This is a genomic window from Rickettsiales endosymbiont of Stachyamoeba lipophora (genome assembly GCF_003932735.1).
GTDB lineage: Bacteria > Pseudomonadota > Alphaproteobacteria > Rickettsiales > 33-17 > RICK01.
The window spans coordinates 1,371,199-1,486,541 of the sequence record NZ_CP033611.1 but is presented as its reverse complement, the minus strand read 5'-3'; the positions used below and the strand labels follow the sequence as shown (position 1 = coordinate 1,486,541).

Genomic DNA, 115,343 nt, shown 5'->3' with positions numbered 1-115,343 from the left:
AAAAATTAATAGAAAATTTTGCTAAAGTTACTCAAGTTTTAAAAAATAAAGAAGCATTAAAGCAGCAGCATTTTCAGGGTGTCTTACAAGAATTCAACAATTATAACTTCGTGGATAATTATACTAAGGAATATAGCAATCTTTACGTAGGAGCTTATATTAAAGCAGCATTTACTAGTGAAAATAGTGAGCTACCTATAACTGAAACTTCTGGCAATTCGGATACCGCTTGCTTTTCAGAAACTTTCAAAGATATTAGCACTATAGATATCCCTCAAGCAGAATGGGTTTTGTAACAAAATAGGCCGATTTAACACCGACCTATTAAATTATATTCAAGTTATACTAAAGAAACTTTACTAATATATATTAGTCCTTGTTAGCTGGGTTGATATGTAGGTTTTTTGTTAGGAATCCTACTATTTACCCAGCTAGCTATTTGAAACTCAAAAAATTTTCCTCTCAATAAAACTTAATAAAAATTAGAAAATTCTATTTAACCTTTCCAACAACTCATTTACTGTTTTTAAAATTTGGGTATCTGCTTCATAGTTACGCTGAGCGATAATAAGATTTGTCATCTCTTCGGCCAAATCAACGTTTGATTGCTCAAGCGCATTAGATTTAATAATACCCACACCACCTTCGTTAGGTTTACGCAAGTTAAATGCGCCGGCTTGTTGGCGTGCACCATATACGTTACCATCTAAAGGATTTAATCCATTAAAGTTAGGGAAATCTGCCATAGGCACTTGATATATAGTTTGAGATAAACCATTACGATAGTTAGCAATCACATATCCTTCTTTATTAATCTCTATAGAACTTAAAAGAGCAGCCGATACACCATTTTGATCCACAAATCTAACATTATAATCAGACCTAATCTGGGTAAGACCATCACGCTGAGCAATAGTGCTAGCTCCGGCTGTCCCAGGAGGATCACCTGCGGTTCCTAAATTTAATTCAACTTCACTATCTAAAGCCCCATTAGTCCAACGCAATGGAATTGGAGTGGTTAAGCCTGGGGAAATACTTCTTGGGGTACCATCGCCATTAAATATAATGCTGCCGTAGCCAATTAACCCATCGGTTCTTCCGGTAGAAGAAATAATATCAGCTGGATTTAAGGCATAAACTTCAGCACCCCAGGTATTAATACCTAACTTTGCAAAACTTATTCTAAAATCATGCCTTTCACCTAATGGATCAAACACTTCAAAATTACGGCTAAAATGTGGAACTAATTGGCCACCAGCCATATTATGAGCAGAAACATCAAGCGGGTCATAAGAAGGTCCAGTTACCGGTATTGAAGCAACTCCACGCGCACTATCCGAGTTGGTTGGAATGGCAGGATGATAGTTTCTAGTTAAACCAAATTCCGCTAATATGTTACTGGTAGTTGGAATTGGATATCCATATTCGTATGATATAGTTGATAATGGATCAGTATTATAAATTTTAAGCTGAGCATTAGTGGTACCCGAAGTTATAGCTCTTGCTTCAATTGCAGTTTGTTGATTAATAAGTTCTTGTAACCCTTCTAAACTAGAAAAACGCTGCACCGTTCCAGGTAGTGCTACAGTATCTACTAATCCCATGGCAGTGACAAAGTCAGTACCGGTAAAACCAAAAGTCATGGTATCAGATGGTACATCAGATTGAATGGAGATAGCGTTATTACTAATATTAGCTGAAAGTCCTGTTACCGTATTAATAGCAGTAGCAAGGGTATTTAAACTGTTAAAATCAGTAGCAGCACCTATGGGATTACTAAAAGTAAAAGTAACCGTACCAAGTGCCGGAGTAGCCACCGTAAAAGTTTCACCATTAACCGCAGTTAACAGAGCAGCAGTAGTACCCGCAGCTAAAATAGGAGTGGTTGTAATATCATAACTTGAAGCAATACCATCGTTACTGATAGCTGCAGGAGAAGTAGCAACGTTACTAAAACCAAGATCTGTAACTAAAGTACTGCTACCAACGTTTGTAAAGGTTAATCCTTGATTAGCATTCTCAGCTGATAAGTAAAGATGTGTGCCATATACTCTTGCAGTCAGGCCTGAAGTTCTATCCATTGCATCCGCAAGTGTTGCAAGGCTATTAAACTGCCCCTTGCTCGGATCAGGAGAAGTGGAGGTATAGGTAAAAGTTAAAGTACCAATTGAAGTATTACCGATAGTAAATTGATCACCATTGGTTACACCAGTGCTAAAAACTCCATTTAAAGAGCTTGCCCCTAATATTCCTAATGATACATCATTTGACGAAGCAACTCCGCCATAAGTATAGGTAAAACTTTGTGTTGGTGTTCTAACAATAAAGTTACTACCAGTATTTATATTAGCAGTAGGTACAACAAGGTCCTTAAGTCCTATCCCATAATTGGCTGCAGAGCTAGTCGGAATGGAAATAGTTTGCCCGGCCCCTTCTAGGGTTAGTTGTGCAGAATCCAAATTCATGGCAAATTGCACCTGAGTAGTAGCAGCAACCGCACTACTTACCGCTTTTAAGTTTACTGGTTCTAAACTATCTAGTAATGCGTTAGAAATAGTATTAAGGTTACCTGCCTCACCAGGGATCCTACCTTGATTATCTACAGGCCACGCCATAAGGGTAAAACCAGCTGAATTAACAAAATTACCAAGAGAATCTTCCCTAAAAGAACCAGCCCTAGTAAATAAATATTCACCACTACCATCATTTTCACTATTAACAACAAACATGCCTTTGCCAGATATAGCAAGATCAGTCACTACGCCGCTACCCTGGATCATTCCTTGGGCATCCACCTGGCGCCTATTAACAAACTCAACACCACCCGCAGCATAAGATCTAGCACTAGAATTCTCAGTTACTAATGTGGAAAATTGAGGAGCGTTTTTCTTGTAGCCCACTGTATTTGCATTGGAAATATTATCAGAACGAGCCGCGATATTTTGGCTCTGGGCGTTCATTCCGGATATTCCTGAAAAAAATGCTCCTGTTAATGCCATGATTTTTCTCCCTTTTATCTATTTAATTTAATAATTCTTCAATATTTATTTTTGCTTCTTCGCCCAACCCTAAGTTTATGTTTTGCATTGATGGCTTTAATTGTTGCAGGGCTTTTTCTTGGGATGTAACTTCTTTTTCAAAGTTAGATCTTTCCATATAAATTTTAGCTTGGCTTTCATCTATTGATTTACCATTTTCAAGTAAAAGCTTAATGCTCCCCATTTCTTCTAATATTCCTATAATTTTAGATTTTGCATTGGTATACACCTCTATTGGTGCTCCCTTTTCATCTACTGCTTCAACTTGGATTTTATAATTATCATCAGACATTAATTCACCTTTATCGTTTCTGCCGTCCCATTTAAAGTCATGATAGCCCTCTGTTAGGCTTTCTTTTTCAGCATGCACAGTCCTTACCAAATGCTCTCTATCATCATAAATTTTAACTTTCACCATCTCAGCATCTCTTCCCAATTTAAATTGGAAGGTAGTTTGCTTGCCACCCTCCAGATTTTGTTCGGCAGTATCATATTCAATTTCTTTACCGATAAGGCTGGTTGCATTCATTCGATGGGACTGTAATTGCAACTCAAGAATTTTTTCCATTTTTTGGTTTGCTTCTATAACTTGTTCAGCCTGTGAAATAGACACTATCATCTGAGTCATTTGAGATGTATCAGTAGGACTTTGAGGATTTTGATTTTTCAGCTGAGTTATAAGTAAGTTTAAATAAGCCTCTTTATCAGCATATAACTGCTCTTTTTTAGCGGCAGCACTTGAAGAATTCTCTTTTATTGGACGCATCTTCGTGACATAAGGATTTTTATCGGCTGATAATTCTTTAAATACCGGTGATGAATGCCTTGAATCTATATTGCTCATTAATTTACTCCTATACCAAAATATCTAATTTATCTGATTCCATAGTGGACTGATAAGCATTAAGAACTAATTGTTGCTGTTTTTGATAATTATCATCAGTGTCTACATTACTTACCTTAAAAGTCTCACGATAATCCTCCATAAACTCTCTATTCTGCTTGCTGTCTTGTCTAGAATCATTCATTAAATTAAAACTAATATTACTTTCAGCAATTTTTATGCCATTGTTATCTAAATTCTTTTCTAGGACGCCAAAATCCTTTTGTAACAATTCTAAAGCTTCCTTTTTCTCTGCCTGGATGGTTAAATGAGCAATCCGATTTTCGTTAAAACTCATAGTAATTTCTACTTTCCCTAAATGATGAGGATCTAGTTGTAAGACTACTTTGCCATTATTATCATTAATGCCTTTGGTAATTCCTATCCTTACCTGGTCATGGAGGGGAAGCGGATTTTTAATATTTTGAGTTTCATGAGGTAGTTCGCCTGAGGATACTTCTATTTGCTTTAATAATTCTTGATTAAGTTGCTGTTCAAAATTGCTGCTCTCAGAGACTTTTGTAAAAGAGTTGTTTAATCTAGCTTCTAGCTCATTTATGTCTTGATCTACTTGCATTAAAACTTCTTTAAAAGGATCTTCTTCCTTGAAAAGTTCAACTTTAAGATTGAGCTGCGGTGCTTCTTCAGCTGAATTTTTAAAGTTAGCAGTTATAATATTATTAATTTGTTCGGCTGCTAATTTTTCTGCAGAATTTTCTGATATAATACCATCACTTAATAATTCTTTATTATCCAATGCCGGCTCAAAATTTTGCCAATTCTTTTGTTGTTGTTTTTTATTAGGATTTTCCAACTCAGGCGATAGTTGTAACGTTGATTTCTCTGTTTTAATTACGTTATTTTTAATTTGCTGCTCTATCAGCTTGCTGCTTTCCACAAATTCACGATAGCTATCTAACCTAGCAAGCTCCTGATCTCCTTCTATAGCCTGCTGTTCATCACCCTGCCCTAATGTTATGAGTTCTCCCATATCATTGTTAACATTCTTATCAGATAGTTTTTGAGCTTCATCCTGAATCACGGCAACCGACCCAGCTGCTATAGCTTGAGGATCAACTTGCTCTAACAGCGCAGAATTTTTATTTAAAAACTCATCAAAACCAACCATACCCATTTGTTCATAATCTTGCTGGGTATTTTGGTTACTATTTATTTCAGATAGCTGCTCAAAATTTGCTGCTAAATCATAATTTATCCTATTACTTATTAGCTCTGAGTTAATTATATTATTACCATCTCTTCCTATAACTAGCTGTTGCAATTCAGGATTTAACGCAGCAATCTGAGCATAATTTAACACGCCATCTCTTTTAATAATTAATGTCGTTTCTAATTCACTAATTTCATTTGCGAGTTGATTGAATATCAATTGCTCATTTGTAACTTGTTGTTCTATAGTAACTTGCGGAGCCACGTTAGTGTTAGTTTTGCTCTGGCCGGCGTGATTTGAAACCACTATTTTACTACTTTGCGAAGAGCTAACAATATTTACATTTATTGATTTATGTGCTTTAGCTTCCTTGCTAGGTGCAACCTTTTGGGTATTATTGTTTGTTTGTAAAGATTGTTTATGGTTATTTAGTGAGGTTTTATTACGCTCATAACTCTCATTATAAGGCATTACATTATTAAAATTCAATAAAGTGGTTTGCATTAACTTTGCTCAATAAATTTTTAACAATTTAGTAAAGCAAATTTTGTGCCAAATATTTTTATGTTAATAAATTTAATGAAAAGTAATTATAAGCTAATCGTTTACTGCAGTTGGGTTCTCAAGTAATTTTATAACTTCCTCATCGCTAGTTTGAGAAAAATCCTGATAAAATTGTCCTACTCCATAAAAGACCTCAGGAACATCTAAACAAATAACCTCATCTACTTGTTTTTTTAGTTTTTCATAAATATCTTGTGGAGCGATAGGAGTGGCAATAATTATTTTTGCAGGATGTTCTTCTTTTAATGCTTTAACCGCCACCGAGATGGTTGCACCCGTTGCAATCCCATCATCTATAAGGATAATAATTTGATTTTTAATATTAGGGAAAGGTTTACCGCTTCTATATAATTCATTGCGCCGTTGTAATTCTTGCTCTTGCTTTGCTACCTCCCGCTTAATATCTTCTGGTGTAATGGAATACATCTGAATTATATCTTCATTAAAGATAATATGGCCACCTAGGGTTATAGCTCCCATGGCCAGTTCTGAAGAACGGGGTGTACCCAGCTTACGCACTATAAATACATCAAAGGGGATATTTAATGACCTAGCAACCTCATGAGCAACCGGAACACCTCCTCTAGGTAAAGCAAGTATCAAAGTATGATGCTTGCCTACATAATGTCTTAATTTACCTGCAAGTTTTTTTCCTGCATCTTCCCTATCTTTAAAGAACACTAAAAACCTCTCTTTGATAATTTCCTTTATACAATCTAAATTCCTGAAGGAAAGGTTTCGAATACTTCTCCCTCATGCCAGATGGCAGTAGTTTCTAAAGGCCTCACCGCTTTTGTTGCATCTAAATAAATGACCACATCAAATTGATTTGCCAGATCTGCATAAAAATAATGGCTCCCTCTTTCAGTTTGTGGGCGGTAAATTACTCCTATCGCTCGTTCCAACATATTATTTGGTATTAAATTAGCCACCTTTTCATCTTTTAAATTTAGCATAAATCTAGGTATATTGAGCTTATGAAAATAAGCTTCATAGCTATTATGGATAGCAGGTCTCACGTATTTACGCTGTGCTATTCCATCCCAACTTGAGGAAGCTGTAACAGTTCCTGAATAAGTCAAAAATCCAATATTAATAGTTTTATTTTTGTATTTTTGCCGTGCAAGCTGCCCTATATTTAATTCCCCTCTTTTTCTACCCATTTCTGTAGCTCTGGCATCACCTATATGAGAATTATGTGCCCAAACGGCTATCTTGGCAGGACGCAATCTAGTTATCGTTAAATGTTTGCTTAAAGCTTCTAAAGTCTCAGCCATGTGAGTATCTCTAATATTCCATGAGGTAACATCATTACTAAACATTGATCTATAATATTTTTCGGCATTTTTAATCAGCCTTGCATTTAACTCAGCATTAAACAGCTCGTCTTCTTTAAGGCCTTTTTCTTTTAAAGATTTATAAATATTGGTATTTAAATCGATCAATTGCTCAATAACTGCGTCTTCACAAGATTTAGTTATACCAAATACACTGGCATACCCATAACTTTGCAAATCATGTTTAAAATGATCAAAACAAGCATATCGTTCTTTAGCTCGGTTAGCAGCCTCTGTATCCACGTTTTCTAGAAATTTAATTATTTCCTGTATAGAGGCCTCTAAACTATATAGATCAAGTCCGTAAAAACCAATTCTTTCTGATTCTGTTAAACTTAAATTATAATCATATAACCAATCTATAAACTCTATGATAGTACTGTTACGCCACATCCAGGTTGGAAATCTTGTAAACCCCTCTAAGGCTGCTATGCTACTTTTAACATTACTCTTACCTCTAACATACTGATTAATGGCATAAGTATCTGGCCAGTCTCCTTCTATAGCAATTGTATTAAAAGATTTTTCTATAATCAATCTTTTAGTCATTTCAGCCCGGTGTTGATAAAATTCCTCTGTGCCGTGGGTAGATTCGCCGATTAGTACAACTTCAGCTTCTCCTACTAGCTCCATAAGGGCATTATAATCTGAATGGTGGTTAGGAAATTTTATGCAATATGCTTGTAACTCATTCATTATAACTGAGAGATTTTTAATATTAACACTTTCAGTGTAATTAAATATAATGTAATGAGTATGGGTAAGTTAATTAATTTATATCAATAAAGAAGAGCAAAAAATTAAAAAATCAAGCACATATCTAAACTAATGACCTATGCTTAATAAGACAATATAAAATGATTTAATAGCTTACATAGTTCTGTTGCTATTATTTTTAGCTTTTTGAAAAAGAGAAGATTGAGTTAGCGATGATAATATATCGGGCTCCATATCTTTGGCTCTTTTAGTAACCATTAGAGATTCCTTAAAAGTTTTAGATTCAGTTATAAGCTGGTTACATCTACTGTTTCCATTGTTACCTTCTGCAACTAATTCTACAACTTGTACTTGTTGTCCATTCTTAGTAAGATTTGTTATTTTTAAAATATCTAAATTACCACTATTTTTGCTATTTAGAAACTTCCCATCTTTATCCATTCTATTTATTAGTAAAAAGCCTTGAAAGTTATTGGGTATTTCAAACTTTATTTGTGAGCTATGTTGATCAATGTTAAGCTTTACTTGAGTTGTTGAAGAAATAAATTGGTTTTCTATAGTAGCTTCGATAGTTTCTTTCATTTTATTGAGGTCATTGATTAAGTTGGCACCTTGGTCTTTTACTTTATCGTTATTACCATCCTTTAAGGCTTGTAACCTATCCTGCATAGCAGCTGATAAAGTTTCTTCAGCAATAATCATAGGTAGCAACCCTTTTTCGCTAGATTTAGGAGGTTTAGAAGGCTTGCTTTCTTTGTTATCTTGCGCATCTAGGTTAATTATTTCTTGATTATTTTTTTTACTAAACTTAGCAATAACTGCTTTAATCGCTTTAAGAGGCTTACTGAGCACAAAAGCAGCCATCTTCACAAGGATCAATGCTTTACTTTCTCTTCTAATACCATTCATCTTTTGATCAGCCACAGCTAATTCTTTCTGCTGGTATTTCAGCATTTCCTTAGGTAATTCAGTTAGTTTAGTGCTTTTCTCTCTATTTTTTACCATTTCATAAGTGCTTTTAGTAAGATGTCCGGCAGCCTGTAGGCCGTTATTTACACCACGAATGAATATTAGACCTACAGCAGCATCCCCAATAATATTAAAAAGCTTATTATTCTTTACAGTAACCATCTCTTTTGCTTTATAAACTTGCATAGGAATGGTTGCTATTTTTAAAGAGCCAGGGACAATATTTTTTGCTCCTATAGTTTCATATATTCCTTTCTCTATAATTTTTTTTGCTTCCCCTTCAGGAAGATCTTTCAAACTGCTATAAGGATTTTGTAAAGTTCCCATTTCTTTACCATCACTACCTTTATTGTTCCGCAGTTCATTATAAACATCTTCATTAACTAATATATGAAGTGTAGCAACTTTTTCTTTCCCTTCTGTCCAGATATTTAGTTTACCAGTTTCTAACGTAGGTAAAATTGTTCTACTAAGAAAATCACCTATAGTCTTAGCAACTATTTGGAGTTTTGAAGATGCAGGAGTGGTATTTTTATTTAAATCTAATTTTATTTCAATTAAATGCTGAATAACTTCCGTTTGAGGTTCAGGTTCTTTAAAAACCTGCTCTCTAACTTTGCTGTGTGCACCATCTGCTCCTATAATCATTTCAGCATTGGCAAGAATTTTTTGCAATTCACTTCTTTCAAGTTCAGCAGGTAAAGTTTTATTACCCATTGCTTCCGCTAGAGATTCATCAGTTAGAGCATATTGCTCGCCTTTTAAAAATTTTACTCTGCCATTACCTATTTCAACAGCTTTATCTTCAAGCATTTGTGATATTTTATTAGTTGCAATAAATTTACTAATTAACTCACCTTGAAAATTTTTCTTTAAAAACTGCTTGGCCTTACTAGTATTATCTAATAAGGTTTGAAAATGAGTTATGGATTCTTGGTCACCCCCTTTTTCTGCTGCTTTTAAAGATTTTTTAGCATCACGTTCGATTTGGCTTATACTGCTATTTACATCAGTTATGGTTGAATTCCAAATATTTAACCCGTGCTTTCGGCCATATTCAATACGCTTCTCTAATACAATAATATCTTTATTTGGAAAGCAGCTACCCATTAGCAAAGCTGTTAACGAACCAACAGGCCCGGCACCTGCTATAACTATGCTTTGATCTTTTTTGTCGAGATGTTGCTCAGTTGCTAAAGTACCCATAACATACACCAATATTTTTGCTGATCTAGGTAAGTATAACATAAACAATTAAGTAAATAAAATAATTAATTAATTTACTCATATTAAATAAAAATACAATTAGTAACTTTGAAAAGCATTTTCGAGCAAATAAGCATTTACAATGTATTAATAAATGTTAACTTATCTCCTAAACAGTCAAATTTAATATAGTTTTTATAAACTAATACTTAAAATTTAGTAGGTAATGTTAATGTCAAGTTCTAGCAATTCTGATTTCAATTTCAATCCAGATCAACATTATTTAAGAAAGCCCTCTTCAACTTCAAATTTAATGACTATTTTTCAACAATGTACAGAAGAAAAATTAGAGAGCCCACGCCCAATCCCTACCGAAGCAGCTAATCACAAAGGTAAGCACAAACGTAATAATGTACATTTAAGCGATATTCCTATACAAGGGGAAGCGCTTGCTAAACAAGCTTCTGAGGCAAATAATAAGCAACAGACCCACGCACGTACAGCTACTGATATTAATATTCATAATCTTGAACAGTTAATAAGAAGCCAAGAAAACGATGATGTTATAAATGATAAAGTAATAAAAATATTAAACACGCTATCATCCATAGCTCAAGAGTTATTATCTTATGATCATATGGCTTATGCCGCTTTAAAGGGCAAAAAAAACACTGCTCTAACTTTAATGCAAAAAATTTTACCTCAAGATGCAGATAATATAACAAAACTAAGCTATTATCTTTGTGCAGGAGATACTGAAAAAGCACTAAATTTAATTGCTAAGAGTGATGAAGATAAACCAAAGAAATTTGATGTTAATAAGATTTTAGATCAAGATAGCCAGCAAACTGCATTACATATAGCTGCATTTTATGGTCATGAAGATTTGGTAACAAGGTTAATTGAAGAATATAAGGCGGATGTAGATATTAAAGATATAAATCTTAATACAGCACTTCATCTTGCTACCCGTTTCAATCATACTAATGTTGCCTCTTTGCTAGCCCGTAAGGTAGCGAAAATAGATGCTCTTAATAACACTAATTTTACTGCCTTAGATCTGGCTGTATATCATGAAGATGATAAAACCGCAAATGCGATAATTACAGTTTTAAAAGAAAAACTAAGTAGTGAGGAACTAGCCAAAAACTTAGATTACGCTCTACATATTGCTACATCTGATAGTAAGCTACACAGTATGGTAAGATTATTAGTGAATAGTGGAGCAAAATGTACTTATAAAGATAACCAACAATGTAATCCATTGCATAGAGCATTCAAGTTACAACAACAAAATACCGCTGAGTTCTTAATTAACAATGGTGCAAATGTAGAAGCAATAGATGGTCTTGCTCAAACGCCATTACACTACGCTGCAGCTTATAATTTTGAGACAACAGCTAAATTAATAATGCAAAAAATAAATCCAAATAATGTTGATCCATATGATATAAAAGGATTTACACCATTATATCTAGCAGCACTTTTAGGAAATTTAGCGTTAGTAAAAATTTTATCTGAAAATGGGGCCGCTTTAAATGCTCTTACTAAAGAGAAAAAAGGGAAAAAAGCGCAAACTGCCCTACATATAGCAGCAAGTAAAGGCCATACTGAGATTGTGTCTTATTTAGCCTTATTACCCAATATAGACCCAAGTATACTTGATTACGCTCTGAGAACCGCTCTTCATAAAGCTGCTTATTACGGAAAATTTGAAGTAGTTCGAGTTTTAACCACAGCGCCAAAGCACATTGATGTAAATATTCAAGATAATGATGGTTGGACAGCTTTACATTATGCTGTAAAGAAAGGTCATACAGAAATAGCAAAATATTTAGTACAACACTCTAAAGCTAATATTAATCTAAAAAATCACAAAGGTAAGATAGCTTTTGATTGTATATCAGATTGTAAGGATCAACTAAAACACAACGAGCTTAGAGATTTATTCAATTCGTTATCAATAGCAAGTAATACAGCATTATCAGGGGGTAATAATAGCAATATTGTAGATGAGAACGCTATACCTGCTGCCGCAGCTTCTTCTAAGATTGCTGCCTCTCCTTCTTCTAGTGGCGCAAGCAGAGCAATAAAAGAAAGCTTAGCCGCTTCTTCGAGCAAAGATCAAAAACCTGTTATTATTACTACAGCAGGAGATAAGCCTTTAACAACGCTCGCTAGTAAGCAAAATAATAAAGATGATAAGTGGCAGACCGCTTTAAATTTTACTAAAAAATATATTTTACCTTTAGTTGCTATTGGAATTGTATTATTTGTTTGTTATAAAGTTTATAGTTTTAAATTAGCACGAAAAAATAATTTAATAACAAAAGATTTAATTTCCAATCCTAACATTTCAAGTAATGGTTTAACTAGCCTGGCTAACAAGCATGGAATTGCTAGTTATACACAAAAACTTTTAATTGGCGCACAAAACAATATAGGCTCTAAAAGCTTGTAAATTGGATTTTTTAGTTTCTTATTTATAAGATTGTTGTGATATTAAGAGGGTATGAATAATACTCTCTTAGCACATCTTAATAGTATTAATATAGCAAAATCTTGTCTTTACAGCATCCTATTTTTATATTTATAGTAGAGCATCAGCAGATGTTTGTAACAAGAGCTTGATCTAAGTTTGTTACAATAAAATATGTTAATCAAAGGATAATAAACTACTACCCAAGCAAGTGACCCATTAATGTGGATTTCTTTAAAAATGGCACGCATCTACTGACTCGTCACTCACTGAATAATCTAGGTTTGCTCAAAAATATGCATTCATAATTATATTTTAATAATCCTGCAGTAACTGCAGTAGAAAGAAATATAAAGGGAAATTAGGCTAATTATATACTAACCAACCCGAACTTACACTGCAAAAAAATAACTAGGCAGCATATCTAAAACAGAAAATACTAGAATATAGAGAAATGATTATAGATAATAATCTGTCTCGATATTAAGATTAAAAGACATACTTAGCTGGTGATTTTAAACAAAGTAGCATAGCTATCGTTATACAGAGTGCCATAATAAAAAATCAATTTAAGCTAAAATAGCTTATTTTAGAGGAGGCTAAGTAAATGTATAGATTATACAAATGCAAAGCCTCAGCTAAAAAATAATTTATATATTAGTTTCAAGCATTGTGAATATATCAATAGCCTTAACTTAAAGTTATAAAGCAGTGGCTCGTGAAGATGAAGATGCACCATTTTGTTGAGCTGCAGCTTGCTCTGCGGCATGCTTTCTTAAAATACGTTGTGCATATTGTATAGTCTGCTTATAATCGTCAACCGTACTATACATATCATGATTGCGCGGTAAATTAGCAGGATCCATTAATACTGCATCTGAATTCTGAGAGCATACTCTTTGTTCTATATGGTTTGGATGGCATCCTATCTGTCTAATCTTTTTAAGCTTATTTTTTATTTGCTTATTAATAAAATTTACCATATCTTTTCGCTCTAAATTCTCAACCAAACTTAGGTCGCCAGTGGTATTATTATACCACCTAACACCTAGTGTGGCGATAGAAGCAACTATAGAAAATGCTGTACTAGCAATACTAGCATAACTTATCATCTTACTAGCTAATTCAATTATCACTTTAGCTTTTGAGTAAGTTTCCCTTGAGGTCCTTATGGTTTCATATGTTTGTTGAGCATTATATGCAATTCCCAAGGCAGCCCCAGCAACAGCTCCCGCTTTAGCAGCCTGCTTTCTATTTGCTTTAATTGCATTAACAGTGTTGTTTGCTATCAAAATTTTTTTAACCCCGTTATAGTTATAATAGCTCTGGTTTTCTTTAGCTTTCTGTAATATTTTCTCTACTTTAATTAATCCTAAGACATTAATTTTATTATTATATTCACGTGAAAAGTTATCAGCTGATGCTGTAATTAACATTCTTATTTGTTCATCCGTCATTTTTTTCTCTATAAATTAAATAGTTAACTAAAAGTATATATTCTGACAGTGGTTATCATTTGTAACTAAGAACAATTTGTTGAGATCTTTGCATCTTTATATGATTAAAGCTTCTCTAGTGCCTATTTTATCTATCTCATGCTATATAATTTCTTGAATTTGTGCGCTTCTCTTATTTTCTTCTCGAGTCTAATAATAATTATAACAAAAATTTAATGCAGCAAAAAGCCCTGCCTCCACATAGTTGAACGTACATCATTTCTTTGGTAGGCTTTGTCATTCAACACTGTTACTACACTAGAGTGGATATTATATAACTAATCTACCTTCTGTTAAGCATTTTTTAACTTATTACACACCAAACAGTTAATATTCTTTTTCTATATTTTTATTAAAAAGCAATTTTGCTTACTTTCTATTGTTTTTGCTAAAACTTCTCTTCTACTTCTGTTCTATGAGTAGTGTGATTTTATATCTGCTAGCTTGAAAGCGATAAAGATTTCACTTAAGTATTGAGTACAACATTGATTTCATTAAAAATACGTGAAAAATAAGCTATTTTCACGTGTAGGTTGTATATATTTATCTGAATGAGAGATGTTTTAAAAAATTGCTAAATAAAAAAAAGGAGCTATTGCTAGCTCCTTTCCTTATAAAAAGACTTATGATCTTCTATAAAATTAAAGTCCTTGTCTTTCAACCATCATCTTTTTAATTTGAGCAATAGCTTTAGCAGGATTTAATCCTTTAGGGCAAGTATTAGTGCAATTCATAATAGTGTGGCATCTATATAGCTTAAATGGATCCATTAACTCATCTAGTCTTTCACCAGTACCTTCATCTCTTGAATCGGCAAGCCACCGATAAGCCTGGAGCAAAATAGCAGGACCTAAATATTTGTCACCATTCCACCAATAGCTTGGGCAACTTGTTGAGCAACAAGCGCATAGAATGCACTCATATAAACCATCTATTTTTTCTCGATCTTCAGGTGATTGTAATCTTTCACGATTGATAGATGCTTGGGTATCCACCTTAAGCCATGGCTCAATAGAACGATATTGTGCATAAAAAGTAGTTAAATCAGGAACTAAATCTTTTATTATCGGCATATGAGGAAGCGGATAAATTTTTACATTTCCTTTAACATCATCGATAGCCTTGGTACAAGCTAAAGTGTTAGTTCCATCAATGTTCATTGCACAACTGCCGCAAATTCCTTCACGGCATGAGCGTCTAAAAGTCAAAGTTCCATCAACATGCCCCTTAAGGTATATCAACGCATCTAACACCATTGGACCAAAGCGTTTTTTGCTAACTTTAAAAGTATCTAACCGAGGCAATTCCCCTGAATCTGGATCATAACGGTAAATTTTAAACTCAGCAAGTTGGTCGCCTTCTTGATCTATAATAAATTCTTTACCCTTTTGTATTTTAGAGTTTTTGGGTAACGCTAATTCAACCATAACACAACCTTATTTTAATTAGTAAACTCGTTTTTTTGGTGGAACTGGTTGAACTTCACTAGTCAACGTAGTTAAGGTTACAGGCTTATAATCAATTTTAACCTTGCCTTGTTCATCGATCCACGCAACAGTATGTTTCATCCAATTTTCATCATCACGTTCAGGACAGTCTTCCCTTGCATGCGCCCCCCTACTTTCTTTACGATTTTCAGCACAATGCATAGTAGTTACAGCTTGAGGTAATAAATTAGAAAGTTCCAATGCTTCAACCAATTCACTATTCCAACATAAACTACGATCAGAAATTTTTAGATCTTCAAATTCCTTATAAACTTCATCAATCAATTTACAACCTTCAGCAAGAGATTCTTGAGTTCTAAATACTGCAGCATGATTTTGCATCACTTTTTGCATTTTTTCACGTAAAATTACGCTTGGTGTGCTACCATTGCTATTACGTACTTTATCTAATCTTGCAACAGCATATTCACCATCTGTACTATTAAGCATTTTAGGGGTAGTATTAGGTTTTACAACTTCTTTAGCTCTTAATGCAGCAGCACGCCCAAATACTACTAAATCAAGTAATGAATTCGAACCTAAACGATTAGCACCATGGACTGAAACGCAGGCTGCTTCGCCTATAGCCATAAGTCCAGGAACTACTCTATTTTTATCATTCTCAGTAGGGTTGATTACTTCAGTATGATAATTGGTAGGAATACCTCCCATGTTGTAATGCACGGTTGGTAGCACGGGAATAGGTTCTTTAGTTACATCCACACCGGCAAAAATTTTAGCAGTTTCTGCTATTCCTGGTAATCTCTTGTGGATCATGTCCGCATCTAGATGGTTGAGATGCAAATGGATATGGTCTTTGCTGGCCCCAACTCCTCTACCTTCTCTTATTTCAATAGTCATAGCTCGACTTACTACATCACGAGAAGCAAGATCTTTAGCAGATGGTGCATAACGCTCCATAAAACGTTCACCATTAGCATTTACTAAATATCCACCCTCTCCTCTTACACCTTCAGTAATTAAGCAGCCAGCACCATAAATACCGGTAGGATGAAACTGCACAAATTCCATATCTTGTAAAGGAAGTCCTGCTCTAGCACACATTGCATTACCATCACCAGTTGAAGTATGAGCAGAAGTAGCTGAAAAATATGCTCTACCATAACCACCGGTAGCTAAAACTACTAAATGCGCACTGAAACGATGAAGAGTTCCATCAGCTAAATCTAAAGCCACTACACCTTTACAGCTGCCATCTTCATCCATGATTAGATCAATTGCAAAATATTCTATAAAAAATTCAGAATTAAACTTAAGTGATTGTTGATAAAGCGTATGTAAAATTGCATGTCCCGTTCTATCAGCTGCAGCACATGTTCTTTGAGCAGGCTTACCTTCTCCATAATGAGTGGTCATTCCCCCAAAAGGACGTTGATAGATTTTTCCTTCTTTAGTACGAGAAAAAGGCACCCCATAATGTTCTAATTCAATAATAGAAGGAATAGCGTTTTTACACATATATTCGATGGCATCTTGATCCCCTAGCCAATCTGATCCTTTAACAGTATCATACATGTGCCAGCGCCAATCATCCTCTCCCATATTTCCTAAAGCTGCACTTATGCCGCCTTGGGCTGCTACAGTATGGCTGCGGGTGGGGAAAACTTTCGTGATGCAAGCGGTTTTAAGACCAGCTTCGGCCATTCCAAAAGTGGCTCTTAAGCCAGCACCTCCTGCTCCTACTACTACCACGTCATAATAATGGTCAACAAATTGATAAGAAGATAATGTCATAAAAATTAATATCCTTATTTAAGCTAAATAATATTTAAAATGCAATCCCAAAACTGAAATAACTCCAGCTATAATAGTTATATAAGATACTAAATAAAGACCTGTTATTAAACCGCTTTTGATACATTCACAATGTACATAATCTTCAATGATAACTTTAATACCTAGCATACCATGATAAAGAGAAGCACTCATGAATAAAACCAATGCAAATGCATTTAGAGGACCCGCTATAACAAACACAATCTCTTCAAGATTACTATGAGCAATGGTAACTATAAAGTAAACTAACCAAAGACAGAGCGGTATCATTAGCACAGCTGAAAGCCTTTGGTGAATATAGTGACCTACTCCAGATCTAGCAGAACCCAAACCTCTAACCCGGGCTAAAGGAGTTATAAAAGCACTTTTTTTCATTATTTTATCCATTACTAATTAAAGAAAATATAGCAGCTGATGCCTATAGTTAATAAGATTGCCCCTATTATCACCAAATAGCCGCTTCTATATACAGATTTTAATTCAAATCCTTTACCTATATCCCAGAAAAGATGCCTAATTCCATTTAATAAATGAAAAAACATACAAAACATTACAATAATAATAGCAGTTTTAAGAATTTTGCCTAAAATATTGGCATTAAGTAAATCACTTATACTCTTTAAAACCTCCATGGCATCACAATAAGTTATAGCACATATAAGCCATACCAGTATGGTCATTGCCACAAATAATATAAACCCGGTAACCCTATGGCTAATTGATAAAATTGAGGTAATTTGTGGTCGATAAATTGATAAATGGGGAGAAAGCGGTTTATTTTGATATTTACTCACTACAACACCTAAATTAAATTTTTACTAAATATATTTAATAACTTCAAAAGCTTGATTTGCAGTTATTATAAGTTTTCTACTCTTTCTTATCAAGTGTTTTATGATGTGCTAGATACTCTCGAAAGGTACTTTTATCTATATCAAACTGCCATTCATGATATAACTCCATTTGTTCTTCTCGATAATATTCGATTTTCTTTTTAGATCTAAACACAAAAAAATTTCCCATTAAAGTAGGCAAACCCCAGATTAAAAGTAATCCAAGCGCTGCTGAAGAATATATTATTAACCAAATATGAACATCACCAAGCAAATCCCTAGCCTTGTTACTAGCAGCATCCCCAGAATTCCACAAATCAAGCAAATAAGGAAAAACACCTGTTAGATTAAAAGCGCCAATTGTATTAGAAGCAGCTCTAGAAAGCCTCCTATCAATCATGCAGGCTACAATAGTTGGCAACATTCCTACTAGAAAGAACAGAAAGGAATAGCCAGAAATTACTAAAGCTGTTGAACCCAAAACTGCTGCTAAAATATAAATTACCAAATACATCGCCTACCTATATAACAATAAAATTGTAATTTTAATTATATTGTCACAGACTCTTTGCTGTTAGGCAACATATTAAGCGCTAGCATTACTAGGCTTCCTATAAAAATACAGATAGCTACCGGCAGAATGGTGCCATTATAATTCATTGATACTACTACTAAAATGATTGCATTAAGTATCAGCCGATAAGTAGTATTTAACGAAGAGGCTGCTCCGCTATTTTGCGGATAGCAACTCATATATTCTACAAAGGCAAGATTCATTATAAACGAATAACCTATAGTAAATAAGATCATACTTAATGTTATTAGATTAGCATCAGTTGCAAAATTGAGAGCTACGATGATTAGCAAACTTGAGCCTAAGGTGGTAAGAAGGTGGCTTGCTGCTTTTACTATCTTAAAACCTAATCTAACAACTATCTTACCAGTAAATAAGCTACATAAAGCAAAAATAAACATTATTATTCCTTGATGGTAACCATAACTTTCTTGGCTTACATGTAAATTATCTACAAAGATTACAGATAAATTTACAATATAAGTTATAAAGACTGAAAGGCTAATACCTATAATGTTTAAATTCTTCATACCCTGAAGATTACTAAAAATACTATAATAATCTTGAAATAATCTTTTGAATTTCCACTTAGCTTTTTTCTCATCAGCTAAAGATTCTTCCATAAAAAACAAACTTAAGAAAAAAGCAATAATGGCTAAAAATAGAATTAAAATAAAATTCATACGCCAACCGTAATTAATATTTATATAATTTCCTACTATAGGAGCAATGGCTAAAAATATAGTGATTAAGCTACCTAAATAACCTGTGATTACAACCGCTTGCTTTTTATCATATAAGTCAAAAATCACGGCACTACATATTACAAAATAGCTACTACATCCTATTCCTTGAATAAATCGTGCTAAAAGCAAAATACTAAAGTCTGTAGTATTTACCGCTATAATTGATCCAATTAGAAAAAATACACCTGAAAATAATAATACTTTTCTTCTTCCTATAGTATCCGAAAGCGGTCCTACAACCCAGCTAGCAAGACAAATACCGACCATATTAATTGCAACCACCCAATGAATATCAGCAGGATTTATCCCAAAATAATCAATCATATTAGGGAAGCTCGGCACATTTATATCAGTTTCAAGGCAGGCTATAATTTCAAAAAAAGTTACTAGAAATAAAACAACAGTGTTTCGTAACCTTTTATTATTGATTTTTATAATCATAAAATATGTGCTTTAAAAAAAAGTTGTTTTGACAAGTAATTGTACATAATTTATAAACATTGTCTAAATCTTATTTGATTGCCCCAGTGGTGGAATTGGTAGACGCGGCAGACTCAAAATCTGCTGTTCTTTGCGGAACGTGCTGGTTCAAGTCCGGCCTGGGGCACCACCCCTTATTTAATATTGAATGTCTATTATTTTATTTCCAATCTTAATAAATTTGTTGGTTTCGTTGCTTACAGCTCCTATAGGATGTATCTTGATATGGAAAAGAATTAGCTACTTTGCAGATTATTTAGCTCATAGCCTAATGCTGGCCGTGGCGTTATCCATATTAATTGATATCAATCTCAATTATTTATTAATTATTTTTAGTATATTAATTAGCTTAATTATCATCAGCCTTAAAAATCAAACTTACTTTAAATTTGATCTTATCATTAACGTTATTTCCCCGTTTTTTCTGGCATTATCATTGATAATCTTACATTTTTATCCAAATAATATTGACTTATCTTCATATCTTTTTGGTGATTTGCTCGCCGTGAATAACAACGACATCATTACTATATCCATGCTAACTTTAGTGGTTTATTGCTGGTTGTTTTTTAACTGGAATAAATTGTTGCTAATAGTCATTGATGAAAATATAGCAGCAAGTAATGGCTTAAATATCCATAAATTTAGGCTAATTTATCTTACTATTATATCATTTACAATTGCTATGATTATTAAATTAGTAGGGATATTAATGATTACTGCTATTTTGATTTTACCATCGGCTATTGCTAGGATTATTACCAAAAATCCTTTTTCTATGTGCGTTGCCAGCTATATAATCAATGTTACAATCGCTACCATTGCTATTATTATATCTTATTATTCTGACTTAGCCATTACCCCTATTACTATCGTTTTATTATCATGTATTCTTTTTGCTTCTTTAATAGCTCAAAAAGTTAAGCAGATATTTCATCCTTAATTTATTTAGAAATAATAAAAATTTTTTATCTTGGTTAATTTTTTAACTTTTATAATTCAATAATTTATGCTAGAATGTTATTAATATATTAATACACTTTAGCGGCTTACAGATGAAATATTGGAGGATTAAGAAAGGGATAATTTATCTAACTACTGCACTTTACCTGAGCAGTGCTTCATCTGCTTTTGCCGCCATTACAATTGATACAGCCAATCATCCCAGCACTACGAATTTTAATGGTTCAGCTTTGAGCGCTACTACCGGCATAACAGTTAATCAAAAATTTATCTTGGATAATTCGTGGGGAACTAGCACAGGCTTTATTATAGCAGAACCCATCTATACTTTTAATGGTGAAGGGGGTATAGCCTTTGAGACCCAAACAGCTAACACAGGTGGAGTATGGCTTAGAGACACTACCACAGTTAAAGGCAGTATCGGTACTCTAGCTCAACCTTTAAACCATGTCGCCTTAGCAAAAATCTTTAATGGTACTGTAGGGGATATATACGTAACAACTGACATAGCTGGCGATCTTAGTATTGATACTAGTGCTTCATATAGTGGCAGTGGCAAATTATATTTTGGGCAAAGCGGCACTGCCACTACCATTCGAGCTACTAACTTTAAAGGGCTTTATAGTGACGCAGGACCGCAGCTATATACCAGAGGTAATGCCACTTGGTCTCCACATCAATATGCTATTGATAATCTAGGAGCCACTAAATCTACTATTACTGCAAGATATTTTAGCTTAGAAAATCCCAATGATAAGCTTACCTTAACAGGTGATTTGGTATTATTTCGTAATTTTCAAACTTTTGATAACACTAACACTTTAACCACTAATGGTAATATCACTGCAGAAAACCATACTACCTGGGGAGGTGTAGTAGGAAATATAGTATTTACAGCCCCATCTAATGTTAACTTTACTAATGATGCACTTGCCACGCAAGGCCTAAACAATATTACCACACAACATAGCAGCGGTAACGTTACTTTAAATTCTAACAGAAATATTAGCTCAATAGATATCAATAATACTGGTACTTTGATATTTCAAAACTCTATAAATATGACTGTAAAGCCAACAGCTACTAAGCTCGTTACCTTTAATGCTGATGGTATATTGGAAGTCAATACTACTTCTGGCAACTTTACTGCAACTGGTGGCGGGGTTAGAACTTCAGTCGGTAATGGTACCACCGGGACAGTAAAACTTAAACAAAATACATTTACGGGCAGCATTGGCGCAAATGGCGCTGCAATTAAATTATTAGAAGTGGCAGAAACTGCCAATTCAACCGTAGTAGGTAATATTTATGCTGCAACTACTGAATTTAAGGCAGATAATCAGCTGACTTTTAATGGCGCAGGTGCTGCTATCACTACTAACATTACTACTGGAGCTGCAAATACCGGCACCCTTAATCTAACAGAATCATCAACTGTTACCGGGAATATCGGCGCTACAAATCGGTTAAAACTCATCACCACTGGCGCAGCTAGCAAAACCAATGTGTTTAACGGCACAGTAGCTGCAACTAATATTACCAGCAACACCGGCACTTCTAGCTTTAATGGTGATGTTAGCATAACAGGGGGTAATATTAGCTTTACTGGTGACGGTATTATCAATGTAGGTGATGCAACAGTAACTAGTGCTATTAATACTGGCACAGGAAGCACTGGCACACTAAACATTATCGGTAACGGTACTGTTACTGGTAATGTTGGTGCTACTAATGCCCTTAAGCTGGTAACAGCAGGAAGTGCTGCTAAAACTGCTAACTTTAGTGGTACCATTACAGCGGATGATGTGACCATTGGTGCAGGTACTGCTAACTTTGCGGATGATATAACTGCTAGTATAAGCTTTACTGCCGATGGTATTATCAATGTAGCAGATACAGTACTACTCAATGGCACAGTAGATAGTGATGTCCCTAATGCCGGCACACTTAACCTGTTAGGAGATAATACCGTAAGCGGTAATATCGGTGCTACTAATGCACTTAAATTAGTAACTGGTGGTGCTAGCGGTAAAACTACCAATTTTAGCAATGCGGTAACAGCCACTACCGTTAATACCGGAGCAGGTATTTCCAACTTTGCAGGTAATGTGAGCGGTAACCCCAATTTCACTGCTGACGGTACTGCTGCATTTTTTGGTAGCGACATAGCTGGCAATATTACTACCGCTACCAACAACACTGGTACTGTACGATTTTATAATGCTTCAACCAACTCGATTACAGGTGATATTGGTTCCTCAGGAGCAGAACTTAACCAAAGTGTAGTACAAACTAGCGCCACTTTAAATGCTACTGGTAATATTTATTCAAATAGTATTATTTTAGAGAATGATAGTAATTTAAATGTTACGGGGAATATTGTTGTTACTGGAAACAATTATCAACATCGTAATGCTAATGCCACATCGACTATTAATGGAAATATTACTACTAAACAATTTTATAATTGGGATGTTGGTTATGGGAATTTAATTTTTACTGCCCCTTCTACTATAAGCCAAACCTTAGCAATGCATGCAAATCATTCATTTAAAAGCATTACGACCCAGCATGCTGCCGGCAATATAGCATTTAACCAAAGTATTAACACAGATACAATTAATATAGATAATACGGGTACTTTAATATTTCACTCTGGAGCAGATTTAACAAAAAATGGTACAGCTACAAAACTTGCCACCTTTAACGCAGATGGCATATTGGAAGTCAATACTACTTCTGGCAATTTTACTGCAACTGGTGGCGGGGTTAGAACTTCAGTGGGTAACGGTATTACAGGAACTGTAAAACTTAAGCAAAATACATTTACGGGCAGCATTGGTGCAAATGGCGCTGCAATTAAATTACTTGAAGTTTCTGAAACGGCCAATTCAACTATAGTAGGTAATATTTATGCTACCACTATTGATTTCAAGGCTGATCGCCAATTCACCGTTAATAGCGCTACCGTGGAAGGTAATATCACTACGACTGCAGGTAATAATACCGGCAGTTTAACTTTAACCGGAACTGCGAGCACAGTAACGGGAGATATTGGTACAAGTGGGGCAGCGTTAAAAACAGTAACTGGTGGTACTGGCTTTAATACTACTTATAATGGTGGAGTAGTTGCTAGCACCATTAATACCGGCGCTAATATTTCTAACTTTAATGGTAATGTAAGCGGTAATCTTAACTTCACTGCTGATGGTACGGTTAACATGGCAGGATCAATGCTAACCGGTAACCTAACCACTGCTACTACTAATGAGGGCACGCTTAACCTTACCGAGAGCTCTACTATTAACGGCAATATAGGAACCGGTGCTAATCTCTTAAAAATAATAAATGCAGGTGCTGTTACTAAAACCAATATCTTTAACGGAGATATCTACGCTACTGCTGTTAATTTTTCAGGTGATGGCGTTATTGAAATTGCAAATGGTAAAAATATCAACAGTGCTGTTACTACCAATGCTGTTAGCAGCGGTACTCTTAAATATCTCGGTAGCACTAACCTACTTGGTGATATTGGTACTGCGCTTAACCCATTAAAAGAAGTGCAGCTGCTAAGTGGAGCCGTTAGCTTTGCAAATAATGATATCTATGCTGACACGTTATTGATAGATGATACTGCCACTTTAAACATTGCCGGCACCCGTAATATTCATGGTAATGTTTTGCTAGATGGTACACTTGACCTTGGGAGTACTGTTGGTGATAAATTAATTGTATATGGCAACTTAGATGCAGGAGCAGATCCGCTTAGTACCTTTGTTAAGATTAAGAGCGATATTTCAGATAATACTTCAAGTGCTGCTTTAGGTCAGTTAGAAATAACAGGAAACATGATTTTACGCAGAACAGGAGTGCTTGAAATCTATAAAAGCTTAAACCCCATCGATAGTAACGGTACTTATGATTTAATGACAATACAAGGCAGCTTATTGGATGAAAATATGGTCCCTATCTCAACTGCTAGCTTAAAAGATAATTATCTAATTTCTAAAATTGCAACCGTTAATATTACCAATGTAAATAAAGTAGGCAATATTTATCAAATAACCTTACAACGTGATGGAAACGGGTTAGCAGGAATAGGCAATCCTAGTAAGAAAAACCCAGCTAAACAATCAGCCCTTGATACATTAGACGCAATATATAACAAATTATATACCGATCCTGATTATCTTGCCTCAGTAAATCCGGGATTTAAAACCGCTCTTGATCAGATAAATGCTTTAACCACTGATGAGATAGATGTGTTTATCAATAGATTAACCCCTGATGCCATGGGTAGTTTTGATAAATCCATTAAAGAATCAACTACCAATACACTAAACACGATCGCCAGCCGCTTAGATAGCATTATAGGCAGCAGCAGCTTTATGGGCTCTACTGCTGTTACCACCGGCTTTACTGCTACCAATGATCTCTATCATGCTATTATCCACGAAGATGATAATTTTTCTGAACTTAAAGAGTTAAATCTAAATGCAGAACCAACATCACATGGTTTCTGGATGCAAGGTCTTAGCAATTATATACGCCAGAAAAGCGTTGATAATTACAGCGGCTATACAGCTAGGAATAATGGTAGTATCATAGGTTTAGATACCCAGCTTAATGATTCAACCACCTTAGGTATTGCCCTCACCTCAACTAAAGTGATTACTAAGTTTAAAGAAGATAAGCTCGGTGACAATCTTAAAGCTAACATTAAACAAGCAAGTGTTTACTCTAAACATGAATTTAACCCTAAAACTTATCTGAATTTAATAGCTTCGCTCTCCCACATTAAAGCCCGCACCCTAAGCGTAAAACCTCTAAATGAACTAGCTACTGCTAAATTTAAAGCTAAACATTACGGGGTAAAAGGTGAACTGCATCACAGCTTAGCTCCAAGCCGTTATCTAACTCTAACCCCTTCAGTGTCACTTAATTATCAGCATTTGAATAAGCCTTCTTATACTGAAATTGGTAGTGTCTTTGCCAGAACTTATTCTAAAGATCAAGAGGATACCCTCAACTTATCGTTTGGTACCAACATGGCTTTACGTGAAGTCGCCTGGCAGGAGACTACCATCCTCCCTGAGGTTTATGCTAAAGTGAATTTCGATCTTATCCGCAATGATATCTCGGTTAATTCTTACCTAACTCAAGCGGGACCTATCGCCTTAGAAAATAGCCGCGGACCTAAATTACCAAGAACCGCTTTAACTCTAGGCTCTACCCTTACCTTAATTAATTGCAATAACTATAAATTTGCTGTCAGTACCGATGTCGAATTACGTAAAAACTTCTTCAATGTCGGCGCCCTCCTCAGATTTAAATTAGATTTTTGATCTGCTTGCTTTGCATCATACTTGGTTTTTAGGTATATTGAGATAGCATATAAAAAAGCACAACAAACAAGAAACTATAAAACTGATCTTCTAGGACAAAAGACTAAAAATAATATCAGTCTTAATATTAAGAACCTTGGCAATAGATGCAGGCAAGCACCCCTGCAGATAATAATATTATCCTTAAAGCCGATAGCTTCAGTAGCATTAACAAGATAAGATCATATCCAACAAGGGGTTAATTAATACTAATAATCTAGACTGGTAATTTTATGTATATAATTTTTTCAATCTAATTAATTATAATAGCTCTAAGGCAGTATTCAGTATTAATGGCTACTCTTTTGAAGTTTTATATAATTTTGCCTACACCCCAAATGCTACTACATCAAACTTTTTAAATGCACAGCATTAATATTATCAATATTGATCATATATATCCACCTCCTTTTTAACGTAATAGCTGGATTATTCTTACTGAATGCCAGCATAGCTTTAAATTAGGATCTCAGTAACCTTGTATTAATATTTCTTACTACAAATACAATTTCAGTTGCATATTGATTAATTTTGTGTTAATATTAAATTAAATGTTAATCTAACATAAATTATATAGAGATTTCTAACTATGCTAACTAAATGCCTTGTACAATACCAACCTACTAAAGATGATGATAATATGTCTTTCCCTAATGCTTTGCAAATAAGAAATGCCTTTGCTAGCATGGTTGAAAATAGTTTGATGGATCTCATGAACAATTTAATAGATAATATTCATCTTAACCCACGACAAAAAATGAAATATTATTCTTTATTAAATCAAAGTGGAAAATTCGATACAGAAGTAACCAAAGAAAGCTTTAATGATACAGAAAAGACTATGGTAAGTAGAATAGTTCTTACAAATGATACAAAAGAACGAGGAGATGACTTAGCTAATTTTGCTTCGTTAATTAATATTTTAAACAAATGTAATGAAAAAAATATTGATTTAACTAATGAAACTTATCCTGATATCTTAAAGAAAAGCGTTCAAAATAGACTTTTAAATAATCCAAATATGCATTATATTAACCCAGCAGTTTCTAGACGCTTAATTTAATTTATTCTATCGGGTCTCTATCTAATTTGCTTCAAATCAAATATAAGAGGCTAATAGCCAAGCAGGCCAGTTAAATATAAACTTAGCTGGCTGTTTTTTATTTTTTATATCTTAGTTATCTTCCAAATTAGCTTGCAGCTTATCCACCAGCTCTAAAATTTTTTTATGATCTTCAAAATCGATTTTATCTACAATTTTTTCATTGTAGTTAGCTAAAAAAATTTCAAGTAAAGATCTTTGCTTTTCTTTAGGCATACCATTAAATTCTTGAAGTAACTTTACGGCGTCTTTAGAAAAATCTTTATTGCCAAGCAGCTTATTGATTTTAGAAACAACATTTGATCTTTTAACTTCTTCAAGTTCTTTTTGACTTAAGTTACCATCATCAAGAGAAAACTCCTCACCGTGATTATCAATAATTACATCAATCACCTTTTGCCAGAAATTATTTGGCAGCATACTTATAATGATTTTACTATAGTTAAGCAATTGTGGCTCAACATGAGAATGTTGAATCCATTTAGGGGCTTTTTTTGCTCGATAAGAAAAAGTTGCTATTTTACTCTTCTCTTCTGGTTGAATTGCTCCGGTAAAACTAGTGATTCCAAAGAAAATACAGCAAACAATTACTACACCTCTAATTAAACCAAATAATGCTCCAAAGGTGCGATCTACAAACCCGCGATCAAGAAAACTTAAAGCTTTAATGATGTAATGCTTAATTATTGATAACACAATAATATTGATCATAAATAAAGCTATAAAAGCTACATATTCAGCTACCGAAAGATGGGCAATATATTTCCTAACTAACGGCACAAGCAAATAGGAAAAGTTAAAAGTAATAACCAAAGCTAGTATAAATCGTACTAATCCTAAAATGGTATTCAAAAAACCTTTAAAAAAAGCGAAAACAATTGAAAAACCAACAATAGCTAAACAAAAATAATCAAAGTAATTTAAAGAGATAATATCTACCATTGTTATCTACCCTTCCACATAGTTTCTAGCTTTAAGTGCCGCTGAGAGAGTATGTTCATCTAAATAATCAATCTCCCCCCCAACGGGTATACCATAGGCTAATTGCGAAATTTTAACATTATAAGGTTTAAGTAAATCAGTAATATAATGGGCTGTAGTTTTTCCTTCGATTGTTGCATTATTAGCAAGAATCACTTCTTCTATCTCGCCTTCAGCCACTCTTCTTACTAGCAAATCAATGCTTAAATGCTCAGGTCCTATACCATCAATAGCCGATAAAGTTCCACCCAAAACATGATACATGCCATTGAAAATGCCGCCTTTATCAATAGCCCATAAATCTCCAATTTCTTCCACAATACAAATTTGAGATTTATCTCTATTTTCATCAAGGCAAATTTGGCACGGATTATAAATATCCAGATTATTACATATCCGACAATGAACAACATTTTGCATTACTTCACCCAGCAAATCATGCAAAGGTTTCATCAACTTATAACGATTTTTTATAAGATGCAAAGTTACCCTTCTTGCAGACCGTGGACCCAGCCCTGGCATTTTAGCAAATAAAGTTATTAGCTGTTCAAGCGAATTAGACGACAATTATTTTCTCAAGTTTTTTTTATTATAACAAATTTGAAAATCACTGTGAAGTTTTATATACCAAACTTCACAGCAGCTTAGAAATTAAAAAGGAAATTTCATTCCGCCTGGAAGATTTAATCCACCAAAAGCATCACCACTACTAGATTCAGTTTCTTGATCTAATTTGTTTTTAGCATCATTAAAAGCCGCCACAATTAAATCTTCAAGCATTTCAGTATCATCCTTATCTATTACCTGAGGATCGATATTAATTTTTTTAAGTTGACCATTACCTTGTAATAACACTTTAACCATGCCTGCACCAGCGTGGCCTTCAAATTCTGCTTGATCAAGTTTTTCTTTCATTTCGGTCATCTTTTTTTGCATATCTTGAGCTTGCTTCATAAGCTTATTAATGTTGCCAAAATTCATAATATTATATCCTTTTAATTAATGGGTTGTATTTAAATCTTTAATAGAAATCACTTCAGCATTAGGAAAATTTTTAAATAGCTTTAGTAGTTTAGGATGTTCTTTAATATCTGCTACTTGCTTATAAAAATTAAGCTGCTTTTGCTCATATACTGTTTTATCACCTTGCGCTTCAGAGCACACCACTTGCCAAGGATTCCCAGTATATTCTAGTAATTTTTGTTTAAGCTTACTTATAGTATTGTTATCAAAGTCAGCAGTTATATTAACCTCTAGATATTCATTATGTAAGCTTACTAAGCTTGCATATCTTTCTAACTGGAATGCTATAACCATCTCATTTTTATTTCTTAAATATTGTATAATTTCAAGCAGATTATTAAATTTAACTTGCTCTTTTGCTATACTCTCAAGCTTAGGAGCTAGCATAAAATTCATATTTGCTTGCTTGTTATCTTTAGCTACCAAGTTAACTTGTGAAGTTGTATCCCCTCCTCCTTCCTCGCCGCCATTTAACATATCAATTGAGGTAGGATAAACTTTAACATGGCAAATTCTTATCATTAACACTTCAAGCGCCATTAATTCTTGCGGACAACTTCTTATTTCTTCTAAACCTTTTAGCAACATGCTCCATAATCTGCTAAGCACCGGCACCGATAGTTTTTCAGCTAATAAATTAAGTTTAGTTAATTTTTCTTGAGATAAGAAAAAATTTTGATCAGACAACTTAGTAGATTTTAAAAGCATTAGATAATGCACAAAGCTCATTAACGTTTCAATTAGAAACTTAGTATCACAGCCAAGGTTATGAAAATCACGTAATTTTGCAATCACAGCTTCAATATTAGCTTCTACCAAGCACTGAAATAACTCAAAAATATTATTGTAATCAGCTCTACCAAGTAATTTGATAACTATTTCTTCGGTAACAAGCGTTTGATTAATCGCATAAGATATATTAATTGCTTGATCTAAAATTGATAAACTATCCCTTACTGACCCTTCGCTGCTATGGGCGATAATTTCTAAAGCGGACAGTTCAAAAGCCACCTGCTCTTTATTACATATATTTGATAAATGGCTTGTAAGTTCACCGGTAGTTAATCTTCTTAAATCAAATCTTTGACATCTTGAAAGAATAGTAATTGGCACCTTACGAATTTCGGTAGTTGCAAAAATAAAAATTACTCGTGAAGGTGGTTCTTCTAAGGTTTTAAGCAATGCATTAAAAGCCTTAGTTGAAAGCATATGAACTTCATCAATAATTATAACTTTGTATCTACTACTCACTGGCAAGTATTTAGTAAATTCAATGATATCTTTAACATCTTCAATACTAGTTTTGCTAGCAGCATCCATCTCTAGCACATCTACATGCCTATCTTCTACCACTGATTTACAATGGATACATTCGCCACAAATCTTAATAGTCGGTTGATGATTATCATCATTGCCAATACAGTTAAGGGACTTAGCAATTATTCTTGCAGTAGTAGTTTTTCCTACTCCCCTGATACCGGTAAAAAGATATGCATGATGGATACGATTTGAATCAAAAGCATTTTTAAAAAATGTCACGATTGATTCCTGTCCAACTAAATCATCAAAATTTAAAGGACGATATTTGCGCGCTAAAGCGAGATAGTTTTCAGACATGTTAAGATCTAAAACCTGTAAGAGTTAAAATTTCAAAATTGGCAATAATTTTGCCATCACAAAGCTTACGATAAATTTGTTCTATTTCTAACAGCGAATCTTTGCTAAGTCCATAGTTTTTCATTTTTTTCAGTATATTTGTCTCACCCATACCTTTTAAATCTTTAAAAAGTCCTAAAAGAGAATCATATTCCGCTTGAATTTCAAATGAATCTACTACCGGCATAGCAAATCCCGCCCGCTGAAGCAAGCTTGCCGCTTGAGTTAAATCGACCATAGGAATAATATGCGGACTTACTTGATTATATTTATTTAACTCATATTCGAGCATTGCTTCTTTTAAGATGCTTAATGTGGGATGAGCAAACATAGTACCAATAAAAATACCACCCGGAGTTAAAGCATGCTTAATTTGAACTAACGCTCCAGGCAAATCATTTACAAAATGTAAATTGAGGTTAGAAAGGATTAAATCAATATTTGCAAATGGCAATACTTCATCATCTGTAACTATTTTTGAGATGTTAACACCTGAATTAGCAGAAAGGTTGGATTCTCCATATTCTGTTTCAATTAAATTAAGAACCTTATGGCCCACTAAATTTCTAAAATAGCCTTTTCTGGCTCCGATATCCACACAGATATCAAAAGTTTTTTCAAAATCAAATAACCGATCAATAATATTAAAAGCTACTTCTTTTATTAGGAAATCATATTGATCAAAATTTTTAAGCGCTCTATATCTATGTAAAAAGAAGGACTGACGATTAAAAATGAGCACTAAATTTAAACAATTAAAATTTTATAATTTCTTTATACAAATTTTTTCTAAATTTATCAACCTAACCTTTCCACCCAAATGTCTTTCATGCCAAGAATATACTTTAACAAGCAATGCATTATGCAGTAAGTGTTGGCAAAAAATAGAACATATTGGCAACAACGTATGTGTAATATGCAGCGACTTTATTGATCATTTAACATGGGATGAAGAAAGATTATGCAAACGCTGCAATAAAAATCGGCCTTATTATAACCAAGTAATTGCTTTGTTTTTTTATTCTGATCAGGTTAAAAAGCTGGTTTTAAATTATAAATATAAGGACCATACTTATTTATCTCAGTATTTTAGCAGCCTGCTTTTATCCCGTTTAAAACAACTTAACATCAATAATATAGATGTTATAACTTTTATACCATTGCATATCAGAAGATTATTAACTAGGAAATTCAACCAATCAGGATTAATTGCTCAATATCTTGGCAATAAATTACAATTACCATGTAAATCACTGCTAGTAAGAAAAAAACATACCAAGCCACAAAATCAGCTAAGTTTTTTAGATCGGGAAAAAAATATTTATGATTGCTTTAAGATTAATACAAAATATCAAAATTTAATTAAAAATAAACATATTTTGCTAGTTGATGATGTGATTACTACCGGTAGCACTGTAAGCGAGGCAGCCAAAATTTTAAAAAATCATGGCGCCCAAACAGTAACAATTGTATGTATTGCCCGCACTAATAAATTATCTAAAACAAATTTAACGCAAGAATTTACCTAAATAATTATAAATATTATTATCCGTAATTTTTACAAAATCTTTAAACATCTTTCTAACTAGTTCATCTAAAAGCTTTTGTTTATCAGCTAATGAATCGCCACTATTTAAAGTTTGTTCACCTTTGACTGAAACCTTCATTTCAGCAATGGGTATTACATTATTTACTTCGTATAACTCAAAGTTTACTGCAAGCTTAGCTTTATACTCAACATCTTGAGGTCTACCTAGTTTATTTTTCCATGAAGTGCTGCTTGGCAATTTCTTTTCCGTAATAAACGCATCTATAACTGATAATTTTAAATAATATGGTGAATTATAATTATCGGCAGAGATATTGCTATTTACCCAAGAGCGTAAAGAGCTTTCTAACGAGACTGGAGCTTCATTTGAGATGTCATTTGAATGGCTTGCAGCTTGATTAAAATTAATAACAACTTTTGAAGCATCAAAATTATACTTAGGAAAAGTACTGTTATTAATAGCATTAAACTTGGGTATTTCTATATTACTAGAGCAGCCTACCAATAACAAGGGCATTAACACTATCAACTTTAGCAAGTTATTTATATTCTTCATTTTTATATACACCCCATAAAAAATCTTTTTTAATCCAACCTTGATAATCATTAACATTAATACGGCACCAGTCAAGCTTGCATTTATCAAGTCTAACTCTAACTTTAGATTCAATCTTAACAATTTTATACGAGGTAATATCAGGATTTTTATAAATAATCTGAGTATTAGAAGAGGTAATAATTGCAAATCTTTTACCGGTAAGCATTGATTCATGAACCCAACCTTCTTGGGCCTCAATATCTTTTATTTTTCGCCATTGTTCAAACTCAGCAATTACTTCAATCGGCTCATTTTTTTCAATAAACACCCATTTTATCGGATATCTTACATTAGGTCCTGTTCTAACATTTACATGCCCTGATTTAATGCTCGCAAAACGTGGAACCGGCAAATCTTTTTTGGCTATACTGTTATTAATTATAAAAAAAAAGGCAGATAATATTAAAAAGAGGTTTTTAATCATCTTTTTTGATAATAATAATTTGTTCACGAGGATCAGCAAATCCTAATACATCTCTAATTTGCTGCTCACTTAAATCAATATCTAATGAGGCAGCTTGCATATGATTAACTTTATGCTCGAGTATCATTTTTTCGGCTTTAATTTCATCATATTTATTAGCCAACACATGATATTCATTATACAAACTTTTTAAAGAAACATAACCTAAATTACCAAAGAAGGCATGATAAAAGAAATAGCCTGCCATCATTAATATAACAATGGTCATAAGGTTTATTTTTTGCTCTTCAAATCGTTCAATCAGTAACATTTCTAATTAAGCATTAATACATTAACATATTATACATATCTTTGTTTTGTTATCAATAAAATTTCACTTATACGGGAAAAATATATATTAAAAAGCTGGCAAAGTTTCTTTCATTTAAAATATACAAAAAAATTTTAAATTTTAACTTTAATTTATTATCCTAAGCGCCTGAATTTTCCAGTGTTTTTACAGTATATTAAATCTAAAATCAGTCAATAAACTTTGTTTAAACAAGAAGTTTCAGCAGCAAACATTTAAAGCTTTAGTTTTTATATAAATAGCTTATCATGTTTCTATTAAATAATTTTAAAAATTATATTCAAATTATGCCTAAGGATAAAATAATTTTAGTAACCGGTGCTGCAGGTGGAATTGGTAGAAGCATTTGTAAAAAGCTTGCAATATCTGGTGCTAGATTAATTATTGCTGATAAAAATTTAAAAGAATTAGAAAAAACTGCAAGCTTAATAGAAGAAGTTAACAACTCGTTTGCTCCGATATTAATAAATTTTGATCAAACCAATTTCGATATGATTCCTAGCCTTGCTGAAAATTTATATAAAAAATTTGGCAAATTAGATGGACTAATTCTTAACGCTGCAATGTTAGGTGAATTAATGCCTATCACTCACTACTCCCCTAAATTATGGCACGAAACTTTTAATACCAACCTTCATGCCAATTTTTATTTATTATCTGGTTTAGAATTTCTATTTAAAAACTCATCATCTCCACGGCTAGTGGCTGTCAGTGATTATCGCATAAGAAGCCCTCAAGCCTATTTTGGAGCTTATCAAATTTCTAAACTTGCATTTCAAAGAATGATTGAAATCTATGCATTAGAAGTTACAAACCCAGCATTTAAAGTAAATATTGTAGAAATTAAGCAAGCTGCAACGAACCTTGCAAAGAAAATAGCTCCAGGAATTGATATTAATACTTTACCCCATCCAGATGAATTAACTGATATTTTTATTGAATTAGTCAGTGAGAATTGTCATTATCATAATAATAAAATTGTTATTTAATGGGTTAAGATGTTTAAAGAAGAGCAAGTAAAAAATACCACCTCAAAAGAAATATGGTGCGAAGGTGAAGATGAAGCTATAGGGCATCCAAAAATTTATCTTGAGATAGGTGAAACAAACGAAATAAACTGTCCTTATTGTAGCATGAAATTTATCTATACTGCTGATCCTTATTAGTTATTAGAAAAAACTTACTCTTTTCTACACTAATCAATCAAGAGGTTGGTGAGACAAAAAGATATTTGAGGATGAAGTAACCAAATTGAGCTTAATTTGGCTATCACTTTAGTTTTTTGCTATGTTAATTATTATAAAAATTAATTTGATATTGAAAAATTCAAAAATTTATATTACAAAATACACCAAATCATTTATATTTTTAACTTAATTTTAATATGTTTTATTCTTTCAATTTTAATCTATCTAAATCTCCTCAAGACACTAAAGTAGTAGTTGCTATGTCAGGTGGTGTGGATAGCTCTACAGTAGCTGCATTACTTCATGAACTAGGCTATCAAGTGATTGGTATCACTCTACAATTATACGATTTAGGCATAACTCTTGAAAAAAAAGGGGCATGTTGTGCTGGGCAAGATATTTATGATGCGAAGATGGTGGCTGATACTATAGGTTTCCCTCATTATGTCTTAAATTACGAAAGCCTTTTTAAAGAATCAGTAATTAATGATTTTACCGAAAGTTACTTAAGAGGTGAAACTCCAATTCCTTGTGTTAAATGTAACCAATCAGTCAAATTCCGTGATTTACTTAAAGTGGCTAAAGATTTAGGAGCAGATGCACTTGCTACCGGCCATTATATTCAAAAAGAATATATTAATAACCAACCTAACTTAAAACGTGCTTTAGACCATAGTAAAGACCAAAGTTACTTCTTATTTGCCACCACTAAAGAACAATTGGATTTCACTTATTTTCCATTAGGCCATCTAACAAAAGAGGAAACTAGGATCCATGCTAAAAGATTTAATCTAATTACCGCCGATAAACCTGATAGCCAAGATATTTGCTTTGTTCCTAATGGCGATTATGCAAATGTCATCCGCAAATCACGCCCTGAAGCCTTTAATCCTGGCAATATTGTTGATACTAACGGTAATATTATTGCAAAGCATAATGGTATTGTGAACTATACTATAGGACAAAGAAGAGGTTTAGGCATTGGCGGCAATGAAAGACCATTATATGTAGTAAAGATTGATCCTAACAATAACGAAGTTATTGTGGGCCCAGAGGAATTTTTAAGCAAAACCACCTTTACTATCCGAGATATTAACTGGATTGGTGAGCAAGATTTTGCCAACCAACCAGAATTTAATGCTTTTATTAAATTAAGGTCCACTCATAAAGGCGCATTTGCTAACATTAAGCCAACCAGTGAATTCTCAGCCGAAGTTAAATTATTTTCTCCTGAAAGGGCTATAACTCCTGGGCAGGCGTGTGTTTTCTATGATAACGACTTAGTACTTGGCGGGGGGTGGATTAATCGTAATTAGGTAATATCAATTTAATTTATTTATATAATATATTTAGACCCCTGACTTTTATTAGTATCTATTTTTCAACCTCTTTAAAAAGCTAATTATTTAACTTTTATATTTCAAACACTTATGTTACTATATTATTAATATATTAATTTACTTGAATGATATATATTTACAATGAAGCTGAAGAATAAGCTACTATTGGCCTTAACCGTTGTGTTTTATTTAAACGCAATACCTTCTTCTTTAGCTGCCATCACCATGACTAAAGGTACTCATAACAGCACTTCTGATTTTGGTGGTCAAACCTTAAATACAGCAATAGGCTCATTTACTACTAGCCATACGCTAGCTTTTGATTCAAGCTGGGGAATTACAGATCATTTCTTAATTGATACTACCGGTTATTCGTTCAATGCTAGCTCTGAAGGTAACCAAGCATTTGCTACCCATACTCCTAATACTGCAGCTATCTGGGCTAGGGAAGGTTTTACCAATTGGGGACACATAGGCACTTCTACAGTTCCTTTAAATCATCTGTCACTAGCTGGTACTAATAAATCTTTTAGTCCACAGAGAACTTTAAACCTGGCAACAGATTTAGTATTAGACGGTAGTATGGATACCGGTAATAGCTGCCTTAACTGCCAAGTTCTCTTCGGTCCAGAGAATGGGGCATCAAATTCTTATATGAACAATATAAAAGGAAGAGTGGCTGTAGATGGAACTGCCTTGATTATTAGACAAAATAGTGGGGTTAATTTAGCTCCTTCACAATATGCAATAAATAATTTAGGTGTAACCAACACAACAATAGAAGCAAAGTCATTGGAGATCCGTAGAACAACCGATCCTAATTATGGCTTTTTAAATTTAACAGGTAGCATAAAATTATACGACCAATTACATCTTTGGACATGGATCGCAACTGATCTTAGTCCGAGGCTTACCATTTCTTCCAATTTAACTGCAGGCAGAATAATCAATTCTCATGCAGATAAAGGAAAGATCATTTTTACAGGAGCATCTACAGCCACCATAACCAATGCCATGGGTGCTAAAATAGAACAAGTAAGTATAACCCATAATAGCGGCACTACAACTTTTAACCAAGCGATAAATGCACTATCCGTGGGGATTGATGGTGTTGGTAGGCTTATAATGCAGCAAGGTGCCAATTTAGGTGCAACTGGTACTAATAACGTTAATTTTAGCCAAGACGGTACCGCCGAAATAAGCAATGGTTATAATCTAACCGGCGGAGTTCTGGCTGCAAGTAACAATATCGGCTCATTTATTATGAAAGGCGGCAGTGTTAGTCAAAGCATCGGTAATGCTACTAATAAAATTAAACTATTTGAAGCAGCAGAAAATGGCAATACTACCGTTACCGGAAATTTATATGCAACAAATACTATTATTAAAGCTGATAACAGCTTGATTGTAAACGGAGCAAATATTGAGAGTAACATTACTAGCAATACTGATAATACAGGCACCTTAACCTTAAGCGGAGCTGCTGCCACCACGGTAACTGGTAACATTGGAACAAGTGGGGCTGCTTTAAAAACCGTAACCGGTGGTACAGGGTTTAATACTACCTATGATGGTAATATATTTGCTCAAACTATTAATAGCGGCGCTAATGTTTCCAATTTTAATGGTAATATTAGCGGTAATCTTAATTTTACTGCCGATGGTACGGCCAACATGGCAGGATCTACATTAACAGGAACTGTAACTACTAATACTGCCAATACCGGCGTATTTAATCTAATTGAATCATCTACTATTACCGATAACATAGGGGCTACTAATCGGCTCAAGTTAATCACAACCGGCGCTGTTACTAAAACTAATATATTGAATGGTACAGTAGCCAGCTCTAACATAACTCACGGGTCAGGCACTTCTACTTTTAACAACCATGTTACTATCACGGGTGGTAATATTAGCTTTACGGGTGATGGTATTATTAATCTAAGTGATACTACCATTGATAGCGCTATTGATACTGTTACTATAAGCACTGGTACTCTTAATGTAACAGGTCATGGCACAGTTACCGGCACTATCGGTGCTATTAATGCTTTAAAGCTTATAACCGCAGGAAATGCTACTAAAATTGCTAATTTTAGCAACGCAGTTACTGCAGATACAATAAATATTGACGCAGGTACTGCTAACTTTAATGGTAACGTTACAGGCACCCTGAATTTTAGCGCTGACGGTATCGCCGAAATAAGCAATGGTTATAATCTAACCGGCGGAGTTCTGGCTGCAAGTAACAATATCGGCTCATTTGTTATGAAGGGTGGCAATCTTAGTCAAAGCATCGGTGATGCTACTAACAAAATTAAACTATTTGAAGCAGCAGAAAATGGCAATACTACCGTTACCGGAAATTTATATGCAACAAATACTATTATCAAAGCTGATAACAGCTTGATTGTAAACGGAGCAAATATTGATAGTGACATTACTAGCAATACTGATAATACAGGTACCTTAACCTTAAGCGGAGCTGCCACCACGGTAACTGGTAACATTGGAGCAAGTGGGGCTGCTTTAAAAACCGTAACCGGTGGTACAGGGTTTAATACTACCTATGATGGTAATATATTTGCTCAAACTATTAATAGCGGCGCTAATGTTTCCAATTTTAATGGTAATATTAGCGGTAATCTTAATTTTACTGCCGATGGTACAGCTAATATTGCACCAAGTAAAAATATAGCTGGCATAGTTACTACTACCGATAATAATGCTACTTTGAACTTCTTAGGAGCAACTAACATCAACAATGATATTGCCGCTAACGGGGCTCGACTTAAGCATCTGGAATTAACAGGAGATACAAACCTAAACGCCAATATTTATGCCTATAATACCAATATTACTTCAACTGCCACTTTAAACAGTTTGGGTGCTAGAACTATCGAGAATAATGTGAATTTAAGCGGTAATTTAGCTTTAGGCAGCACCAGTTCTGATCTACTTACTATTGATGGTAATCTAGATGCAGCTAATACTGCCGCGGCTCAAATCAAAAGCTGTATTGGAGCTACAACTACCACCAGCTTAGGTAGGCTTAAAGTGACGGGAGATCTCACTTTAAGAAAGAACGCAACAATCATGATTGATCGTGCTAATCCTAACCTGCTTATCACCGGTAATTATGATTTACTCGAGGTAGATGGTAACGTGCTAGATAATAGCGCTAATAACATTTCTTTAGCTGATCTTAAAAATAATTATATTACCCTCAATAATTTAGGCCAATATATGATCGATGCAGTAACTAAAAATGCTAACATCTATAGCATTACCATTAGCGCTGCCCCTAGTAACTTTACTAGTGTAACTACTAATACTTACTCAGTCAGCTCTTCTGCTCAAATATTAGATAATGTCTATAGCAAATTAATTAGTGATACAGCTTACCGCTCATCCGTTGATAATAGTTTTATTGAAAAAATTGAAATGGCTGCTGCTTATACCGGCGAGGCCTTAAGCAATTTTGTCAATAAAGTTGCTATTAATACTACCGATAGAACCATAGGCGCTATCAAAGATATCAGCACCAACATATTTAATGTAGTTTCTACCAGGCTGGAAAATAATCTTGGTAATAACAATTTTAATATAGCTAACAATTTTATAAGCACTGCTAAATATAACTTCAACAGCCGCTCTTTTGAAGAGGATAGTTTCTTTAGCTCTGCTAAGCTTAGCAGTGCTAATCAATATCTTCAGAATGCAGGAATCTGGGTACAAAGCATTAATCACTATGTTAAGCAAACTGAAAACCATGGTGACAGTGGTTATCGGGAACGGGGTGAGGTAAAAATATTTGGTTATGACCGCAATGTTAATGAACATACTTTATTAGGTATCGCCATAGCTACCAGCAGAACCAACACTCACTTTAAAAATCTCAAACTAGGCGATAAGCTTTATACCAGGGCCAATCAAATGAATCTTTACGGCTCTCATTTAACAGATAAAGTTAAACTTGATTTAGTAGCTTCTTATGGTTATGCCGTCGCTGAAACCTTAACCCAAAAGCCATTTAATGAAATAGCCAAAGGCAAATATAGAGTGAAAAATTATGCACTGAGCGGCAAAGCAAGCTTTATTGCGTACAGCCGTAATGATTATAAGTTGATGCCAAGCTTAGGCATAAACTACCAACTGCTTGACCAACCGGCTTACAGTGAAACAGCTAGCAGCTTTGGCAGAAGTTATGATAAAAAAACTACCGATATAGGTGCAGTAACTTTAGGCACTAAATTACAGCTTAGCAAATATCAAACCAACAGCTTAGATCTAATTCCATCTATTAACCTGGCCTATAAACGTGATCTTACCAGCACTCAATCTAGCAGCACTTCATACCTTACCAATGCCGGTGAATTGTTTAAAGAAACCCTAAGATCTGCTAAGACTGCTAAAGATACTTATACCATCGCCGCTTCTTTAGATATTCATGATCGTCATAATCTTAAGTTTAACCTTACCACCTCTACTGATCTTAAAAATAAATACCGTAACTCTTCCCTTATCCTTAAACTTAGATATGAGTTTTAGCGCATTTTATGTGGCTAACTATTATAGCCTATAAAAATTCTAGCTTGAGTAGTAAGTTTTGATACAAAGCCCTTATTCTGCTCTATACCTTGGCTCAATATCGGAATAGAAGGAGTAAGGAAACTCAGCTTATTCTCGATAGATTTAAAAATATTAGCTTTATGGTTACTCGATAAATAGCAAACAACCGCAATACAAGCGCCTAAGCCAACTATTCCCAGCATTATCTTTAAAGCAGTTTGAGCAACCGGATGATTATAGATGGTTTTTACTCGTTCTGAAAGCTTGGTAGGTAATAGTTTGCTTACCTGTGTTGCTTCAGTTTGTCTTTGGCGCTCTGCTTCTTGCTGCTGTAACGCTTGCTGTTGCTCTGCTTGTAGCTGTAATTCTGTTTCAGCTTGTCTTTGGTGCTCTGCTTCTTGCTGCTGTAAAATTTGCTGATGTTGTTGCTCTGCTTGTAGCTGTAATTCTGCTTCAGTTTGTCTTTGGCGCTCTGCTTCTTGCTGCTGTAAAATTTGATGTTGTTCTTTTCTCGCTTGCTCGAAAGCTCGCCGCTCAGCATAAGCGGTACGTTCATCATGACCAGTAAAAGTAACGATAATTTTACAATTTGCTACTTTACCAATAGCCTCACCTAATATTCTTGCTCCCTCTTCTCCTATCAGATTATAGCCTAAATCAAAGCTACATATGTTGTTAGTGTTAGCATGGGGTAGTACCGCAGCTAAGGCGCTAGCACCATCCTTTCCTATCAGGTTACCATAGAAATCAATGGTTTGTAAGTTAGTACACTGAGACAACACTCGTGCTAAAGCACTAACACCAGCTACTCCTATGTTGTTATTACTTAGCGTAAAGCTATGTAACTTATTAATACGAGATAGAACTGCTGCTAAATATATAGCACCCTTATCTCCTATCAGATTACCATGTAAAGATAAGATATATAACTTAGTATGGGGCAGCACTGCTGCTAAAGCACTAGCACCTTCATCTCCTATCTTGTTACCAGATAAATAAAGATTATGTAAGTTACCACACTGAGGCAGCACATCCGCTAACGCTCTAGCGCCACCTACTCTTAGGTCGTTATCACCTAAATTAATGGTATGTACATTAGTACGAGGCAGTACTTTTGCTAAAGCTATAACACCCTCTGCTAAAGTTATCGTACCATCTTCTCCTATATTGTTATTACTTAAATCAAGGCTATGTATGTTAGTATCAGGCAGCACTGCTGCTAAAGCTGTAGCGCCCCCCGCTCCTATGTTGTTTCTACTTAATTTAAGGCTATGTATGTTAGTATGTGGCAGTGCTCCTGCTAAAGCTGTAGTGCCATCTGCTCCTATGTTGTTTCTACTTAAATCAAGGCTATGTATATTAGTACTGGGCAACACTTCTGCTAAAGCTTTGGCATCCTCTGCTTCCATTCCATTATAAATTAGATTCAATGATTGTAAATTGCTACATTGAGGTAAAATTGAAATCAGCTGTAACACATTCCGTTTCCATTCATACTGATTAAAATTATTATTAAAATCATTTCTATCAAGCATTTGTACTATTCTAGCTAGGCTATCAGCAAAGTTAACATCTTGGTTAATTGCATTAATTATTGAACTAATATTCTTATAGGTAACCTCAATATTTATTTTAAAGTTCGGATATAATTTAACCAATAAAGATTGTAGTTTCTTAGTAACCTCCTCTTGAAAAATAATATTTCCATCAAAAATAGCCTTTATATTTGCTAAATCTGCATCCTGAGCAACTTCACCTTTTATCAGCTGGTCCCAAATTTTTTTGATTAAATCTTTTTTTTGTCGCTTTTCAGCTTGCCCAATGTCCAATGCATTGATTGATTGAATAATATCAGTTTTAATAGCTGCAAGGTCAAATACTTCTAAGTTACTTATTTTAATAGGTCTAATAGTTTCAGTATATTTATATCCTGTTCCTTGCTGAAATAAAGAATTTTTCAAAGCAATATTATTAATCAATTCCTTCTGATCAAAATAGCTAAAAATATGATGGGCAAATATCTCTTTCGGTACTTCAGTAATATGGCTCATAGCAAGCTCTCCTAATTCATTATTAATACAAAATAACATTATCATAAAGTTAAAAATAGTAAAGTAACTGGCGGATATTAAAACGTTTAGCTAAGCATTGATCTTGCACATTCAACGCTTTATTTGATTATAGATTACAAAATAAAAAGGCCGGAGATTATCCGGCCCAAATATCATAATTCTGATTTATTAACTTAGATTACGCAGTATAATTTCCATTATAAAAAATAATATCATCTATAAGCTAGTTAAGTGAAAAAGCTACAGTTACCCTACTTATGCATTTTTCTTGCCTGGCACCAATTCTTTTTAAAACTAGCGTTAGTTTTTCGCTTGGTTTTGCTATATTCCTTAAATTTTTTTGATCTGACGGTAGCAATTAACTCTGAAAATACTTTTTTCATAAATTTTGGATTAATGCCAGCTAAGCCGCAAATAAAATTAAAATCTTGTTCATTTTTATTTACCCAGTCAATAACTGCCTTTTTATTATTTATCGCTTCATATGATTGGAAAGGGTTTAATAAATCATTGATAGCTTCATTTATAACCGCTCGCCATAGCGCATGAGTTTTATCTAACTCCAATTCATCATGACAGTGAAAACTTCTTCCAAAAATACTCATAGATTTACCTTTATATATACAAAATTAAATAAATTAATTTTTCTTATAAACCGTAAATTAAGGCATTTTAATCAAAAATCAAACCACTAAGATCCCTGTTAAATCAAGTACTTATAATAAAAATTTAACATTAATTAATGATTAAACTTGCTTTTTAAACTTAATATTTTGTTAACTTATTGGTTTTTATTAAGATAAATCAGTCAGTTGTAAATTAGTAAAATTGTTTTGTACGAAAAATGCTTCATCTTCTTGCTCAATAGCATTCCTCATCGCTTGCATCAAATCTTGATAGAAAAAGATATTATGCCATGTCATCAGCATCGCGCCTAATATTTCCCCGGCTCTCACTAAATGATGTAAATAAGCTTTAGTATGATTGCTACAAGTGTAACAACTACAGTCTTGATCTAACGGAGTTTGGTCAAGTGCATATTTACTATTTCGAATATTAATAGTACCGCCTCTTACAAAAGCCTGACCATTACGTCCGGAGCGAGTGGGAATTACACAATCAAACATATCAATACCATGCATTACTGCTCCAACTAAATCACCAGGCTTTCCTACACCCATTAAATATCTAGGCTTATTTTCGGGTAATATTGGCGTAGTATATTTTAAGGTTTTAAACATTAGCTCCTGCCCTTCACCCACAGCAAGGCCGCCTACAGCATAACCATCAAATCCTATATCTAACAAGGATTTAGCAGAAGTTTCACGCAACTCAGGATAAATTGAACCCTGCACAATTCCAAAAATGCCATAACCATCCCGATCAAAAAATGCATCTCGTGATCTCCCGGCCCAACGCATAGAAAGTTCCATAGAAATTTTAGCTTGATCAAAAGTAGCAGGATAAGGCGTGCATTCATCAAAACTCATAGTAATATTACTATCGAGAGCATGCTGAATTTGCATTGATTTTTCTGGAGTTAATAAATGTTTAGAGCCATCGATATGCGAATTAAATGTTACACCCTCTTCATTAATCTTACGCAATTTGCTGAGTGACATCACCTGAAACCCACCAGAATCCGTTAGAATAGGCCCATGCCAATTAGAAAATTGATGCAAACCTCCAAGTTCTTTAATTCTTTCTACCCCCGGCCTTAACATTAGATGATAAGTATTACCAAGAATAATTTGAGCATTAGTAGCTTGAAGCATATCTACAGTCATTGCTTTGACTGTTCCTTGCGTACCTACAGGCATAAAGGTTGGAGTATCAATTATTCCATGCTTGGTGTGCAGCTTGCCACGCCTTGCTATAAATTGGCCAATTTTTAAGGTTTTAAGCAATTCAAATTTAAGAGTCATAAATTTTTAAGATTAAATTTAAACAAAAAGAAGTTAAATATAAATTGTGTTTAGTAGCTTTTTAAAACTCAACTTTTAAAATATTTCAAAAGGTAATTTGTACAACATTGGGAAGTATATGATAAAATGCGATAATGCCAATAATAATATTAGTAACCTTACTTAAAGCTAAGCTTTGAATAACAAGCAAGCATCACCGTATGAAAAAAATCTATATTGATTATTAATAGCATGTTTATAAGCATTGATAATATTATTATATCCACAAAAGGCGCTTACCAGCATCAATAAAGTAGATTTAGGTAAATGAAAATTAGTAATTAACATATCAGCAGATTTAATCTTCGCGCCAGGAGTAATAAAAATATTGGTATTCCCGCAAAAACTTCTAACCAAACCATCTTTATCAACTGCACTTTCAAGAGTTCTAAGCGTAGTAGTTCCTACGGCAATAATCTTATTTCCATTAGCTTTCGCTTGGTTTATTTTGTTAGCGGTAGCAAAGGAAATTTCACAATATTCGCTATGCATTACATGATCTTTAATATGATCAACTTTTACCGGCATAAAAGTTCCGGCTCCCACATGCAGCGTCACATACTCTAAACTCACGCCTTTTTCTACTAACCGCTTAAGCAAATCATCAGTAAAATGTAGGCCGGCAGTTGGAGCAGCAACTGATCCACTAAATTTGGCATAAACAGTTTGATAATTCTGTTCATCTCCACTTTCCACCTCCCGTTTAATATAAGGAGGTATCGGCATCTTACCATAATAATCCAGCTTATTAAAAAACTCCTTAGTATCATAGTTAGTTTTTAAATAAACAATACCGCCATCATCCTTCGCTGTGATTTCAAAAACAAAATCATCTGCAACAACTAACTTCTCTCCGACTCTTACTCTTTTAGCAGGCTTTACAAAAGCTTCCCAAATAAGATCGTTTTTATATTTATGCAAATTGATATTAATTAATGCGCCATTATTATTATAGGCTTTTAAATAAGAGGGAAGAACCTTAGTGTCATTAAATACTACTACATCTCCAGCATTAACGTAATTTAGTAGCTCATAAAATTTTTTATCATCAAAATGATCATTATCAACAACTAACATTTTACATTGATCACGTGGCTCGGTCGGGTGCTTGGCAATTAGGCCCTCCGGCAGCTCAAAATCAAAATCACTTAACTTCATGGTACTAAATTTCATGGTTTGAACGTTATAAATTTTAAATTGGTTGAATTTAAAAATTATTAAATTTCGGCTAAATAAATTTAATAATTTTTTATAAATATGCAAGTATTTAAATTCTTACCATAGGAGATAATTATTATTTTTTACACAATAAAGTTAAACAAGAATGCAGCCTTATGAAAAGATAAGCTTCCTATACTTATAGTGAATAATATTAGTTAAAGACTATTTAAATTTATTACAAAATATTTTCACTGCAACTTTATGTCATATCCGGAAAGTTATAACTAGCTATATGATTTCTATAGTTCTTAAATACCTCAGGTGTACCCGCATATCGCGTGTGCATAGTAGTGCGTGGTGGAGTAAACCCAGCAAACGTGAGAACTTCTTCTTGTTCTGCGTGAGTAACATCTTCAGAAGAATTAGCAGAAATTTGTGGAGAATGCGGCGGTGTATCAGCTTTATTTATAGTAGTGCGTGGTGGAGTAAACTCAGCAAAATACGGGAGAACTTCTTCTTGTTCTGCGTGAGTAACATCTTCAGGAGAATTAGCATAAATTTGTGGAGAATGCGGCGGAGTCATCAATTCACCTTCATTTACCACATAGATAGCTTCTTTCGTTTGTGGTGAAGACGGCGGTTCACCCTGATTTCCTGCCTTTTCTAGCACAGTTGTTGGAGCAAAATATTGACTTTGCATTGGAACTTGAGCTCTATATTCTTCATAAGTAAGCTCCTTAGGAGCCAAATATTCAAGCCTTCTGCTAAGCGTTTGTAAAATAGTTAGTAAGATACCACGAAAATAATATAATAAGATGTCATTACTTTCTTTTATGCCAGAACTATTATTTACTTTATCAATACACCAATCTTTGAAATTATCTGTTAAGCGAAAAACATCTTCTTTAACATTATCCCATAACACTTTTACTGTTGATGCGATCACAAATAAGAAGAAGGCTTTTAATAATTGCTTACATAATAATTTATAAAAATTTAACCAGAACATAACATACCAACCATTATTACCTTTAAAAACATATATATAACATTAACAGAGCCAGCAAGAAAGATAAATTTCAATTAAGCTTTTTTCCTTATTAGTAATTATATAGCTATTAATTTAATTGAATTTAATGAATATTAATAAAAAGTCTATAACTAACAAGCTTTGTATATAGCTCATATTCTAAGCAGCTATGTTGTATATTTAATTTTGGTAACCGAGAAACCGCGAAGCGGTTAAAAATCTCACATTTTTTCAATATTATATCATGCAAATTAAGATAATCTTAATAAAACATCCTTCACGCAACCTACATATTTTCAATAATTACTGTGGAATAAGCTGCCGGATAATCATGAGATAATGATATATGAGTTTTAAACTGCCTACATTGCAAAATATCAATTAACTTTCCGAGGAGCAGAGCATCATAAACTAATTCAGGCTTACCTAAAGCATTATTTAACACCTCAATGCTAGTCAAATAAATTCCATTACCAAATCCACAACCTAAAGCCTTAACAAAACTTTCTTTAGCAGCAAACCTAGCAGCAAGGCTTGAAGCAACCAACCTAGAGGCTGACTTTTGAAAACAATAATCTAATTCACGTTGAGTAAAAATCTTATCAAGCTTATATGATAATTTTGAATCCAGCAGTCTTTCAAATCGCGTGATATTAACAATATCAGTACCTAATCCTAAAATCATAAATTTTAAAAACCCTGTTTATCAACCAATATACTATAACCACACACTTTAAGATAAATATATAAACATATATAGATTAAAATGTACTTTTTTGATTTATTTCAATAAATGCTTTCTTTCCCTGATCACTCTTGTACATTTATTTCAATTTTCGGTAGATCAGTTAATAAATATTCACTATTATAGCACAGCAGCTAGTTATTAAAAATTATTATAATTTCAAGCCCAGATGGGATTCAGCTTGCTTAGATGCAAGATTTGATAAAAGATGGACATGAAAATGAAAAACGCTTTGTCCCACAGAGGCTTTATGGTTCATAACTAATCGATAACCATTTTCACTTAAACCTTTTTCAACAGCAATTTTCTGAATAATTTTAAAAAAATTTACCACCTCATCTGCTTTAGCTTTGACTATAAAATCATCAAAGGAAAGATATTCCCCTTTAGGAATAAATAAAATATGCACCGGAGCTTGTGGATAAAGATCATTAATAGCCAGTACTAAATCATCTTCGTATACGGGGCTAACTTTTATCTCCCCAGTAATCATTTTATAAAAAGGATTGTCTTTTGAGTATATGGCCATTTTAATCCAAATTTAATCAAGGTTTTTATAATAAAATTTACCCGAAATCATCTTCCCGTCAATATATTCATAACATGGTAAATTGCCCCAGTTAACAAATCCCATAGATTCATATAGCTTAATGGCAGCCGCTCTATTATCTCTTACACTTAGATTAATTACTTTAAAGCCAGAGCTTTTAGCATCGTTTTCTAACATTTGTAATAGCATTTTGGCAATACCATGCCCTCTGGCCCATGGAACCACAAAGTGATTATCCAGTGAACAAGCGAACTGCTTCGTTTCATGTGCAGGATGCGGCTTTACTAACTGAATTGAACCAGCAATTACATCATCATATTTAGCTACATATAAATTACGCTCAGGCATCACTAATACACCTTTAAAATAATTTTCTAAAAAGTTACGCTCAATGTTATAGCCTTTAACAAAACCAATAGAAAATCCTTTTTGATCATTCATAGTCATGATAGTTGCTTCGCAAAGTTCATTTAAGTCTTTTGGCGTAAGTTTATTAATCTTTAAAACTTCAATTAAATTTTTTTGCTTTTCAGAAGCTATCATATGTTGTGCCGCTATATCCATTAAATAATTCATAACACTTGTCATTATTAGTAAACTTGCTATGCCTATAACAAGTTTACATAAAAGTCAATTTATTAATTTTGTTTATACAATTCAACTAAAAGCAATTTTTATTAGTTTTTGATATATGATTATAATTTTTCAATTAAATTTTCTATTCCCAAAGTAGTAGCGATAGCTTTTGCTTTTATCATAGTTTCTTCATATTCCAAAATGGGATCAGAATCAATAACAATCGCACCTCCTACCTGAAATTCAAATAAATTACGATTAATAATTAAACTTCTTATTACCACTGAAAATTCAAAAGCAGCTTGTGGTTGATACCAGCCAATAATACCGCCATATATACCTCTGTCTATTTTTTCTAATTGTTCACAAATTTTAATCGCATTAATTTTAGGGGCACCAGTCATAGACCCAGGAGGAAAAGCCTGCTGAATAAAATTCATCGGAGAAACATTCTTCTTCAACTCCCCAATAATAGTAGAATGTAAGTGATGATAGTATTTATAAGAAGTGCATTCAAAAAGTTCTGGCACCAGCACCGACCCTGCTATACAACTGCGGTTAAAATCATTACGCATTAAATCTACAATCATTAGATTTTCCGAACAGTTTTTACTACACGCTTTAAGTTCCACTTTAGCAATTTCATCCCTTACTGCGTCATCTAATATTCTTTTAGCAGTTCCCTTGATAGGCCTAGCCTCACACTTATTTTGTTCCAATTTTACAAACTGTTCGGGACTATTGGAAATTAAACACTTATCTTCAAATTTCAAAAAAGCCGAATAAGGGGCAGGACTAATATTAGCTAAAGTTATAAACACCGAAGCGGGATCAAAAATTTTAAATTCACCATAGAACTTTCTAGTTAAATTAGCTTGATAAACTTCACCATTTAAAATTTGCGTCTTAATTAAATCTACATTGGTAAGATATTGCTCCTTAGTCATGTTTGAAGATAGGTTGTTTGTCTTAACTGGTGATGGTAATGGTTCTTGGGTTTCCTGATAAAACCAATCATCTGTTCCAAAATATTCCGCCATATTTAGGACATGATCAAATATAATAATATTTTTATATTGAAAAAAAGCCGCTAAAGGCATCTCACATATACTTGGGACAGTATGGGTATAAACTTTCTCTACCTGATGTTTCATTTCATAACTAAAATAGCCATAATATCTATCTAGTATATCTCCCGCCTGATTAAAATTCCCTTCATCAAAATTGGTAGGATAAACAATATTTTTTAAACCAAAGGCTAAATAAGAGAATCTGCCAGAAAATTCAGTATAAAGCCCTGAATATAGAAAGCATAAATGTTCATAACTGCTTGCAATTTGCGCAAAAATATTTAAAGAATTATTAAAAGCAAATTTAAAATTTTTTATACTCATAAATGCATCAAACCAAATATAAAATAACTATCAATAAAATTATTTTAGATCTACATATAGGGATCACTAATCAAGAACGCGCTATTTCTCAACCTATTCAAATTGATTTAGAAATAATTCTTCTTACTGCTCCAAAAGCTTTTGAGAGTGATAATATTAATGATACTATATGTTATCATGCCATTTATACTCAGGTAACTACTTTTTTAAAATCAAAAATATTTTCCACTTTAGAATATTTAGCATATAATTTACATAGCATGTTAAAAAAAACCAACCAGGCGAACGAATTTAATATTAACTTACATATCTCAAAGCTTCATCCGCCTATAAGCGGGCATAATCACCCAATAACTTTTAGTCTAATAGAAGATTGATGGCAAATATAGCTTTAGGTTTAGGTAGCAACTTAGGGGATTTAGAATATAATATAGCTCAAGCAATTAGCTTGCTTAGACAAAAGGTTTCTATTCAAAAAGTTTCTTCCTATCTTTATAATAAAGCTTTATTACCACCTAATGCCCCTAAAGAATGGGAGCAAGATTTTCTTAATATAGCATTAATAGGACAAACCACCCTACCCCCTCATGAGCTTTTAAATTTTATTAAAAACATTGAAGAACAACTAGGCCGGACAAAAAATTATCAACAATGGTCCCCTAGAATAATTGATATTGATATACTTTTATATGATCATTTACAAATTAATGAAGGCAAATTACAAATACCCCACAAAGAAATGCTTAAGCGGGATTTTGTAATAATTCCCTTAAAGGAAATTTTGCCTAATTTAAAATTTAAGGATTTATGACTAAATTTTTTGCCATTCTTAATCTTACGCCTGATTCTTTTTCCGATGGAAATAAGTTTGTAAATTATGATCAAGCTTTAACTCATACAGAACAACTAATTAAAAACGGCGCCTATGCAATCGATATAGGAGCGGAATCTACCAGACCAGGAGCTGTAGCTTTAACTGCTCAAGAAGAAATAACAAGATTAACACCCATTCTACCTGATATAAAACTACTCGCTGCGACACATAATGTTAAAATAAGTCTTGATACTTATCATCCAGAAACAGCAGAGTATGGTATTAATTTAGGGGTACACTATATTAATGATGTATCAGGCGGAAACAATCCTAAAATGATTGAAGTTATTGCAAGCTCCAATGTTGATTATATTATTATGCACAATCTAGGGATCCCACCTGATAAGCAAAAAATCATTGATACTAACCATAATCCTATTGAGGTTATTAGTAAATTTTTTCTATTGAAAATAGCTACTCTGGTAAAAAACAATATAGCTTTTGAACGCATAATTATTGACCCAGGTCTTGGATTTGGTAATTCTCCTGCGCAAGCATTACAAATAATAAAAGAAATAAAAAATTTTAAAAACTTAGGTTGTAGAATTTTAGTTGGCCATTCACGCAAATCATTTTTTACTAAACTGACAAAATTAGCTTCACATGAAAGAGATATTGAAACTTTAGCAGTATCAAGCTATCTTAGTTCGCAAGGTGTTGATTATCTTAGAGTTCACAATTTAAGTTTACATCATAGATTTTTTACTACATTAGAAAAAATAATTTAAAGAGATATCGATTAATGGAAGCATTTTTTTATTCAGTTGGGACCATCGCTTTAGCAGAACTAGGCGATAAAACACAACTTCTTTGCTTTCTATTAGCAAGCCATTATCGCAAACCATTTATATTGACTCTGGCTTTAATTGTTGGATCTCTTATTAGCCATTTCTTAGCTTCGCTAATTGGTAGCAAGCTGGGTGAATTTATTAGTAATGAGCTTATTGTTAACTATATTGCTGCCATAATTTTTGTGGCAATGGGTATTTTAGTTCTTCTGGAAAAAGATGAGGAAGATAAGCAAAATATTAATAACACCACTAAAAGCACGTTTGGCATATTTTTAAGCGCTAGTATAATTTTCACTCTATCTGAGATTGGTGATAAAACTATGCTTGCCACCATGGCCCTTAGCGCGAAGTATAATGAGATTCTTAGCATCGTTATTGGATCTGTTATAGGAATGATGATTGTTAATGTTCCAGTAATTTATGCTGGTGATTTTATTACAAAATATATATCTATCAACACAATCAAAAAATTTAGCGGCATTAGTTTTATTATAATAGGTATTATAATAACCGCTTTCACATTATTTAACTTAAAGAGTATTTAAGATGAGCATTATTGCCAACCGTATTGCTAATATTAAACCTTCTCCGACCCTAGCTGTTAGTAAAAAAGCAGCAGAACTGAAAGCTCAAGGAATTGATATCATAGGTCTTAGTGCAGGTGAACCTGATTTTGACACCCCAGAACATATTAAAAAGTTTGCTATAGGTGCTATAAATAATGGCGATACTAAATATACCAATGTTGATGGCACCCCAGCTTTAAAAAAAGCAATTCAAGAAAAATTAAAAAGAGAGAACAACCTAACATACGAGCTTAACCAAATAATAGTTGGCAATGGTGGGAAGCAAGTTCTTTATAATGCTTTTATGGCTAGTTTGAATCCTGGCGATGAAGTTATTCTTCCTGCTCCTTACTGGGTATCTTATCCTGATATGGTAACACTGGCTGAGGGTACACCTGTTATAGTTGAATGTAGTACAGAAAATCATTTTAAGCTCACTCCAGAGCAGTTAAGGCACGCCATCACTCCTAAAACAAAATGGTTAGTTCTGGTATCACCAAGCAATCCAACTGGATCCACTTATACTTATGAAGAACTAAAATCCTTAGCAAAAGTATTATTAGAGTTTCCACATGTTTATGTTATGTCAGATGATATTTACGAGCACTTAGTTTATGATGATACCAAATTTAATACTATTGCTCAGGTGGAACCAAGGATTTTCGAACGCACCCTTACTATTAATGGCGTTTCTAAATCTTTTTCAATGACTGGCTGGCGCATTGGTTATGGAGCAGGCCCCCAAGAATTAATTAATGCAATGGGAATCATTCAATCTCAATCAACCTCTAATGCTTCTTCTATATCACAAGCAGCAGCTGTAGCAGCCCTCACTTCACCTACAGATTTTATGATTGAATGGCGCAAAGCATTTACCAAACGACGCAACTTAGTAGTAGAAATGCTTAACCAAGCCCCAGGCATTGAATGTTTAAAGCCTACTGGAGCTTTTTATGTATTTCCAAAATGTAAAACTTTATTTGGTAAAAAAACTCCAAAAGGTAATGTAATTAACAACTGTAATGACTTTGCAACTTATTTACTTGAAGAAGCGCGAGTTGCTGTAGTACCCGGAATTGCATTTGGACTACAAGGATATTTTAGAATTTCATATGCTACTAACGAAGAGCTTTTAACCGAGGCTTGTAATCGAATAATAGAAGCTACTCATAATCTTAGCTAAGACCTATATTATACTTAATTTCAACCCAGCAAAGCGGGGACCTTATTAATATTAAAGCTTGCCTGTAGTGCTAATTTATATTTAATAAAATTCACTCATAATTTGTATTTTTTCTAAAATTCCTCTTATCTTTCCGTTTTCAAACAGGTCCATTGCACCATTTAAAAATGAGAGAGGAGTTTTAGCAAATAACAGATGAGCCACTGGAGAACACTTAAAACTACTTAAGGGATGCAAGCCAGTTTAGGTAGCAAAATCACCATCCAAAATCATTTAGTGTAAGCACCCTAACAAAGAAGCTAGCAATACCAACCTTTGATATTATTATACAACAATCGAATACAATCTAGTATAAGTACTCTGCAGAAGTATGGGTAGGTAAAACCTCTATATCCTCAACCATGATTACTTGTAAGCCTTGTGTATAACTAGGATTTATTACATAAGGATCATACCCATTCATCATCTGTTGATGTATTGTATGCGTACCACATATATTATATACAACATCATCATTATTATTTTCATTGCTTTCGATATCTTGGGAAGTGTGTTCTATATTTTTCATTTTTATTAATTCATCTTTATCCTTAATATTAGCCATCATTTTATCATGAATACATTGGTACTCCGGGTAAGTGGGTGTTATATTCTTACTATCAAAAATAGCGAGCTTCATTCCGAGTAACCATGATATGAGCCTATTAATTAGCATAACTTACCGTTAAATTTTAATTATATTTAATATTGTAACATATTTTTTATAAATTTGAAATAATTTTTGAAATTCAATAAGGAAATAACAACTTTATTCATTAAGTTTTAAGGATAATTCTTTAAGTTTTTATGTATATTTTTTATAAAAAAAGTATGTTGATTTATAAGAAAATTTATATAACTCCAAATAGCTAGGCCAAACACTTTAATAAAATTTTACTTACACAGCCTAGCAATTTTTATATAGTAAAAAAGCAGGATTAACTGTTTTATCCTTAACTCTCACTTCGTAATGCAAATGTTTTCCTGCAGCATTACCGGTAGCACCCATTAAGCCAATAACTTGCCCTGCACCAATTAATGCCCCTTTCGTAACATAAATTTTAGCAAGATGGGCATAATAAGTATAAATATTATTCCCATGATACAGTTTAACTAAATTACCGTATCCATTAGAATCTCCTGCAAATATCACCTTAGCATCGCCAGCAGCATAAATATAATCATGCTTTGAGATAAGATCAATTCCATGATGATAGCTATTGGTTTTATTAATAGGATGAACTCTTAAACCGTAATTACTGCTTACTTGCAAATTTTGTAAAGGAGCTACTATTGGTATAGACCGAAGCTTTTTATTAAATTTGTTACCATATCTCAGTAACTTTTTTAAGCTATATTGTTTGGGGTTTGCTTTGGTAGAATTAATTTTTAATTTATGATGATTAAGATTATAAAAGTTGGCTAGCAAGGTAAGCTTAGCATAAGAGTTATCAGCCTTTTGAGCCTCACTTAAATTACGATGTATAATTCTGGCCGCATTTAAGTGCTTTTCATAAGTATCAACTGAAATTAATGGACTATACGCATTAGTAAAAAGCGGGCTGATTAAGCACCCATCTCCATTTAAAGTTAACAAATCATATTTGATGATATTACGTGCATTTTCTTTACCATAAGTTTGGGCAATCTCTCGCTCAAATTGTTTTCTTGCTTTCAGCTTAGGCGTAATCAAATTTTTTTCTCTAGCTACACAAGAAGATAAGATATAAGTAATAAAAATTAGTAAAAGATATTTCATTGGTTAATATTTATATTGGATACCTAACAATTTCTGCATGAAAAAACAATATTATCAAATAAGGTTTTCAGCAAATAGTATTATGCTTTATAAGTATCTATAGTATGAATTTGATAGGGATGCGTATTAGCAATCTTTAATCTTCTTTACTTGCTTTGAAAAAATTAACCTAGTACACATTACATTAACTTCTTATATAGATAATTTATGTTTAAAAGTACTTTACAAAAAACATACAAATTTTTACTTTCATAAACTAAAGATTTTGCTGCTATTATAACAGGAAAAACATTTAAACATTTATTAGGTATAGTTATTGTAGTAAACGCTGGCCTATTCGCACTTTATCTGTTAGCTGACCAAGCTTGCAGGCTATTTACCAAACAAAACCTTAGAGATCTAATGAGCCACAACAATAGCACATCTGATAGGCAAGATAATCAATCAAGAACTCATGGACAGAATCCTGGAACACTTCGTGAACAAAAGCTTGAAATAGCTCGCGTGAACAAAATCTCGAAAGAACTGAATGGGAGGAACATATAAATTCAGCACTACAGATGGCATTTAGTAGACAATCCATAAACAATCTTTACTTAGCATAATCATTTAAAAACCTCTTTTATATAAATTCTGTTTGTACCAACCAAACTTCACACCGACTGAGCATATTACCTGCTAAAGTATTTTACTTTATAATCATCTATGCCATGTGCTTGGTAGGAATGTATGTTGCTCAGTTTTGATCTTTTTTTCTTGCTTTTAAAAAAATATTAATTTTATATGTATTATATTAACTTTCTATACAGGTAATTTATGTTTAAAGCTACTTTACAAGAAACAGGCAAGTTTTTATTTTCACAAACTAAAGATTTTGCTGCTATAACAGGAAAAACATTTAAATATTCATTAGGCATTGCTATTGGATTAGGTGCTACCCTGTATGTACTTTATTTTTTAGCAGATCAAATTTGTAAATTCTATACAAAGCAAAGCCTCTGTGATTATCTACCTGAAGATGACCACAAAAACGATGTACGCACATCTCCATTACATAACGGCCAGTCTCCTAATACTTCTCTAGCAGCTACTCAAAACACACATAGCTACCATAGTACAAACCCAGAAACACCAAGAGCTACTGCTATGCGTAGATAATACATCTTTACTTAGCATAATCATTTAAAACCTTTTTTATATTCTTAAGAGAGGTTTTATTGCTTTATATAAATTCTTTATATCAAATAAGCTTTTACCAATAACCTGATTGAATAAAAGGTTATAAGGTGAGTGTGCTTCAATATAATCTAAAATGTTTTTAGCTAGCTCCAAAGGTGAGTTCTTGCTTATTGCTACATTATAATAATGGTGTATGTATATGCACCTTATCAATCTGGTCTCTTGAGGCCTAACGTTCGGCCCTCCTGTTAAAACCTTTCTTTCTTCCATTACTTTAAATTACGTTTAACTCCTATAAACTAAATAGCAGCACTAACACGAGTATCAAAGTAACATTTTAGGCTACATCTTCTAGTAATACTTTATCAGCTATGATATGAAATTTTGCTTCAGCAGTCTACTTAGGCTATTTTTTTCTCCGAAAGGTTCTTTCTGCATTTCTATAGCTGGCGTACGTGGATTATATCCATGAATATGCTAGATCATTGCTTTGCTTCTCGCCTATTTCCAAAATATTGATCTGGTATCATTCATAGAGCTATCAGTGCTTAAACGCAATTATGATTGATTGGAAATTATTGTATAACTTTAACAGTTAAAAATGTGCTAGATGAAAAAATGAGCATTTAAAAAAATGATCATTCTTATTTTCTCAGGATAAATTCAGGCTGCAAAGTTTTGTTTATTTAAAAATTCTTGTGCTTGGGTAATTAGCTCATGAATAATTTCCTCAGTGGGTTGCTCTTTATTCACCATTCCCACAGATTGTCCTGCCATCAAAGAGCCATTTTCAATATCCCCATCAATTACTGCACGCCTTAAAGCCCCAGCCCAGAAATGTTCGATTTTAAGCTGGGCTTCTTCTTTGTTAAGCTCACCATTTCTATATTTTTCTAAGGTTTGTTTTTGGCATTCAATAAACTCATTAGAGGCTTTATTTTCAATTGCTCTAACTGGTATTACCGGAAAATCTTTATCTATTTGTATAGAAGTGACTGCGTCCCTTGCCTGTGATTTAATAAATATTTGTTTAAAATTAGGATGCGCTATTGATTCATGAGCGCAAACAAACCTCGTTCCAAGCTGGCACCCTGCCGCTCCCTGCAAAAGATAGCTTGCCATAATATCACCACGACCTATACCACCTGCTACAAACACAGGAATTTCTTGAATATGAGGGATAATTTCTTGTACTAGCACTGAAGTTGCTACCGGCCCTATATGCCCTCCTGCTTCCATTCCTTCAATAACTAAAGCATCCGCCCCGCTTCTCATTAGCTTTTTTGCAATTACTAAAGCAGGTGCAAAACAGATTACACGGATACCATCTTCTTTAAGCTTAGCAATAGTAATACCTTTTGGCATACCGCCAGCTAAAACTACATATTTTATATTCATTTCAATGCATACATCTACTAACCGATCTAAATCAGGATGCATAGTAATTAGGTTAACTCCAAAGCTCTTAGCAGTTTTGGCTTGAGTTTTGCTAATTTCTTGCCTTAAAAGATCAGGAGTCATGGAACCACAAGCAATTACTCCAAATCCGCCTGCATTAGAAATAGCCGCAACCAAATTAGATTCAGAAACCCATGACATAGCTCCACCAAGAATAGCGTATTTAGTACCCAAAAAGTCGGTACCACGTTTCATTAATTGCTGTAACTTCATATATTGTTCTCATCTATATCTAGTTAAAATTTGATCCCAAAGATAATAATCTGTTAAGATAATTGCAAGCATTGATTCTGCAACAATCCATCCTCTTAATGCAACACAAGGATCGTGTCTACCTTTTATGTTAATTCTTACCTGATCTTGGTTATAGTTTATACTTTCTTGGGTAACTTTAATAGAACTAGTAGGTTTGAAATATACTCTGACTATTATATCTTGCCCGGTAGATATTCCCCCTACTATTCCTCCGCTATTATTAGATAGAAATAAATCATCTCCATTACTCATTTGATCATTGTTAAGTGAACCGTAACTTTGGGCACAGCTTATACCCGCGCCAATTTCAACTGCTTTTACGGCTGGTATGCTCATCATACCTTTAGCAATTTCTGCATCTAATTTATCAAAAATAGGTGAGCCTAAACCTACTGGTATTCCACTAGCCCTTATTTCAACCACTCCTCCAACCGAATCTCCGCTTATTCTTAACTCTTCAATAAAATTCTGCCATTTTAATGCTGCCTGTACATCTTTAGTTCTAAATACTTGATCAATCTCACCTTCACTGACCAAGCTAGCTTCCATACCACCAATTTCGGTAATTTGCGTAGAAAATGAGATAAAAGGTATAATTTTTCGAGCAACTGCTCCACAAGCAACCCTCATGGCTGTTTCCCGTGCACTTGCTCTGCCACCACCACGGTAATCTACATGGCCATATTTTTTATGATAAACATAGTCTGCATGTCCCGGTCTATATACATCTTTTAATTCTCTATAATCTTTGGACTGCTGGTCTTGATTATAGATAATAAGGCTTAAAGGCGTACCTAAAGTTTTACTTTCAAAAACTCCAGATAAAATTTCTACTTTATCTGTCTCTTGCCGCTTAGTAACATAGCTGCTCCCCCCTGGCCTTCTCATATCCATAAAGGGCTGAATATCTTTTAAAACATCAAGTTCAATATTAGGCGGCAAACCATCCATCACTGCTCCAATGGCAGCCCCATGGCTTTCCCCCCAGGTAGTAATTTTTAAAATATGGCCAAAAGTATTAGACATAACATACCCTTAAAAAAATATATAAAACTCCAATTATATATTTAAAAATTAAAATACATTTTTTCAATAATCTCATGTGATTATTTTTAGATCAGCCAATCATTAAAATATAAACTACAAACATATGAGAATATTCTTATTTATAATATCATGGTTATATACTTTTCGTTACAACCCTTAAATAATTATAAACGCTTTGTTATATTTATTACATTTAATAAAAAAGGATCTTATTAATTACTATAAGATCCTTTTTTATCTAAAAAGTCTGCCTAAAATATTGTTATTAAATTAAATATAAGCTGTGCTAACTACCATTTCCATTAACCACACTAATATCAGGAGCATCAACAGCTTTCATTCCTACTACATGATAACCTGAATCAACATGTAAAATTTCACCTGTAGTACCTGAACCTAGGTCGCTCAGTAAATACAAAGCTGAACCGCCAACTTCTTCAATGGTAGTATTACGCTTAAGCGGAGAATTATATTCATTCCATTGTAGAATATATCTAAAATCGCCAATCCCTGATGCAGCCAGAGTTCTAATAGGTCCAGCTGAAATACCATTTATACGAATATTTTTACCACCCATATCAACTGCTAAATATTGGATACTTGATTCTAAGGCAGCTTTAGCTACACCCATCACGTTATAATGAGGCATTACTTTCTCTGCACCATAATAAGTAAGACTCACAATACTACCACCGCCAGCATTTATCATAAGCTTTTCAGCACGCTTTGCCACTGCAGTTAATGAATAACATGAAATGTTCATGGTCATTAAAAAGTTATCTAAGCTAGTATCAATATATCTTCCTTTAAGTTCATTTTTATCTGAAAAACCGATAGCATGAACTAAGAAATCTAACTTGCCCCATTCTTTTTCAAGGCGCTCAAAAACGCTATCAATGGAATTCAAATCAGCAACATTACATTCCATGATTAAATTTGAACCCACAGATTCTGCTAAAGGTTGGACTCTTTTTAGCAAGGCTTCTCCCTGATAAGTAAAAGCCAGCTCAGCTCCTTGAAAATGTAAAGCTTCTGAAATACCCCAAGCAATTGATTTATCATTAGCTACACCCATAATAAGCCCACGCTTACCTTGCATTAAATTACCCTTGAGAGGTAACTTTCCTTCCATTGTATTTTCCATTTTATTATTTCACTTTTTTGATTAAAAATTTTTTTATTTATAGAGGATTAAATTGTTTAATCAACAATTTCCCACATACCATTATTTTTGCGGCAAGCAATACCACGAGCTTGCTTTTTCTCATCACCAACTTCAACGGTTTGAGTATACTCTCTACAAAAATTATCATTATTTTTAAAAGTCTTAACTGGCATGGTTTTAGCAACAATACGCTTCTCTGCTTTATTCCACTCAGAAGTTTGGCCTATCGGCATAGTTTCAAGAGTTTGCTGAGTATGTATATTGTACTCATCCTGAGTCAACGGATCAAGATGACCAGCAACCCATTTACCAAGCACTGCACCAGCCACAACTCCTACAACAGCACCTTTACCATCTTTAACATTTGCGCCAATAGCACCTCCGGTCAATGCTCCAAGAGTTGCTCCAAGAGTTGCTTTAGTAAAATATTTATTATGCTCAGCACAACCTGAAGTTAAACTTACTACAATTAGCCCAATTAAAATAGATTTTACTAAAGTTAACATATACAACCCTTGTTAAGTTCTTGATTTAATTATAAATATCAATGCTCACTTGGCAACCAAAAAACTTCTTACTCATTTTTGGCAATGACAATAAGCCCATGCACTGGAATATTATGATTATGCCTAACAATCACTTTTTCTATATCCAGAAGCTGTAAGCCTGCTTCTTTAATAATACGTTTAAGATAATTTTCACTATGTTTAAATCGCATATTTTCAGTGATAATCTTATATTCTTCTTGATTATCAGCCTCCATACACTCAACGCTAAACACTAATAAGCCATTAGATTTTAGATGTTGTTTGCACAATTTAATAATATTGTTAATATTGCCTATATAAACAAAAACATCTGATGCTAAAATTAAATGGTAATTTCTATTTTCTTGATTTAAGTATTTTTCAATATCATCTGTATAAAGCTTATTATAAAGATTTTTGCTGCGAGCTATATTAATCATATTAAGCGATAAATCTACTCCAGTTATCTTAACCTCTTGAGTAAAATTATTTTTTTCTAGCTCCTGAGCCATAAGCCCGGTGCCACATCCCAAGTCTAATACTTTTAAATCTAAATTAGGTTGAACTAAATGAATAAATTTTTTTAATACATTACACATCAAAGTAGGAGTTTGATACTGCAATACTTGTACCAAGTGAGTATCAAAATCATTAGCATAATTATCAAATAAATTTGCTACAATATTATCTGGAATAATCTCTGCCTTACCATTTTCAAATGCTTCAATTAATATTTTAGCTTCTTCATCTCCAGGATTGGCTATAAGGATTTTTGTATAATATTCTTTCGCTTTATCATAATCTTTTAACTTATAATAAATTATTGCTACGTTTTTCAGCAACGTATAATCATTTGAATTAACTTTAAGCCCTTTTAGCCCCCACTCTAACGCTATATCAAGTGAGTTCATTTCCATATTGAGTACGCATAGTTGATAATAGTAAAAAGGATGCTCATTATAGCTTAGCGCTTTTTCAAGCAAAAATTTTGCTACCGCAATTTGATTATCTTTCTTTTTAATTAAAGCTAAAGCCCCTAATAATCTATCTTCTCGAGGATCCATTTCCAAATATTTCATAATCAAAACTTCAGCATCAGGATAATCACCTTTTTGATAAAGCACTTGGATTTTATTAAGAGCAGCCGTTATAATTGGGCTATAATGTTTTTCAAATTTGCGCTTTAAAGTACTCATATTTTTTTTAACATTCCTATAAATTTATGGTGATTATTCCAACCATAATCCTCGATAATATTTTTAAAAAACTTTAAATCCGCCATGTGATCAAAGATTCTTGAAAACATATAAATTATTTCAATAGTGGTTTGCTTCAGTTTTTCTTCATCTTCAATATTGTTTAAATTGGCATAAAGCATAATTTTAAGGATTAAATATTTTACTATCAAATGTACCGTTTTATCATAAAGGTTATCCCCTACACCTGAGAAAGGATAAAAATTATTGATAAGCTGTAATCTAACCCATTTTTTTAGGATCAAATTAATGAAATTTAAAGATTGTTTACTTAGCTCTTGAGATAGGTCTATCTCTTCACTATAAAGGCAATCGATATTAGTACTATGCCAGTTAATTATAAACTTTCCTAATTGCTCAACATTTGAAAAATAACGATAAATTTCCTTATCAGGAGTTTTTTGAGTAGACTTAATTAGCATTACCGCGCACTGAATTAATCTAGCCGGATCATATTTATCATAATTATCCTCATTTACATGCTGTGAGCCAATCTGATTAATAGCTAACATCGTATCATACCACTCTTTTTTAGGAATATGGGCAATCTCATTTGCTATATGAAGACATTTTAACAGCGCATTTGTAGTGTTTTCCTTGGCTAGCAAATTAAGAAAAAATTTGTGAATTTTAATACAATATTGGTAATTATTTACCCCATCAAAATAATTTTTTAAAGCCATAGGAACTCGTTCATATTTTTTGAACTTTATTTCCAGTGGATTATCTCCGAAAAACGCCAAGCGAGTAATTTCAGGACACGATAAAGAGGCTGATACCAGGTAGCTATCTTCAATTTTATAAATCAAACGTGGATAAAAATAACAAACATCTCCTAATGCTTCACTACCATATTCTTTATGCACTCCGCATAAACCATTTTGAAATTTTATACATGCATCACTATTGGAGTCACGTTTTAAGATAAAATTACCATTACTAATAGTAACTATAGACTTTAAATTAGAATAAACAGTATCATATAACACTTTAGTGTTAATATCGAGCTGCATATCCCATTTTTTACAGCAGGTATTAGGGCACTTATCAGACAAGCATTTAAATTGACTAACAAAATTATATTCACTAACTGTAAAATCTTTGAGATGTTTAGACATCTTTTTATCTTTAAATTATTTGATTTCAGTAAAGCCTAATTCTATTTGATGTTTAATTTGATATTTCTTATTTAATAATACATGCTGATATCCTTTATAATGTTCTATATCGATGAGAATAGGTGCCCGCATATTAATAAATACCTGAGCTGTAGAATTTTCATTAGCTCTGTTGATACTTACCATACTAATTAACACAATGTTTTTAATGTTAATATTATACTTTTTTCCAGCTTCATTTAAATCATTCAAATCATATAACCGATCAAAATTATTATAATCTGCCAGCGGCAATATTAAAAAACTCAAATCATAATTTTGAATGGATTGAAGGATTTTAAATTGAGAAAAAGCCGTATTAGGATACTCAGCTAAACAAAATTGCGTAAAATTTTCAAAACCTAATATACCTTCAGGAAAATTAATTTGCTTATCTAAATTAATTTTTAATTTTCCAAACCTAGTATCCACTTCAACAACTTGCTCATTATTAGTTAGCATATTAGTTAGATTTTCTTGCAAAGCCTTCATATAAGTTCTCCTTTTATAAGTAATTTGTTAAAGATAATTTAGATAATTTTCCGTATGCTTGATATGTTCCCATTAAGATTTCCATATCACGATTTAATTTTACTGAAGCTTCTTCAACTTTAGTTGCTAAGCTTTCGGTAAATAACTCATAATAATAATCACGTGAAATTTTCATGTTATCTGAAATTTGGGTAACTTGTTGGCGGCTATATCTAACTGTTGATCTGAGATCTATTAAATCATTTATTGCAGTAGAAGTTAAATCGTAAGCCTCTTTAATCCTTTCATCTTTGTCCCCTGCTTCTATTGCTTTGTGGAGAGCACCAATAGTATTTTGAAAGGCCTTATTATCAGCAGTGACTCCAAATACCAATCTAAAGTTATCTGCTATTTTTCCGGTTTCTATTACTGCATCTCCACGATAATAATTAGGACTCACTCTATTATTAATAACATTACTATGATCAATAATACCATTTACCGGTTTTATATTAACTCGACTTCCACTAAACACATACTTACCTTGGAACTTAACATTTAGATTTTCCTCCGTTACTGCAAGTACTGATTTAGCAAGAGACTTTAAATCTACAAACTTACCACTTGAGCTTCTTTTTTGTACTACAAAACCACGAAACTCTGTCAATTGTTTAATCAAATTATCTAATGATAAATCCATTGTATCTAATTTGGCTTTGATCACTTCATTATTTTGTAAATAGCCCTCTAATATGGTTATTCTGCTTTCGTTATCAATTACTCCCTCGGTTATTCCTAAATCACTTAATTTCTCAAATGTCTGGGCTGCTTTACCGCTTGATATCTGCCTTTTGGTCTCCTCTAGCTCATTGCGAGCTCGGTTAATATCATTCATGGTATTAGTATAAGAAGTTAAGTTTGCAAATGATTGTGTAGCTTGCACTGCCATAATTTTACTCCTTAAATCTTTTAAGACCTAATTGCATGCATAAAAGATTCGAATAATTTATTGGTAGTAGTTAAAATCGTAGCAGATGCTACATAAGCATTTTGATAAATGACTGTACTTGCAAGCTCCTTATCTAGATCTACTCCACTACCTTCTCTAAATTTCTCATAAAAGGCATTATATAAATTTTGCTGAGTTGCTAAATTTTGACTAATTTGGCTAGCTTTGTTAGAATTGGTTGAGATAATAACTGCTCCATAGCCTCCTATAGTGGTAGTAATTGCACTTAAAATCCCAGTACGTCCGAAGCTAAAACTCTGTCCCACTAGTGAAGACATCTCAATTACAGCTTGGGTTGCCCCCATACCAATTTCATAACTATTAGGTTGAACCTCTACTGCTTCAAATTTATTCGTACCACCAAATAAAGAGCCTGTATCAGCAGCTAAAGCAGCACCATTATTTAATGTAGCGGTAGCAGCAACCAAATTAAAACTTACAGGAAAACCGTTACCGGAACTACCTTTAGTGTTATAAAAAATAGTTAAGGTATTTAGGCCATTATTTTGATAATTTGCCTGATCGACCGTGCCTGCAGTAGTAGTATTAGTAGCGCTCAGCTTAGTTTCTATATTATTTAAAGTTTGAGCAAGTGAAGCTCCTATAGTAATTTCATTATCTAAAACTGCTGCTGCTACAAAATTAAAGGTTACCCCATTAATGGTAATAGTAGAACCTATATCGGGATTAGCAGCAAAAGCGATATCTGCCCTAGCATTGCTAGTGCCTACCAACTTATTTTCAATATAACTTGGTGAGCGTTCTAATTTACCAATTGAAAAGAGACCACTATTTTGCAAGACATCATCTCGCACCTTTAAATTTAGGGCAGAATTTCGAACCTCTTTATTCTCAACAAAAAAGTTGTTTAATTGAAATAAATGAGAAAAACCTCTATATGTAGGTTTAATTACTAGTCCATTATTATAGGTATAGCCAAAATCTTCACTATCTAAATCATCTATAATAATACCAATATCTTCAATTAATCCTTTTAGTTTCAAAAATCCAGGCTCTCCTGAAGCTGCTGTCACCCCTTCGTTAGTAACTATTTCTGCTTTAATATATTTTTGTACATTTCCTGCAGCAGTAAAAGAAGCACTTCCTGCAATAATAGAGTTTGCGATATAACGATCATTGATAATATTGGGGCCACTCGCAGGAGTATCATCTATAATAAATTCTAGTACTGAACTATTGATAATTCCATCTTCATCTACCACCTTAACAGTAGCCTGGATAGAATAAGGTCCACCACCTCCACCTGCAAAATCCACCTGCAACTGTGAGCTTCTAATTCTATCACCAGGATATGTTGATTGCGTAAGGGGCAACGAGGTGGTTAACGCGCCAGCAACAAGTGTGCTACCTGAGTCATAAACTTGTATATTTTCTACTGAAAAAACAGAGTTTTTATCTGAATTATTAACTAATTCAAAATCAAAATTAAACACCCCATTAGCAACCATATTAGTTGTACGCGAGGCAATTCTCACGTCTTCTAAATTACCAATAGTAGTTTTTTGTAATAAAGGATCATAATAAAAATATTGATTAATTTCATCTATAACCGTCTGAACCTCAAGCGAGCCACGTCCAATGCCACTATCTAGATTTCCTAAATTTAACAAAAGTGGGTTTATTGCCTTACCATCTTCTCTTATTAAAGGTTGGCCATCATTGTCAATAACAGCTATTCTAACACTGCCGGCTAATTGCTGATAAGCAGTTGAAGTAATTTCATAAGTACCTAATAATTCACTTGGTGAAGGAACTGATCCAGCTGTATTGTGAATTGCATTAATTTTATCCCTAAGCATTACAGTAAGCTGATCGAGTTGTAGTAATATTTCAGACAACTCAACATCCCTTACTTGCATTAAAGCACCAAGCTTACCGCTAGTTAGTTTGGAAGAGATCTCTCCTTCTCTCCCCCCACGAACTAAAATTTGATTTGCCGTATCATAAACAGATCCGCCATTTAGAGGATAGGTAGAAACATTGTTTAGCGGCAAATTATGTACAAACACATCCGGCCCACTGGCTTCGTCATAATGTAATTGAAAAGGATAGGCATCAAACAAAGCTAATCCTCCAACAGTATTTACAGATATAACTTGATCCTTAGCTGAAGTAAAAACAGGCATTATTTCAGCTATTTCAGTTAGTATTGCATCTCTGGCATCTTCTACAGAGGTGGTATCTACTCCGGTGGCTATTGCAATACTATAGCTACGTTGAACATCTTCAAGCTCTACTAATTTAAGATTGGTATAGTTTATAAGTTGAGAAAACTCTATATCAGCATCATATCTAAGATCATACATTTCACGTGCCATTTCGGAAATGCGCCTTGTTAACGAATCAGCTCGTTGTACCGCTTGTAATTTTAAATCAGGATTATTAGCTAAAAAATTAAGAGAATTAAAAAATTGATCTATTTCATAGTTAAGAGTTCCAGCTTCACCTGGACGCCCAAACAATACCTGTACCCTATCCATGTATCTATTAAGGATTCCATCGTAGGCTAATTCAGTACGCTGGTTTCTAACTTCAACTTGTAAAAATTCATCCATTCTTCTGCTAATTTTAGATACAGCAACGCCAACCCCTTTACCGCCTATAACTTCATTTTCAAAATTAATTACTTTCGAATTATAATTTTCGTTATTTGCATTGGAAATATTTTGAGAAATTACATCAAAGGCCGCCTTATTGGCATTCATTCCTCTTATTGCAGTAAATTGAGCTAAATCCATAATTTTTTCTCCCTTGATTCTCTTTTATGCTGTTGTGTTAAGTACAGTTGGCACACCATCTTGCTCATCATCATTTTTCTTGGTGAATAACAAATTACTCATTAAACCTTGCTGATTATAGGCCTTAACATTTTGAGAATGCTTGATATCCTCATGAAACCAGCCGATAACCCCTTTATTTACCGCTATAGCTTTTTCTAACGCAGTAGTATTTTCTTTTACTTTTTGTTGAAACACTTCATATATTTCTTCAAAACGCTGTAAATCTTCCTTGCTAAGAGTTTGAAAAAATTTAGGATTATAATTAGAAATATAATTTTGAAAGACGTTTAACCACTGCATTAAAGGATTTTTCTTCTCTTGCAGCTTACCTACCTCTTCTATTTCCATGTTTTTTAGATGTGTTTGTTCTTGATCAAGCAATTCAATCATTTTCTCAAGCAAATGAATAACACGATTGATATCTGTAAGGTTTTCAATACCCTGCTGATTAGGATTAAGCTTTGTCATACTTTACTCTTATTTAATTTTGCGATCTCATTATAAATTTGCAATGTAAGCGCGCTATTTTCTGGCGCTGTGATACGATCACTAACTTCATCCAAATATAAATCATGGAATAATTTTTCTACCTGTCCGCCTCCAAACAAATTATCTTGCATGGGTGGCAAAGCAATTTCCAAAAACTGTTTCATCATCATTTGCGCGAAACCTTGCGCTGAATTCATCATTTCTTTGTCTTGGCCCGCTTTATTCATCATCAGGGTATTGTTTAATTTATCATCTATTAAAAGCTGCTTATTATGCTTAACCATTTGATTATAATAATTTACATTTACATCCATAGCCATACTGTTACCTCAATACTATATCTGATTGTAATGCCCCTGAAGATTTAATAGTTTGTAAGATACTAATAAGATCTCTCGGACCTATCCCTAAAGCATTTAACCCATCTACTAGCTCGCCCAAGGTAGTACCTTGTGGCATAACTATCATTTGGTTACCTTTTTCTTCATCCACCTCAATGCTACTAGCCTTTTGAGTTGCAGTTTCACCTGCACCTAAAATGTTTGGCTGGATTACATCAGCTTGTTCTTTAATAATAACCGTAAGATTACCTTGTGCTATAGCAATTGGGCTGATTCTTACATTTTCCCCCATCACTATAGTGCCTGATGCTTCATCGATAACGATTTTAGCAGGCTGATCAGGATAAATGGCTAGCTGTTCAATACTCGCTAGAAAGCGTACAATATCTCTCTTTTCTCCCACAGGGATAAATAGTTTAACAGTACCTGGATCAGTTGCTTTCGCTAATTCTTCGTGCTTAGAGATATTGATAATATCAGCAATTTGTAAAGCAGTACTAATATCTGGATTATGTAAGGATAAATTGATATGATCCATTCTTGCTAGATCAAACGGTATTTCACGTTCAATAATTGCTCCATTAGTAATTGAAGCGTTAGTAGTTACATTTTTACTTATTTGTGTGCCGTTATTGCCTTTCGCCTGGAAACCAGAAACCATCACCTGACCTTGCGCTACTGCATATACTTGCCCGTCTGCTCCTAAAAGCGTAGTGGCAAGTAAAGTTCCATCTTGTAAACTTTTGGCATCACCAAGAGTACTGACGGTTATATCAATTCTACTGCCTTGCCTAGCAAATGCTGGTAATTTAGCAGTAACTACCACCGCAGCAACGTTTCTAGTTTTTAAATTACCACCGCGAGTATTTATCCCTAATTTTTCTAGAAAATCAGTTAGTCCTTTTTGGGTAAATATAGAGTTTTTTAAATCATCTCCCGTACCATTGAGACCTACTACCAAACCATAGCCAATGAGCAAGTTCTCCCTTATACCTTCAAAGCTAACTATGTCTTTTATACGCACACTATTTTGGTATGAAATAGCATTGCCAACATTTGTGGTTAGCAATATATATAAAATGCAAGTGACCAAGTAACGTAATAAGCCTTTCATAAAAACCAAAATTAACTTGTTAGTTTTTATTAAAGCAAGTTTTGTGCCAACTAAACTTAAGGGATAAACTTTTTTACAAGAGAAAGAGATATTTTCTTTTTATGTAGTGAAGAGTGCTTATCTAGCTTATCTATCAGATTGCTAATGTTCTGATAGTTAAGTTCTAAATTCTCTATAATGTAATCCACTACCTTGACATCAATTGATAATTGTTGCTGAGAGAAAGTTTTAATTACTAATTGCCGCGCCATCATCTCATCAAGCTTTTCAATAGGTATTACCGGATAAGATTTTAACCGTGAAATTAGATCGGGAAGCACAAAAATGCTATTGAAATCTATTGAATCAGTAGTAATAAGCAGAGTTTTATTTTGACATACATTTAATAAATGAAATAAATGTTGTTGATTAAATTTAGACTGAATCAGATTATCAAGCGCAAAGCAATTGTAAGAATCAATATAGCTTTCACTGTTTAATAAAAATTCTTTCAGGCTATCAATCATCAGACCTGAATTGCATTTAAGCCAATATTTCAATAAAGTTGTTTTTCCGGCAGATTTCTCGCCATATAAGATTGCAACCCTGATATAATTTAAATTACGCGGCCAAGCCTCAAGAAACTTTAAAGCCGCACGATTACAATCAGAGCGTAAAATTAAATTGCTTTCTTCGGTGAAATTCGAAAACGGTAAAATTATCTGCTCAGTCATTAATTTTGATCTAAATATAATGATGACTGATGATACAGAGCAAGGTTATATTTAATTACTACACCAATTACTGCAGCAACAGGGATGGCAAGCACTATACCTACAAAACCAAACAGATGCGCACCGACCATCATAGCAAATAACATCCAAATTGGATTAAGTCCTACTTTCTTGCCAAGAATTTTAGGCGCCAAAAAGTTACTTTCTATTAATTGTCCAACTGCATAAATTGAAAAAATGCTTATAATAGTCATTAAAGTTGGTTCTTTGAAGTAACCGACTAACACAGCGAACATACCTGCTAAAAAAGCACCAAAATATGGAATAATTGTAGCAAAACCGGATAACAAACCTATTATAAATCCATTCTCTAAACCATATAAGCTTAAAACAACTCCATAAAATATACCTTGTATAAAAGATACTAGCAATTGACCTTTAACATAATTTGCCAATACATAATCAACTTGTTTAAGTAACTCACGGAAATAAGCTTGATATTTTATTGGAATTAATTTGAACATTCCGGCAGATAATTTATACCAATCAATTAGCAAATAAAATAATATAATTGGTACTAATATAAGGGTTGAAAATAGATTAAAAATTGCTACTCCAGAACGTAAAACATTACTAGCATAAGAAGTAAGCGTAATTAATATCATTTCAAATTGAGATATTATATTTTCTTTTAATTTACCTGCCAGGCTTGGATCAAGGTTCTCTACCCAAGTAGTAATAAAGGGAAGAGTTTTTTCTTTAAAGAACAGCAGATATTCTGGAACTCTAGCAAGTAACATAGCAAATTGTTGAAAAATATAAGGGATTATTGTTACAAATAAAACCACTATGAAGCTAATCATTAAAAGCACTAGCATAAGGCTTATATATTCTCTTTTTAGCTTAGTTATATACTTCATATTAAGCAATGGGCTAAGGATATAAGCTAAAATTATTGCTGCTACAAAAGGGGTGAGGATATCATTAACCAGGATAATAAAGCTAACTAAACTGGCAAAAATTAAAAAGGTAACTATAAATCTGGTCATTTTAAAAAATATTGCTAAATAATAATATTATATTTATGTTATATAATGTTAAATTAATTTAAACACTTTTTTCAACAAAATAGATTTATGTATAATAAACCTAGTATTAACGTAATTATTTCGGTCACACTGCGCTTCAAAAGTTATAAAAACAAGGTTGTTGTTATTAAGCAATTAACTAAAAAACAACCTTTTTAATAAAAAACCCGAATTTTATTAAAAAACCACAAATTGAAAATGAAGATACAAATGTTAAATATAACAAAAAATATGATAAATAAAGTTAGTTTAAGCTTATTATTGCTTACCACTTTAACAACTAATATAAATACAGCCAACAGCGCTATTTTCAAGAGCAACCCTTCAGAACTCACCGTTACTAAAGAAACTAGTGAAATGCTTTCTGTTTTTAGCGAAGCCTATGCTAAAATTAAAAAAAACTATGTCACAAAAGTAACAGATAAAGAGCTAGTAGAAGCAGCTATTGAGGGTATGCTTTCTTCATTGGATCCGCATTCCTCTTACCTAAATGAGAAGGATCTTACTGAGCTTACTCAAAGCACTAAAGGTGAATTTGGTGGTTTAGGAATTGAAGTCACCATGGAATCAGGTGTAATTAAGGTGATTGCTGCTCTTGAAGGCAATCCAGCAGAAAAAGCAGGCATTAAGCCTGGTGATCTTATAGTTGCCATAGAAGGAAACCCTATTTTTGGCATGTCGATGACTGAAGCAGTTAGCAAAATGCGTGGAGAACCTAAAACTACGGTCAAAATTTCAGTTAATCGCGAAAACGAAGCTGAACTGTTAGAATTTGCTATTACTCGTGAAATTATTAAAGTTAGTCCTGTTAGATCAGAAAATTTTGATAATATTGCCTATCTAAGAATTTCCACCTTTGGAGAAAAAACCACCGAGCAATTACACAAAGAACTACAAAAAATTAAATTTAGCACCAAGGGAAAAGACCTCTCAGGTATAATTCTAGATTTACGTAATAATCCAGGAGGCTTACTTGATCAAGCTGTAGCTGTAACTGAAAGCTTTATTGGCAAAGGAGAAGTACTTCATACCAAAGGCCGAAATACTGATGAGATTCAACACTACATAGCTAAAAAACACGATATTACCGAAGGATTGCCGATAGTAGTATTAATCAATAACGGATCAGCTTCAGCTTCAGAAATTGTGGCAGGCGCCTTACAGGATCATAACAGAGCTATTGTAATGGGAACCAAGTCATTTGGCAAAGGCTCGGTGCAAACCATTATGCCTCTTCAAAATGGCGCTATGAAAATTACGACTTCTAGATATTACACCCCTAAAGGACGCTCAATTCAAGCAGAAGGAATTACTCCTGATATTGTAGTTGAACAAGCTAAGATCGAAAAATTCGCCAAACCAAAAATTCATTTAAATGAAGCAGTACTAAAAAAGCATTTAAAAGGAGTGGATGAAAAAAATACTAAATATCAAGAATTATTACAAACTTCTGTCAATAATAAGTATGAACAAGATTTCCAGCTAGCGAGGGCTATCGATGTAATTAAATCATGGTCTATATTTAATCAACTGAGTAAGAAGTAATAACAATGAAAGAATTTTGGATTCACTCCACCATTACCCGTAAGATGGGGATTATAATTAGCTTATTAATATTATTACTAAATATAGCGATAGTATTTGGATATTTCTATATACAAAAGCCTTATGTAATTCAAAAAGCCTTTCGTAATAACAACAAAGTAGCGTTAGTTTATACTGGCGATCAATTTGTTATAGATAATAAAGCATATAAAGTACCTGTTTTTAGTTTAAATCTTAATAAGCTTAAACTTCATAAAGACAGTATTAAGCTTGCTCCCGAAACCAACCAAAATATCAAACAACCCTTGGATGGCCAACCGGTCAACCCACCAGCTAATGATAAAAAAGATGTAACTTATGGTGCGGTAACTAATAACAACAATATTAGCAGCAAACCAGCTCAAAAGCAGCCTTCAAAAATTGCAGTTATCATTATTAATACAGGGTTATCACGCCTAACTAGTAATGAGGCTTCTAATTTGCCTGAAAAAATTGCTATTGGTATTTCTTCTTATGCTAACAATCTCGCAGAGTGGGAAGGGTTATTTGTTTCAAAGGGTCATGAAGTATATGCGCATTTACCACTTGAAAGCCTTGATTCAACAATGGATAATGGCTATTTAGCTTTATTATCCTACACCTCTCTTGAAGATAATTTAAAGAATTTGAGTACTAACTTAGAACAGTTTCAAAAAGTTAAAGGCATATATGTTTTTGGCGAAGAAAGTTTTACCGCCAGCAAGCAGGCGGCTGAAGTTTTATTAAAGCTTCTTTCGAAAAATTTACAAATTTTATATTTAAATCCAGAACTACCTTCTTATACCAAACACCTTTTTCAATCCCAAAATATAAAATATTTATCTGCAAATATTTTAGCAGATGAAGTGTTAGGTGAGATACCAATTGGCGAAAAACTAAAAGAAGCCGTAACTCTTGCTAAAAAAAATGGCAAAGCACTTATTGTCTTAAGACCATATCCAATAAGCATTACAACTTTAAGAAAGTGGCTTGATGATTTATTAAATGATGATAGTGTAATTTTAAGTAAAATATCCGAATTAGAGAACTAGCATAATGAATTTAAATGAAGCATTATATTTAACTTTACCTTATCGACCAGGGGTTGGAGCTATGGTTCTCAACCATGAAAATAAAGTCTTTGTTGGCAAGAGAATTGACAATAAAAGTGATGCCTGGCAAATGCCACAAGGGGGCATAGATGAAAATGAATCTCCTGATATGGCGGTATTTAGAGAACTTGAGGAGGAAACCGGACTTGTAAATAATAATTTAAAACTTATTAGCCGAAGCAGGCTATGGTTTTATTATGACATACCAGATAATTTAATTCCAAAACTATGGGAAGGTAGATATCGTGGGCAAAAGCAACAATGGTTCTTATTTAAATTTTATGGAAAAGATTCAGAAATAAATATTAACACTGAACATCCTGAGTTTAACGAATGGCAATGGGTAAAAATAGAAGACCTACCAGAACTTATTGTGCCTTTTAAGAAAAAACTATATACTGAAATTATTGATGAATTTAAATATTATGTAGACCAACTACGGCTAACAAAACATTGTTAATCGTCCAACATGATAATAATTAATATATAGAGGAACTTTGAGGAGTACAACAGATGGAAAATAACAACTCTTATCAAGAATTATTAGCCAAAATTGATACAATTCAGCATGAGCTCATGAAGCTAAATGAAAATATTAACTACCTAAACGCCAAAGGCAAGAGCAATAACAAAACAAACATGGTTGAATGCCTAGCTAGATATTTAACTATAATCATTACCATCATATGTATTTTTTTATGGCTTAGCTGGCAAACGATTTTTACAAGTTAATACCTCAGCCAAATTAATATTTATACACATAATTTAAAAAATAATTTAACAAGGAAAATATCATGACTGAGAATCATCAATATAATATTGAAATAAACGCTCAATATATAAAAGATATGTCTTTTGAGAGCCCTGCATCACCTTTTAGTTTATTGCAAAGCGAAGCTCCTCAAATAAATTTAGATGTTAATTTAGATATCCAAAGATTAGATCAAAAAAATTTTGAAGTTATTTTAAAGATTGAAGCTACCGCCAAATCACCAGAAAATGATCAAGTAATTTTTATTGTTACACTTGATTATGCAGGGGTATTTGACATGAATGAAATTCCTGAAGAATATTATGAAAACCTCTTGGTGGTTTATTGTCCCACCCTACTCTTTCCATATTCTAGATCAATAATGTCTAATATAGTACGTGATGGTGGGTTTCCTCCATTAATGCTAAAGCCTATTGATTTTTCTGCTCTTTATAAAAAAGACCAAGCTGATAGCAGTCAGGTACAATAATATAGCTATTATACATAAAGTTATTTATATTTAGTGCTATTGAAATTAATAAATTTACATAGCACTAAATTTTTATATAACACATTGAGCTTAAACAATTTAAAATTTTATATTTAGTTTATTATAAATTTGGGAATGCTCTAGGTTTTACAATTTCTAATTAATCCTGATAAACTAGTTGCCAATTTTAGCATATTGTTTAATTTCATTACCAATAACTTAAAATTATTACATCATGCGTATTACCAAAAAAGTTAAGCAAATTCTTGACTATTATGAATCTGATAATCCTGGCACTTTAGCTAATTTATGTCGTATTTTAATGCATGGCAAACTAGGAGGTACAGGGAAATTAATAATCTTACCAGTAGACCAAGGCTTCGAACATGGTCCTGACCGCAGCTTTGCAATCAATGCACAGGCTTATGATCCACATTATCATTACAAACTTGCCATTGATGCAGGCTTAAGTGCTTATGCAGCACCTTTAGGTATGATTGAAGCAGGAGCGAAAACTTTTGCAGGACAAATTCCTTTAATCCTTAAAGTGAATAGCTCCAATTCATTAATGCGTAAAGAGGCAGTTCCTGATCAAGCTATCACTTCAAGCCCTAAAGATGCTGTAAGGTTAGGATGCTCAGCCATTGGCTTTACTATTTATCCAGGTTCGGATGCTTCATTAGATATGATTAGTACTATTCGTGAAATGGCAGAAGAAGCTAAATCTTATGGACTTGCTGTGATAATCTGGTCTTATGCACGCGGTGGGGACTTAACTAAGGATGATGAAACAGCCATAGATGTAATCAGCTATGCTGCCCACATTGCAGCCTTAGCAGGAGCCCATATTATTAAAGTTAAACCTCCCACTGCACATATAACGCAAGCTGAAGCCAAAAAAGTTTTTGAAGAAATCCACGATATTAATATCTCCAGCTTATCTCAACGTATTGCTCATGTAAAACGAGCATGCTTTAATGGTAGGAGGATTGTAGTATTTTCCGGTGGCGCAAGTAAAACCATGGCTGATGTTTATAATGAAGCCCGTGCGATTAATGAAGGGGATGGTAACGGTTCTATTATTGGTCGAAATGCATTCCAACGTCCTAGAGAAGAAGCTTTAAAAATGTTTACCGACCTTACCAATATTTATCTAGGTAAAATGTAACATAATGGAGCAATTATATCCTAAATTAATTTATACTATTAATACTGAAAAACAATTACTCTCCCCTAAAGATTTCAAAGAGACTGAAATTGAAGTAATATGGAATTTAAGTAATAATCCAACAATAGAATTTTTAAATTTTGCTAATCAAAATAATTTATTTCCTATCTGTACAATTGTTAACAATATTAACTCTAAAGCTAGCATAGGAATTTATTTAGATGAGCCCAATGAAAAAACTTTGCTACAAAAAATTGAAGAATTAAAACGAAAGAATAAAGAAACTATTGTAATTTGTGATTGTAAAAATTCGTATGATTTAGCAATGTTAGCCGGAGATGCCGGAGCTGATGTAATAGCTTTTAAATACCAAGATAATTTAGAAGAATTATTAAGTTTATTAGAGACTTGGAACAATTTAACTGTTATCCAATCTTTACTTCTAGCCGATCATATGAACGAAGAAGAATTAAATAAATGTTTAGCAAGCGGAATTGATTTTATAGCTTTTCCACAAACATTTAATATAAATAGTAATAATCGAGTTGAAAAAATTCAAAAAATAAATAATTTATTAAAAAAATATCCATTCCAAGCAACCAATTTTAACGAAGAGTAACTTTATGGAATTAGCAAGCAGCATTAAAGCTGGCAACGTACTACTCATTAATGGCAAATTATATGTCGTAACTAAAAACCCAGATCATACCCAACCAGGTAAAGGCGGTGCTTATGTACAGGTTGAAATGAAAGAAATCAAAACTGGCACCAAAATTAGAGAAAGGTGGAGTGTTTCTGATAAGGTTGAAAGAGTAAGATTAGAACAAATGCAAATGCAATATCTTTACAAAGAAGATGATAAGCTAGTTATTATGAATCCTGAAACCTTTGATCAATTTAATATGGATTCTACCCTTTTAGGTGAACAATTAGCATTCCTTGAAGATGGAATGATGCTAACTATAGAAATGCATGAAAATGATCCTATTACTGCTTTAGTTCCTGCTACCTTAATATGCGAAATTGCTGAATGTGAACCAGTTATTAAAGGGCAAACTGCAGCTTCTTCTTATAAACCAGCTCTGCTTACCAATGGCCTTAGAATTATGGTACCACCATTTATTGAAATAGGTAATAAAGTGGTAGTGAGAACTGAGGACGTAAGTTATGTTGAGAGAGCAAAATAGCTATGAAATTTGCAAATGAAGCTATTATTAATGTTATAAGCAACGCTAGTCGTAAAGCTAATCGCTTTACAATTCGTGATTTTTTAGAAATGGAACATTTACAGCAATCTAAAAGTGGTACTAAAAACTTTGCTGCTAAGTGCGAAGATCGTATAAGTAAAATATTAATTGAAGAATTACATAAAGGCAGAAAAGATGCAGCAATTTTAGCTGCAGATGAATCTGTATTAATACCTGGTGATGACAATATAAGATTTATTATTCATCCTCTCGATGGATACGCCAATTTTGAACATGGAATTCCACTCTTTACTACCACTATAATAATGCAAAAACTTAGCTTACAGGATCAGTTTGAAACAATTTGCATATTAGTTGATTGCCCGGTTTTAAAAGAAAATTATATATGTGAAAAAGGTGGTGGTGCATGGCGAGAAATTTATACTGATGCTTTAAACAACTCAGGAAGATTACGGGTTTCTACACGTAGTGATAGTAACGATTTAATGATTTCAGGTACTGAACCACTCTCTTCTACCTTTAAATATCGTAATTTAGGTGCTGTGTCATTAAACGTCGCTTATTTTGCAAGCGGCAAGTTTGATGCTTTTGCAACTCCAAATCAGAGAACATGTGATCAGTTTAAATTGTTTGCTATTGAATCCGGCGGTAATGTAACATCCCATGGTGAGCATTATATTTTTCATAACATTAATTGCTTAAATACTATTACTAAATAAATTTTTTAGGTTTTTGGTTTGATTAAAAAACTACTTATATCAACTAATTAAGTTTGTCATAAGTAAACACAATTCTGTATATAATTTTATTTTTATTAAGAGTTATTAATGCAATACCATTTTGATGTTTCATTTGCTAATAATATTGAAAATAATGATTTTTCAGCTTTGGTAAAAGGCTATAATAATAATAAAATTATTTATACTGAAGAAATAAAAAACCAAAAACCTATCAGCTTTAATAGTACCGGCCAAGAAAGTGAAGAATTTAAACCTCTTCAATATCTTCAGGAAAATAATTTAAATACGGTGCAATACCTTATCAAGGAAAACTATTTTTGTACTTTAAAGTTTTATGATCCAAACCCTATTTACAAACAAGAGTTGGCTCAGCTAGAGCAAGATTATTTAATAAATGAAATTTTAACTCATCTAACTCCTACCGCTTGGGTTGGCACAACTGTTTATTATCATGCTGATTTTGATTATATAATATAGTAACGTGGCAATAATAACCAAGGCAGGCATTACCAGGATTAAATCATCGAATACACAATATCACTGATTATAAAATGCTCTAAGGTAGTAAAATAACTGATCGAATTATACAACTCCATTAGAATGGCAAGCTAGATGATCAGCCTGCAGATTCCATTTAATCAGGCGATGAAATGGAAGATTTGAATCCTGAGCAGTTTAATTGAAAATCTACTTATCTTAAATTTCAGTTTATTGATCAATGTGGCAGTTAGGACAGCTATGAGTTACATGATTATAACCCAATTTATCGCCAAGAATTCTCTAATGAACCTGATCATAATCTTAAGTATATTAAAGGTCTGTTTCATTACTGATCATGTTGCCGCCATCAAGAATTGATTTATAAAAGCTATATAGATACACTTAATGGCCAGGATTATATTCACTAAAACAGGTATGCTTTCTTTTACAATTCAGTGCCAGCATAATAGCTAGCAGCTTACTTGATTAAAGACATGACAATTTCATTTTACTTAGCAATAATTGAGCTAATAATAAATTCTATCAAAATATTTTATGATTCTTAGGATTGTCACCAGCTTTTTTGTTTGGTTATTACTGGTAAATATATCTTATGCAGAGTCTATCTCTTACAAAGCTTCAATTGAGGTTTTAAGTAGCCCTAATAATTCACAAGCTATTATTCATTTCAAATTAAATGATGGCTATAAAATTTATTATAAATCTTCTGGTTTTTTTGGTACCCCTCCTCTTGTATTGCAAGATAGCAAGGCTTTAGATTTGCAATATTCTATTCCTCGAAGAAACATAATTAATGGCTATGATAGTTTTATATATAATGATAAAGCGTATTTTTTAATTAAGGAGCTCGATCCTCTTAAAGCACTAAACATTGAATATGCTATATGTAATAAAAATTGCTTGTATGAGCAGCAAACCATTAAGCCAAAAATCATTAATTCTAGCGAGTATAACTTACAGTTAAATAATATTAAGCCATTATTAGTTAAAGATACTGCTACTCAAATTAGTCTCACAATTTATTCTCAATTTAATAAAATTTTATTTGAGCTAGAGAACTATAATGCTGTTAATGATCTGATAATTGAATCAAATAAATATATAAGTAGCAAGCTTAAAATAACCCCTAGTAAAATCACAGGAGAGATCTTGTTTAGTGGAGATCTTGATCAAACTATACAAAATTTAATTAAAGAAAGCCCTCCTATTACCTTATTATATAATAATCAAGCTGAGCAATTTAAGCCCATTTATACCATTAAGCTTCAATCGCCTTCTAATAATATATTTTATATATTATTTTTAAGTTTTATTGGAGGAATCATTCTTAATCTAATGCCTTGTATATTACCGGTTATATTACTCAAATGTAGCCATTTAAGTAATTCTCGCAATTTTAAATCCAGCTTATTTTACTCATTTGGCATAATAAGTTCTATGCTTGCTATTGCATTATTACAAATATTTCTAAGGCTACACCAACAAGAGTTTTTATTTGGTATGCAGCTTCAAAATCCATTGTTTGTAATGTTCATAATAATGATCTTAGTTATTTCTCTTCTAATTATGAAAGGAAAAATGTTTGCCCATCTACCAAGCTTTATAAACAATTTATTAAATAAACTTAAATCACGTGAATTGCAGAATTTTTTTGAAGGTTTTGTCTTAACTTTAATTGCCATTCCTTGTTCAGCTCCGTTTATTGGAGCTTCATTAGGCTATAGCTTAACTAGCAGCTATCTAGAAAGCGTAAGTATTTTTCTAGCCTTAGGTTTAGGATTTAGCACCCCTATTTTACTTTTAAACTTTTATTACCCAACATCAAAAATTAAAACCAACCAACTATTTAAATTAGGTAATTTATTTCAAAAATTATCCTTTCTAGCATTAATAATCACAACCCTATGGCTTAGCTATATTTATTATACTCAAGTAGCTGAAATAGCATTTGTTTGTTCAATGTTAATATTAGCTTTGTTTATTATATGCACGCTATCCAGGATTAAAAAATTATTAAAGCAATTTTTTCAGTTAACGCTCCTTCTAACTCTTATACTAATTCCCCAAATAAATTTAAAAACTCAACGCTTTAATGAGCCTCAATCAAATATAATAGAATTTAATACTAATGAGCTTAGATCATTGCTTAATAATGACAGTCTTGTCTTAGTAGAAATTACCGCCTCATGGTGCTTAACTTGTAAAGTCAATAGGCTAACTGTGTTAGACAGCAAGCAAATGCACAACTATTTCAAAGAAAACAATATTTTAATTATGCAGGGAGATTTAAGTATAAAAAATGAGAAAATTATTCGGTTTATCAATCATTACAATCGAGCTGCCTTACCTTTTTATGCACTGTTTTATAAGGATATAGAAAAGCCTATTATTTTAAGTGAAATTTTAAGCGAACAAGAAATTAAAACAAAATTACAACAAATTAAACAGCTAAAGAAAAATTGATAGGTACACACTATTATTATAATTCTTTTTGACAGTTTAATTTTATTAAAAAATTGTACAATCTAGAAACGATAAATAACGCAAAAAATTTGCGTTATTTTATCACAATAATTAAACTACCTTTGCTGCTTAGGTGATTGCTGCCTTATAATATTTTGAAAAGCTTCTCTAAATGGTTTGGACTTTTTACATTTTCCGCGCTCAATTTCCGCTTTAGTTGTAACCTCAGCTACAGCCTCACAAACAGCTTTACCTTCTAAAGTTAAGCTAGCATATCTTTCCTTAGCATCATCTCTTACTACAAAGTGAGATTTATTTTTTGCGCCTTTCCTCTGCAGCCTACCATCAGCATCAATTTTAAATAACCTAGTCTTTTTAATTAGTTCTAATAGTTGCTTTTCACCGTGGAAGACTTTTACCCCTTTAGCAATTCTGACTAGTTGGTTGGTAGCCTCTTGTTCATAATTCCAGCTTAAAGTAGTTTTCAAATCTTCTATCCTACGCTTAATCATCTCCTTGCTTTCATATGGTGAGTTTTTAATAGCTACCGCTGTATCATAAACTGTAACATCAAATTCTTTCCTACTTGTAACCATATAATAAAGCTTTTTTATAGCTCGTCTCGCAATATTAACGATGCCTTGGAAAGTCAGCTCGATTGGATGTTCTTTTGCATATATATCGCTCTTTAATTTTTGTTTAGGTTTAACTGGCTTTTTCATTTCCTCTCTTAGTTCTTGCCCTTTAAAACCTCGCCATATCAGAACTCCTCCTGTTAATACTATTCCCAAGGCAGTTAAATAAGGATGACGTAAGAAAATAACTCGATAGGCTCGATAGATAGTATTTGAACTGTTTTTTATAAGGTTATTAACTAAACCTTTAGTAGTAGCTGCAAAAGATCTAATATTATCGGCTATATAATTAACATAAACTGAATTAGTATTTAATGTTCGTACCATTTTTTCTCACAAATCAGAATTAAACTAATAGTTGCGCGCAATTAAATACATAATTAACAAAGTTAGATTAGGCAACAATGATAAAAATTTATTTTTTTTAACGTTGCAAAAAAATTTTGCGACTTTTTAAAAATCTATTTGAATAACCTTTTTTTAACCATTACATTTATAACAAATTAATTATTACTTGAGAAAACCATGGAAATATTACCTATTTTAATTTCACTCATTTTATTAATGTATCTCGCTTATCGTGGGTGGTCAGTTATCGTAGTTTCTCCCTTAATTTCAGTATTGGCTGTAATACTTTCAGGAGACCAACCAATACTGGCAAGCTATACTCAAATATTTATGAAAGCGTTAGGAGGTTTTATTACAAATTTCTTTCCTGTTTTTGTGCTTGGTTCTATCTTTGGAATTTTAATGGATAAAAGTGGATTTGCAGCTTGTATAGCCGGAAGCGTATTAAAAGCATTTAAAGGTAGGTTTGTTATTATGGCGATAGTACTTGCCTGTAGCATTTTAACCTACGGAGGCGTTTCATTATTTGTGGTGGCTTTTTCTGTTTATCCTATTGCTAATAATATGTTTCATAACAGCAACTTACCGAAACGTCTAATTCCAGCGTGTATAGCATTAGGTTCTTTTACCTTTACCATGATTGCCTTGCCTGGAACTCCCTCAATTCAAAATGCAATTCCTATGCCTTATTTTGGTACAGATATTTATGCAGCTCCTTTACTAGGCATTATTTCATCCTTACTCATGTGTAGCCTAGGAGTAGGCTGGATTAACTACCGGGTTAAGCTTGCACAGCAAAAAGGCGAAGGTTATGGATTACATCAATATATATCAGATATGAATGAAAAAACTAAACAACCTAACTTTATATTATCAATCAGTCCTATAATTTTAATGCTAGCTAGCAACTTTGCTTTTAACGAATTTATAATTCCAAGCTTGGACACTGCCTACCTTGCTCAAGAAAAATTTGGTAAAATTAAAATTGATGCAGTTAAAGGAATTTGGTCAATTGTAGCAGCTATGTCTATCACCTGTTTTTACACCCTAATAATTGTACGTAAAAAACTGATCTCTATATCAGAAAATATTAAACAAGCCGTAAGTAATTCATTTTTACCGATTTTTAATACCGCTTCAGAGGTAGGGTATGGCGCAGTTATTTCATCTTTGTCTGGTTTTGCAATTATCAAAAGCATGCTTGCAATGCTCTCCGCCAGCCCATTAGCCAAAATTGCTATCTCGGTCAATATTTTAGCAGGTATTACTGGTTCCTCTTCTGGCGGCTTAAGTATAGCTTTACAAACATTAGGAGACAGCTTTGCCGAAATGTCCACAACCTATAAAATAAATCCTGAAATACTTCATCGCTTAAGCACTATTGCCTCTAGTGGTTTAGATACACTTCCTCATTGCGGCGCGGTAATAACCTTGCTTGCCATATGCGGTCTAAAGCACAAGGAATCTTACTTTGATATCTTTATGGTAAGTGTAGTATTTACCGTTCTTACTTGTGCTCTTATCGTAATTTATGGGAGCACAATTGGGTTTTAATTACTTTTCAAATAAATTTTGCTACAATATGAAGATTACTGTTGCCAAGCAACAAAGTTTTATGTATAAAACTAAACTTTAGATAAACCAATAAAGTTTGAAAAAAATGGCACAACATCCAGATACCAGACTTGTAAAATTCATTTTTCCTGATGGTAGTTATATTGAATCATATTCAACTTATAACAAAGCAGAATTTTTTGCAGAAAAATCAATAGCTAAGCATCCTGCATGGAATCCAGATGCACGTATAGAAGCAAGCTCTGCTGATGCAAACATTCAAGAATTCAATAAAAAATTTGGTGACCTTTTTAGTTAACTTTAACAAATAAGGCCAGATAGCTCAGTTGGTAGAGCAAAGGACTGAAAATCCTTGTGTCCCCAGTTCGATTCTGGGTCTGGCCACCATTGAAGTAATGAACAAACCTACCAAGCGTATCTATAATCGTGATCAAACTATAGGGATAATTTTTGTAATATTATCCCTAATTTTTTATGCGTTCTCTGATGCATTAATAAAATACTTCTTCAAAAATTATCAATTTGGAATAGCCCAAGTTACTTTTTTAAGATCACTGGGTAGAATTGTTCCATTAATAGCATTTAGCCTTATAGCATATACAAAAACCTTTTCAAATCCCCTTAAAACTAATAAAATTCTTTATCATTTGGCTAACTCTATAATCGGCTGCGGTAGAACTTTTGCTTATATTTATGCATTTAGTGTCATGCCACTAGCTGAAAGTTCATCACTTAGCTACACATCCGCTATATTCTTCGCTATACTTGCAACTATTTTTCTTAATGAAAAGTTAAAACGCTATCATCTATGGGCTGTAATACTTGCAACTATTGGCATTATAATTGCTCTAAGACCAGGCATAGATAACATGTTAAGGTTTGGTGCAGTTATAGTTCTACTTGGATCGCTTCTTGCCGCAATTAGCAAGATTCTTATTAAAAAGCTAACCGTTAAAGATGACCCCTTAGCAATTATTTTTTATCCTAATATCTTATTACTTATAGTCACTGCACCATTTTTAATAAACAACTGGGTTCCGCTAGATAAGTCCTCTGCCTTATTGTTTGTACTGGTTGGTTTTCTGGCGGCAATAGGACAATATTTTTATGCAATGGCACTCAAATATGCCAGCGCTTTAACTATAGCCCCTTATGATTATAGTTATCTAATTTGGATTCTTCTAACCGACTTTTTATTTAATAGTAACTTCCCGGATTTAACCAGTATAATTGGTGGACTATTCGTGGTAATTAGTAATATACTTATACTTGCGATTGAACTTAAAAGGCAACATGCAAATAAAAAAACTAGAATTATTACTTAAGCTTTACAAAGAAGAATTAGAACAAATATTAATAGAACTTAAAATACAGCAAGATCTTTTTGATAAGTATAAAATAGAATTAAATCATCTCACCGAAGATAAATATAATGAATCTCAAAATCTAAATAATAATTATCTTTTAAATAAAGCTTATAGCCATTATCTTATCAAAATTAATAAAGATATTGAAAATAAGCAACACGCCATGAATGCCTGCCAAAACAGGATTGAGAAAGTCCAAAATACCATCCAAGAAAAATTTGCCTCTATTAAACAAATAGAACTCTTAATAGCTAAACATAAACAAAAATTGCTGGAAAAGCTTAATAAAAATGAACAAGCTACGTTGGATGAAATTGCTAGTAATAATTACTAGTAATTATATTCTGTAATATTATTTTGTGGCTGGCGCCTGACTTTAAATAAGTTAGGAGATTATAATTACTAAAGCATGGTTAAGCTTTAAGAAAAAAATATCTTGTTCTTGCTGTAGTGACTTTAGCTAGAAACCACAACAATACTAATTAGATATTTACCCTAATTCAACGGTTAGATATTTCTTATAAATTGCAAAAGAAGATTACCCTCAAATAGCCAAATAGTAGCAAACAATTTTATGAAAATATTACACTTGTGATAAAAGTTATTTCAAAAGTATTAGTAAAGATAAGCACAAGTGTAACATAGATGTAGAGATGTAGCTGGAGATTAGGGTATTTGGATACTAAAATAGGGTGGCAAAAATTTATATACAAATAATTGTTGATAGTAAATCTACAACCTTACACTAATACAGTAAAACCTGATAACATAAATTTGCTGGTTGCTAACTTTTGATATCTCTAAATTACAACATTATGCGAGTAATCATTCAGAACTTTTTGATCTTATTTTACTAATGGTATAAAGACAACCTTCCAGAATCAAACTAGACGCCTCTATATATAGAGGAAATATAATGATACCCTACAAACAGCTTTAATTTATTCTTGAAACGTGAGACCTAGTGGCATTTTATTTGGTTATCCAAAAAAGCACTGCTTAAGAAGCTTAACAATTCCTTAAAGAATTTTATTAGGGACTAAGCCTTATTTTTTATATTACAATATTTAAAGCCTCCAATATTTAATATTGGAGGCTTTAAATCAACTAGCAGCTAAATCTTTTCCAAAAATAAAATTTACTTTAATTCACTTTTGATTGCATCATAGCTAAGGGGATTATGATAAACATGATCATTAACCACAATAAAAGGAGTTCCCATTACTTGCACTTTTTTAGCTATTTCTTGGTTAAGATTAACATAATTTTGTGCTTCACTAGAAGTTAAATACTCTTCAAGCTGTTGTTTATCAACTCCGAAATTTACCGCCAAAGCTTTAATATTATCTGCTGATTTATCAGCTTGCTCAAACAACTCATAATAAAATTTAGCATAGTTTTCCGGTTTATATTTTTTCACTCCACCTGCAATTTTTGCTAGCTGAATGGAATTAGGACCAAGTATTGGCAAATCTCTAAAGATTATTAATACATTTTTGTGATTTTCCGCTACCTTTTTAATCATATCAGCAGCACTTTTGCAATAACCACAATTATAATCATAGAAATGAACAATTATGTGTTTAGGATTATTTACTTGCCCTTGAACTGCTCCTGTAGCTTTATTTTGCAATGCAGGAAGATTTTGTTTAATCAAAGATGAAACTTGTTGAGCTCTTTCTTCAAATTTTTTCTTTTGCATAGCTTCAACTGAACTAATAATCTCTTCAGGATGATCACGAATAAAATCTTCAACCACCTCTTTAGCTACAACTCGTGCTAATTCTTTGATTTTTTCTTCATTTAAATCATGGCTTATTTGGGCATTATCTTGCCTTTTGAATTGAGGAAAATAATCTATTATAAAATATCCCACCCCAACTACAGTAACAGTGACAAGTAAAAAGTTTTTTAGTGAGCTTTTAGTAGTTCTACGAGACATATTTATTCCTTGTTCTCAATAATAAATGTTTGGATATTATCGCCTTTTAAATTAAAAGTTTCAATATTTTTTAATCTAAAACTATTATTAATTTTATCAATTTGAAGATTTTCTATCATTGGAATTCCATCATTACCAATTATAATAGGTACTGTTACTAAAATCAGCTTATCAATTAAATTGCATTTTAGTAATGAAGTAATAAGCTTCCCACCTCCTTCTACTAATAAATTATTTATGCCTCTAGCTCCTAAATCATTTAGTACGTCTTCTAAAAAATTTTCTTCATTTAAAGAAATTATATTCTTTTGGTTAGACTTAGCTAGAGTATATACAATTAAATTATCATCAGATGGATATAATTCTTTTAGATTCCTATCTAATGTAACTTTAAGTAACTTTTTATCATTTATTCCCGGCAGCCTACAGCTAAGCTTGGGTTTATCAATCAGATAAGTATTTTTGCCTACCATAATGGCATCACTTCTAAATCTAAGTAAATGAGCAAATTTTAATGAATATTCATTAGATAGCCAATGAGAATGATTTTTATAAGTTGCTATCTTGCCATCTAGGCTTACTGCCACCTTCACTGTAACAAAAGGAGCTCCTGTTTTAATTCTTTTTAAAAACCCTTGATTTATCTCTATAGCTTTGTTTTCTAAAACGCCTACTGTAAATTTGATATCATTATTGTTTAACAATTCTGTACTCCGGCCGTTAATTAACGGATTAGGATCAAGAGTAGATATCACAATTCTTTCAAAATTAGATGCTAAGATTTTATTAATGCATGGAGGAGATTTACCGTAATGCGTACATGGCTCAAGTGTTACGTAAAGCGTCGCATCTTTTAATTCATCTTGAGTTAATTTGTTGATAGCTACTATTTCTGCATGTGGAACACCCCCAGGTTGAGTTATTCCATAAGATAATAATTGATTATCTTTAATAATTACCGCACCAACGGAAGGATTGACTCCTGTTAACCCAATATTTTCCTTGGCAAATGAGAGAGCGATATTCATCCAATATTCATCATTTGCTAGGAGGCATGTATTCATGAAGATTAATTGCTTTTTTTAGGAGTTTTTTTCTTTTTTATGGATTTTAAAAACTGTTCAAAATCGTCTACTTCACAAAAATCACGATATACTGAGGCATATCTAATATAAGCAATTTGATCTAACTCTTTTAATGCTTCCATTACCATTTCTCCTATTGTTGTAGTAGTAACTTCACTTTCTCCTAAAGCATCAAGCTTCATAATAATCTGATTAACTTTCTGCTCAATTTTTTCCCCGCTAACATTTCTTTTTCTTAAAGCTGTTTGTAAGGATTTATAAACTTTATCGCGATCAAAAACCTTTTTTTCACCACTTTTCTTAACCACGGTAATATCACGCAATTGAATTCTTTCAAAAGTAGTAAATCTACCATTACAATTAGAGCATACCCGCCTTCTACGAATGGTCATACCATCTTCACTAGAGCGTGAGTCTTTAACTTGGGTATCTTCATAGCCACAAAATGGACATTTCATAATAGACTATAATTAATATAAAAATTTGTTACTAAAAAGTGAATTGATCTTATAGAAGCTTTAAAGGAATTTCAATTATCTTATTGCAAATTATTAAATATTTACTTTGGCCATCTATTATGCACCCAAAACCATTGTTCTGGGCTTTCTTTTATCCATATTTCAAACATATCATTAATTTGCTGGGTAAGACGTAGGACTTCTTCATTGTTAGTTGGAATTGTAGTAATAAAGGGATCTATATTAACTTGGTATTTCGTTGAGTCGCCTATTCTTTTAATATTGGCCATAACGATAGGTATGTTAAACTTTTTAGAAAGCTCTGCTGCCGAAGAAGAAGTTTTAGCAAGCCTACCAAAAAACCTAGCATCCACTCCATTATTCATTTTTTGATCCATAAGCATACATAAAACTGCTTGTTCATTTTCTTTTAAAATATTTATAAGCTTTCTTGCACCAGTTACCTTCTTAGGAATAACTCCACTCACATATTTACCCCTTAAAAAGGCGACCAGCCTCTCAAATAAATTAACATTTAAATGCCTATAAACTAAATAAATTGGCATATTGAGCATTTCAATAACTTTTGGTGCCAGCTCCCATGCTCCAAAATGAGCAGAAATTAATATAATTTTAGGATGTTGTTTAAGAAAGTTTTGGAGTTTTTCTAAATCATTATTATCAATGTTATTTTTAATAAATTGGCTATCAACGGAAGAAACAAGAGGGAATTCAGCAAAATTTCTACCTAAGTTAATCCACATACCTCTTATAATCTTTTTTATTTCAGATTCAGATTTATAAGGAAAAACCATCTTTAAATTGCTATAAGCAACCTTATTAGATTTATGAAACCTACCAACCAATAACCCAATATACTTTCCAATGAATGAACTAACTTTAAAGCCCACTAACTTTAAAAACATTATTAGGGAAACAACAACCAAAAAAAGAATTAGGTTTAATATATAAGAAAAGATAGATTTCATTAAAATTCTACAGGTAGGAATACTTATTTATAGGTGGTGGGCCCGGCCGGACTTGAACCAGCGACCTACCCGTTATGAGCGGGCAGCTCTAACCACTGAGCTACGGGCCCCAAAAATAAAATAATGGTTGTGATAGTAATACAAAAAAATAAAAAGTCTATAATTTTTTTAATCTACGTAACAATTTTATTTCAAAAGTTATTATACCTGCTTTCAAAGCCGGAAGCTAGGGTACAATTATAACTTCCTAGTTAAAATAAAGCTAAGTATAGCTCCTTTATCTTTATTAGGTTGTGCCCAAATTTTACCGCAATGAGCTTCAATAATTCTTCGCGAGATAGATAATCCTAAGCCCCTACCTCCTGCGCCAGTTTTTGTTCTAGTGCTTTGTGAAAAAGAATCAAAAATTAATTCTAACTCATCCTCAGGTATACCCATTCCTTCATCAGCAATTGAAACCTTAATACCACTTATGATACTGCCATCCTCCATTTGCTCTTTACCTTCCTGGAGGCTAATGTCGATCATACCCTTATTAGTATATTTTATGGCATTATCCAATAGATTATGTAAAACTTGTTTTATTCTGGCACGATCCGCTTCAATCATTGGAGTTTCAGCTTCGTTTTTATAGCTAATACTTAATTCCTGTTTAAATGGTAAGGATTTAGATTCAATTATTGCCTCTTGGATTAATTCTTCAAGATTAATTTGAGATGGATTTAATTCCACAGTGCCACTTTCAAATTTTGACATATCCATAATATTATCTACAAAACTATAGAATCTTTCTACTGTACTATCTAACTTTTGTAAGATCTCCAGCTTTTTTTCTTCAGTTAAATCAGGCCAACGCGCGTAAAGGCCTTGGCTGTAATTAATAATTCCCATTACCGGAATTCTTATTTCATGGCTTAAATTAGATAAAAATTCCTTTTTTATCACTAAAGCTCTCTCTAGCTCGTCAGTTCTTTCTTGTACTTTATAATCTAAAATTTCTACCACTCTTTTTTGAATATATTCACGGTTACGAGCAAAAAGCATACCCACCAACGTAGGTATAATCGCAACATACAAGAATAAGTGCCATTTGTGCAGATCACTAAATATCAAATTAAGCTTTTCCTGAGCCATTAAGCACACATACAAGCTATACCCTAAACCAACTCCTCCTGTTATCATCGCAATAAAAGTTTGCCAATCCACAAGCAATGCTAGCAAAAATAAAGCCACAGCCATGTTGATATACCATTCTATTGAGCCCTCATTATACAAGAATAAAAACGTGGTCATAAAAGGCAAACAATACATTAAAGTAAAATGCCAATATAAAGGCAGATATCTTTGCAATTTTACTTCCCACATATCATGAATAACTAGCATAAAAGCTAATACGCAGGCTATGAACCGTAAAATCACTGATATCTCTTGATTCATGATAGTTATTGTTGAAGACTCCGACCACATAAAATAAGGAATTAAAAAACTAGCTATCGCAAAACTTCCAAATAGCTTATATTGAGCTCCATAATAATGGACCCTTATTCTAGATAACCGCGCAAGATTGTTAATAGTAGGCAAATATTTATAGTAATTCATAAAAAATGATTCTAGATAACGAATTTTATTTAAAAAGCCTCTTGAGTTTGTTGTTACTTCTTCCTCTATATACAAAGGAATATACAACTTATACGAAGCATATTTATGATAATAAAACGAACTAACAATAAAAGCAACCAGGTTAGCAAATAATGCTGGAATATTACTATCTATTCCTATTTTAGCTTCAATATCAAATATAATCCAAATAATTACAGTTGATATACCAGCTAAAGCACCCGATAAAAATATTTGAAAATTGGCTTTAATATTAAAGAACACCGCATATAACGGCACCACCATTATCGCAGCCCAGACAATCCAAGCTTTAATTATGATATTAATTATACTTTCAAAACTAATTGCTACTAATATAGCTCCACTACCAATAATTAGAGAGGCTACCTTAGTAATGAATAATTTTTCTTTTATACTTAAAGATGTTTTACGCAATGGGGTAATTACATCATGAATTATCGCCACACTTGAGGTATTTAAATAAGAATCAGCTGACGACATAATAACCGCTAACAACCCTGCAATACCCAATCCTTTAATACCAGCAGGTAAATAGTTATTGATCGTATAATATAAAACATCATTGGGATTTAAATCAGCATTAAGACCCCTTACCGATAAAGCAATTAAACCACATAACACATAAAACACCACCATCACTACGGCAGTAGCTTTAAGAGAAGTAGCAGCCTGCCTTTCATCACGCGCCATTAACACCCTTTGGATTATGCACGAATCAAAGAAAGGAATAGTAAAAAATATAAATAAAATCAAATATTCTATTGGATTGTTATAACTAGGTAATAATTTTAAATGCTCAGCCGGCACGTGATTAATCAATTGCCTAAATCCGCCTATCTTCATTATCAATACATTGGCAATAACCGAAATGGCTACCATAAAAAATGCAAATTGAATCATATCAGTAATTGTCACTGCCTTAATACCACCTAAGGAAGAATAAATCACTACAATACCCGCACCTATTAACATACCAATACTTGGGGATATATGAAAAAATTCATAGCATACATACCCTATAGCAGCAACCTGGGCACCTATTATGCCTATACTATGCAATGCTACACAAATACCACCAATTATCCTTGCTCTAGGGCTATACCACGTGCCCAAAATTTCACTAACACTTAAATGACCTTTAAATTTATAAATTCTTGGGGTTAACAATTGAAATAAAAATATTTCCAGAGCTCCACCCATAAAAATAATTATCCAAACAATCCCAAATTGATATATTTTTTCATGAGCACCTATAGCTGCAGCAGCATCTAGCCATGTCGCAGTGATGGTTGCTACTAAAGCAGCCGTAGAAAAGTTAAAATTTCCAATGGCATATTCTTTAATGCTTTTAATATTACGGCCTTTAATTATGCCAATAATTAAAGTTAAAATTAAATAAGAAATGACTATAAAGTTATCTATATTCAATAAATGCACGATTAAATATATTATTAGTTACTAACGGTAGCTAATAATATATTTAATGTTTACTAGACTATCAATGATAATTTGCTTATTAACTAAAATATAACTAATATTTGTTAATGAATTTAATATTTACCTATTAACTTTGCAATCTAAGTTTTGCTACCCTGGCTTCCTTATAGCTCGGCAATTGATTAGGCATAATAGGCTTATTAAGCTTTTTCGGTGCATATTTATGGTAATAAAGAGAAGCACTACTGAATGCTATCAGGTTAGCAAACAATGATGGTATCATGCTATCTATACCGGTTTTAGCTTCAATATCATATATTAACCATATTACTACAGTAGCAATCCCTGCTATGGCACTCAGTTTAAATATGTTAGAATTAGATTTAATCCCTAAAAATGTCGCATATAATGGTACAACCATTATAGGTGCCCATATTATCCAAGCTTTAATTATTATCTGCAATATACTTTTAAAACTAATAGCTACTAATATTGCACCACTACCTATAAGTATAGCAGTAAACTTAGTAACCAACAACTCTTGCCTGCTAGTTAGAGAGGATTTACGCAACGGATTTACAACATCATGAATAATAGCAATACTTGAGGTATTAAGATATGAGTCAGCAGTAGACATCACTACAGCTAAAAGCCCTGCAATACCCAATCCTTTAATTCCCATTGGTAAATAATTATTGATAGTATAATATAATACATTATTAGGATTAAGATCAGCATTAATAGTTCTAACCGATAAAGCAATCAAACCACACAACACATAAAATAAAATCATTACTAATGCAGTAGATTTAAATGAAGTTACCACTTGCTCCTTATCCTTTGCCATTAAAACTCTTTGAATCAAGCAAGAGTCAAAAAATGGAATTGCAAAAAATAAAAATAAAAATAAATATTCACTAACACTGCCATAGTTAGGGAATATTTTTAGATGCTCTGCCGGTACTTTCTCAAGTAACCCGCTATATCCTCCAGCTTTTATCAGCATAATATTAGCAATTAAAGGAATAGCCACCATAAAGAAAGCAAACTGGATTATATCAGTATAGGTTACCGCCTTAATACCACCAAACGATGAATATATTACCACAATACCGGCACCAATTAGAATGCCTATCATGGGTGATAAATCAAAAAACTCATGGCATACATAACCAATAGCACCCACTTGAGCTGCAACCATGCCAATGCTATGTAAAGCTACACAGATTCCACCAATCACTCTTGCTTGAGGGCCATACCAAGTGCCTATAATTTCGCTAACACTTAAATGACCTTTAAATTTATATATTCTCGGTGCTAATAATTGAAAAAGAAATATTCCTACTACTCCAAACAAAAATATAACAACCCACACAATACCAAATTGATATACTTTTTCATGAGTTCCTATAGCAGAACCAGCACTAAGCCAGGTGGCAGTAATAGTGGCAACCAACGCAGAATTAGAAAATTTATAATCACCGATTGCATATTCCTTAAAGGTTTTGATATTCCTACCTTTATAAATACCCACCACTAAAGTAACCAGCAAATACGCTATTACTATAAGATTATCGAGATTAAGTATATTCATGATTTAACTTCCTTAAAATTACAACTAAATCGTTAACAACAGATGTAAATATTCTTTGTTTATAAGTCAATAAGTAATTATTATTAATAACAATTACTTATTTTACAACCTAACAATCTTCATTAAATTTAATTCATCATTCTTCATAACTTGACTTATGAATTATACAGGACAACTAAGCTTTTCAGGGGCATATTTGCGATAATAAAGCGAAGCAGTAGCAAATGCTATCAAATTAGCAACTAAAGCTGGGATATTACTATCTATACCGGTTTTAGCTTCAATATCATATATTAACCATATTACTACAGTAGCAATCCCTGCTAAGATAGATATGACAAAGGTTTTCGCATTAGACTTAATATTAAAAAATACTGCATATAACGGTATTACCATAATTGCTGCCCAAATTATCCAGGCTTTCATAACGATGCGATGCATACTTTCAGAGCTTATTGCCACTAATATAGCTCCAACTCCAACAATCAAAGCGGTAAGCTTAATAATAAGCAATTCTTGCTTGCCACTTAAAGAAGTTTTACGCAGTGGATTTACCACATCATGAATAATAGCAACACTTGAGGTATTGAGATATGAATCAGCAGTAGACATCACTACAGCTAAAAGTCCTGCAATACCTAATCCTTTAATTCCCACCGGTAGATAATTATTGATTGTATAATATAACACATTATTAGGATCAAGATCAGTATTAATAGTTAAAACCGATAAGGCTATTAACCCACACAATACATAAAATAAAATCATTACTAATGCAGTAGATTTAAATGAGGTCACTACTTGCTCTTTACTATTTGCCATTAAAACTCTTTGAATTAAGCAAGAGTCAAACAAGGGAATTGCAAAAAATAAAAATAAAACTAAATATTCACTAACGCTACCATAATTAGGGAAAATTTTTAAATGCTCTGCCGGTACTTTCTCAAACAGCCCACTATATCCTCCAGCCTTAATCAGCATAATATTAGCAATTAAAGGAATAGCCACCATAAAGAAAGCAAACTGGATTATATCAGTATAGGTTACCGCTTTAATGCCGCCAAATGATGAATATATAACTACGGCACCAGCACCAATTATAATGCCTATTACAGGAGAAATATGAAAAAATTCATGACATAAATAACCAATAGCACCCACTTGAGCTGCAACAATACCAATACTATGTAAAGCCACACAAATTCCGCCAATCACTCTCGCCCGTGGTCCATACCAAGTGCCTAAAATTTCACTAACACTTAAATGACCTTTAAATCTATATATCCTTGGGGCTAATAATTGAAATAAAAATATTTCCAATACTCCAAATAAAAAAATGACAACCCATACAATACCAAATTGATATACTCTTTCATGAGTTCCTATTACAGCAGCTGCATCTAACCAAGTTGCAGTAATAGTGGCAACCAACGCAGAATTAGAGAATTTATAATCACCAATTGCATATTCCTTAAAGGTTTTGATATTCCTACCTTTATAAATACCCACCACTAAGGTAACTAGCAAATACGCTATTACTATAAGATTATCGATATTAAGTATATTCATGATTTAACTTCCTTAAAATTACAACTAAATCGTTAATAAATCATGTAAATAGAGTTTTTTAATAAGTCAATAAGTAATTGTTATTAAACAACATTTTATACTTCACCTTGAAATAAAAAAGGCCTCTTTGTACTATTGCACAAGGAAGCCTTTTGATTTACATCTACTTAGATTTAAGCGTAATTAAATTTAAGCAGTTTTTGTACGAGTTGGTTTATTATTGTTGTTATTTTGGCGTTTAAAGCGGAAAGGTTTAAAGCCTTCTTTTTTATCTCTAGGTTGATTATCAAATCTTCTATCAGTTCTATCACCTCTGTCGCCTCTATCAGCTCCTGCTGTTCTATCAGAGCCTCTATCTGTTCTATCACCTCTACCGGATCCTGCTGTTCTATCAGCTCCCCTATCATTTCTATCGCCCCTTCTTTCCCATCTTCTATCATCTTTTCTATCGCTTCTTCTATCACCACTTCTGTCACCGCTTCTTTCAGACTTATAAGGTTCTTGCTTTTGATTAGGATTCATCAATCTATCAATATCTCTCCACTTACCTCTATCTGCAGGGGTAATAAGACATAAAGCTGATCCTTCAGCACCAGCACGTCCTGTACGGCCAATACGATGGATATAATCTTCTGGGCATTGTGGTAGATCATAGTTAATAACATGCTCAATATGCGGAACGTCTAAACCACGGGCTGCTATATCTGTTGCAATCAGAATACGATATTTTTTATTATGGAAGCCTCTAAGTACTTTTTCACGCTTGCCTTGTCTTAAATCGCCATGAATTGTATCAGCGTCATAACCTTCATCACAAAGCTTCTCTGTAAGTTTTTCAGCCCCACGTTTAGTTTTAACAAATATTATTATTGAACCTTCACGTTGCTCTAATTGATCAAGCAACTGATCATATTTATTACCCTCAGTTGTATGAATAATTTCTTGCTTAATTTGCGCAGAAGGTAAAGTAGTTGAACCAATAGCAATACGCACTGGGTTATTTAAATATTTATCTGATAACCGCACAATATTATGTGGCAAGGTTGCAGAGAACATTAATGTTTGACGTTCTGTAGGTAAATGTTGAGCAATATCTTCTAATTGAATACCAAATCCCATATCTAACATACGGTCTGTTTCATCTAAAACTAAAAATTTAGTATTATTTAATTTCACACTACCACGACGTAAATGATCATTAATACGTCCAGGGGTACCCACTATAACTCTTGGATTACCTTTTAATTGTTGAAATTGTTTAGGCATTGGCTCACCACCAATTAACAAAGCTGTTTTAATTGAAGAACTTCTACCTAAAAGTAGTTGAATTGTGCTCATTACTTGCACAGCAAGCTCACGGGTTGGGGTTAAAACCAGAGCAGTTTCACGTTCATTGCCAAGCATACGAGCAACCAACGGAATAGCAAAAGCACCTGTTTTACCGGTACCGGTTTGAGCAGAACCTAATATATCCTTTCCTTCTAAAGCCACAGGAATTGCTTCAGATTGAATTGGAGTAGGAGTTGTAAAGTTCATCTTCTCAAGAGATTGAATAAGAGATTTTGGTAAATTTAGTTCTAAAAAGTTTGTCATAGATTTTTATCCTTTATAGCTCATCTTAGGCCTGTGGTAATAATTAACCGCAAGCATAAATAGCCTTTTGTTATGTTAATATGATCAAAGGCATTTATTCAGCATGGCTGTAAAGGTAAAAACAAAACTTCTTACAGCTATAAATGTAACTAATTATCTTAATTAAGATTAAAAATGCCTTTCTAAGCAAAAATAGAGAGTTAAGTTTCTCTAGATCTGTTTGATCTTAAGAGTCTTACATTAAACTAAAATTTTAGCTTTTAGTTAAACGCTTTAAATCAATTATTTCTAAAGAAATTGTTTATAATACCCTGTAGCGGTACAGTAATCTTAAGAAGCAATTAAGCACGTATAGCTAATATGAAAACTCATAAACAGCAATATAGCAGAGTAATGAACTAAATGCAATTAGATTTATTAACTTTACTTTAATTATTAAAACTTACATTATAATTTATATACCAAACTTATCTTTATTGATTAAAAAATATGCGCTTTTTATATTGTTTAGTAATTTCTTTAAGTTTAACTATTAACAGCTGTACTCATCAATTACCAAAAATTGAAAGTAAAACCTGTAAGATAATCGCCGTTGAAGAAGCTTCCTCGCAAAATATAAAATATAATCAAGGCATTAAAGTTGGAGCAGGCGTTGGAGCAGGTATCGGAGCAATAGCTGGGGGTTTTTTTGGTGTTGCTTTCTCCATTGGTGCTTGCCTATTTACCGCATGCAGTAGCTCTGTAATTAATACCTACATAGCATTAGGAGCATTAGGAGGTGGAGCAATTGGGGCCTTTACCGGAACTATTCCTGGAAGTATGTACGATAAAATTCATAGCAAGAATATAGTAATGTATGAATATAACATTGAATGCGAAGATAATACCCACTATACAATCCAGCAAGCAGAAAAAACACCCTTAAAGGTTAATACCCTGGTCCAAGCAAATTGGCATAAAGATCATATCACGATCAAACCGCTTCAACAAATTAAATAAATTACGGCTATTTCATAAGTTTTAATTACGATCTCGGTTTAAAATCTACTGAGCAAGTTATTTTTAATTAATTTTAGCCTTTAATCCATCCAAATTATTTTGATATAATTTATATATAGCCTACATAACTGGATTAGAAGAAAAAATGCCTAATATATTTTTAAGCGGATACTTACTTGGTAATGTTTATAAAGTCATAGATATTGATTATGAATATAAAGATTATATGGGATGCTCTTCTTACAAGGAACTTAAGCAGCAAGTGAAGGGAGAATATAATATAGCCATAGGTTATAGTTTAGGCGGTAGAATCTTACTGAGGTTACTTGCTGAAAATCATATTACGGTTAACAAACTTTATTTAATTAGTTCACCTTTTTTTATACATAAAACCTCAACTTTTCCTTATGGGATGGAAGTAAAAACTTTTAAATTTTTAAGAAGAATTATTTACTCGTTACCAGAACAATTTATTAATGTACTCTTAAAAACTCTTTATTATATTAAACTTCTCCCTAGTACTAATTGGAGTTTAAAAAATATAAAATATTGGTTTCATTTTTTAAAATATCCATTTTCAATAGAAAATATTAAAGTTAATGCTACCATTATTCATGGTAATAAAGATTGGATTGTAAACCTAGAAAATGCTAAATTCATAGCCGATAAATTAGATGGAAAACTAATTACCCTTAATAATACTGGGCATATCATAAATCCTTTTAGGCTTAAAAGCTTGCTCAAGGAATAAGTTACAATCCAGACTTGAGTTAATAGCTCTACAACACTATTCATTATTTAATATTATTATTAAACACCAGCCCAATTAATCTAATTGGAGCTTCCGTACCATCTTTTATTTTCATAGGCAAAACACATATATAGCTACCGACTGGCAATAAAGCTTTGGCATTGGCTACATTTTCTATAATATACTTATCTGCCTCGAGTAAAATTTGATGTACCGGAAAATCATCACTAGGGCGATCAGGTGAAAGAGTATCAATACCTATTCCTACTATTTAACGCTTTAGCAAAAGCTTAGCGGCTTCTTTCGAAATGCTTGGAAAATTATAATTATTCCGATATTTTTCTGGTTCTGTCCAAAATTTATCCCAACCGGTATAAAGCAAAACCAGACTATCTGCAGGAATGATACCATATAGTTTTTCAAATTCTAAAACATCTTCGCAACTTAAACTATCGGTCTCATGAACTCTTGAGGCAATATCTATCACTATACCCGGTACTATCAACCGCTCTAAAGATAACTTATCAATGGCCTTACCGTTTGGTATGCAATGAAGTGGCGCATCTATATGCGTTCCGATTCCTCCTAAAGCTCTTATTGCTTGCGTATGAAATTTTGTTATACTGGAGCACTCATGATAATCATTAGTTATTTCATGCTCAAATCCACAGCCTCCATCCCAGGTAGGTATCTCAGAAGCAATTAGTATGAGTTAAATCAAAAACTGAAAATAGCAGATTATGCTTGGATAACATTTTATTCCTTATTCCTGGTTAAAAACTAAACGATTTAAAATAACTAACATCATTTGATTAATATTTTCAAAATCTTGCTTTAACAATTCGTCTTTAGTTTGAGTAAATTTACTAAGACTTAAATCTTGAGGACAAGCTTCGATTAAATCTTTTATACCCTCTTTAGTGATCTCCAAATGGCACTGCAATCCATAAATATTGGTTCCATAACGAATGATTTGCCTTGGACAACCCTTACTATAAGCTAGTATAACTGAATTGGTAGTAAGTCCCGGCATATCTTTATGCCAATGAATGGCTGAAAACTCTTTATTCATCCCTTTAAATACATAGTCATCCTGGGCTTCTGGAGTTAAAGCAATAGGGAAAACTCCGATCTCTTTTTCTGGACTATGTTCTGTTTTAGCATTCAATGCTTCCCCAATTAATTGGGCACCCAAACAAAATCCTAAAACAATTTTATGTCGCTTTATTGCTTGAGCAATCAATTTAATTTCAGCTTCCAAATAAGGAGATTCTTGCATCTTAAGAGCGTTTTGAGGACCTCCCATTATTATTAAAAAATCAAAATTATTATACTCCGAACAATTGTCCCCCTTATATGGCCGGCAAATAGTAAAATTATACCCTAAGGCTTGAGCCCAGCTTTCAATAATTCCAGGTGTTTCAAAATCAGCATGAGTAATACACAGAATATTCATTTCTATATCTTGATTAATATTGCATTGTTCTAGATTATTTTTTGCTAATCAATTAGCAAGTTCTAAATTTAGTGATAAAAACTTATTTTTCATCTGGGTTACTAAATTATAATATATTATTCTGAATTAAAATTAATAATCACTGGTAACCCACCCTACTTTAACAAAATAGGCCAATATATATCAAAGCAACTCAACTCATCATTTTTCAATTATTTAAACCGTTCAATAAAATTTATACCTATTAGGCAAGATCATTTCCCATTACTGCTAAAATGGCTAAAAGCTCCGCATGTTAAAGCTTTTTGGGACCCTAATATTCAATGGACAAAAGAACTTATAACAGAAAAATATAGTACTTACATAGAAGGCTATAAGTTAGAAAATGGAATTAAAAAGCTAATATATGCCTTTATTATTTATCTAGATGATCTGCCAATAGGCTATATCCAATTTTACAATGCTTATGATTTTGAAAGAGAATATAATATTAAACTAGAGAACTTACCAACATCATTGGCAACCCTTGATATATTCATTGGCGAAGAACAATTTATAGGTAACGGCTTAGGCACTATTGTAATTAATAAGTTTTTAAAAAAATTTATTTTAAAAAAATTTAAAGCATGTTTTGTTGATGTAGAAGCAGTAAATACTTTAGCTGTAAAAGCTTATAAAAATAATGGGTTTAAAGTAATAAACAACCTACAAGATGGCAAAATATTACGGATGTTAAAACACAAAACCTAACGAATCAATTACCTCAAATGAGTATTTAGTATATTTATATTAGATAACAAACTTACCCTCTCATTTCCCTCAACCTAGTTTATAGCTTTATTAAGCAGTATATTGCTAATTTTCTGGTATAAAATAAGTAATTGGTTTTTTAATATTCTTTCCTATCACCAATTAATTAAAATTCAAAATGTCGGTTTATTTAAGAGAATACAATAAACCACTGATTAAATATTCAATTTTAAATTCACTTAGAATACAAGACACAACTACTATTGATTATATATAAAGTAGGCAAAAAATAATCCTTACTATTTGCAAGCTAGATTGTTTGACAAGTAGATTTATTCCCTTAGAATCTTCCGGATTTTGTTTTTAAATCTCAACCCCCTCAAGAGATTTCTATGGTTTATTTTACTCGCGCTACTGAGCTTCATAATCTAACAATTACCGATGACGTAAGGATTATTAATTTTAACAAAAAAATTGTAATAACAGGACGTATTTATGCTCCTACTGATGAACTTGAATCCAGAGGAAAAGCTAGTTTAGTGATTATTGCTCAAGAAATTGACCTCAGCCAATGCTGGATTGATTTAGAAAACACCCCGGTACTATTAGTAGCAACAGGCAAAATCACATTGCCCCCAAGCAAACAAGATAATAGTTTCAAAGAAAAAATATTAGTTGATTTAGCAATAACAGATAACAATAAAATTATACCAAATTTAAACGAAGCATATTACTGTAATACCCTTAATTTAACTAAATATGAAAATCTTGAAAGACACGTACAAAAGGTCAATTCAGGTGAATTGCCAAAATGTATTTCTTTTCATAAATCCATTCTGTTATATAAAGATCTGGTACTAGTGGCTTTAGGCCAAGATGTTGAAATAAAAGCTGATATACTTGCTGCCATAAAAACTAACGGGATAAATAAACCATTCCAAAGAAACCTAACCATTATTGCTGATAACATTGATATTAATGAGCAATATAGCATTTACCTTGAAGGAGGACTCTTAGAGTTATATGCAGCTAAGAAAATTCAAGCTCCACTAGAAAGTATACAAACACCTAGAACCTTAATAAGTGCGGATAATGCACCGAACAACCATAAATTTACTAACAACGATAACGAAATTATAGAGAACCAACCAATTACAAAACCAACTTCCTCCTCTTCTCCTAAAAGCTTTACTACTATGATACAAAAGAGCAAAAAACCTATAGAAATATCTACATCTATCACACCTCAAAACGTTACTAATAAAGAAAAAAAGAGCCCTCAACCGGACGGATTCTCAACTACTATACGCAACCAAAGACAACGCTCCTTTTCTTCTCCGCCTATTATTATGCTATAAGATACTCATCAAGTATTAACGCTTATGTACTTGCTGGCGATATCCATTCCTGCTATGTCATCAGCCTCCTGCTGGATTGATGAAATTAATTATACATCATTATTATAACCGTCTTAAATACTCCTTTTCCTCTAACTCTTACAGCTTAGCGCCTATAGCTTAAATTTAGCTGAAATTAATTATATTATTAGTTCTTATGAATGTTTTATTTTACATTGCTAATTTTTTAAAAACATCATAAGATGTTAATATATACTTCAATATGGTAAATATTATGTTAAAAAATACCCCTGTGACTAATTATAAGGAATGGCGCCAAATAGTTAATTGCTGGCCCAATTTAGCTGCCACCGATTATAAATTAAAAATAGCTATTAAAGAGTTTAATTTAGATGGAGGTGATGTTGAATCAGATAAAATATTAGATGAGCTATTTAATGACATTGAAAAGTATCAAGATAGCTTAGTATCTTTGGAATATAAAGAGTTCGGGTTAACCGAAGAGCATTTATTAGCAATCACTCAGCTTATTAAACATGGCAATTTAACAAATTTAACTTTAAGCTTTGATGATATCAATGAAGCTGCAGTCAATGAATTTATTACTACACTTGGCAATAAAGAATGCTACCTTGCTACCCTTAACTTATATAATACCAATATTGATGATCAAATCGAGCATCGCATAGCTCAAATTTGCAATAAAAAAGGAATCATCTATACGTTTGATAATGAACTGAACAACTCATTTTTATCAGCCGCACGTCCAACAACAACCTCATCATGGCAGCAGATAACACAGCCATCATTAGCGACAAACAAAATAAGAGACAAAATAGATGAGCCACATAAAAGGCACAGAAGCTTATAACTGACAAAGCCGCCCTACTTACCCAATGCATTAGGGCGGCTTTATTTTATTTAAAAATATTTTCTATAAGCCATAAATGCCACTATCACATAAAATATAATAGCTTTAAACCTTGTATGACCTTTTACCAAAATCAATAAGATAGTAAGCACAATTAATCCAGGATATAACAACTCTAAACAAGGACCAAAAAATCCAGCGATACCTTGAAAGTCTAATAAAAACATGAAGCAGGCTATAGAAGTAGTTACTAATAATATTACAGGAAATACATTTTCTCTTAAACGTAATATCTCTGTAAGATATCTGGCATAAATATTATTAAGCGCAACCGCCGTAGTAAAACAAGAAAGAATCAATATTATACTGATCAGAATAGTTGCCCAACCCATTAAATGACCCGCAATAGTAGGTAAAATCATCTCAATTGTAGTATCAACTACAATTGATTTATAAATAATGAGCACCTAAAAATATAAATCCAATATAGATTAATGCAAGCAAGCTTGCTCCTATTAAACTTGATTTTAATGCGCTGCTATTAATAGCTTTCTCATCTATTTTATGGTTAGATAGAGATTGTAGCTGGTTAAAGACTAAGGCTGAGAAGAAAAAGGCAGCAAATAAGTCCATCGTTTGATAGCCTCTAAAAAAACCTATTGGAAAGGCCGTTAGAGACTTTTGGATAATTTCTGCTTCCACAGGAGCTTGGATAACACCTAAAACTATTAAAAATATCAGCCCAATTAGCAATATAGGGGCCAGCCATTTTCCTAAGATTGAAATCATTAAACGATCTCTAAGACAAACTAGAAAGCAAGCCTCACAAAACACTGCACTAAAAGCAAATAATGGAATATCAGGCAGAATATATTTAATTCACCGTTATGCATCTAGGAACTACTCCAAATGATCTTAATAATGATAAAATAATAAAAGGTAATAATATTTTGGCTATATTACCAGCTTCCGCAAAAAATTTATTACAATCTCCCTTATGAAGTTTAATAACCAAAAATCCTAAAAATGGTAGGACCACCCCTGTTAATAATAAACCTAAAAACCCAAAAAACTATCGGTTGCCTGTCTCTATGCCCATTTGTAGAGGAAAAACTAAATTACCCGAACCAAAAAACATTGAAAATATCGAAAAACCGTAGATAAAAATATTCCGTCTCATGATCCTTTCTCCTACTTCAGGCGACTTTATAATATTAGTAAAAAATATATGGATAAAAAATAAACTATATTACTGGCCTTAAGGTCTATAACAGCAACCGCTACACTAACAAGCATAAATATACGAGCTAAAATAAACTAAATCCCCTTTGCCTTTAAGCTAGCAAGGGCGCTTAAGATGTAAATTATATTGTATTAATACTTGAGCTTTTGTTTATTCAGCCCATTTCTAAATAAAATAGTTAAAATTAACTTAACATCCAGCAACCGACTAGCCAATTAGCGGCTGGTTATTAACCATTTAACCTATTTGTGTAAATAGTTCAATTATTTTACTTCTATTTTTGAATTTTCCTTGATTTTTTGGCTGTAATCTTCATTATTTAATAACCTTTAAAATCAACTATTTAGGATTAAGTTATTTATGCCGATTGAAATTTTGATGCCTGCTCTCTCCCCTACTATGACTGAGGGCAACCTTGCTAGATGGCTAAAAAAGGAAGGAGACAAGGTACGCCCTGGTGACGTTATAGCTGAAATTGAAACAGATAAAGCCACCATGGAAGTAGAAGCAGTTGATGAAGGAATTATTGGAAAAATCTTAGTACAAGAAAAAACTGATAATGTTCCAGTAAATCAACTTATTGCCTTATTACTTGAAGAAGGTGAAGATACCTCATCACTTACAAATTATAGCAACAATGCTGCTAATGATATTCAAGCTCCTACTAAAGCTGAAGCGCCATTACAACCAGCTTCTAATAGCATCTCTCAAGCAGTCCAACCTTTAATCAGCACAGCTGGTGATAGAGTTTTTGCTTCGCCTTTAGCACGCAGAATTGCAGAGCAAGAAAAAGTTGAACTTAAAACTATTGATGGTTCCGGCCCACATGGAAGAATCATAAAAGATGATGTATTAGCTGCTTTAAATAATGGTCCAGCTTCTAAAAATCTTAGCGCAACTTCAGCCAAGCAAACCACCTCTCAATTAACAACAGGAAGAATTGCCGAGGAATACACTAAAATTCCTAATAATAATATGCGCAAAGTTATTGCTAAGCGTTTACTGGAATCTAAGCAAACCGTTCCGCATTTTTATTTATCAGTTGAATGTATCGTCGATAAGTTACTACAACTTAGAACTGAGCTAAATAATTCCACAGATAAAGATAACCCTGCCTTTAAAATCTCAGTCAACGATATGGTCATTAAAGCTGTAGCTCTTGCATTAAAAGCTGTACCGGATGCTAATGCTAGCTGGACTGAAGAGGCAATTTTAAAATATAACAATGTAGATATTTCGATTGCAGTAGCAATTGACGGCGGATTAATCACTCCAATTATTAAAAATGCTGATTTCAAATCTTTGAGCCATATTTCTAATGAAATGAAAGATTTAGCAAGCAGAGCCAAGCAAAACAAACTTCAACCACATGAATTCCAAGGTGGTGGGTTTAGCATTTCTAACCTTGGTATGTATGGAATTAAAAACTTTAATGCTATTATTAATCCACCTCAAAGCTGTATTTTAGCAGTAGGATCAAGCAGCGAAAAAGCCATTGTTCAGAATGGCGAAGTAAAAATAGCCACTACCATGGAAGTTACACTTTCTTGTGATCATAGAGTGGTAGATGGCGCAGTGGGGGCAAATTTCTTACAAGCTTTCAAGCGTCATATTGAAAATCCATTAAGCATGTTAATTTAAAAAAGAAGTATAATTTATGGCAGAAAATTTTGATGTAGTAGTAATAGGTGCAGGCCCTGGCGGATATGTAGCAGCAATTAGAGCCGCTCAGCTCGGACTAAAAACTGCGATAGTAGAAGCAAATCACCTAGGTGGTATTTGTCTTAATTGGGGATGTATACCTACTAAGGCTTTACTCAGAAGTGCAGAAATTTTTCATTATTTGCAACATGCAGATGAGTTTGGTTTAAAAGCCGAAAAGGTAAGTTTTGATATTACTAAAATTGTTGAAAGATCAAGAAATGTTGCAAAACAGCTTTCAACTGGAATTGGACATTTGTTAAAAAAGAATAAGGTAACCGTTATAGACGGCTTTGCAAAAATTCTTAAAAACAAGCAAATTGAAGTTAGTAAGGATGGCAGGGTGGTTAACACCTTACAAGCTAAAAATATCATCATAGCCACTGGCGCCAGAGCCAAAGTAATTCCAGGATTTGAACCAGATGGCAAGTTGATATTAACCTATAAAGAAGCAATGGTGCCTACTAAAATGCCAAAAAGTATGATTGTGGTAGGAAGTGGCGCAATTGGAGTAGAATTTGCTAATTTTTATAATGCACTCGGTGCTAAAGTTACTATTCTTGAAGCCATGGATCGTATTTTACTTACCGAAGATACTGAAATTGCTCAAATGGCCCATAAAGCTTACGAAAAACAAGGAATTACAATTCATACCAATGTAAGTTTAAAGAAATTTGAAAAAGGAAAAGATAACGTTAAAGCCACGTTTGAAATTAACGGTAAACAAGAACAACTAACTGTAGATAATATAATTATGGCAATTGGCGTGGTTGCTAATTCAGAAAATATTGGCCTTGAAAATACCAAAGTTAAGGTGGATAACCGTAATTCTATTCTCACTAATCCTTACTTACAAACAGATGACGCCGGTATTTATGCCATTGGTGACGTAGCTAGCGCTCCATGGCTTGCACATAAAGCATCTCATGAGGGTATCATTGCAGCCGAGCATATTGCCGGGCTAAAACCGCATCCTATGAAAAAAGAAAATATTCCTGGGTGTATTTATACTCATCCACAAATCGCAAGCATTGGTATTACCGAAAGCAAGGCAAAAGAACTAGGGCTTAGTATTAAGGTTGGTAAGTTTCCAGCTATGGCTAACGGTAAAGCAATTGCTATGGGTGAGCCTGAAGGGTTGGTTAAAACTATTTTTGATGCTAAAACCGGCGAGCTACTAGGTGCACATATGATTGGTGCCGAAGTAACTGAAATGATTCAAGGTTATGCAATTGCTAAAACTATGGAAGGTACTGAAGAAGATTTAATGCATACTGTCTTCCCTCATCCTACCATGTCTGAAATGATGCATGAATCAGTGCTGGCAGCTTACGGAAGAGCAATTCACTTTTAAAGTTTTAAAAGACCCTAATGTTTATCAACACGTATCTTCAGGAGTATTTTAATATACCTTACAAACATACAAAGGAAATTTATTACAACAAATAATTAAGAAACAACCCAACGCTATACTTTTCAAAGGGCTTATCCTCGTATTAGCCGGTGATATACTCTATTTAAATAGATAAATTTGACTAGAAATGGCTCTGAAAAAGTTAAGCCATGAGATATGAGAATTTAAATGGTAAAAAATTTTGGTGATTAATATTAGTTAAGAGGATCGACTTTAAGAAAAAGGTGGATATCTTAAGGAAATAAAAAAGAAAGTAAGCGGTGGCGACAAATGGGATTAGCTTGAAATAGGAGATTGCCTGCTAATAACGCTTGAATATATGCATAAATATTCAACATCTTTTCATATAGCCACCTGCCTTTTTGCTAACCATAATATTGCTATGTTAAGTTTATTATGATCTCGTGGCTATTTTATATTGTTCCGTGATGGCTACACTGTATGGTCACAGGTAGGTTAATATTGATCTCTTAATCGCTTCTTTGTTTAATATCTTCTTATCCTTAACAGCATTACATAATAAAACTGATCACTTAGTAGCTAGGTATGCTACTTGCTATTTACTATTTTTTAAAGATATGGTAATATGATAACTTATTAACATCTAACTCACATATCACTACGTGGCTAACAAGGAAGGTATTATAATGAGCGTTAAGAATATTAAGATAATTCAGTCATTTATTAATGAGCACTCTGCAGTTAGTTTAGAGCAAGCATTAAACGCCATTAAGAATCTAAACGAAGAAGAATTAGTTACCCCTAATACCTGGGATAATACTAATGATCAAGACAGCTTATTACACTATCTGCTAAGGCCTGAGTTTGGACTTAGTGATAATGCAAAAAATAATAGATTAGGGCTAGTTAGGGGAGTCCTTGCTAACCCGTATGCCCAGAGTGCAATTAAAGTTATTCATTACTTAGGTGAGAGCAAGAAGCGACCTAGCCAGGATTTAGTTAAAGAAAATGGTGAAACTAGCATATTAAAAGCCATTAATTTAAACGAACCTGCTATAATTTGGCTGATGTTAACTAATCCTAAAATAATAGCTCAAACTGATTTAATAAATGATACAATTACGCTAGAACAGCTAAAAGCATTCTTTAATGCCAATCTCATCAAAGCAAGCTTGGATGAGAATAAGAATAATAACAAGGTTAAAGTTAATTTAGCTACTGTCCAGCTAAGTGATATAGATAATTTCATTAAAATGCTTAGTGAACATAACAGTGAAGTAGCAATTGAAACATTGCTGCCTTTTTCGATCAGCCAAGGATTCTATAGTATAGCAGGTTTATTGCTAAATAGGGAGCATGATTTTAACTTAGCTCCAACAGAAATAAAATTACCCCAAGCAGGTGGAAAAGTAGCAAGGATTCTTGATTCTAACAATGCTATCACTGCTGTTATAGTTAATATACAGAATAATAAAAACAATCCAAAACAGTTATTAACAAGCATTTATCTCCTACAGGCATTGCTGCTTAATCCTAAGGTAGATCTTGGGCTAAATATTGTTGTTAGTTTAGAGGAGAAAGATGCCAAGGTAGATCTTGGGCTAAATACTGTTGTTAGCTTAGAGGAAAAAGATGCCAAGGTAGATCTTTGGCGAAAGATTGTCGTTAGCTTAAAGGAGAAAGATGCCCTAGCTTCTACCATTGAAGAATATATTATCAGTACGTTAGAAGAAGTTCTTACCTGGAATATTAAACCGGAAGCAAAGCTAAGTAGCTTTAAATTATGGTTGCCTTTATATCAAAACCATGTGCAAACTCCAGAAGAACAGCCCACATTGCTAGTTATCAAGCACCTGACACAGCTAGCTAACGACATAGTGGCCACCCTAGATATGGACCGGCTGAGCAAGCAAAATCTGATAATGTTACAAACATTATATAATTTGGTAGGTTCTATCTGTCCCAGGCAGAAACTTAGTGAACTCATCGATACCGATTATTATCAAAATCATCCTCAACTTAGCCCAGCTGAAAAAGAACAAAGGCAGCAAGACTTAACAGCAAACAAGATAAAACTAGAAGAAGTTCATCTTAAATGGATAGACCTTGATGGTAAAAGTGAGCAGGACTTTATAGATCAATGCAACCAGCTAATTAGCCAAGGTGCCGATGTTAACGCTCTAAGTACATCATATGAGCCCTTTTTAATATTGGCTATAAAGCACAATACGATGGAGATTGCAACTGCACTACTACAAAAAGAAGGTATTAATGTTAATGCTCAAGATAATGGTGGCAATACTGCTTTAATGCTAGCTATTAGCAAAGATAAAGAAGAGCTAGCAACAAAACTATTACTAAAAGATGATATTAATGTTAATACTCAAAATAGTCGTGGCTATACTGCTTTAATGCTAGCTATAACAAAAGATAAAACGGAGATAGTAACAAAATTGCTACAAAAAGAAGGTATTAATGTTAATACTCAAAATAATGATGGCTATACTGCTTTAATGCTAGCTATACTAAAGGATAAAACGGAGATAGTAACAAAATTGCTACAAAAAGAAAATATTAATACTAATATTACGAATTGTTTTGGCCAAACTGCGATGTATATAGCGAAACAACAAGGTTACACCAGTATAGTTAAGCTAATCGAAGACAAGGCACAGGAAGCAGAAGGCACATTTGTAGCGAGGCTTGCTGCCCAGAATAAATCTCATATCCCTAATTTTTAATTTTGTCTTATTATGATTTAAGGTCGGATACTAAACCGACCTTAGTTACTTTCAAAGTACTTATGTCATTTATTATAAAAAGTAAAACAAGTTATAATTATAGACAATACAGTAATTAAATATAACAAATTAGAAAATTATGCGGGATTAAACCTACATTGTTTAAAAGATATAAAATTAAGAAAAAATACAAAAAAGACTGCTGATCAAGCATAAAATATAAAAAAGATACCATAAACTTAACCAGCGTAGATTTGTTAGATTAGTCTTTAGCAGTAAGCAAATTGGCAATTTTACTTTTAATTTGCTTTTTATTGTTGTTAGTATAGCGTTTAGCTTCTAAGCTATTAGGAAAAATTGTTTTAACAATTGATTGCAAAGCTTATACATTCTCGTTATTATTAACTATTGATTTAATTTCATTTTAACGTTAACTAAAATTCAGTTTTGGATATTTATAATAATGCTTACAGTTCACAAATGGTTATTTTTCTAATGGTTGCTAATATGCAAGCCACTTAACTTTATTGCCGCAATTAAACTTTTTATCCTTAATTTATATCATAAGTTAGGCATATACAGCACAGCTTAATATAATTATCATTAGACAGATTGCTTTATAAATATAAAATTTATTGCAATGATTTAACAAAAAACATATTATTTTATAATATATTAACATTAGAAAACATAGTGAAAAAGATTTTTAGGTTTGTTAATAGGTTGCTACTTAAATTACTTGAGCAATGCAATAAACAAGTAGAGCGTTATGGTGCCCAAATATCCGTATTTGGAATATTTTCGGTTATCAATTATATAATACCTTATTTTATGTGGTCAACCAAACCAGGTGATGACTATCTATATGATATAATTATTGTATTTAGAACTATCGCAGCAATTGCTTGCTTCCTTTTAATTATAGGTAATACTGTTTTCTCTAAATTTCAGAAATATCTATCTTTTTACTGGTATGCTACGCTACTTTATTGCTTGCCTTTTTTAACCACAATTTTATTTCTCTATAATGAAGCAACACCACAATGGTTAATTAATCTTTCTCTTTCCATCTTTATTCTTGCCACTTTAGTAGATTGGAAAAGTTTTTTAATCTTATTTATGATAGGCACCTTAGGTGGCTATAAAGTTTACGATTTAATTACCCACGAGAACAAAATTGCTGAGATTTTTGCTAATCAAGACACATTATTTTTAACTGCATATTTAGTATTTTATGCGGTTATAACCGGCCTCTTATTTAGCCGGCATAAAGATTATATTCAAAAGCAAGTTGTTGCTCAACTTGAACATAAAGTTACAGAGCGAACTCATCATTTAGAAGAAGCATTACAAACCAAGAAAGAATTCTTAAATAATATTAGCCATGAAATCCGTACTCCTATTCATGGTATTTCGGCTTTTTCCACCGCATTATATGAAAATTGGCATCAACTTTCTGATGTAAAAAAATATGAATTAAGTCAAAAAATTTATAATAATGTTGATCGATTATTTGAATTTGTAAATAATATCCTAGATGTAGCAAAATTTGATTCAGGAAAAAATATTCTTCATATTGAAGCACATAATATTGCAGAAGTAACTCAAAACATAATTGATGAATGTGAACCTTTAAAATTTCATAAAGAACTTGAAATCCATCTTAACAATCATCTTTCAGATCCAATTTGCTACTTTGACAAAGTAAAAATCGAGCAAGTTATTAGAAATTTAATAGCTAATGCAATTAAATTTACGAATAAAGGCAAGATTAATATTAACTTAGATGAAATCAAGCAAACACCTAAAGAAAATAGCTCTCCCTCTTTTATACAGCTTGCGGTGGTGGATGAAGGCATTGGAATACCAAAAAGAGAGACTCGTACAATTTTTGAACCTTTTACCCAAAGTAGCATAACCAAAACACGTGCCGGGGGTACCGGGCTTGGTCTTAGCATTTGTAAAAAAATTATATCATTTCACAAGGGAAGAATTTGGGTTAAAAATAATACTACACAAGGCGCAACTTTTAGCTTTATTATACCCAGAACTCACAATTCATAATTTAAAATAACGCTATCAACAGAATTATAGGTAATCAGCACGAGCTCGATCAAAAGTTTGAGAAAGATACAGATACATTAAACGCAACTGAAGAAATAGTAAGAGTGAATTTTAAATGGTTAGCTTTGGCTGTAAATAGACTTTAAAAATGGCTCATCTGCTTAGCAAAAACTTCCTAACAACAAACCATACAGGGTTATTTATATCTCAATAGATAGATTGTTTGCTTTTTGCTATTGAAAGCCTCTTAGATTAAATTATAAAAATCACCTTAAGTATGTTTTAAGTAAGTTAATAATGACTTATAAACTACATTTATCTATCAAAAAGCTTAAACGTATTATTAGCTGTACTAGACAATTGTAAATTTAAATTATGTTATAACAACATTACCATTTTACTTAAATCTATTCCCTCTATGCCTGAAGCACCAACTCTTGCATGTAATATTCAGTTTCTATCTTATGATTCCTTATAATTATCAAGCAAATTATTATATTCTTTACTCACCTTATTTTTATCAACTTGCCGACTAGACAGCTTTAGAATAAGTTGATAGGTTCAAAACAATTAAGGATAGAAAAGAAATGATAAAAAAAGCTCTTACAAAAGCAGCTTATGCTGTTTCTTATACCGCATGCTTTATTTTAATGCGGATTGACCTATTTGCGTTAATAGCAGCAGCTGGTTCTACATTTTTCTTAAATAAAGAAAATAGTAACCAAAGATTACATAAAGGAGTTATTGCTGGAGCCTTGGGGATAATTTTCTTGGTGAATTTTAGCCCAATTCCAAAGTTATTAATGTATAACTTAGAAAAGCAATATCCAAGGCTAACAGCAGAGGACCTAGCTATAAAAGAATTTGGCAAGCCAGGTGATATGCTAGTTTTGCTTGGAGGAAGTTTTGATTTATTTGAAACTCAAAATCGTACTCAAGATGAGGTAATTATCCATAATCCAGCCGCTTCTAGAACGTATGATTTTATTGCGTTAATGGAAAAGTTTAAAAAGGCCCAAATAATTTTTACGGGTACTGATCTGGAAATGGCTAAGTTTGAACAAATAGTAACTGATTTTTACAAAAATAGGGAGAAACCTAAGGTTAAATATGTACAAGCGAGAACTACTATAGAGAATGCTTTAAATACTTTAAAAAGTGAAAATAAAGTTGAACGAATTGTATTAGTTACTTCAGCTTTCCATATGCCAAGAAGCTATCAGCTATTTAAGCATAATGCACAAAATATAGAAATTATCCCTTATCCCATTGATTTCCATGTCGCTGGAAATTTTAATATAAAAACCTTAATCTACAATTCATTCTGTGAGCCTCAAAACCGTATAGCTTGGCAGAGTGCAATTAAAGAAGGAGCATCTATCTTAAATAATAAATTGATTGGCTATAAATAGGTTCTACCTATCTTCGGCCAGATAATTGATAGAAGCAAAAGATAAAAAGCCTGCAAAAAGGAGGAATTTTTTATCAAACTTTGAGAAAACGCGCCTAAAGTGCTTTAATTCATTAAAAAAGCGCTCAACAAGGTGATGTTTTTTATAAAGATTATTAGCATGAAAGCGCAATATTTTTTGAATTTTCTTTGGAGAATTAACAGGGATAGATTTTTATAATTCAATTTATTCGATTAAGGCATTGCTGTTATGTCCTTTGCCTACTACCACTTAGGAGAGAGAATCAATACCGCCACGCCAATTAATTAAGCAGCTTGATAATATCATTACGATTGCCTGTACGTGGCAAGCTTAATTCATATAACTAAATTACAAATATAAATAATTATACAAACATGGATTAACTAATAAATCATCAATCCTGCACCCCAAGCCAGCCCACCACCAATTGCAGTAAAAGCAATTTTATTACCACGACTAATTAATTTATGCTTCAATGCATGATCAAAAGCTAAAGGAATAGATGCCGCCGAAGTGTTAGCATGCTGATCAACTGTTATGATAGTTTTATCAGGATCAATTTTTAGCCTTTCTCCAACTGCATTGATAATTCTTATGTTAGCTTGGTGAGGTATCAACCAATCAAGATCATTTACTGACATATTAGCACTGGCTAATACGCCCTCAACAGCCCTGCTCATCTTATCAACCGCA

104 protein-coding genes and 3 tRNA genes (2 of these 107 only partly in view) are annotated in these 115,343 nt (G+C 32.9%); 44 read left to right on the top strand and 63 right to left on the bottom strand.

What is annotated here, in order from left to right:
- A protein-coding gene (locus EF513_RS06805; protein WP_125216646.1) for a hypothetical protein crosses the window boundary here: on the top strand, positions 1-296 show its end. Its footprint begins 535 nt before the window's first position; 296 of the gene's 831 nt are visible here — the last part of the coding sequence; its start codon lies beyond the left edge, outside the window; its stop codon occupies positions 294-296.
- A gap of 186 nt (positions 297-482) precedes the next feature.
- Here the strand turns inward: EF513_RS06805 and EF513_RS06800 are convergent, their stop codons facing one another.
- The 6 genes from EF513_RS06800 to EF513_RS06775 form a co-directional block, all read right to left on the bottom strand.
- Positions 483-2,999 (bottom strand): flagellar hook-basal body complex protein, encoded by a 2,517-nt coding sequence (locus EF513_RS06800; protein WP_125216645.1) that lies wholly within the window; start codon positions 2,997-2,999, stop codon positions 483-485.
- A 22-nt stretch (positions 3,000-3,021) separates the two neighbouring features.
- On the bottom strand, positions 3,022-3,882 hold the full coding sequence (locus tag EF513_RS06795; protein WP_125216644.1) for a flagellar hook assembly protein FlgD: 861 nt from the start codon (positions 3,880-3,882) through the stop codon (positions 3,022-3,024).
- Positions 3,883-3,892: 10 nt separating this feature from the next.
- Positions 3,893-5,596 carry a flagellar hook-length control protein FliK gene (locus tag EF513_RS06790; protein WP_125216643.1) on the bottom strand — a complete coding sequence of 568 codons (1,704 nt, stop codon included), beginning with the start codon at positions 5,594-5,596 and terminating at the stop codon, positions 3,893-3,895.
- Between the two features lie 93 nt (positions 5,597-5,689).
- Positions 5,690-6,337, bottom strand: coding sequence for a phosphoribosyltransferase (locus tag EF513_RS06785; RefSeq protein ID WP_125216642.1), 648 nt, complete (start codon positions 6,335-6,337; stop codon positions 5,690-5,692).
- Between the two features lie 35 nt (positions 6,338-6,372).
- A complete protein-coding gene (locus EF513_RS06780) occupies positions 6,373-7,689 on the bottom strand; it encodes an erythromycin esterase family protein (protein WP_125216641.1) in 1,317 nt (438 codons plus the stop codon).
- Between the two features lie 174 nt (positions 7,690-7,863).
- The gene (locus EF513_RS06775; RefSeq protein WP_164503860.1) at positions 7,864-9,927 is read right to left on the bottom strand and encodes an FAD-dependent monooxygenase; all 2,064 of its coding nucleotides are present in this window, start codon (positions 9,925-9,927) and stop codon (positions 7,864-7,866) included.
- 190 nt (positions 9,928-10,117) lie between these two features.
- On the opposite strand from EF513_RS06775, the gene EF513_RS06770 reads away from it, so the two are divergent.
- The gene (locus EF513_RS06770; protein WP_164503859.1) at positions 10,118-12,346 is read left to right on the top strand and encodes an ankyrin repeat domain-containing protein; all 2,229 of its coding nucleotides are present in this window, start codon (positions 10,118-10,120) and stop codon (positions 12,344-12,346) included.
- Positions 12,347-13,065: 719 nt separating this feature from the next.
- Here the strand turns inward: EF513_RS06770 and EF513_RS06765 are convergent.
- The 7 genes from EF513_RS06765 to EF513_RS06735 all read right to left on the bottom strand — a co-directional run bounded on the left by EF513_RS06765 (position 13,066) and on the right by EF513_RS06735 (position 19,738).
- Positions 13,066-13,821: a hypothetical protein gene (locus tag EF513_RS06765; protein WP_125216638.1), complete on the bottom strand. Its 756-nt coding sequence runs from the start codon at positions 13,819-13,821 to the stop codon at positions 13,066-13,068.
- A 680-nt stretch (positions 13,822-14,501) separates the two neighbouring features.
- On the bottom strand, positions 14,502-15,287 hold the full coding sequence (locus EF513_RS06760; RefSeq protein WP_125216637.1) for a succinate dehydrogenase iron-sulfur subunit: 786 nt from the start codon (positions 15,285-15,287) through the stop codon (positions 14,502-14,504).
- A gap of 18 nt (positions 15,288-15,305) precedes the next feature.
- Complete coding sequence (sdhA, locus tag EF513_RS06755) at positions 15,306-17,102, bottom strand: succinate dehydrogenase flavoprotein subunit (protein WP_125216636.1); 1,797 nt, start codon at positions 17,100-17,102, stop codon at positions 15,306-15,308.
- Positions 17,103-17,120: 18 nt separating this feature from the next.
- Entirely contained in the window at positions 17,121-17,519 is a 399-nt protein-coding gene (sdhD, locus tag EF513_RS06750) for a succinate dehydrogenase, hydrophobic membrane anchor protein (protein ID WP_164503858.1), read from the bottom strand.
- Positions 17,520-17,533: 14 nt separating this feature from the next.
- Positions 17,534-17,938, bottom strand: coding sequence for a succinate dehydrogenase, cytochrome b556 subunit (gene sdhC, locus EF513_RS06745; RefSeq protein ID WP_125216634.1), 405 nt, complete (start codon positions 17,936-17,938; stop codon positions 17,534-17,536).
- Between the two features lie 76 nt (positions 17,939-18,014).
- A complete protein-coding gene (locus EF513_RS06740; protein WP_125216633.1) occupies positions 18,015-18,491 on the bottom strand; it encodes a hypothetical protein in 477 nt (158 codons plus the stop codon).
- 35 nt (positions 18,492-18,526) lie between these two features.
- Entirely contained in the window at positions 18,527-19,738 is a 1,212-nt protein-coding gene (locus EF513_RS06735; RefSeq protein WP_125216632.1) for an MFS transporter, read from the bottom strand.
- Between the two features lie 80 nt (positions 19,739-19,818).
- Between EF513_RS06735 and EF513_RS06730 the strand changes: the two genes are divergently transcribed.
- From EF513_RS06730 to EF513_RS06715, 4 genes are all read left to right on the top strand, one after another.
- Positions 19,819-19,907: transfer RNA gene (locus EF513_RS06730), tRNA-Leu, on the top strand.
- Between the two features lie 18 nt (positions 19,908-19,925).
- Positions 19,926-20,720 carry a metal ABC transporter permease gene (locus EF513_RS06725; protein WP_125216631.1) on the top strand — a complete coding sequence of 265 codons (795 nt, stop codon included), beginning with the start codon at positions 19,926-19,928 and terminating at the stop codon, positions 20,718-20,720.
- 112 nt (positions 20,721-20,832) lie between these two features.
- Entirely contained in the window at positions 20,833-26,085 is a 5,253-nt protein-coding gene (locus EF513_RS06720) for an autotransporter domain-containing protein (protein ID WP_125216630.1), read from the top strand.
- A 628-nt stretch (positions 26,086-26,713) separates the two neighbouring features.
- Positions 26,714-27,187, top strand: a complete 474-nt coding sequence (locus EF513_RS06715) for a hypothetical protein (RefSeq protein WP_125216629.1) — start codon at positions 26,714-26,716, stop codon at positions 27,185-27,187.
- A 111-nt stretch (positions 27,188-27,298) separates the two neighbouring features.
- Here the strand turns inward: EF513_RS06715 and EF513_RS06710 are convergent, their stop codons facing one another.
- From EF513_RS06710 to EF513_RS06690, 5 genes are all read right to left on the bottom strand, one after another.
- Positions 27,299-28,168: a CvpA family protein gene (locus tag EF513_RS06710; RefSeq protein ID WP_125216628.1), complete on the bottom strand. Its 870-nt coding sequence runs from the start codon at positions 28,166-28,168 to the stop codon at positions 27,299-27,301.
- A gap of 6 nt (positions 28,169-28,174) precedes the next feature.
- Entirely contained in the window at positions 28,175-28,774 is a 600-nt protein-coding gene (recR, locus tag EF513_RS06705; protein ID WP_125216627.1) for a recombination mediator RecR, read from the bottom strand.
- 84 nt (positions 28,775-28,858) lie between these two features.
- Complete coding sequence (locus EF513_RS06700; RefSeq protein WP_125216626.1) at positions 28,859-29,188, bottom strand: YbaB/EbfC family nucleoid-associated protein; 330 nt, start codon at positions 29,186-29,188, stop codon at positions 28,859-28,861.
- A gap of 18 nt (positions 29,189-29,206) precedes the next feature.
- Positions 29,207-30,847 (bottom strand): DNA polymerase III subunit gamma/tau, encoded by a 1,641-nt coding sequence (dnaX, locus tag EF513_RS06695; protein WP_125216625.1) that lies wholly within the window; start codon positions 30,845-30,847, stop codon positions 29,207-29,209.
- Position 30,848: 1 nt separating this feature from the next.
- A complete protein-coding gene (locus tag EF513_RS06690) occupies positions 30,849-31,628 on the bottom strand; it encodes a methyltransferase domain-containing protein (RefSeq protein WP_125216624.1) in 780 nt (259 codons plus the stop codon).
- On the opposite strand from EF513_RS06690, the gene EF513_RS06685 reads away from it, so the two are divergent.
- Positions 31,621-32,415, top strand: a complete 795-nt coding sequence (locus EF513_RS06685) for a ComF family protein (RefSeq protein WP_125216623.1) — start codon at positions 31,621-31,623, stop codon at positions 32,413-32,415. The two genes, EF513_RS06690 and EF513_RS06685, sit on opposite strands and share 8 nt — an antisense overlap.
- Here EF513_RS06685 and EF513_RS06680 read toward each other — a convergent pair.
- Genes EF513_RS06680 through EF513_RS06670 form a run of 3 tightly spaced genes read right to left on the bottom strand, consistent with a single transcriptional unit; the run spans position 32,395 to position 33,767 of the window.
- Complete coding sequence (locus EF513_RS06680) at positions 32,395-32,991, bottom strand: hypothetical protein (protein WP_125216622.1); 597 nt, start codon at positions 32,989-32,991, stop codon at positions 32,395-32,397. The genes EF513_RS06685 and EF513_RS06680 overlap by 21 nt on opposite strands.
- Positions 32,975-33,457 (bottom strand): SH3 domain-containing protein, encoded by a 483-nt coding sequence (locus EF513_RS06675; protein ID WP_125216621.1) that lies wholly within the window; start codon positions 33,455-33,457, stop codon positions 32,975-32,977. The genes EF513_RS06680 and EF513_RS06675 overlap by 17 nt, the downstream gene beginning before the upstream one ends.
- Positions 33,450-33,767 carry an FtsB family cell division protein gene (locus EF513_RS06670; RefSeq protein WP_125216620.1) on the bottom strand — a complete coding sequence of 106 codons (318 nt, stop codon included), beginning with the start codon at positions 33,765-33,767 and terminating at the stop codon, positions 33,450-33,452. The genes EF513_RS06675 and EF513_RS06670 overlap by 8 nt, the downstream gene beginning before the upstream one ends.
- Before the next feature lie 287 nt (positions 33,768-34,054).
- Here EF513_RS06670 and EF513_RS06665 point away from each other — a divergent pair, with 287 nt between their 5' ends.
- From EF513_RS06665 to EF513_RS06650, 4 genes are all read left to right on the top strand, one after another.
- A complete protein-coding gene (locus EF513_RS06665) occupies positions 34,055-34,795 on the top strand; it encodes an SDR family NAD(P)-dependent oxidoreductase (RefSeq protein WP_125216619.1) in 741 nt (246 codons plus the stop codon).
- Positions 34,796-34,804: 9 nt separating this feature from the next.
- Positions 34,805-34,972, top strand: a complete 168-nt coding sequence (locus EF513_RS06660) for a zinc-finger domain-containing protein (RefSeq protein WP_125216618.1) — start codon at positions 34,805-34,807, stop codon at positions 34,970-34,972.
- Positions 34,973-35,190: 218 nt separating this feature from the next.
- A complete protein-coding gene (mnmA, locus tag EF513_RS06655; protein ID WP_125216617.1) occupies positions 35,191-36,309 on the top strand; it encodes a tRNA 2-thiouridine(34) synthase MnmA in 1,119 nt (372 codons plus the stop codon).
- Between the two features lie 249 nt (positions 36,310-36,558).
- Positions 36,559-40,887, top strand: coding sequence for an autotransporter domain-containing protein (locus EF513_RS06650; RefSeq protein ID WP_164503857.1), 4,329 nt, complete (start codon positions 36,559-36,561; stop codon positions 40,885-40,887).
- 14 nt (positions 40,888-40,901) lie between these two features.
- On the opposite strand, the gene EF513_RS06645 is transcribed toward EF513_RS06650, so the two are convergent.
- The 9 genes from EF513_RS06645 to EF513_RS06605 form a co-directional block, all read right to left on the bottom strand.
- Positions 40,902-42,959 (bottom strand): leucine-rich repeat domain-containing protein, encoded by a 2,058-nt coding sequence (locus EF513_RS06645; RefSeq protein WP_164503856.1) that lies wholly within the window; start codon positions 42,957-42,959, stop codon positions 40,902-40,904.
- A gap of 272 nt (positions 42,960-43,231) precedes the next feature.
- On the bottom strand, positions 43,232-43,585 hold the full coding sequence (locus EF513_RS06640; RefSeq protein ID WP_125216614.1) for a hypothetical protein: 354 nt from the start codon (positions 43,583-43,585) through the stop codon (positions 43,232-43,234).
- Between the two features lie 189 nt (positions 43,586-43,774).
- Positions 43,775-44,905 (bottom strand): tRNA guanosine(34) transglycosylase Tgt, encoded by a 1,131-nt coding sequence (gene tgt, locus EF513_RS06635; protein ID WP_125216613.1) that lies wholly within the window; start codon positions 44,903-44,905, stop codon positions 43,775-43,777.
- A 168-nt stretch (positions 44,906-45,073) separates the two neighbouring features.
- Complete coding sequence (queA, locus tag EF513_RS06630) at positions 45,074-46,117, bottom strand: tRNA preQ1(34) S-adenosylmethionine ribosyltransferase-isomerase QueA (protein WP_410528573.1); 1,044 nt, start codon at positions 46,115-46,117, stop codon at positions 45,074-45,076.
- A 247-nt stretch (positions 46,118-46,364) separates the two neighbouring features.
- The gene (locus EF513_RS06625; protein WP_125216612.1) at positions 46,365-47,114 is read right to left on the bottom strand and encodes a hypothetical protein; all 750 of its coding nucleotides are present in this window, start codon (positions 47,112-47,114) and stop codon (positions 46,365-46,367) included.
- Between the two features lie 307 nt (positions 47,115-47,421).
- Positions 47,422-47,820 carry a holo-ACP synthase gene (gene acpS, locus EF513_RS06620; protein ID WP_125216611.1) on the bottom strand — a complete coding sequence of 133 codons (399 nt, stop codon included), beginning with the start codon at positions 47,818-47,820 and terminating at the stop codon, positions 47,422-47,424.
- Between the two features lie 211 nt (positions 47,821-48,031).
- Positions 48,032-48,409, bottom strand: coding sequence for an HIT domain-containing protein (locus tag EF513_RS06615; protein WP_125216610.1), 378 nt, complete (start codon positions 48,407-48,409; stop codon positions 48,032-48,034).
- Positions 48,410-48,421: 12 nt separating this feature from the next.
- On the bottom strand, positions 48,422-49,018 hold the full coding sequence (locus tag EF513_RS06610; RefSeq protein WP_125216609.1) for a GNAT family N-acetyltransferase: 597 nt from the start codon (positions 49,016-49,018) through the stop codon (positions 48,422-48,424).
- A 107-nt stretch (positions 49,019-49,125) separates the two neighbouring features.
- Positions 49,126-50,400, bottom strand: a complete 1,275-nt coding sequence (locus EF513_RS06605) for an anthranilate synthase component I family protein (protein WP_125216608.1) — start codon at positions 50,398-50,400, stop codon at positions 49,126-49,128.
- A gap of 2 nt (positions 50,401-50,402) precedes the next feature.
- Between EF513_RS06605 and EF513_RS06600 the strand changes: the two genes are divergently transcribed.
- From EF513_RS06600 to EF513_RS06580, 5 genes are read left to right on the top strand one after another with little or no spacing between them, the layout of a single operon-like run.
- Positions 50,403-50,777 carry a dihydroneopterin aldolase gene (locus EF513_RS06600; RefSeq protein ID WP_125216607.1) on the top strand — a complete coding sequence of 125 codons (375 nt, stop codon included), beginning with the start codon at positions 50,403-50,405 and terminating at the stop codon, positions 50,775-50,777.
- Complete coding sequence (gene folK / locus EF513_RS06595; protein WP_125216606.1) at positions 50,777-51,211, top strand: 2-amino-4-hydroxy-6-hydroxymethyldihydropteridine diphosphokinase; 435 nt, start codon at positions 50,777-50,779, stop codon at positions 51,209-51,211. The genes EF513_RS06600 and folK overlap by 1 nt, the downstream gene beginning before the upstream one ends.
- A complete protein-coding gene (folP, locus tag EF513_RS06590; RefSeq protein WP_125216605.1) occupies positions 51,208-52,002 on the top strand; it encodes a dihydropteroate synthase in 795 nt (264 codons plus the stop codon). The genes folK and folP overlap by 4 nt, the downstream gene beginning before the upstream one ends.
- 14 nt (positions 52,003-52,016) lie before the next feature.
- A complete protein-coding gene (locus tag EF513_RS06585) occupies positions 52,017-52,610 on the top strand; it encodes a TMEM165/GDT1 family protein (RefSeq protein ID WP_125216604.1) in 594 nt (197 codons plus the stop codon).
- A gap of 1 nt (position 52,611) precedes the next feature.
- Complete coding sequence (locus EF513_RS06580) at positions 52,612-53,814, top strand: pyridoxal phosphate-dependent aminotransferase (RefSeq protein WP_125216603.1); 1,203 nt, start codon at positions 52,612-52,614, stop codon at positions 53,812-53,814.
- Between the two features lie 81 nt (positions 53,815-53,895).
- On the opposite strand, the gene EF513_RS08105 is transcribed toward EF513_RS06580, so the two are convergent.
- The 3 genes from EF513_RS08105 to EF513_RS06570 all read right to left on the bottom strand — a co-directional run bounded on the left by EF513_RS08105 (position 53,896) and on the right by EF513_RS06570 (position 55,612).
- Entirely contained in the window at positions 53,896-54,018 is a 123-nt protein-coding gene (locus EF513_RS08105) for a hypothetical protein (RefSeq protein ID WP_277592620.1), read from the bottom strand.
- Positions 54,019-54,160: 142 nt separating this feature from the next.
- On the bottom strand, positions 54,161-54,493 hold the full coding sequence (locus EF513_RS06575; protein WP_125216602.1) for a hypothetical protein: 333 nt from the start codon (positions 54,491-54,493) through the stop codon (positions 54,161-54,163).
- A gap of 267 nt (positions 54,494-54,760) precedes the next feature.
- Positions 54,761-55,612 (bottom strand): M23 family metallopeptidase, encoded by an 852-nt coding sequence (locus tag EF513_RS06570; RefSeq protein WP_125216601.1) that lies wholly within the window; start codon positions 55,610-55,612, stop codon positions 54,761-54,763.
- 402 nt (positions 55,613-56,014) lie between these two features.
- Between EF513_RS06570 and EF513_RS07940 the strand changes: the two genes are divergently transcribed.
- A complete protein-coding gene (locus EF513_RS07940; RefSeq protein ID WP_164503855.1) occupies positions 56,015-56,158 on the top strand; it encodes a hypothetical protein in 144 nt (47 codons plus the stop codon).
- Positions 56,159-56,428: 270 nt separating this feature from the next.
- The gene (locus EF513_RS06565; RefSeq protein WP_125216600.1) at positions 56,429-56,770 is read left to right on the top strand and encodes a hypothetical protein; all 342 of its coding nucleotides are present in this window, start codon (positions 56,429-56,431) and stop codon (positions 56,768-56,770) included.
- Positions 56,771-57,454: 684 nt separating this feature from the next.
- Here the strand turns inward: EF513_RS06565 and EF513_RS06560 are convergent.
- The 14 genes from EF513_RS06560 to EF513_RS06495 form a co-directional block, all read right to left on the bottom strand.
- On the bottom strand, positions 57,455-58,462 hold the full coding sequence (locus EF513_RS06560; protein WP_206425194.1) for an NAD(P)H-dependent flavin oxidoreductase: 1,008 nt from the start codon (positions 58,460-58,462) through the stop codon (positions 57,455-57,457).
- A gap of 9 nt (positions 58,463-58,471) precedes the next feature.
- Complete coding sequence (gene aroC, locus EF513_RS06555; protein WP_125216599.1) at positions 58,472-59,530, bottom strand: chorismate synthase; 1,059 nt, start codon at positions 59,528-59,530, stop codon at positions 58,472-58,474.
- A gap of 307 nt (positions 59,531-59,837) precedes the next feature.
- Entirely contained in the window at positions 59,838-60,695 is an 858-nt protein-coding gene (gene fabI, locus EF513_RS06550) for an enoyl-ACP reductase FabI (RefSeq protein ID WP_241208580.1), read from the bottom strand.
- Between the two features lie 56 nt (positions 60,696-60,751).
- Positions 60,752-61,222 carry a glycine zipper domain-containing protein gene (locus EF513_RS06545; protein WP_125216598.1) on the bottom strand — a complete coding sequence of 157 codons (471 nt, stop codon included), beginning with the start codon at positions 61,220-61,222 and terminating at the stop codon, positions 60,752-60,754.
- Between the two features lie 68 nt (positions 61,223-61,290).
- A complete protein-coding gene (locus EF513_RS06540) occupies positions 61,291-62,439 on the bottom strand; it encodes a methyltransferase domain-containing protein (RefSeq protein ID WP_125216597.1) in 1,149 nt (382 codons plus the stop codon).
- A complete protein-coding gene (gene fliB, locus EF513_RS06535; protein WP_125216596.1) occupies positions 62,436-63,617 on the bottom strand; it encodes a flagellin lysine-N-methylase in 1,182 nt (393 codons plus the stop codon). The genes EF513_RS06540 and fliB overlap by 4 nt, the downstream gene beginning before the upstream one ends.
- Positions 63,618-63,632: 15 nt before the next feature.
- Positions 63,633-64,148 (bottom strand): flagellar assembly protein FliW, encoded by a 516-nt coding sequence (gene fliW / locus EF513_RS06530; RefSeq protein WP_125216595.1) that lies wholly within the window; start codon positions 64,146-64,148, stop codon positions 63,633-63,635.
- Between the two features lie 13 nt (positions 64,149-64,161).
- Positions 64,162-65,076 carry a flagellin N-terminal helical domain-containing protein gene (locus tag EF513_RS06525; RefSeq protein ID WP_125216594.1) on the bottom strand — a complete coding sequence of 305 codons (915 nt, stop codon included), beginning with the start codon at positions 65,074-65,076 and terminating at the stop codon, positions 64,162-64,164.
- A 20-nt stretch (positions 65,077-65,096) separates the two neighbouring features.
- Positions 65,097-67,895 (bottom strand): FlgK family flagellar hook-associated protein, encoded by a 2,799-nt coding sequence (locus EF513_RS06520; protein WP_125216593.1) that lies wholly within the window; start codon positions 67,893-67,895, stop codon positions 65,097-65,099.
- Positions 67,896-67,919: 24 nt separating this feature from the next.
- Positions 67,920-68,405: a hypothetical protein gene (locus EF513_RS06515; protein WP_125216592.1), complete on the bottom strand. Its 486-nt coding sequence runs from the start codon at positions 68,403-68,405 to the stop codon at positions 67,920-67,922.
- Positions 68,402-68,746: a hypothetical protein gene (locus tag EF513_RS06510; protein ID WP_125216591.1), complete on the bottom strand. Its 345-nt coding sequence runs from the start codon at positions 68,744-68,746 to the stop codon at positions 68,402-68,404. The genes EF513_RS06515 and EF513_RS06510 overlap by 4 nt, the downstream gene beginning before the upstream one ends.
- A 4-nt stretch (positions 68,747-68,750) precedes the next feature.
- Positions 68,751-69,881: a flagellar basal body P-ring protein FlgI gene (locus EF513_RS06505; RefSeq protein WP_125216590.1), complete on the bottom strand. Its 1,131-nt coding sequence runs from the start codon at positions 69,879-69,881 to the stop codon at positions 68,751-68,753.
- Between the two features lie 56 nt (positions 69,882-69,937).
- Positions 69,938-70,594, bottom strand: coding sequence for a P-loop NTPase family protein (locus EF513_RS06500; protein ID WP_125216589.1), 657 nt, complete (start codon positions 70,592-70,594; stop codon positions 69,938-69,940).
- Positions 70,594-71,643: an AI-2E family transporter gene (locus tag EF513_RS06495; RefSeq protein ID WP_125216588.1), complete on the bottom strand. Its 1,050-nt coding sequence runs from the start codon at positions 71,641-71,643 to the stop codon at positions 70,594-70,596. The genes EF513_RS06500 and EF513_RS06495 overlap by 1 nt, the downstream gene beginning before the upstream one ends.
- A 249-nt stretch (positions 71,644-71,892) precedes the next feature.
- On the opposite strand from EF513_RS06495, the gene EF513_RS06490 reads away from it, so the two are divergent.
- From EF513_RS06490 to EF513_RS06440, 11 genes are all read left to right on the top strand, one after another.
- Complete coding sequence (locus EF513_RS06490) at positions 71,893-73,227, top strand: S41 family peptidase (protein ID WP_164503854.1); 1,335 nt, start codon at positions 71,893-71,895, stop codon at positions 73,225-73,227.
- 5 nt (positions 73,228-73,232) lie between these two features.
- A complete protein-coding gene (locus EF513_RS06485) occupies positions 73,233-74,297 on the top strand; it encodes a divergent polysaccharide deacetylase family protein (RefSeq protein WP_125216586.1) in 1,065 nt (354 codons plus the stop codon).
- A gap of 4 nt (positions 74,298-74,301) precedes the next feature.
- Positions 74,302-74,817: an RNA pyrophosphohydrolase gene (locus tag EF513_RS06480; RefSeq protein ID WP_125216585.1), complete on the top strand. Its 516-nt coding sequence runs from the start codon at positions 74,302-74,304 to the stop codon at positions 74,815-74,817.
- A 53-nt stretch (positions 74,818-74,870) separates the two neighbouring features.
- Positions 74,871-75,089 carry a hypothetical protein gene (locus EF513_RS06475; RefSeq protein ID WP_125216584.1) on the top strand — a complete coding sequence of 73 codons (219 nt, stop codon included), beginning with the start codon at positions 74,871-74,873 and terminating at the stop codon, positions 75,087-75,089.
- Between the two features lie 62 nt (positions 75,090-75,151).
- On the top strand, positions 75,152-75,598 hold the full coding sequence (secB, locus tag EF513_RS06470; protein ID WP_125216583.1) for a protein-export chaperone SecB: 447 nt from the start codon (positions 75,152-75,154) through the stop codon (positions 75,596-75,598).
- Positions 75,599-75,833: 235 nt separating this feature from the next.
- Positions 75,834-76,766, top strand: coding sequence for a class I fructose-bisphosphate aldolase (locus EF513_RS06465; RefSeq protein ID WP_125216582.1), 933 nt, complete (start codon positions 75,834-75,836; stop codon positions 76,764-76,766).
- Between the two features lie 4 nt (positions 76,767-76,770).
- Positions 76,771-77,385, top strand: a complete 615-nt coding sequence (locus EF513_RS06460) for a hypothetical protein (RefSeq protein WP_125216581.1) — start codon at positions 76,771-76,773, stop codon at positions 77,383-77,385.
- A 4-nt stretch (positions 77,386-77,389) separates the two neighbouring features.
- Complete coding sequence (efp, locus tag EF513_RS06455; RefSeq protein ID WP_125216580.1) at positions 77,390-77,953, top strand: elongation factor P; 564 nt, start codon at positions 77,390-77,392, stop codon at positions 77,951-77,953.
- 2 nt (positions 77,954-77,955) lie between these two features.
- On the top strand, positions 77,956-78,693 hold the full coding sequence (locus EF513_RS06450) for an inositol monophosphatase family protein (protein ID WP_125216579.1): 738 nt from the start codon (positions 77,956-77,958) through the stop codon (positions 78,691-78,693).
- A gap of 108 nt (positions 78,694-78,801) precedes the next feature.
- The gene (locus EF513_RS06445) at positions 78,802-79,191 is read left to right on the top strand and encodes a hypothetical protein (RefSeq protein ID WP_125216578.1); all 390 of its coding nucleotides are present in this window, start codon (positions 78,802-78,804) and stop codon (positions 79,189-79,191) included.
- 558 nt (positions 79,192-79,749) lie between these two features.
- Entirely contained in the window at positions 79,750-81,678 is a 1,929-nt protein-coding gene (locus EF513_RS06440; RefSeq protein WP_125216577.1) for a cytochrome c biogenesis protein CcdA, read from the top strand.
- 116 nt (positions 81,679-81,794) lie between these two features.
- On the opposite strand, the gene EF513_RS06435 is transcribed toward EF513_RS06440, so the two are convergent.
- Positions 81,795-82,640, bottom strand: a complete 846-nt coding sequence (locus tag EF513_RS06435) for a hypothetical protein (RefSeq protein WP_125216576.1) — start codon at positions 82,638-82,640, stop codon at positions 81,795-81,797.
- A 198-nt stretch (positions 82,641-82,838) separates the two neighbouring features.
- Here EF513_RS06435 and EF513_RS06430 point away from each other — a divergent pair, with 198 nt between their 5' ends.
- From EF513_RS06430 to EF513_RS06410, 5 genes are all read left to right on the top strand, one after another.
- Positions 82,839-84,215 carry a GntP family permease gene (locus tag EF513_RS06430; protein ID WP_125216575.1) on the top strand — a complete coding sequence of 459 codons (1,377 nt, stop codon included), beginning with the start codon at positions 82,839-82,841 and terminating at the stop codon, positions 84,213-84,215.
- Positions 84,216-84,321: 106 nt separating this feature from the next.
- Positions 84,322-84,534: a 50S ribosomal protein L31 gene (locus EF513_RS06425; protein ID WP_125216574.1), complete on the top strand. Its 213-nt coding sequence runs from the start codon at positions 84,322-84,324 to the stop codon at positions 84,532-84,534.
- Positions 84,535-84,547: 13 nt separating this feature from the next.
- Positions 84,548-84,623: transfer RNA gene (locus EF513_RS06420), tRNA-Phe, on the top strand.
- Positions 84,624-84,631: 8 nt separating this feature from the next.
- Entirely contained in the window at positions 84,632-85,561 is a 930-nt protein-coding gene (locus EF513_RS06415; protein WP_125216573.1) for a DMT family transporter, read from the top strand.
- The gene (locus tag EF513_RS06410) at positions 85,530-85,937 is read left to right on the top strand and encodes a flagellar FliJ family protein (protein ID WP_125216572.1); all 408 of its coding nucleotides are present in this window, start codon (positions 85,530-85,532) and stop codon (positions 85,935-85,937) included. The genes EF513_RS06415 and EF513_RS06410 overlap by 32 nt, the downstream gene beginning before the upstream one ends.
- Positions 85,938-86,741: 804 nt before the next feature.
- On the opposite strand, the gene EF513_RS06405 is transcribed toward EF513_RS06410, so the two are convergent.
- From EF513_RS06405 to EF513_RS06365, 9 genes are all read right to left on the bottom strand, one after another.
- A complete protein-coding gene (locus tag EF513_RS06405; protein WP_125216571.1) occupies positions 86,742-87,545 on the bottom strand; it encodes a DsbA family protein in 804 nt (267 codons plus the stop codon).
- A gap of 2 nt (positions 87,546-87,547) precedes the next feature.
- Positions 87,548-88,609 carry a bifunctional diaminohydroxyphosphoribosylaminopyrimidine deaminase/5-amino-6-(5-phosphoribosylamino)uracil reductase RibD gene (gene ribD, locus EF513_RS06400; RefSeq protein WP_125216570.1) on the bottom strand — a complete coding sequence of 354 codons (1,062 nt, stop codon included), beginning with the start codon at positions 88,607-88,609 and terminating at the stop codon, positions 87,548-87,550.
- Between the two features lie 5 nt (positions 88,610-88,614).
- Positions 88,615-89,088, bottom strand: a complete 474-nt coding sequence (gene nrdR / locus EF513_RS06395; protein ID WP_125216569.1) for a transcriptional regulator NrdR — start codon at positions 89,086-89,088, stop codon at positions 88,615-88,617.
- 101 nt (positions 89,089-89,189) lie between these two features.
- On the bottom strand, positions 89,190-90,077 hold the full coding sequence (locus tag EF513_RS06390; RefSeq protein WP_125216568.1) for a lysophospholipid acyltransferase family protein: 888 nt from the start codon (positions 90,075-90,077) through the stop codon (positions 89,190-89,192).
- 34 nt (positions 90,078-90,111) lie between these two features.
- Positions 90,112-90,187, bottom strand: a tRNA-Ile gene (locus EF513_RS06385).
- Between the two features lie 127 nt (positions 90,188-90,314).
- Complete coding sequence (locus EF513_RS06380; protein WP_125216567.1) at positions 90,315-93,152, bottom strand: sodium:solute symporter family transporter; 2,838 nt, start codon at positions 93,150-93,152, stop codon at positions 90,315-90,317.
- Positions 93,153-93,279: 127 nt separating this feature from the next.
- Positions 93,280-94,746, bottom strand: a complete 1,467-nt coding sequence (locus tag EF513_RS06375; protein ID WP_125216566.1) for a sodium:solute symporter family protein — start codon at positions 94,744-94,746, stop codon at positions 93,280-93,282.
- A 162-nt stretch (positions 94,747-94,908) separates the two neighbouring features.
- Positions 94,909-96,315, bottom strand: coding sequence for a sodium:solute symporter family protein (locus EF513_RS06370; protein ID WP_125216565.1), 1,407 nt, complete (start codon positions 96,313-96,315; stop codon positions 94,909-94,911).
- Positions 96,316-96,504: 189 nt separating this feature from the next.
- Entirely contained in the window at positions 96,505-97,908 is a 1,404-nt protein-coding gene (locus tag EF513_RS06365; RefSeq protein WP_206425193.1) for a DEAD/DEAH box helicase, read from the bottom strand.
- A gap of 489 nt (positions 97,909-98,397) precedes the next feature.
- On the opposite strand from EF513_RS06365, the gene EF513_RS06360 reads away from it, so the two are divergent.
- Positions 98,398-98,907: a hypothetical protein gene (locus EF513_RS06360; protein ID WP_125216564.1), complete on the top strand. Its 510-nt coding sequence runs from the start codon at positions 98,398-98,400 to the stop codon at positions 98,905-98,907.
- A gap of 145 nt (positions 98,908-99,052) precedes the next feature.
- A complete protein-coding gene (locus tag EF513_RS06355) occupies positions 99,053-99,658 on the top strand; it encodes a hypothetical protein (RefSeq protein WP_125216563.1) in 606 nt (201 codons plus the stop codon).
- 271 nt (positions 99,659-99,929) lie between these two features.
- On the opposite strand, the gene EF513_RS08030 is transcribed toward EF513_RS06355, so the two are convergent.
- Both EF513_RS08030 and EF513_RS06345 read right to left on the bottom strand, forming a co-directional pair.
- Complete coding sequence (locus EF513_RS08030; RefSeq protein ID WP_277592636.1) at positions 99,930-100,349, bottom strand: cyclase family protein; 420 nt, start codon at positions 100,347-100,349, stop codon at positions 99,930-99,932.
- Between the two features lie 72 nt (positions 100,350-100,421).
- Complete coding sequence (locus EF513_RS06345) at positions 100,422-101,114, bottom strand: glutamine amidotransferase-related protein (protein ID WP_125216562.1); 693 nt, start codon at positions 101,112-101,114, stop codon at positions 100,422-100,424.
- A gap of 105 nt (positions 101,115-101,219) precedes the next feature.
- Here EF513_RS06345 and EF513_RS06340 point away from each other — a divergent pair, with 105 nt between their 5' ends.
- The 3 genes from EF513_RS06340 to EF513_RS06330 all read left to right on the top strand — a co-directional run bounded on the left by EF513_RS06340 (position 101,220) and on the right by EF513_RS06330 (position 104,093).
- Positions 101,220-101,864, top strand: coding sequence for a GNAT family N-acetyltransferase (locus EF513_RS06340; RefSeq protein WP_338142608.1), 645 nt, complete (start codon positions 101,220-101,222; stop codon positions 101,862-101,864).
- Positions 101,865-102,256: 392 nt separating this feature from the next.
- Complete coding sequence (locus EF513_RS06335; protein ID WP_125216560.1) at positions 102,257-103,222, top strand: hypothetical protein; 966 nt, start codon at positions 102,257-102,259, stop codon at positions 103,220-103,222.
- 274 nt (positions 103,223-103,496) lie between these two features.
- Entirely contained in the window at positions 103,497-104,093 is a 597-nt protein-coding gene (locus tag EF513_RS06330; RefSeq protein ID WP_125216559.1) for a hypothetical protein, read from the top strand.
- A 50-nt stretch (positions 104,094-104,143) separates the two neighbouring features.
- Here EF513_RS06330 and EF513_RS06325 read toward each other — a convergent pair whose 3' ends face one another.
- From EF513_RS06325 to EF513_RS08205, 3 genes are all read right to left on the bottom strand, one after another.
- Positions 104,144-104,560, bottom strand: a complete 417-nt coding sequence (locus tag EF513_RS06325) for a branched-chain amino acid transport system II carrier protein (protein WP_125216558.1) — start codon at positions 104,558-104,560, stop codon at positions 104,144-104,146.
- Positions 104,544-104,927: a branched-chain amino acid transport system II carrier protein gene (locus tag EF513_RS06320; protein ID WP_164503852.1), complete on the bottom strand. Its 384-nt coding sequence runs from the start codon at positions 104,925-104,927 to the stop codon at positions 104,544-104,546. The genes EF513_RS06325 and EF513_RS06320 overlap by 17 nt, the downstream gene beginning before the upstream one ends.
- 238 nt (positions 104,928-105,165) lie before the next feature.
- Positions 105,166-105,273: a branched-chain amino acid transport system II carrier protein gene (locus tag EF513_RS08205; protein ID WP_125216556.1), complete on the bottom strand. Its 108-nt coding sequence runs from the start codon at positions 105,271-105,273 to the stop codon at positions 105,166-105,168.
- 423 nt (positions 105,274-105,696) lie between these two features.
- Here EF513_RS08205 and EF513_RS06310 point away from each other — a divergent pair, with 423 nt between their 5' ends.
- The 5 genes from EF513_RS06310 to EF513_RS06290 all read left to right on the top strand — a co-directional run bounded on the left by EF513_RS06310 (position 105,697) and on the right by EF513_RS06290 (position 114,629).
- A complete protein-coding gene (locus tag EF513_RS06310) occupies positions 105,697-106,977 on the top strand; it encodes a pyruvate dehydrogenase complex dihydrolipoamide acetyltransferase (RefSeq protein WP_125216555.1) in 1,281 nt (426 codons plus the stop codon).
- 16 nt (positions 106,978-106,993) lie between these two features.
- A complete protein-coding gene (lpdA, locus tag EF513_RS06305; protein WP_125216554.1) occupies positions 106,994-108,391 on the top strand; it encodes a dihydrolipoyl dehydrogenase in 1,398 nt (465 codons plus the stop codon).
- A gap of 707 nt (positions 108,392-109,098) precedes the next feature.
- The gene (locus EF513_RS06300) at positions 109,099-111,153 is read left to right on the top strand and encodes an ankyrin repeat domain-containing protein (protein WP_125216553.1); all 2,055 of its coding nucleotides are present in this window, start codon (positions 109,099-109,101) and stop codon (positions 111,151-111,153) included.
- A gap of 693 nt (positions 111,154-111,846) precedes the next feature.
- A complete protein-coding gene (locus EF513_RS06295; RefSeq protein WP_125216552.1) occupies positions 111,847-113,217 on the top strand; it encodes a sensor histidine kinase in 1,371 nt (456 codons plus the stop codon).
- 587 nt (positions 113,218-113,804) lie between these two features.
- Entirely contained in the window at positions 113,805-114,629 is an 825-nt protein-coding gene (locus EF513_RS06290) for a YdcF family protein (protein WP_125216551.1), read from the top strand.
- 404 nt (positions 114,630-115,033) lie between these two features.
- Here the strand turns inward: EF513_RS06290 and EF513_RS06285 are convergent, their stop codons facing one another.
- Positions 115,034-115,343: the 3' portion of a beta-ketoacyl-ACP synthase III gene (locus EF513_RS06285; protein WP_125216550.1), read on the bottom strand. The gene runs 659 nt beyond the window's last position; only the last 310 of its 969 coding nucleotides appear in the window; its start codon lies off the right edge, out of view; it ends in the stop codon at positions 115,034-115,036.

Excerpts from the sequence above, each read along its gene's own strand:
- folK (WP_125216606.1), top strand. The coding sequence starts at position 50,777 with ATGGCAAATATAGCTTTAGGTTTAGGTAGCAACTTAGGGGATTTAGAA.
- EF513_RS06440 (WP_125216577.1), top strand. The coding sequence starts at position 79,750 with ATGATTCTTAGGATTGTCACCAGCTTTTTTGTTTGGTTATTACTGGTA.
- EF513_RS06680 (WP_125216622.1), bottom strand. The coding sequence starts at position 32,991 with ATGAAGAATATAAATAACTTGCTAAAGTTGATAGTGTTAATGCCCTTG.
- EF513_RS06770 (WP_164503859.1), top strand. The coding sequence starts at position 10,118 with ATGTCAAGTTCTAGCAATTCTGATTTCAATTTCAATCCAGATCAACAT.
- sdhA (WP_125216636.1), bottom strand. The coding sequence starts at position 17,102 with ATGACATTATCTTCTTATCAATTTGTTGACCATTATTATGACGTGGTA.
- EF513_RS06495 (WP_125216588.1), bottom strand. The coding sequence starts at position 71,643 with ATGACCAGATTTATAGTTACCTTTTTAATTTTTGCCAGTTTAGTTAGC.
- EF513_RS06390 (WP_125216568.1), bottom strand. The coding sequence starts at position 90,077 with ATGAAATCTATCTTTTCTTATATATTAAACCTAATTCTTTTTTTGGTT.
- aroC (WP_125216599.1), bottom strand. The coding sequence starts at position 59,530 with ATGTCTAATACTTTTGGCCATATTTTAAAAATTACTACCTGGGGGGAA.
- EF513_RS06460 (WP_125216581.1), top strand. The coding sequence starts at position 76,771 with ATGGAGCAATTATATCCTAAATTAATTTATACTATTAATACTGAAAAA.
- EF513_RS06410 (WP_125216572.1), top strand. The coding sequence starts at position 85,530 with ATGCAAATAAAAAAACTAGAATTATTACTTAAGCTTTACAAAGAAGAA.
- EF513_RS06600 (WP_125216607.1), top strand. The coding sequence starts at position 50,403 with ATGCATCAAACCAAATATAAAATAACTATCAATAAAATTATTTTAGAT.
- nrdR (WP_125216569.1), bottom strand. The coding sequence starts at position 89,088 with ATGAAATGTCCATTTTGTGGCTATGAAGATACCCAAGTTAAAGACTCA.
- queA (WP_410528573.1), bottom strand. The coding sequence starts at position 46,117 with ATGAAATTTAGTACCATGAAGTTAAGTGATTTTGATTTTGAGCTGCCG.
- EF513_RS06605 (WP_125216608.1), bottom strand. The coding sequence starts at position 50,400 with ATGAGTATAAAAAATTTTAAATTTGCTTTTAATAATTCTTTAAATATT.
- EF513_RS06475 (WP_125216584.1), top strand. The coding sequence starts at position 74,871 with ATGGAAAATAACAACTCTTATCAAGAATTATTAGCCAAAATTGATACA.
- EF513_RS06610 (WP_125216609.1), bottom strand. The coding sequence starts at position 49,018 with ATGACAAGTGTTATGAATTATTTAATGGATATAGCGGCACAACATATG.
- dnaX (WP_125216625.1), bottom strand. The coding sequence starts at position 30,847 with ATGTCTGAAAACTATCTCGCTTTAGCGCGCAAATATCGTCCTTTAAAT.
- fabI (WP_241208580.1), bottom strand. The coding sequence starts at position 60,695 with ATGGAAAATACAATGGAAGGAAAGTTACCTCTCAAGGGTAATTTAATG.
- EF513_RS06580 (WP_125216603.1), top strand. The coding sequence starts at position 52,612 with ATGAGCATTATTGCCAACCGTATTGCTAATATTAAACCTTCTCCGACC.
- EF513_RS06790 (WP_125216643.1), bottom strand. The coding sequence starts at position 5,596 with ATGCAAACCACTTTATTGAATTTTAATAATGTAATGCCTTATAATGAG.
- EF513_RS06330 (WP_125216559.1), top strand. The coding sequence starts at position 103,497 with ATGTTAAAAAATACCCCTGTGACTAATTATAAGGAATGGCGCCAAATA.
- secB (WP_125216583.1), top strand. The coding sequence starts at position 75,152 with ATGACTGAGAATCATCAATATAATATTGAAATAAACGCTCAATATATA.
- EF513_RS06365 (WP_206425193.1), bottom strand. The coding sequence starts at position 97,908 with ATGACAAACTTTTTAGAACTAAATTTACCAAAATCTCTTATTCAATCT.
- EF513_RS06290 (WP_125216551.1), top strand. The coding sequence starts at position 113,805 with ATGATAAAAAAAGCTCTTACAAAAGCAGCTTATGCTGTTTCTTATACC.
- EF513_RS06435 (WP_125216576.1), bottom strand. The coding sequence starts at position 82,640 with ATGGTACGAACATTAAATACTAATTCAGTTTATGTTAATTATATAGCC.
- fliB (WP_125216596.1), bottom strand. The coding sequence starts at position 63,617 with ATGTCTAAACATCTCAAAGATTTTACAGTTAGTGAATATAATTTTGTT.
- EF513_RS06345 (WP_125216562.1), bottom strand. The coding sequence starts at position 101,114 with ATGAATATTCTGTGTATTACTCATGCTGATTTTGAAACACCTGGAATT.
- EF513_RS06520 (WP_125216593.1), bottom strand. The coding sequence starts at position 67,895 with ATGGATTTAGCTCAATTTACTGCAATAAGAGGAATGAATGCCAATAAG.
- EF513_RS06715 (WP_125216629.1), top strand. The coding sequence starts at position 26,714 with ATGCTAACTAAATGCCTTGTACAATACCAACCTACTAAAGATGATGAT.
- EF513_RS06760 (WP_125216637.1), bottom strand. The coding sequence starts at position 15,287 with ATGGTTGAATTAGCGTTACCCAAAAACTCTAAAATACAAAAGGGTAAA.
- EF513_RS06375 (WP_125216566.1), bottom strand. The coding sequence starts at position 94,746 with ATGAATATACTTAATCTCGATAATCTTATAGTAATAGCGTATTTGCTG.
- EF513_RS06545 (WP_125216598.1), bottom strand. The coding sequence starts at position 61,222 with ATGTTAACTTTAGTAAAATCTATTTTAATTGGGCTAATTGTAGTAAGT.
- EF513_RS06490 (WP_164503854.1), top strand. The coding sequence starts at position 71,893 with ATGTTAAATATAACAAAAAATATGATAAATAAAGTTAGTTTAAGCTTA.
- EF513_RS06510 (WP_125216591.1), bottom strand. The coding sequence starts at position 68,746 with ATGGCTATGGATGTAAATGTAAATTATTATAATCAAATGGTTAAGCAT.
- EF513_RS06565 (WP_125216600.1), top strand. The coding sequence starts at position 56,429 with ATGTTTAAAGCTACTTTACAAGAAACAGGCAAGTTTTTATTTTCACAA.
- EF513_RS06650 (WP_164503857.1), top strand. The coding sequence starts at position 36,559 with ATGACTAAAGGTACTCATAACAGCACTTCTGATTTTGGTGGTCAAACC.
- lpdA (WP_125216554.1), top strand. The coding sequence starts at position 106,994 with ATGGCAGAAAATTTTGATGTAGTAGTAATAGGTGCAGGCCCTGGCGGA.
- fliW (WP_125216595.1), bottom strand. The coding sequence starts at position 64,148 with ATGAAGGCTTTGCAAGAAAATCTAACTAATATGCTAACTAATAATGAG.
- EF513_RS06425 (WP_125216574.1), top strand. The coding sequence starts at position 84,322 with ATGGCACAACATCCAGATACCAGACTTGTAAAATTCATTTTTCCTGAT.
- EF513_RS08205 (WP_125216556.1), bottom strand. The coding sequence starts at position 105,273 with ATGAGACGGAATATTTTTATCTACGGTTTTTCGATATTTTCAATGTTT.
- EF513_RS06660 (WP_125216618.1), top strand. The coding sequence starts at position 34,805 with ATGTTTAAAGAAGAGCAAGTAAAAAATACCACCTCAAAAGAAATATGG.
- efp (WP_125216580.1), top strand. The coding sequence starts at position 77,390 with ATGGAATTAGCAAGCAGCATTAAAGCTGGCAACGTACTACTCATTAAT.
- EF513_RS06360 (WP_125216564.1), top strand. The coding sequence starts at position 98,398 with ATGCGCTTTTTATATTGTTTAGTAATTTCTTTAAGTTTAACTATTAAC.
- EF513_RS06415 (WP_125216573.1), top strand. The coding sequence starts at position 84,632 with ATGAACAAACCTACCAAGCGTATCTATAATCGTGATCAAACTATAGGG.
- EF513_RS06430 (WP_125216575.1), top strand. The coding sequence starts at position 82,839 with ATGGAAATATTACCTATTTTAATTTCACTCATTTTATTAATGTATCTC.
- EF513_RS06500 (WP_125216589.1), bottom strand. The coding sequence starts at position 70,594 with ATGACTGAGCAGATAATTTTACCGTTTTCGAATTTCACCGAAGAAAGC.
- EF513_RS06450 (WP_125216579.1), top strand. The coding sequence starts at position 77,956 with ATGAAATTTGCAAATGAAGCTATTATTAATGTTATAAGCAACGCTAGT.
- mnmA (WP_125216617.1), top strand. The coding sequence starts at position 35,191 with ATGTTTTATTCTTTCAATTTTAATCTATCTAAATCTCCTCAAGACACT.
- EF513_RS06645 (WP_164503856.1), bottom strand. The coding sequence starts at position 42,959 with ATGAGCCATATTACTGAAGTACCGAAAGAGATATTTGCCCATCATATT.
- EF513_RS06485 (WP_125216586.1), top strand. The coding sequence starts at position 73,233 with ATGAAAGAATTTTGGATTCACTCCACCATTACCCGTAAGATGGGGATT.
- EF513_RS06370 (WP_125216565.1), bottom strand. The coding sequence starts at position 96,315 with ATGAATATACTTAATATCGATAATCTTATAGTAATAGCGTATTTGCTA.
- EF513_RS06775 (WP_164503860.1), bottom strand. The coding sequence starts at position 9,927 with ATGTTATACTTACCTAGATCAGCAAAAATATTGGTGTATGTTATGGGT.
- EF513_RS07940 (WP_164503855.1), top strand. The coding sequence starts at position 56,015 with ATGAGCCACAACAATAGCACATCTGATAGGCAAGATAATCAATCAAGA.
- EF513_RS06740 (WP_125216633.1), bottom strand. The coding sequence starts at position 18,491 with ATGTATTTGGTAATTTATATTTTAGCAGCAGTTTTGGGTTCAACAGCT.
- EF513_RS06800 (WP_125216645.1), bottom strand. The coding sequence starts at position 2,999 with ATGGCATTAACAGGAGCATTTTTTTCAGGAATATCCGGAATGAACGCC.
- EF513_RS06765 (WP_125216638.1), bottom strand. The coding sequence starts at position 13,821 with ATGACGGATGAACAAATAAGAATGTTAATTACAGCATCAGCTGATAAC.
- EF513_RS06720 (WP_125216630.1), top strand. The coding sequence starts at position 20,833 with ATGAAATATTGGAGGATTAAGAAAGGGATAATTTATCTAACTACTGCA.
- EF513_RS06640 (WP_125216614.1), bottom strand. The coding sequence starts at position 43,585 with ATGAGTATTTTTGGAAGAAGTTTTCACTGTCATGATGAATTGGAGTTA.
- EF513_RS06725 (WP_125216631.1), top strand. The coding sequence starts at position 19,926 with ATGTCTATTATTTTATTTCCAATCTTAATAAATTTGTTGGTTTCGTTG.
- EF513_RS06570 (WP_125216601.1), bottom strand. The coding sequence starts at position 55,612 with ATGAAATATCTTTTACTAATTTTTATTACTTATATCTTATCTTCTTGT.
- EF513_RS06355 (WP_125216563.1), top strand. The coding sequence starts at position 99,053 with ATGCCTAATATATTTTTAAGCGGATACTTACTTGGTAATGTTTATAAA.
- EF513_RS06735 (WP_125216632.1), bottom strand. The coding sequence starts at position 19,738 with ATGATTATAAAAATCAATAATAAAAGGTTACGAAACACTGTTGTTTTA.
- EF513_RS06540 (WP_125216597.1), bottom strand. The coding sequence starts at position 62,439 with ATGAGTACTTTAAAGCGCAAATTTGAAAAACATTATAGCCCAATTATA.
- EF513_RS06335 (WP_125216560.1), top strand. The coding sequence starts at position 102,257 with ATGGTTTATTTTACTCGCGCTACTGAGCTTCATAATCTAACAATTACC.
- EF513_RS06700 (WP_125216626.1), bottom strand. The coding sequence starts at position 29,188 with ATGAATTTTGGCAACATTAATAAGCTTATGAAGCAAGCTCAAGATATG.
- EF513_RS06670 (WP_125216620.1), bottom strand. The coding sequence starts at position 33,767 with ATGTTACTGATTGAACGATTTGAAGAGCAAAAAATAAACCTTATGACC.
- EF513_RS06675 (WP_125216621.1), bottom strand. The coding sequence starts at position 33,457 with ATGATTAAAAACCTCTTTTTAATATTATCTGCCTTTTTTTTTATAATT.
- EF513_RS06465 (WP_125216582.1), top strand. The coding sequence starts at position 75,834 with ATGCGTATTACCAAAAAAGTTAAGCAAATTCTTGACTATTATGAATCT.
- EF513_RS06480 (WP_125216585.1), top strand. The coding sequence starts at position 74,302 with ATGAATTTAAATGAAGCATTATATTTAACTTTACCTTATCGACCAGGG.
- EF513_RS06575 (WP_125216602.1), bottom strand. The coding sequence starts at position 54,493 with ATGAAGCTCGCTATTTTTGATAGTAAGAATATAACACCCACTTACCCG.
- sdhD (WP_164503858.1), bottom strand. The coding sequence starts at position 17,519 with ATGAAAAAAAGTGCTTTTATAACTCCTTTAGCCCGGGTTAGAGGTTTG.
- EF513_RS06300 (WP_125216553.1), top strand. The coding sequence starts at position 109,099 with ATGAGCGTTAAGAATATTAAGATAATTCAGTCATTTATTAATGAGCAC.
- EF513_RS06515 (WP_125216592.1), bottom strand. The coding sequence starts at position 68,405 with ATGACAAAGCTTAATCCTAATCAGCAGGGTATTGAAAACCTTACAGAT.
- folP (WP_125216605.1), top strand. The coding sequence starts at position 51,208 with ATGACTAAATTTTTTGCCATTCTTAATCTTACGCCTGATTCTTTTTCC.
- EF513_RS06445 (WP_125216578.1), top strand. The coding sequence starts at position 78,802 with ATGCAATACCATTTTGATGTTTCATTTGCTAATAATATTGAAAATAAT.
- EF513_RS06405 (WP_125216571.1), bottom strand. The coding sequence starts at position 87,545 with ATGTCTCGTAGAACTACTAAAAGCTCACTAAAAAACTTTTTACTTGTC.
- EF513_RS06625 (WP_125216612.1), bottom strand. The coding sequence starts at position 47,114 with ATGTTCTGGTTAAATTTTTATAAATTATTATGTAAGCAATTATTAAAA.
- EF513_RS06525 (WP_125216594.1), bottom strand. The coding sequence starts at position 65,076 with ATGGCAGTGCAAGCTACACAATCATTTGCAAACTTAACTTCTTATACT.
- ribD (WP_125216570.1), bottom strand. The coding sequence starts at position 88,609 with ATGAATACATGCCTCCTAGCAAATGATGAATATTGGATGAATATCGCT.
- EF513_RS06615 (WP_125216610.1), bottom strand. The coding sequence starts at position 48,409 with ATGGCCATATACTCAAAAGACAATCCTTTTTATAAAATGATTACTGGG.
- EF513_RS06310 (WP_125216555.1), top strand. The coding sequence starts at position 105,697 with ATGCCGATTGAAATTTTGATGCCTGCTCTCTCCCCTACTATGACTGAG.
- EF513_RS06685 (WP_125216623.1), top strand. The coding sequence starts at position 31,621 with ATGAGCACTAAATTTAAACAATTAAAATTTTATAATTTCTTTATACAA.
- EF513_RS06710 (WP_125216628.1), bottom strand. The coding sequence starts at position 28,168 with ATGGTAGATATTATCTCTTTAAATTACTTTGATTATTTTTGTTTAGCT.
- EF513_RS06505 (WP_125216590.1), bottom strand. The coding sequence starts at position 69,881 with ATGAAAGGCTTATTACGTTACTTGGTCACTTGCATTTTATATATATTG.
- EF513_RS06780 (WP_125216641.1), bottom strand. The coding sequence starts at position 7,689 with ATGAATGAGTTACAAGCATATTGCATAAAATTTCCTAACCACCATTCA.
- EF513_RS06585 (WP_125216604.1), top strand. The coding sequence starts at position 52,017 with ATGGAAGCATTTTTTTATTCAGTTGGGACCATCGCTTTAGCAGAACTA.
- EF513_RS06665 (WP_125216619.1), top strand. The coding sequence starts at position 34,055 with ATGTTTCTATTAAATAATTTTAAAAATTATATTCAAATTATGCCTAAG.
- EF513_RS06560 (WP_206425194.1), bottom strand. The coding sequence starts at position 58,462 with ATGAAGTTACAGCAATTAATGAAACGTGGTACCGACTTTTTGGGTACT.
- EF513_RS06795 (WP_125216644.1), bottom strand. The coding sequence starts at position 3,882 with ATGAGCAATATAGATTCAAGGCATTCATCACCGGTATTTAAAGAATTA.
- acpS (WP_125216611.1), bottom strand. The coding sequence starts at position 47,820 with ATGATTTTAGGATTAGGTACTGATATTGTTAATATCACGCGATTTGAA.
- tgt (WP_125216613.1), bottom strand. The coding sequence starts at position 44,905 with ATGACTCTTAAATTTGAATTGCTTAAAACCTTAAAAATTGGCCAATTT.